The sequence below is a fragment of the Catenuloplanes atrovinosus genome, assembly GCF_031458235.1.
Taxonomy (GTDB): Bacteria; Actinomycetota; Actinomycetes; order Mycobacteriales; family Micromonosporaceae; genus Catenuloplanes; species Catenuloplanes atrovinosus.
Window position 1 is genome coordinate 7,693,976 of the sequence record NZ_JAVDYB010000001.1, and the last position, 115,343, is coordinate 7,809,318.

Genomic DNA, 115,343 nt, shown 5'->3' on the forward strand with positions numbered 1-115,343 from the left:
GCCCCGCCGGGTTCGGGAGTTGCTGGCCGCGGTCGATCAGGTGCGCGGTGCCGCACCGGTGCTGCTGCACTTCCACAACACGCGCGGCACCGGGCTGGCCAACATCCTGACCGCACTGGAGCTGGGCGTGACCGAGTTCGACGCCAGCGTGGGCGGGCTGGGTGGCTGCCCGTACGCGCCCGGCGCCTCCGGCAACGTGGCCACCGAGGAGGTGGTCCACATGCTGCACGACATGGGCATCGACACCGGCATCGACCTGGAGAGACTGCTCGAAGCCGCGGCCCTGGCCGAGAAGATGACCGGCCGGGAACTGCCGTCCGGCGTCCTGCGCGCGGGTCCACGGACCCGATTGACGGCGCAGTAATTCCGATTCGTCGCGTATCCCGCTCTTATCCGCTTCGTTACCTAATTCGGTGAGAGCGTTTCGTCCAATTTGCCTGGATGAAGCGCCCGCCGAACGACGTGCCGACGGACGAGGGGCGGACCAATGGCGGAACAACGGGCTGGGCGCGCGTCATGCGCGACTCTGCCCGCGACCGCCGTCCCGTCCTTCGGCGTGTTCGCGGTCCTGCGATCAACGAGCCAGATGGTGGCGGATCGCCGGGTACGCCGGCCAGGCCGCGCCGCTAGATGGCCGGGCCTGCGCACGCTCGTCCTCGGTGGCATCGCGGGAGCGGCCTGGCTGCTCTCCGCCGGTGCCGCCCACGCCGCAGAGCCTGAGACGCCTACCGACGCCGCCCACCGCGGTCCGAGCGTGCTCTCCCTCGTCAGCGACCCCGGCACCGGGGTGGTCGAGGAGCGCGCACCCTCGCTGGTCGGTGAGCTTCTGACGCCTGCGGCCGGGATCACCGCCGCGCTGCCGACGGGCCACCTCCTCGGCACCGGCGCTCCGGCCCGGACCGACACGGCGATGCCGGCGCGCCAGCCGGCGGAGTCCGACGCTCCGGCGCACCCGCTACGCACGCTCGTCACCGGTGACGGATCTGTCCTCGGTGCCGTGCGGGAGTTGGTCGCACCGCTCCGCCTCACCGGCGGACCGACCGGCTCCGCAGATTCCGCCGCCCGCGACGCGGTCGCATCACCGGCCGGCACCGCCGGCCGGGGCGGTCCGGACCCGACGCCCGGCGTGGCTCCGTCGCGTCCGCTCGGTGACCTCACCCGCCTGGTGGGTACGGCGGACACGCCGGCCGAGCCCGACGGTGTCGGGACCGACTCCGCCGCCGTGGTCGCGAACCCGGCGGAACCGACTCCGGTCACCCCGAACACGGGTGTCACCGCCGCGAGCACCGCACCCGCCCGGGTGCCGGCGGCGGCGGTCGTGACCGGTCCGCGGCTCGGCTCGGAGCCCGAGCGGGCCGCGCGCCCGGCGCTCGACGCCGAGTCACGTCCGCTCCGGGAGGCCCGTCCGGCCGTACCGGAGCCGCTTCCCGGCGCACCGCTGCCGATCGGGCCCGCCAAGGGCACCTCGGGCGGTACCTCGGGAGTCCCGACCGGCGGGTCGGGAGTGCACACCGACGGAGGTTCGTCCGCCGTCATCTCCGCCGCGGTCGCGGGCACGATGGGGGCCGTGTCCCGGCCCACCGCCCCGGCCGATGTCGTGGTGCCCCGGTGCGATGCCGAGGCCCCGACCGTATCTCCCGACTGATGGTTCCGCCGGCTATTCGACGCCGGTCGGCTCTCCCCACCATCACCAGGGGAAACAGCACAAAGGTCCAGGGCACCGTCGCGCCCGGCAATGGCGTTCGTTCGCCGCCGGATTACGGATTCGGCACCACAACCTAATAGCGACATTCCGCAAGAGACATTCTCTCTTTTTCAATTCCGAAAGGTTATTGCCTTCCCATGAAGACTTGGGTTCGCAAGACTCTGAGCGTCGGCGTGCTGACCGCGGGCGCACTGCTGCTCGCGCCGACCGCCGCGCAGGCGGCCGACATTCAGCAGGCCACCTCGTCCGACGGTGACACCGACGGCGTCCTCAACAACCTCCAGGTCGCCGCGCCGATCGACGTGCCGATCAACCTGTGCAGCGTCGCGGCCGGCGTGCTGGGCGACGGCTACGCCGCGTCCGAGTGCTCCAACCAGCTGGCCGAGCACTCGATCACCCAGGGCGCCACCGGCGAGACCAACGGCATCCTGAACAACGCGCAGGTCGCCGTGCCGGTCCAGGTCCCGGTCAACGTCATCGGGGTCGCCGCCGGCGTTCTCGGTGACGCGTCCGCCGAGGGCGTGGGCAAGAACGGCGGCAGCGCCGCGACCGAGTCCGCGCGTGCCGAGCACAAGGCGCAGGGCCAGGCCGCGGGCGGCGGCGACGTCGACGGCATCGGCAACAACATCCAGGCGTACGTGCCGGTCCACGTGCCGGTCAACGCCGGCGGCATTGCCATCGGCGACGCCAAGTCGGCCGCCAAGCTGAGCAACGGTGGCGGGGCCAACGGCCACGGCGCGGGCGAGGGTGCTGCGATCCAGCAGTCGGCCGGTGGCGAGACCAACGGCATCCTGAACAACGCGCAGGTCGCGGTGCCGGTCGACGTGCCGATCAACCTGTGCGGCGTGGCGGTCGGCCTGCTGGGCGACGGCGAGGCGGCCGCGGACTGCAAGAACAGCGGCGGCGGTGCCGGCGAGGGCGGGATCGTCCAGGGCACCGGCGGTGGCGAGACCGACGGCGTGCTGAACAACCTGCAGGTCGCGGTGCCGGTCAACGTGCCGATCAACATCTGCGGCATCGCGGCGGGCGTGCTGGGCGACGGCGAGGCCGCCGCGCAGTGCGGCAACGGTGACGACAACGGCACCGGCGTCTCCCCGGAGCAGCCGGACTCGCACTACCCGGGTGACGACGAGGAGCCCGCGGACGAGGAGCCGACCGACGAGGAGCCCGTCGACGAGGAGCCGGCCGACGAGGAGCCCGCGGACGAGGAGCCGACCGACGAAGCGCCGGTCGACGAGGAGCCCGCGGACGAGGAGCCGGCCGACGAGGAGCCCGTCGACGAGGAGCCGGTGGACGAGGAGCCGGTCGACGACGGCAGCGGCAACCCGTCCGGCGACTACGACGGCGTCAGCCCGGACGCGTACGGCGACGGCGCGGACGCGGCCGCCGGTCGTCACGCGCGCGAGTCGCTCGCGCTCCCGGGCCTGGACGGCCTGACCAAGGGCAACAACAGCGACGCCAACCTCGGTGGGCTGCCGCTGGCCAGCGTGATCTCCGGCCTGCTGGGCTGAAGCACGGCGTGACACCTCGGGGAAGCCTCCGCGCCCGCGCGCGGGGGCTTCCTCCTTTCCTATGGCGTGTGCCATCCCCGTGGGATACCCTAACGATCGTTAAGCGACGGTACGGGAGGGTCCGGTGGCGCTCGACGAGGCCGCTCTGGCGGAGATGCGCAAGCGAGTCGAGGCGGGCGGCGCCGAGAAGTACCATGCCGCGAACGCCGCTAAGGGCAAGCTCTTCGCGCGCGAGCGGGTCGCGCACCTGGTCGACGACGGCTCGTTCACCGAGGACGGGCGCTACGCCAACGTGCTCGCGGACGGTCTGCCCGCGGACGGCGTGATCACCGGCACCGCCACCATCGCCGGCCGGCCGGTCTGCCTGATGGCGAACGACTCCACGGTCAAGGCCGGCTCCTGGGGTGCCCGCACGGTCGAGAAGATCATCCGGATCATCGAGCGGGCGTACGAGCGCGGCCAGCCCATGATCTATCTCGTCGACTCCGCCGGGGCCCGGATCACCGACCAGGTCGACCTCTTCCCCGGCCGTCGCGGCGCCGGGAAGATCTTCCACACCCAGGTCCGCGCGTCCGGCGCGATCCCGCAGGTCTGCGCGCTGTTCGGCCCGTCCGCCGCCGGTGGCGCCTACATCCCCGCGTTCTGCGACGTGGTCGCCATGGTCGAGGGCAACGCCAGCATGTACCTCGGCTCCGACCGGATGGTCCGCATGGTCACCGGCGAGCAGACCACGCTGGAGGAGATGGGCGGTGCCCGCGTGCACTGCGCGGAGTCCGGTGTGGGCCACTTCCTGTGCAAGTCCGAGGTCGAGGCGCTGGACGTGGTCCGCCGCTACCTGTCGTACCTGCCGGACAACTGGACCCGGCAGCCGCCCGCGGTCGCCGCGGAGAGCGCGCCCGCGGTCGACCTCGGCGGGCTGGTGCCGGTCAGCGAGCGGCAGGCGTTCGACATGCGCCGGTTCGTGAAGGGGCTGCTCGACCGCGACTCGTTCCTGGAGATCCAGGCGCTGTGGGCGCGCGAGCTGACCATCGGCTTCGGCCGGCTGAACGGCCGTACCGTGGGGGTGCTCGGCAACAACTCGATGTTCAAGGGCGGCGTGCTGTTCGTCGACTCCGCGGACAAGGCGGCGCGGTTCGTGCAGCTCTGCGACGCGTTCAACGTACCGCTGCTGTTCCTCGCGGACGTGCCCGGCTTCATGGTCGGCACCGCGGTGGAGAAGCAGGGCATCATCCGGCACGGCGCCAAGATGATCAGTGCGGTCTCCGAGGCCACGGTGCCGAAGATCTGCGTGGTGGTGCGCAAGGCGTACGGCGCCGGGCTCTACGCGATGGCCGGCCCCGGCTTCGACCCGGACGCCACCATCGCGCTGCCCACCGCCAAGATCGCGGTGATGGGCGCGGAGGCCGCGGTGAACGCGGTCTACGCCAACAAGATCGCCGCGATCGAGGACGAGGCGGAGCGGGACGCGTTCGTCGCCGCCCGCCGCGCGGAGTACGAGCGCGACATCGACATCGCGCGCCTCGCCGGCGAACTGGTGGTGGACTCGATCGTGCCCCCGGGCGAACTGCGCGCCGAACTGATCGCGCGGTACGCGGCCGCGGCGGGCAAGGACCGCTCGTTCTCCCGCCGCCGGCACGGTGTGACGCCCGTCTAGAGGGGAGACCCGGCATGCTCAGCGAGGAACACGAGGCCCTGCGCGCCAGCGTGCGTGACTTCGCCCGCGAGGTGGTCGCACCGGTCATCGGCGAGCACTACGAGAAGCACGCGTTCCCGTACGACATCGTCCGCCGGATGGGCGCGATGGGCCTGTTCGGCCTGCCGTTCCCGGAGGAGGCGGGCGGCATGGGCGGCGACTACCTGGCACTCTGCCTGGCGCTGGAGGAACTGGCCCGGGTCGACTCCAGCGTGGCGATCACGCTGGAGGCCGCGATCTCGCTCGGCGCCATGCCGATCTTCCGGTTCGGCACCGACGCGCAGCGCGCGCGATGGCTGCCGGACCTGGTCAGCGGCGACCGGCTGGCCGCGTTCGGGCTGACCGAGCCGGGTGCCGGATCGGACGCGGGCGGCACCACCACGCGCGCGGTGCTGGACGGCGACGAGTGGGTGATCAACGGCGCCAAGAGCTTCATCACCAACTCCGGCACGGACATCACGTCGCTGATCACGGTCACCGCGGTGACCGGGACGAACCCGGACGGGTCCAAGGAGATCTCGACGATCATCGTGCCCAGCGACACGCCCGGGCTGACCGTGCTGCCCGGGTACTCCAAGGTGGGCTGGTGCGCCTCGGACACGCACGAGCTGGCCTTCGAGGAGGTGCGCGTACCCGCGGAGAACCTGCTCGGCACGCGCGGCCGCGGCTTCGCGCAGTTCCTGCGCATCCTGGACGAGGGCCGGATCGCGATCGCCGCGCTGGCGACCGGCCTGGCCCAGGGCTGCGTCGACGAGTCGCTCGCCTACGCGCGCGAGCGGCACGCGTTCGGCCGGGCGATCGGCGACTTCCAGGCGATCCAGTTCAAGATCTCCGACATGGAGGTACGCGCGCACACCTCCCGCCTGGCCTACTACGACGCCGCCGCGCGGCTGCTGTCCGGTGCGGACTTCAAGCGCGCCGCCGCGATCGCGAAGCTGCACGCCAGCGAGTGCGCGGTGACCAACGCGAGGGAGGCCACGCAGATCCACGGTGGATACGGCTTCATGAACGAGACGCCGGTGGCCCGCTTCTGGCGCGACGCCAAGATCCTGGAGATCGGCGAGGGCACGTCCGAGATCCAGCGCATGATCATCGCCCGCGACCTCGGACTTTGATCATCGGTTTACTGTCGGTTATCGGCGACGAGGGGGTCGGCCCGCTGACGATCGTCTTCCCGCGTCAGATACCCACCCGTACTCTTCGCCCATGACCGTGGATCATGGCTCTGACCAGCGCGGCACAGCCTTCGCCGAACTGCTCCGGGCACGACGGGCCACCGCGGGCATGACCCAGGCCGATCTCGCCGCGGCGGCCGGCATCGGCATCCGTACGGTGCGTGACCTGGAGCGCGGTCACGCGTCCCGGCCGCAGCGCACCACGGTCGAGCTGATCGCCACCGCGCTCGCGCTCACCGGCCGGGAGCGCGCCGAGTTCCTCGCCGCCGCGCGCGGCCAGCGGCCGGTGCCGGAGCCGCCCGCGGCGCCGCGCAACGGGTTGCCGCCACCGATCGAGCTGATCGGCCGGGACACCGAGGCCGCCGAGGTCGCGGAGCTGCTCACCGCGGCCGGGCCGCCCGCCGTCGTGACGCTGGTCGGCCTGGCCGGCGTCGGCAAGACCAGCCTCGGCCTCGCGGTCGCGCAGCGCGTCGCGCCGGCCCACCCCGGCGGCACGGCCGGCATCGTGATCACCGAGTTGTCCAGCGGCAGCGACGTGCTGGCCCAGCTGGCGGCGGTGCTGGGCGTGGCCCGCGCGGCCGACCTGCGCGCCCGGCTGCGCGGCGACCGCACGTTCGTGATGGTCGACGGCATCGAGCGGGCGCCGGACGCGGTCGCGGAGGCGCTGCGCTGGCTGACCGAGTCGGCGCCGGACCTGCACGTGCTGGCCACCGGCCGGCACCCGATCGGGCTGCCCGGCGAGCACGTGTGGCCGGTCGGACCGCTGGAGACCCCGCCCGCGGACGCGCCGGCCCGGCCGGAGGAGATCGCGGCGTACCCGGCTGCCGCGCTCTTCCTGGCCCGGCTGCGCCAGGTGCGCCGCGAACCGATCATGGACGAGGAGGCGGTCGCGCTCGGCGCGCTGCTGCGCCGGCTCGGCGGGCTGCCGCTGGCGCTGGAGCTCGCGGCCGCCCGCGGCCGGCTGCTCGACATCGACGAGATCCTCCAGCGGTACGGCGATCGCGTGCTCGACCTGTCCGGCCGCCCCGGCATCCGTCCGTCCGTCGACGTCACGCTGCGCGACGCCGCCGCGGCCAGCTACCGGCTGCTGGAGCCGGAGGAGCGCGCCGGACTGCGCCGGCTCGCCTCGTTCCGCAACCGCTGGTCGGTGCGCCTGGCCGCCGCGATCCTCTCCGACGAGGACGCCGAACCGGTCGACCCGCTGCCGCTGCTGGACCGGCTGCTGGAGCTGGGCCTGCTGAGCGTGCGCGGGGCCGGCCCGTTCCGGTTCCGGCTGGTCGACGTGGTGCGCGACCTCGCGGAGGAGCGGGCGGTGGCGCGCGGCGAGGCGGCCGCGATCCGCTCCCGGCACGCGGCGGTGCTGGCGCGGCTGGCCGAGCGCACCGCGCCGCAACTGGCCGGGCACGACCTGCCCGCCGGCGTGGACCGGCTCGACCAGGTGGCCGGCGACCTGTGGGCCGCGCTGGCCCACAGCGCGAACGACGACCCGCACACCGCGCTGCGCATCGCGGCCGCGCTGCCCCGGTGGTGGCGGTTCCGCGGCCGGGACGTGGTGGGCCGGCACTGGCTGCGCCGCCTGCTGGCGGACCCGCGCACCGAGGACGCGGACCCGCGCATCCGCGCGTGGGCGCAGGTCGGGCTGGGGCAGCTCGCGTTGGAGCACGGCGCCGGCGCGGAGGAACTGCCGGCCGTGACCGGCGCGCTGACCGAGTTCCAGCGCCGCGCGGACGTGGCCGGCGAGCTGGCCGCCCGCCACCTGCTCTGCGCGCTGTGGATGACCAACGGGGGGTACGACGAGGCGCGCCGCCACGGCGAGGCCGCGCTCGCGCTCGCCACCCGCACCGGCCGCGCCCGGGACATGACCGTCGCGCAGAACAACCTGACCTGGCACGAGATCCGGGTCGGCGACCTGCGCGCGGCCCGGCGCCGGCTGGCCGCCGTGGACCGGCTGGCCGCGCAGCAGGGCGACGACCGGCTGCGCGCGCTGGCGATGGCGAACCTGGCCGAGGTGAACCGGCTCGGCGGCCGGTACGCGGAGGCGCAGTCGCTCGGCCGGCGCGCCGTCGAGGTGCTGGAACGGCAGGGTGATCCCGGCCACCGGCGGCGCCTGCTCGGCACGATCGGGATCGCCGCCGCGCAGGCGGGTGACGCGGACGTGGCCGGGCGGATTCTGACCGACCTGCGGGAGCTGGCGAGCGTGCCGGACGAGACGGAGGGGCGCCCGGCCGTGACCGAGGGACAGATCGCGATGATCGAGGCGTACCTGGCATTCGGCCGCGGCGAGCGGGAGTTGGCCGCGGAGTGGTTCACGGTGGCGGCCGACTCGCACGCGGGCGGGCACGACCTGCGCGACGTGGCCGAGGCGCTGGTGGGGCTGGCGGCGAGCACGGAGGACGCGCAGCAGCGCGCGTCGGTGCTGACCCGGCTGGCCGAGGTGTGCAAGCTCGGCGGCATCACGCTGCTGCCCGCCGAGCGGGAGCGCGCCGGCGCCGCCTGACGGTGGAGAACGAAACCGGCGCCGGTCGCGAGTGAGCGACCGGCGCCGGTGTGGCGCACACCCCCGTATGTGCGCGACGCGACGGAAACCCCGCAGAGGCCCCCCGACCTCCGTGCGTAAACACCCCCCGGTGTGCGTCCCCGTGCGCCGGAAATCTAGCCGATCACCCGAGCCCCTTTGTCCGTTTGGGCGGGATTGTCGGCACCGCTGGAGCGTTCTGCCGCCTGTTCTGCCGGTTACCGGCCGGGAGTGCGCCGAGATGACTACTCAGCGGAGTCGGCGGTGTCCGTAGTGCCCACCATCGCCCCGGGATTGGCGGCGTCCCGGATCACGCGCAGTGTGCTGAGCAGGTCGCCGAGTCGGTCGGCGTCGAGCAGGCCGGTGAAGAACTCGTCGATCAGCGCGAGGTGGCCGGGGAGCGTCTCGTCCAGCCGGGCCAGGCCGGCGTCGGTGATCACCGCGTAGGAACTGCGCCGGTCCGTGGGGCATGCGCTGCGGGTCAGCAGGCCGGATCGCTCCATCCGGTCGACCACGCGCGTGACGCCGCTGGTGGAGAGCGAGGTCTGCGACGCCAGATCGGTCATCCGCAGCTGGCGGCCGGGGGAGCGGGCGAGGCGCATGAGCACCTCGAACTCGACGGCGGAGACGTGGTGCTCGTCGAACTGGGCGGCGAACCGGTTGGTCAGACCCGAGTGGACCTCGGTGAACAAGCCGATCGCCGTGATGCGCGGGTCGTTGATCAGGTTCGTCACGTCTCAACTCTAGCAAAGCTTGACACGCGGAATACTGCTGAGCATATAGTTGCTTAGTCAGACGTCCTGACGGCAGACCTTGTTTCTGGGAGATCCTCCAATGACCGACCTGAACGTTCGTGACTACAACGGCGTCAGCATCCCGGCCGCCGGCGTGTACGACATCGACCCCGCCCACTCGCGGGTCGGCTTCGTCGCCAAGCACCTTGTGGTGAGCAAGGTCCGCGGCCAGTTCAAGACCGTCACCGGCGCGGTCACGATCGCCGAGGACCCGCTGGAGTCGTCCGTCACGGCCGACATCGAGGCCGCGAGCATCGACACCAACCAGCCGGACCGCGACGGTCACCTCAAGAGCGGCGACTTCCTGGACGTCGAGAAGTTCCCGCAGGTCACGTTCCGCAGCACCGGCCTCGCCGAGATCAGCGGCAACGAGTTCAAGCTGCACGGCGACCTGACGATCAAGGACGTCACCCGCCGGGTCGAGCTGGACGTCGAGTTCGAGGGCGTGAACAAGAGCCCGTGGGGCCAGGAGGTCATCGGCTTCACCGCGACGACCGAGATCGACCGCGAGGAGTACGGCATCACCTGGAACCAGAACCTGGAGACCGGCGGCGTGCTCGTCGGCAAGAAGGTCAAGATCGAGATCGAGGCCGAGGCCATCCGCCGCGCCTGATCCTTTGCCGCCCGACTCCGGGCGAGCGTCACGCAACCCCCGGCCGCCCGCACGGCCGGGGGTTCGCTGCGTCTGGGAATCCCATCGCTCCGGGAAGTGATCTATCCGGCACTAGAGGTGACGCGTTCCTTTGTGGCATGGTGGACAGAACGTCCCGGAATGCTTACGGGGCGTTGCGAATCTTTCTGTCTTGGCCGAGCTGCGTCGCTCCTCCACATAGATCCGTCACCGCCGTGCGCCGGGAGGACAGATGGGCAAGGACGTCACCTCAGCCGCCTTCACCAGGGAGGACCGGGCTCAGTACCGGCGGAAGGTGCGCCGGTGCCTCGACGTCTTCGCGCTGATGCTGGACGACTTCGCGTTCGACGCCGAACGCCCCACCACCGGGCTCGAGATCGAGCTGAACCTGATCGACGCCGAGGCCGAGCCCGCCATGCGCAACGCCGAAGTGCTCGCGACCATGGACGATCCGCTGTTCCAGGCCGAGCTGGCCCGGTTCAACCTGGAGCTCAACGCCTCGCCGCGGCTCATCGCCGGCTCCGGCTTCGCCGACTACGAGCACGCGCTGCGCACCAGTCTGGACCGCGCCGAGGACCGGGCCGGCAAGTCCGACTCCCGGATCATGATGATCGGCGTGCTCCCCACGCTCACCGAGCGGCACACGGTGGTCGGCAACATCTCCGCGAACCCGCGCTACCACCTGCTCAACGACCAGATCATGGCGGCCCGCGGCGAGTCGCTGGACCTGGACATCCGCGGCGCGGAGCGGGTCCGGTCGTACGTCGATTCGATCGCGGCCGAGGGCGCCTGCACCAGCGTGCAGTTCCACCTCCAGGTCGCGCCGGACACGTTCGCCGCGTACTGGAACGCGGCCCAGGCCGTCGCCGCCGCCCAGGTCGCGGTGGGTGCGAACTCGCCGTTCCTGTACGGCCGCCGGCTCTGGGCAGAGACCCGGATAGCGCTCTTCGAGCAGTCCACCGACACCCGCCCGGACGAACTGCGAGCCCAGGGGGTACGGCCGCGAGTGTGGTTCGGGGAGCGCTGGATCACCTCGATCTTCGACCTGTTCGAGGAGAACGTGCGGTACTTCCCGCCGCTGCTGCCGATCCTGGACGAGGAGGACCCGGTCCAGGTGCTGCACGACGGCGGCGTACCGAACCTGGGTGAGCTGCGGCTGCACAACGGCACCGTCTACCGGTGGAACCGCCCGGTCTACGACATCATGAACGGCCGGCCGCACCTGCGGGTGGAGAACCGTGTGCTGCCGGCCGGCCCGACCGTGGTCGACATCCTGGCCAACGCCGCGTTCTACTTCGGGCTGGTCCGCGCGCTGGCCGAGTCGGATCGGCCGGTCTGGTCACAGCTGACGTTCAGCGCGGCCGAGGAGAACTTCCACCGCGCGGCCCGGCACGGGCTGGACGCCTACATCAACTGGCCGTGCGAGGGCGAGACGCAGGCGGACAAGCTCATCCTGGGCACGCTGCTGCCGCTGGCCTACGACGGGCTGGACCGTTTCGGCGTCGACCCGGCCGAGCGCGACCGCCTGCTCGGGATCATCGAGGGCCGCTGCCGCACCGGGCAGACCGGCGCGGCGTGGCAGACCGCGCGGGTCGAGGACGCGGAACGACGGGGCCGCAGCCGCGAGCGGGCGCTGCACGAGATGGTGCTGGCCTACGCCGAGCTTCAGCGCACCAACGAGCCGGTCCACCTCTGGCGGCGCTGACCCGCCCCTACTTCTCCGGCGGCTTCGGCGGCGGGACCGGCTTGGGCTTGACCGAGGCGCGGGCCCGGCCGGTGGGCTTGGCCGGCTGGTCGGTGGCCTCCGGCTCGCCGGCCGCGGCCGGACGCTTCGGCCGTGCCGTCGGCGCGGCCTCCTCCTCGTCGGCCAGGCCGAGCTGGGGCCGCTCCGATTTCGGCTTCAGCCGCAGCTTCGGCGACTCGGACTGCGGGGCCTGCTGCTGCGGGACCGGGACCGGCGCGGGCGGCGCGGTGGGCTCCGGCGCCGCGGTGAGCGCCGGGCGCGCCGGTGGCAGCGGCTCGTCGTCGTCGGCGTGGGCCGGCAGCAGCGCGCGCTCGTAGGCGGGCCGCGGCGTGGCGGCCGCGATGATCACTGATCCGAGCAGGCCGGCGATCACCGCGTACGGCGCGATCAGGTACGCCGACACCTGCCACGACTCCAGGCCGGCCGGGCGCGGCGCGGCCAGGAAGTAGGCGGCCGCGACCAGGATCGGGCCGATCGCGCCGGAGACCGAGACGCCGACCTTCGAGTCGGTGCGGCGCCCGCCCCACCAGGCCGAGATCAGGCCCGCGACCAGCGCGGCGGACAGCGAGATCGCGGCACCCGGCCAGTACAGGCTGTGGATCCAGTAGCCCGGGCCGTCGTCCGTGATGCGCCAGACGCCGAGCTGCGCGCCGGTGAAGCCGCGCCCGGCCAGCGCGCCGTCGACGGTCGCCACGATCGCCAGCAGCCACAGCCAGGTCGTCGTGACCACCACGTTCGCCGCTATCGCGGTGGACGAGATCGCGGCGAACGACACGGCCAGCCCGACCAGCACGCCGATCACGGTGTAACCGGCCGCGATCATCTCCGGCGCGAACGTGTAGTCCTGCGCGGCCTCCCGGGCCGGCACCGCGACCAGCGCCACGGTCACGGCCGCGCCGAGCGCGGCGGCCAGGCACAGCGTCACCCGCCAGAGCACCAGCTCCAGCATGCCGCTGACCTTGCGCGCGGTGGGATCGGCGGCCAGCGCGCTCGGGCCGCTGCGCCGGTCCGCGTACACCGCGCCGGCTATCACGGACGTGGCAGCGATCCAGGTGGCCCATGTGAGGCTCGCCACCCAGACCGGCTCCGCGGAGCCGTCGGGCGACGGCACCCACGCGATGATGCCGAGCCCGTAGCCGAGCCCCAACTGTGCTGCGCCGGTGCCCGCAGCCACGCCGACCGCCGACGCGATCGATCCACCCCAGCCTCGTACGGCCATGCCGGGGAGAGTAACGGTCCGAGGCCACCGGAGCGAGGCGACGAACTGGGAGCGGGTCGTTACCGCACCGAGCCGAAACGGCCGATAGGTTAAGACGGACCGCCAAAACGATCTGGCGACTGTCGGGGAGAGGACAGCGATGGCTGACGGCAGGCGTCCCGGTGACGACCAGGGCCCGTCCGACGAGACGCGGCAGTGGCACGGCGACGACGCGCGCTACTGGGGTGGGGACGACCAGACCTCGTCCCAGCGCCCGCCGGCCGACCCATGGGCCGCCAACGAGGAGACCCGGCTGCAACGCCCGATGGGCGGTGACCAGACCGCGCCCTACCGCCCGGTCCAGGGCGGCCCGGGCGGCGGTGGCCCGGGTGGCGCCGGCGGTGGCGACCAGACCCGGCCGTACCGTCCGGTGCCCGGTGGTCCCGGCAACGACCAGACCGCGCCGTATCGGCCGGTGCCCGGCGGCGACCAGACCCGGCGGATGGACCCGGTCCAGGGTGGACCGGCCGGGCCGGGCGGCACCGGCGGGCCGGACCCGTGGACCGCGCGCGCGTCCGTGCGCCCGCCCGAGCCGGCCGGGTCGTACGCGCAGCCCGACCCCTTCTCGCGGACCGACCCCGGCTGGGGTGAGCCCGACGAGCCGAACCGCAAGTGGCTGATGCCGGTGATGTGGGGCGTGATCGCGCTGCTGCTGATCCTGCTGCTGAGCGTCGGCATCTACTTCGGCACGCGCGGCGGTGGCGGCGACCCCGAGCCCACCCGCACCCCGACCGCGGCCGCGACGCCGACCGCGGAGCGGACCAGCGCGGAGCCGTCCGAGGAGCCGACCAGCGAGGAGCCGGCGTCGCCGGAGACCACCGCGCCGAGCCCGACCCGGGCCGCCGAGGTGGAGGTGCCGCGGATGACCGGCTACACGCTGCAGGAGGCGCAGCAGGAGCTGGCCGGGCGGGACCTGCCGTTCGCGCTGGTCTACCAGACCACGGACGACTTCGACCCGGACACCGTGGTGGACACGGACCCGCCGGGCGGCGCGGTGGTGCCGAAGGGCACGAAGATCACCATCACCGTGGCGCGCGCGCCGGAGCCGACCGCGCCCGCGGCGCCCACCGGCGGGCCCACCACGGAGCCGGGCCCGAACGGCTGACCGGATCAGCGACTGCGGACCGCGACGGCCGAGGCGGACAGCCCCGGCCGTCGCGTCGCACCGGCCCTCGCCTCCGGTGAGGCGTTTATCTGTCGCAGGCCGTCCACCTGCACGAAGATCGAACGACGCTCCACGGCATCGCCGCCCGCGTTGAGCTCGTATCCGTCCAGCCAGACCCAGCCGTCGTAGGTGGGCCAGTCGTGAACCCGGATCACGCGGAAGTAGAGCGGGTCGGCGAACTGAACGCTCGCCGCACGGGTCACGCAGAGGATATCGCCGGACCGGGGCAACACATCGACTCCTTGCTACGCGGTTTTCGCTGCGTCGGGTCTTGTCCCGTGGCACGCGCGGAGCGTCCACGAATGGCGTTTCTCGATCACCTGTTTCGCTGGCTGCGAATTGTTACCCAACCGGCGTGAGGGTAGGCCGGTCCTCTGCGGCGCGGCGTATGCGGCCCGCCTCCTCGCCCGTCATGGGTGACTTCGTCCTACTTGAACGGACAAGTTGGGAACTTTGAGTGACCCTCGCCATACAGACAGATTGCATCACGAGCCTAGTCAATGCAAGTTGCACGCCAGCCTCCACTCGCAGGTAACGGGCCCGGTTGATGGGTCTTCGACATACCCGTCAGACTGAATGCCCTTCCGTCAGCGCGCGCGAATTCGATCTTTCTGGTCGGGTTGATCCGGCCGGTCCGTCCCACAGCCGGAGGTAGCGGTGACCCAGCGCCGAAGCCCCACGGTCCGGCGCCGCCGCCTCGGCGCCGAGCTGCGCAAACACCGCGAGGAAGCCGGGGTGACCATCGAGACGGTGGCCGACCGGCTGCACTGCTCGACCTCCAAGGTCTCACGCATCGAGACCGGGCACACCAGTGCGACGCCACGCGATGTGCGGGCCATGCTGGAGATCTACGGCATCGACGGTGACGAGTCCGCCGAGCTCGTGCAGATTTCCCGTGAGGCCCGGCAGAAGGGCTGGTGGCACCCGTACAGCACGGTCCTGACCGGCGCATACGTCGGTCTGGAGGCGGAGGCGAACTCGGTGCGCGCCTACGAGCAGCAGGTTGTTCCCGGTCTCCTCCAGACGGAGGAGTACGCACGGGCGATGATCCGCTCCGCCCGGCCGGACATATCCGCCGATGAGGTGGAGAGAAGAGTGCGTGTCCGAATCGAGCGTCAATCGTTGCTGATGCAGGACGACCCGATCGACCTGTGGATGGTGCTCGATGAGGCGGTAGTGAGCCGACCGGTCGGCGGCGATGCGGTCATGCGGGCCCAGATTCACCACCTGGTCGTGACCGCCGAGCTACCGAACGTAACGTTGCAGGTCCTGCCGTTCTCGGCGGGCGCACATGCCGGCATGGACGGAACGTTCACGATTCTCGACTTCCCCGAGCCCACCGACACGGACGTCGTCTACGCGGAGAACGCGACCGGCGGGCTGTTCCTGGAGAAGGCCGACGAATTGCGGAAGTACGTCTTCATCTTCGATCACATCCGCGCCGCGGCCCTCCGACCGGAGGAGTCCGTATCCCTCTTAGCGGACCTGGCGAAGGAGCCATTGTGGGAGTGGAGACAACGGGGTTTGACCTGAGCCGCGCGACGTGGCGCAAGAGTTCTCGCAGCGGCCCCAACTGTGACAACTGTGTGGAGATCGCTTTCGTCACGCCGGCGATCGCGATTCGTGACTCCAAGGACCCGGACGGGCCGGCGCTGATCCTCGCGCCGGGCGGCTGGTCCGCCTTCCTCGCCGGCACCAAGAACGGCGAGTTCGACCTCTAGGGCACGACCGTCCGGTGGGCCGTCCACTGTCGCCCGGCCCACCGGATGCCCGCAAAACAGACATTTCTGCCGTGGCCGGATCGCCAGGACCTTCGTTGCACTCATGAACCCGGTGTTGCGCCGGGCCGAGTTGAAGCGAGCAAGGCAGGCGAGAGCAGTGAGCATTGGCCCCGACAACCTCGGCAACGGGTCGGCGACGCAGGACCGGTTCGCCGGTCACCTGAACGGGTACCGCCCGATCCAGCGCGACCGGGTCCTCTCCGGCGAGGTCGGCCCCGACGTGGAGCTGAGCCCGCGCACCGGCGCGCTCGACGAGCCGCCGATCGACCACGGCCCGCGGCTGCCGTCGCTGGCGCTGGCCGGGCTGGAGGAGCCGGTCTTCCCGACCACCGGCTGGCCGGACACCACCGACCCGGGCCCGCTGGCCGACCACCCGCTGCTGCGCGGCCTGCTCCTGGAACTGCCGCCGAAGGGCTCGCTCCCCGAGCCCGGCTGGTTGGACCGCTGGTTCGAGGCCGCCCGCGCGATCCTGGAGCTGATCTACACCCAGGGCGCGCTCGACCGCCGTTAGAGTGTCGCCGGCATACGCCGGCGCACCGTTATCGCGCGCTCGGACAACCGGCTGTACCGCAGCGCGTGCCGGACCGCGAGCACCGGCACCGCCAGCGCCAGGCCGGCCACGATCACGCCGACCGTGGCGGTGTCGCCGACCAGCGGCCAGCCGGCCATCAGCACGACGGCCACCACCGTGGCCAGGCCGGTGACCTGCGACGGTACGGCGATCATCGGATGAGCAGCACCGGCCCGCAGCGCCGGCGGCAGCGGCACGCCCGGCGCCGAGGTGAACGCGCCGGCCGCCGCACGGATGCGCACCACCCGGCGCAGCGTGACACCGGCGACCACGGCCGGCACCAGCACCGCCAGGCGCGGATCGATCATGCCCGGCGTCGCCGCCGGGATCAGCAGCAGCGCGACCAGCCCGGCGAGGCCGCCGGCCGTCAGCGCGATCACCGCGCCGGCCCGCTGCCGCAGCGCGCGGGCGGACGATGCGTCGGGAAGACCATCGGCCACTACGCCGACGGCGAGCCAGACGGCGGCGAGCGCGATCGTGGCGCCGAGGGGTATGGCTGCGGTCATGCCGTCCAGCGTTACCCACCTCGCCGCCGGGCGAATCCGGGACGCACCCTGGTCCGGCACCCGTAGGGGACACGACACGGGCCATCCGGCCGGAAAAATCAGGCTATTTCGGAGCTGGTGGGTGCGGGCCGCGGCGCCATACCCTGCCGGGACAGGCTTCGCGCTTTCGGGCGCGACGTGGACCGGCCTGGGGAGGGTCGGCCGGGGTCCCGCGCACCTCGTGGTGATCGGGACCCCGTCTCTCCGGACGCAACTTGCAATTTTCTGGGAGTTGCAACCTGATGTCCGCCGGGAGCAGTCTTACTCACGTGGAGCAAAGAGCCGTGGTGAACCCCGGCGACGTGCTGGTGCTCGCCGAGCCGGACTACAAGTTCGGGGCGGGCGATCTCACGCTGCTGGTGGACGACGTGATGCACATCCAGCGCCTGCCCGACGGACTGTGGCTCTACGTCCGCGGCGTCCGGCTGGACAACTCCGGCCACGCCCGCGACCCACGCCAGGTGCTGGTCCGGATGACCGCCATCCCCGCCGCCATCCGTCACCCGACCGGGTGTCCCTAGTGGTGCTTCGCCCCATTTGCCGGCGAAGACCCTGAAATCTCTCTTCCCACTTCCGGCGTGGTCGCGGTCCGCATGCTCCCGCGGGCACCGGTCGTCGCTGGCGCTCCTCCCTTCCGGTCCCGTCGCCGGCCACGCTCCACACCACGCGCCTTCCGCACAGCCGGCCCGCCTGCCGCGCCCGGCGACCTCCGCCGCACTCCACGCGCCCAACCGCGATTCGGCCACACCGCCGCACTACACGCGCCCAACCGCGATTCGGCCACACCGCACACCGGCGCGTCTGCGATCGGTATCCGCTCCTTGCCGGCTGATCTCCCAACCGCAGCCAGCCGCGCGACTCGCTTCGGCGGTCTGATCGTCATATCCGCCGCGATTCGCGTCTCGGTGTGCGTTTCGGTGGACGCGCAGTCGCGCGCAGGCCGGCGTCGACCGCACGCCGAGCGCTTCTGCATGATCCGGCTCGATTCCGCAGGCGCCGCGTCTGCGGCCGTCCGGCACCTTCCGATCGGCTTTGCTCTGCTTACCCGGCCAAACCACACCGAAGGAGGCGGCCTTTGTGGGGGATTCGTCCAGGTAAGCAGAGCAAAGTGCCGCCGGAGACTACGTCGAGATGCTCCTAGATCCGCGCGGCATCACATAAGGCGAATTTTCGGCGTTCGGTCACGCCGTGCCACGCATCCCAGAGTGGGAACCACAGCCGCGAGCGGTGACCCGACGTTGCCGGTGGCAGGACACTGCGCGCCACGCGATCCGGTGAGCCGCGACCGCCGCGTGCGGCGTTCTGCGCGGAGACACGTCACGCGCGCCGGGTGACCCGCTTGGCCGGGACCCGGCAACGTGTCCGGCGGCGGAACGCCACGCGCGCCGGATGATGCGGCTGGCGGCTGTCGGCGTTCTGTGCGGAGGCACGTCACGCGCGCCGGGTGACCCGCTTGGCCGGGACCCGGCAACGTGTCCGGCGGCGGAACGCCACGCGCGCCGGATGACGCGGCCGGCGGCTGTCGCCGCGTGGGTTTTCTGGCCGCCCGCGTGACCGGCTCCGACGCCGCGTGCGGAGCGGAGCGCTAGCGGAGTCGGAGCACGTGGCGAGGTTTGCCCGCGGGAGCATGCGGGGCTGGACCCGCCGGGAGTGGGAATGTGAAGGATTTGAGGGGTTAGAGGGTTTTCATGTGGAAGCCGCCGTCTACGTCGATGACCTGGCCGGTGCTGTGCGGCAGCAGATCCGTGGCGATCGCGACGACGGCGCGGCCGACGTCGTCGGGGCGGCCCCAGCGGCGGATGGGCTGGATGCCCTTGTTGAAGATGAGGTCGTCGTATTTGGCGGTGACGGTTTCGGTCATGTCGGTGGCGATGATGCCGGGGCGGATCTCGTAGACGTTGATGCCGTGCTCGGCGAGGCGGGCGGCGAACAGCTGGGTGGTCATCGCCAGGCCGGCCTTGGAGACGCAGTAGTCGCCGCGGTTGACGCTCGCGGTGTAGGCGCTGTTGGACGAGATGATCACGATCTTCGGGCGGGTGCCGGCCTCGGGCTGGGCGATCATGCGGTTGGCGGTGGACTGGATCAGGAAGTACGGGCCCTTGAGGTTGATGCCGAGCACCCGGTCAAAGGATTCCTCGTCCGCATCGAGGATGTCGGCGCGCACCTTGGGCGCCACGCCGGCGTTGCTGACCAGCAGGTCCAGGCGGCCGAACGCGGCGTAGGACTCGTCGAGCAGCCGCGCGCGGTCGGCGGCGACGGAGACGTCGGCCTGGACGGTCAGCGCGCGGCGGCCGAGCGTTTCGACCTCGGCGGCGACCTGCTTGGCGGCGTCCACGTTGCCGGCGTAGTTGACGACCACGTCGTAGCCGGCGCCGGCCAGGGAGAGCACGATGCCGCGGCCGATGCCGCGTGAGCCGCCGGTGACCAGTGCGATCATCGCGTACCCCCGAAGAACGTGTAGTAGGGCTCGTCGCGGGCGATGCGTTGCAGGTAGAGGGCCAGCTCGCGGGCGTGGTAGTCGCCCCACATGCTGGACTCGCCGTTCGGCACGCGCTGCCCGGCGGGTACGTGGTCCCAGCCGTTCGGCCGGTGGTAGACCGAGTGCAGGATCAGGCCCTGGTGTGCGGGGTCGACCGACAGGTAGGGCTCGCCGAACAGCGTGTTCGCCACCGTGAGCCCGGCCTGCCAGTAGCGGCGGCCGTCGTCCTCGCGGCCCTTGCCGGTCAGGTAGCGGCCGAGCCGGAGCAGGCCCTGCGCGCCGATCGCAGCGGCGGAGGAGTCGACCGGCTCGTGCGCGTTGTACGGGTCGGCCGGCCGGCCCAGGTAGTCGCCGAGGTGGACCAGGCCGGGCGCGCCGGTGTCCCAGTACGGGATGCCGTCGACCGGCGTGTGCTCCAGGTAGAAGTCGCAGGTGGCGGTGGCCGCGTCGAGCATCATCTGGGTGATCTCCGCGCGCCCGCCGAACGCGTCCAGCTCGTCGTCGTCGGCCAGCTCCAGGAACTCCAGCTGCTCCGGGTAGCCGAGCATCGCCCAGGCCAGGCCGCGCGTCCAGGTGCTGAACGGGGAGTAGCCCTGCTGGGTGCTCGGGGCGCGGTAGTGGCCGTCGTTGGTGTTGAACAGCGACTCGTGGGCGGTGCGGCCGCGCACGTCGTAGAAGTCGCGGCCGGTGCCGTACCAGATGTTCCACCGGGCGGTGTTGCGCGCGTGCTCCACGATCCGGCCGAGCAGCGAGATCCGCTCGTCGTGCTCGCCCATCAGCGCGTGCCCGAGCAGGTGCGAGACGGCCAGCGCGCGACACGATCGGATGGTGTCCACGAACAGCGACTGCGGGCCGTTGAACGAGTAGATGTAGCCGGTGCCGTCCTGCGTGGTCTGCCAGCGGGCCGCCTGCACCGCGCCGGTGATCTTCAGGGCCAACTCGTGGAAGTTCCGGTCGCCGGCGTCGATCCGGCCCTCGTTCGCCAGCCGCCAGAGGTTGCCGTACGTGCTGACGTTGTTGAAGCCGTGGTCGTGCACGCCGATGTGGCTGACGTGGCCGGCCATCACGTTCACGGTGGCGTCCCGGCCGATGGTCAGGAACCGCTCGTCGCCGGTCGCGTCGAACTGCAGGATCGCGGAGCCGTACTGGAAGCCCTGGGTCCACTCGGTCCAGCCGCGCGCCGTGTACCGCCCGGCCACGGTGAAGACCGGCGAGGGGGAGCCGGGTGGGCAGGTCTGCTCGATCGACTCGATCTTCGCGGCGGAGGCCTCCCAGAGACGGCCGATCCGGGGTAGGAGGTCCGCCGGGCCGAGCCCGTCGTCGATCTTCATGGCGGCGCCCTTCGTCGTTGTCGGCGTGCCGCCACAGCATAGGAAAGCGCTTGCCTGAAGAAAACCCCTAGATGGAGAAGGTGGGCGGGCGTTCGTTGGCCGGCTCCGGGGGCCGCGCGTTCCACAGCCGCGTCTTCTGGGCGCCGAGCCGAGCGAGGTACGCCGGATTGAGCACGATGTAGCGCCGCCACAGCCGGCGTGGTTCCAGGCCGAGCCGCCAGACCCATTCGAGCCCGACGCGCTGCATCCAGGCGGGCGGGTTCCGCAGCAGGCCCGCGTGGTAGTCGAACGCGGCGCCGACGGCCAGCAGCGGCATGTCCAGCAGCGGCCGCATCGCGAACGCGAACACCTCCTGCCGCGGGCAGCCGAGCCCGACCAGGACCAGCCGCGCGCCGGACGCCGTGATCCGCGCGGCGATCTCCTCGTCTTCGCCGGCCTCGACCGGGCGGAACTTCGACGACTCCACGCCCGCGATCCGGATGCCGGGGAACATCCGGGACAGCGCGGGTACGAGCAGCGCGAGCGTCTCCTCGGTCGAGCCGTAGAGGTACACCGGCAGCTTCTCGGCCGTGCACCGGGCCAGCACGCGCAGCGTGAGCTCCGGGCCGTAGACGCGGTCCGCCAGCCCGGCCTGGTGCAGCAGGTTCAGCGCCCAGCGCACCGGCTGCCCGTCCGGCGTGACCAGGTCGAACCCGTTGAGTCGGGCGTTGTGCGCCGGGTCCAGCACGCCGGTCATCACGCCGTGCACGGCGAGCGCGGTCAGCGCGAACGGCCGCCGGTGGTGCGCGGCCTCGATGATCTGGTCGATCGCGGACTCGTAGTCGACCACGTCCACCATCACGCCGAGGACGTTGCGCTTGCCTCGCGCGATCACGACACGAACCCTGGAACCCACTTGTCCGCGTTGGCCTCGTGGATCTCCCGCAGGATCATCGGTACGTCGTAGACCTGCCGCCACTCCGGATAGTCCCGCTCGAACGCGGCGTTGGACCCGATCCACCAGCGGTGATCGCCGATCCGGTGCCGGGGCACGTACTCCGTGCGCATCGGCAGGCCGGTGATCTCCTCGGCCAGCGCGAACGCCTCCAGGTGCGAGCTGTTCGACCGCCGTCCGCCGCCCAGGTTGTAGACGGCCGCGCTCCGCGGGGCGCGGAAGAACGCCTCGAAGGCGGTCAGTACGTCGTGACTGTGAATAGAGTCACGAACCATCTTCCCCTTGTAGCCGAAGATCTTGTAGACGCGCTGCTCCATGTTGCACCGCATCAGGTAAGCCAGGTATCCGTGCAGCTCAGTGGCGGAATGCGCGGGACCGGTCAGGGTGCCGCCGCGGAACACGGCGGTGCGCATCCCGAAGTAGCGCCCGTACTCCTGCACCATCACGTCCGCCGCGACCTTCGACGCGCCGAACACCGAGTGCAGGACCTGATCTATGGACATCGACTCGGTGATGCCGCCGGCGTAGGGATGCTCCTCGGCCAGTTCGTACCGCGTCTCCAACTCCACGAACGGGAGACGATTGACCCCGTCGCCGTAGACCTTGTTCGTCGAGCAGTGAATGAATGCCGCCTCGTCGCAGTGCTCCCGCACATTCTGAAGAACATTCAGCGTCCCGACCGCATTTACATCGAAATCCGTGAACGGATCCCGGACCGCCCAGTCGTGCGAGGGCTGTGCCGCCGTATGAATGACCACCGCGACGTCCGCGCCGAACTTCTTGAACACCGCGGACAGCCCTTCGCGATCCCGGATATCCAGGTCGAAGTGCATATAGGCGGCACCCAGTTCCCGCTCCAGCCGCCGCACATTCCACGCCGTGGACGCTTCTCGCCCGAAGAACGCCGCCCGCATGTCGTTGTCGATTCCCACGACATCCAGCCCCAGCCCCGCGAAGTGCCGCACCGCCTCCGACCCGATGAGCCCTCCCGCCCCGGTCACCAGCGCCACACCCACCGTCCACCCCACGTTCACGACCGCCCAAGCCCTCACCGCTTCAACGACTCGCAAACCACAACGCAACCCCAAATTCCGGACCTAAACCCCCACCCCAACCCCCCACACCGAAGAAAAGAAAAGAAACCTCGCCAGCCCCCAACGAGCCAAACCGCGACAGCCCAACCCAAGAACCGGAACGGGCCAACAGCCCAACGCAGGAACCGGCACGCCCGACAGCCCAACGCAAGAACCCGGAACGGACCAACAGCCCAACGCAGGAACCGGCACGCCCGACAGCCCAACGCAGGAACCGGAACGGGCCAACAGCCCAACGCAGGAACCGGCACGCCCGACAGCCCAACGCAGGAACCGGAACGGGCCAACAGCCCAACGCAGGAACCGGCACGCCCGACAGCCCAACGCAAGAACCCGGAACGGGCCAACAGCCCAACGCAAGAAGCCGGAACGCGGGGCCCCCGGGGCTCGGCCCCGGGGCGGAATGACGAGAGGCCCCCGGTCCGCGCTTTCCGCGGACACAGGGGCCTCAGGACTCTCGTGGGGAAGGGGGGAGTTGAACCCCCACGCCCTTTCGGGCACACGGACCTGAACCGTGCGCGTCTGCCATTCCGCCACTTCCCCGTGGCTGAGAACTACCCTAAGGCATTGGCTCGGGGCCTCTGCATCGGGGGGTTCCCGGTCTCTCAAGATCAGCTACAGCATCGATAACAACTCTGCCGCTGCTGTTCTTGGGAGAAGCCCGGACAGACTACGCTGTCCAAGACTCGCATCACGAAACAGGTGCTGTGAGCAGCTTTCCGCCCGTGATGCCTCGGAAGAGTAGCACGGCACCCGTCAGTCCCTGTATGAAGACTGGCAACCAGCGGTCGTTTGCCACGCGAGCTGCGTGAGCGGCGGCCGGATACCATCATGTCCTCGGAACCCGAGGAGGAGCCGGTGAGCGTGCTGCAACGCTTCGAGAAGCGATTGGAAGGCCTGGTCGAAGGGGCCTTCGCCAAGGTCTTCAAGGGGGTCGTCCACCCCGTGGAGATCCTCAACGCCATGCAACGAGAGGCCGAGGCGCACAAGGCTATCCTGGCCGGCGGGCGCACTCTGGTCCCGAACCGGTACGTGATCGACCTCTCGCCGTACGACCACAGTCGGCTGGCGCCGTATGCGGCTGCGCTCGCGCAGGAGCTGGCGCAGTCCCAGGCCGAGTTCATCGGTGAGCAGGCCTGGACCGTCTACGGCGATGTCATCGTCGAGATCGAGCGCGGCGACGGCCTGGACACCGGCATGTTCCGGGTCACGGCCGAGGTCTACACCGGTGGCGAGGTCGCCCCGATGCAGGGCGGCTATGACCAGGGTGGCGGTTACGACCAGGGTGGCTACGGCCAGCAGGCTGGTTATGACCAGGGCGGTTATGACCAGGGTGGCTACCCGCCGCACGGTGGCGGTGCCCCGGGCGGGCGCAACATCCGCCTGGTCTCCGGCGATGGCCGCACCTATCCGCTGCAGATCGGTTCGACCGTCATCGGTCGTGGCGATCAGGCGAATCTGCGTCTGCCGGACGTCGGCATCTCGCGCCGGCACGCCCGGCTGGACTTCGACGGCAGCCAGGTGGTGCTGACCGATCTGGGATCGACCAACGGGACGATGGTCAACGGGCAGCGGGTCTCCGCCGTCGCGTTGAATCCCGGCGACATGATCCAGCTCGGGACGACCACGTTGACGTTCCGCGTGGACGGCTAGGCGCCTTGCCCGAGCTCGTCCTCACTGTCGCCCGGATAGGCCTGATCGTCCTTCTGTGGATCTTCGTATTCACGGTGGTCGGCGTGATCCGGCGAGACCTGTTCGCCGGCGCGCGGACCAGCCGTCTGGTGGCCGCGCCGCGGGGGGTTGGCGCGGCCCTCAACCAGGCGCGTCCCGCGGCGAAGGTCAAGCGTGGCCGCACGGCGCGGCAGATGGTGGTCACCGCCGGTCAGCTGGCCGGCACGCGCATCACCCTGGGTGAGGCGCCGATCACGATCGGTCGCGCCGAGGACTCCACGCTGGTGATCACGGACGATTACGCGTCCGCTCGGCACGCGCGACTGATGCCCCGTGACGGCCAATGGTTCCTCGAGGACATGGGCTCGACGAACGGGACATATCTAGATCGCGCTAAGGTCACTGGACCTACCCCCGTCCCCCTGGGCGTTCCGATCAAGATCGGGCGCACTTCTCTCGAGTTGCGGCCATGACTCTGACCCTGCGCTACGCGGCACGCAGTGACCGCGGTCTGATTCGAGACGGCAACCAGGATTCCGTCTATGCCGGGCCGCGGCTGCTCGCCGTGGCCGACGGCATGGGCGGCATGGCCGCCGGAGACGTCGCCAGCAACATCGTGATCGGCGCGATGGCCCCGCTGGACGAGGACGTTCCGGGCAGCGCCCTGGTCGACGCTCTCCGGAACGCCGTCGAATCGGCGAACCAGCAGCTTCGCGACACCGTCGACGCGAACCCGCAGATGGAGGGCATGGGCACCACGCTCACCGCCGCCCTCTTCTCGGGCAGCAAGTTCGGCATGGTGCACATCGGTGACTCGCGGGCGTACCTGTTGCGGGACGGTGAGTTCTCGCAGATCACGAAGGACGACACGTACGTCCAGATGCTCGTCGACGAGGGGCGGATCAGCCCCGAGGAGGCGAGCAGCCACCCCCAGCGTTCGCTGCTCACCCGCGCGCTGGACGGCCGGGACATCGACCCGGAGTACAGCGTTCGTCAGGTGCTCCCCGGCGACCGCTACCTGATCTGCTCGGACGGGCTCTCCGCCGTGGTCAGCGCGGACACCATCGCCGACACGCTCCGGGAGTACGTCGACCCGCAGCAGTGCGTCGAGCGGCTGGTGCAGCTCGCGCTGCGCGGCGGCGGCCCGGACAACATCACGGTCGTGGTCGCGGACGCCACCGACGGCGACATCCTGGAGCTCGCTCCGATGGTCGGCGGCGCGGCCGCCGGCGACCGGGGTCTGGGCGCCGTCACGGACACCTCCACGCCCGCGGCCCGCGCCTCCGCGCTGAACCCGCCGCGTTCCGCCTCGCCGGAGGGTGACGGCCAGCCGGACGAGCCCGCCGAGGAGACCGCGGACCGGCCGCGCCGCCACCCGGTGCGTACCGCCGTGCTCTCGGTCGTGTTGCTCGGGGTGCTGGCCGGCGGCGTCTGGGGCGGCTGGCAGTACACGCAGTCGCAGTACTACGTGGGTGCCACCGACGACGGCAAGCTCGCGGTCTTCCAGGGCGTGCCCGGGGAGATAGCCGGCTTCGCGCTGTCGAACGTGCGGGAGACCAGCAACGCCGCCACGCTCGACGACCTCACCGTGGTCGCGCAGGAGCGGGTCAAGCAGGGCATCATCGCCAACGACCGCACGGACGCGGAGCGGCGGCTCGACGAGCTGACCGCGGACACGCCGTCGAACCCGAACCTGAAGCCGGAGTGCCAGACCGCGCCTCCGGTGGCGGTCAGCCCGACGCCGACGTCGTCCCCCTCCACGGCACCGGCCTCACCCTCGGCCGGCCCGACCGGCAGCGCCTCCGCGCCCGCCGGATCGTCCATCAGCGCGACCGGCTCACCCACGCCGACCGCGCCGCCGACCCCGTCCGCCGCCGCGACGCCCGCGCCCGACGCGCCGCCGGTCGTCGATCCGGCGAGTTGCCGGCCGGCCGGCTGAGCCGGCACCACCGACCGCAGGGAAAGAACTGTGACAGCGCCAGCCGCACCGGCACCCACGCCCGCCTCCACGGGCGAGATGCCGCGACTCAAGTCCGCCGACAGCACCAGGCGTCGCAACAGCGAGCTGGCGCTGTTGGCGCTGGCGCTGCTCCTGGTGCTGGCGTACTACGCCACGGTCGAGGCGACCATGCTCGACACGATCACGCCGGACTTCTGGGTGCCGACCGCGGCGCTCGCCGGCGTGTTCCTGGCGATGCACGTGGTGATCCGGTTCCTCGCGCCGTTCGCGGACCCGGCGCTCATCCCGGCGGTCGCGCTGCTCAACGGGCTCGGCGTCGGCTTCCTCCGCCGCCTGGACCTGAGCAAGGTGGAGGCGGCCGACCAGGCCAACCTGTCCACCTTCTCCGGCGTCGGCGGCCGGCAGCTGGCCTGGACGCTGATCTCGGTGGTGCTGGCCGCCACGCTGCTCGCGCTGATCCGCGACCACCGGAACGTCTCGCGGTACTCGTACACGCTGGGCCTCAGCGGCATCGTGCTGGTCATGATCCCGGCGGTGCTGCCCGCGCAGTTCTCCGAGGTCAACGGCGCCAAACTGTGGATTCGGTTCGGCGGCTTCGCGATCCAGCCCGGCGAGTTCGCCAAGCTGGCGCTGGTCGTGTTCTTCGCGTTCTACCTGGTCCGCAAGCGCGAGGTGCTGTCGCTGGCCAGCAAGCGGTTCCTGGGCATCGACTTCCCCCGCGGCCGTGACCTCGGCCCGGTGCTCGTCGTCTGGATGATGTCGCTGCTGGTGCTGGTGTTCGTGAAGGACCTCGGCACCGCGTTGCTGTACTTCGGCCTGTTCGTGGTCACGCTGTACGTGGCGACCGAGCGGGTGAGCTGGCTGATCATCGGTCTGCTGCTGTTCTTCGGCGGCGTCTTCCTGGCGTACTTCCTGGGCAGCGCGATCGGCGGCCCGTTCGCGAACTTCTACGACCGCGCGCAGATCTGGCTGGACCCGTTCTCCGAGCCGGAGACCCGCGGCTACCAGTTGGTCCAATCGCTGCTGGGGCTCGGCACCGGCGGACTGTTCGGCTCCGGGCCGGGCGGCGGCGCGCCGCTCCAGATCCCGGAGGTCCAGAACGACTTCATCTTCGCCGGCATGGGCGAGGAGATCGGGCTCTTCGGCATCACCGCGCTGCTGATGCTCTACCTGCTGATCGTCGAGCGCGGGCTGCGGGCCGGCCTGGACGTGCGTGACTCGTTCGGCAAGCTGGTCGCTGGTGGCCTGGCGTTCACCATGGGTTTGCAGGTCTTCGTCATCATCGGTGGCATCAGCGGCCTCATCCCGCTGACCGGCCAGACGACACCGTTCCTCTCCTCTGGGGGCTCCTCCTTGATGGCCAACTGGCTGCTGGTCGCGATGTTGCTGCGGATCTCGGACGCCGCGCGGCGCCCGCTCGCCTCGGGCGGCGGTCTCGCGGCGGCGCCGGGCGGCAAGCCCGCGCCTCAGCAGCTGCACGGCGCCCCGACGGAGGTGATCCGCCCGTGAACGCGCCACTGCGCAAGGCCGGCATCGTCATCCTGGTGCTGTTCGGCATGCTCTTCGCGAACCTGAACTGGGTGCAGGCGGTCAAGGGCGAGGAGTACCGGACCAACGAGTACAACGCCTCCCGCACCCGGATCGCGGAGTACGGCAAGCAGCGCGGCAACGTGGAGGTCAACTCCGGCGGCACCAGCACGGAGGCGGTGGCGCTGAGCAAGCCCACCGACGACGCGCTGAGCTACCAGCGGGAGTACCCGTTCGGCGACCTGTACGCGCACGTCGTCGGCTACAAGCCGGTGACCATGGCCAGCACCTCCGTGGAGCGCTTCGAGAACGACTACCTCTCCGGGCAGAGCGACGAGCTGTTCACGGACCGGGTGCGCGCACTGTTCACCGGCGAGGAGGCGGCCGGCGGCAACGTGCTGCTGACCGTCTCCAAGGCGGCGCAGGAGGCGGCGTACAAGGGGCTGAAGGAGAACGAGCTCGGCGTCGACGTCGGCGCCGCGGTGGCGCTCGACCCGAGCACCGGCGCTATCCAGGCGATGGTCTCCATGCCGAGCTTCGACCCGACGCCGCTGGCCGGCCACAACTACGACGAGGCGGGCGCGGCGTACGCGAAGTACGAGGCGGAGAAGAACAACCCGCTGCTCAATCGCGCGGTGGCGGACGTCTGGCCGCCCGGCTCGGTCATGAAGATCATCGACTCGGCGGCGGCGCTGGAGAGCGGCCTGACGCCGGAGACGTCGATCCAGGCCGGTCCGTCGTACGTCGCGCCCGGCACCACGCACGAGATCACGAACGCGGGCCCGGGCGTCTGCCCGGAGCAGCAGATCACGATGATCCGGGCGCTGACCGTCTCCTGCAACACCAGCTTCGCCCGACTGGCGGTGGAGAAGCTCGGCGCCGACACGCTGAAGAAGAAGGCGCAGGCGTTCGGCTTCGAGGATAAGGCGCTGACCTGCGGCAACTTGCGGAGCAACACCGGCCTCACGGTCGCGGCCAGCACCACCGGCGAGATCGCAAACCCGGACGGCTCCGAGGACAAGGCGGCGCTCGCCCAGTCCGCGATCGGCCAGAAGGACGTGCGGATCACGCCGCTGCAGGGGGCGATGATCGCGGCCGCGGTGGCGAACGACGGCGTGCAGATGCGTCCGTACCTCGTGCAGCGCCTGCTCGGCCCGGACCGCACCTCCACGCACTACACCGCGAGCCCGCAGGAACTGCGCCGCTCGGTCTCCAGCGACGTCGCCCGCGACCTGCGGACCATGATGGAGAGCGTGGTCAACAACGGTACGGCCACGTCCGCGCAGGTCGAGGGCTACGAGGTCGGCGGCAAGACCGGCACCTCGCAGAACGGCATCACGGACAACCACGGCTGGTTCGTCGGGTACGCCATGAAGGACGGCAAGCCGGTCTCCGCGGTCGCGGTGTTCCTGGAGTCGGCCGGTGACGCCGGCTCGGCCGAGGCGACCCGGATCGCCGGTCAGATCCTGAAGGCCGTCACCTCGGAGCGGGGCGGAAACTGATGATCGCGCCCGGAGCCATGCTCGGCGGTCGGTACCGCCTGGAGGACCGCATCGCCAGCGGCGGCATGGGCGACGTCTGGAAGGGCACCGACGAGGTGCTCGGCCGGACCGTCGCGGTGAAGATCCTGCTCCCGGCGCTGCTGGACGAGCACGGATTCGCCGAGCGGTTCCGTGGCGAGGCGCGCACGATGGCGACGGTCAACCACCCGGGCGTGGTCGACATCTACGACTACGGCAGTGACTCCCAGGTCGCGTTCCTGGTGATGGAGTACGTGGAGGGCGACGCGCTCTCCCGCACGCTCGGCAAGGTCGGCCGGCTCACCCCGGCCCGTACCATGGCGCTGGTCGCCCAGGCCGCGGACGCGCTGCACGCGGCCCACCAGAAGGGCATCGTCCACCGCGACGTCAAGCCGGGAAACCTGCTGGTCAGGCCGAACGGCACGCTGGTGCTCACCGACTTCGGCATCGCCCGGTCGGACATGGTCGGCTCGCTGACCGTGGCCGGCTCCGTGCTGGGCACCGCGGCCTACATCTCGCCGGAGCAGGCCTCCGGCGAGACCGCCACGCCTGCCTCGGACGTGTACGCGCTCGGCGTGGTGGCGTACCAGTGCCTGTCCGGCCGCCGGCCGTTCGAGGGCGACAACCCGCTGGACATCGCGATGCGGCACGTCCGCGACACGCCGCGCCCACTCCCGGCGGACATTCCGCCGCAGGCGCGCGCGATCGTCGAGCGCGCGATGTCGAAGGCGCCGGCCGCCCGCTTCCCGAGCGCCGCCGCGATGGCGGTCGCCGCGCGTCAGGCCGCGACCGCGCTGGCCAACACGCCCCGCCCGGCCAACCGGCCGAGCTCCGGCGCGCCGGTCACCGGCCGCGTCTCCGCGCCGCCGGCCGTCGGCCCGGCGTCACCGACCTCCCCGGCCGCGGTCGCCGCGGTCGGACCCCCGCCGGTCGCGCACCCGCCGATCAGCGGTCAGCCCATGGTCGGCGGTCAGGCGCCGCCGATCCGCGGCGCGGCCACCGTGCCGCCCCCGATCGGGGCGCCGCAGCAGGTGCCGCACTACGCGCCGATGTACCCGCCGCCCGCCGGCGGGTCGACCAGCCGGCAGGTGCTGATCGTGCTCGCGATCGTGCTCGGCCTGCTGGTCCTGCTCTGCGCCGGGGTCATCGCCTGGCTGGCCGGCCGCAGCAACACCGTGGCCCTCGACACTCCACCGGGTGTGACGAGGGTCGTCACCGACGCCGGAACTGACATTGTCTCGGCTGCGTCGTACCGTCGGGATGAGCGAATTGACCCGGACCGGGCGATCGAGAATGATCGACCGGTCCCGCATGTGTTCAACGACCAGGCCGGCGGAGAGCCGGCGCCGGGGACGAACGAGCTCCCCATGACCGAAGGACGACAGACGAGATGACTGCGCAGGCCCGCCTGCTGGGTGGCAGGTATCAGGTCGGCGAGCTGCTCGGCTATGGCGGTATGGCCGAGGTGCACCACGGCCGCGACCTACGGCTCGGCCGTGACGTCGCGATCAAGATGCTCCGGACGGATCTCGCCCGTGACAACACCTTCCAGATGCGCTTCAGCAGGGAGGCGCAGAACGCCGCCGCCCTGAATCACCCGGCGATCGTCGCGGTCTATGACACCGGCGAGGAGATCGCCCCCACCGGCGAGAAGCTGCCGTTCATCGTCATGGAGTTCGTCAACGGGCGGACTCTGAAGGAGGTGCTCGCCGCGGAGGGCCGGCTCCAGCCGCGCCGCGCCTTCGAGATCATGGCGGACATCTGCGCCGCGCTGGAGTTCAGCCACCGGCACGGCATCATCCACCGGGACATCAAGCCCGGAAACGTGATGATGACCCAGACCGGCCAGGTCAAGGTGATGGACTTCGGCATCGCGCGCGCCCTGGCCAGCGGCGCCACCACGATGACGCAGACCAGCGCGGTCATCGGCACCGCTCAGTACCTCTCGCCGGAGCAGGCGCGCGGCGAGCCGGTGGACGCCCGGTCGGACGTCTACGCGGCCGGTTGCGTGCTCTTCGAGCTGGTCGTGGGCCACCCGCCGTTCGTCGGCGACAGCCCGGTCAGCGTCGCCTACCAGCACGTGCGGGAGGAGCCGCCGACTCCGAGCGACCTCAACCCCGAGGCCGGCCCGGACCTGGACGCGATCGCGCTCAAGGCGCTGTCGAAGAACCCGGCGAACCGTTACCAGAGCGCCGGCGAGATGCGCGCCGACCTGCTGCGCGCCGCCACCGGCCGCCCGGTGATGGCGACGCCGGTGATGCGCGAGGACGAGACGCAGTACCTCGGCGCGGCGACGCAGATGACCGGCGCCACCCGGGCGATCCCGCAGGGCGGTGGCCTGCCGCCGCGCCCGGCGAAGAAGGAGTCGTCCGCCTGGATCGTGGCCGGCCTGAGCGCGGTCGCGGTGCTGGTGGTGATCGGCCTGATCGCCTGGGTCGCGCTGAACGGCAACCAGACCGACGAGCCCACGAGCGTGCAGGTGGCCAACGTCGTCGGCATGTCACGCGACGACGCGGAGAGGAAACTCCGGGACGACGGCCTGGTGCCCGCGCTCAGCAAGCAGGCGCAGACGGACAACTGCACCGTCGGCCAGGTCGTGGACCAGGACCCGGAGGCGGACGCCTCGGTGGACAAGGGCGCCACGGTGACGCTGACCATGTGCGCGGAGAAGGACACCATCCAGGTTCCGAACCTCGTGGGCACCACCTGGGACGCGGCCGAGAAGGAGCTGACCGACGCGGGCCTCAAGCCGGAGCGCCGGGACGTTAACGGCACGGCCGAGGAGGGCCAGGTCGTCAAGGTCGACAAGGTGGGCGAGTCGGTCCCGAAGGGCACGACGATCGTCGTCGAGGTCTCCCGCGGCAACATGGCGGACGTGCCGAACGTGGTGAACCAGAGCGTGGCCGCCGCGACGGCGCTGCTGCAGAACGCCGGCTTCCAGGTGCAGCAGGTGCCGGGCCAGTCGGTCCCGGCCGACCAGCAGCCGAAGGTGACCGACCAGAGCCCGAACGCCAACAGTCAGGCGGAGACCGGCAGCACGGTCCAGATCACGGTCACCGTGCCGCAGGACCCGGAGCCGCAGACGCCCGAGCCGGACCCGGGCAACTCCGAGCCGCCGGGCGGCGGCAACCCGACGGCGACGCCGCCGACCGGGTCGCCCACCTCCGACCCGGAGTGACCCACCGACGATCAAGGGCCGTGACCGCGAAGGTCACGGCCCTCGGCCGTTCAGCAGGACGAACACCACCATCATCAGCGGGTACGCCGGGCGCGCCCGGCGAGTGGATCAGACGAACGCGCCGAGGCGCCGGGTCTCCGCCTCCGCGGCCAGCTCCGGCGCGCGCTCCAGGGCCGCCGGCAGGCCGCACGAGGCCAGCCAGTTCGCCAGCATGGTGTGGCCGCCCTCGGTCAGCACGGACTCCGGGTGGAACTGCACGCCCTCGACCGGCAGCGTCCGGTGGCGCATCGCCATCACCACGCCGGACTCGGTCCTGCCGGTCACCTCGATCTCGTCCGGCAGCGTCTCCGGCAGCACCGCCAGCGAGTGGTAGCGGGTGGCGGTGAACGGGTCCGGCAGGCCGGCCAGCACGCCCTCGCCCTTGTGTGAGACCAGCGACGTCTTGCCGTGCAGCAGCTCGGGCGCGTGCGTCACGGTGGCGCCGAACGCGGCACCGATCGCCTGGTGGCCGAGGCAGACGCCGAACAGCGGGATCTTCCCGGCGTACTCCCGGATCACGTCCATCATGATCCCGGCGCGCTCGGGCGTACCCGGCCCGGGGGAGAGCAGGACCCCGGCGGCGCCGGAGCGGCCGACGTCGGCCGTGCCGATCTCGTCGTTGCGCCGCACCTCGCACTCCGCGCCGAGCTGGCCCAGGTACTGCACGAGGTTGAAGACGAACGAGTCGTAGTTGTCGATCACCAGGATGCGCATCGTCAGCTCGCCGTCGGCTCGGGGTTGTTGGTCGTGATGTCGTAGGGCAGGTCGTGGCCGTCACCCGGGCCGGGCGTGGCCTCCCCGCTGGCGCCGCCGGCCGGCCCCTGCTGCGTCGACGTGCCGAAGTCGTCACCGACCTGCACGTCGTCGAACGGCAGGATCGGCTCGGCCCAGGGGAAGACCACGAACCAGAGCAGCGCCACCAGGACGCCGGTGATCAGCAGCGAGCCGGTGATCTTGCCCGGCGTGCCGAACGGCAGTTTGCTCCAGATCCACGCGTACATGCGGCTACTCCAGGACCGAGGGCTTCTCGCCGGCCACGCGCGGCTCCTGGCTGGACAACTCCGCGTGGATGATCAGGCGCTCGTAGTTGTCGAGCTTCGGGTTGCAGGTGGTCAGCGTGAGCATGCGCTTGGTCGGCTCCGCGCCCGGGTAGTTCGGCACCGGCGCGACCACCTCGACCTGGTTCGGCTTGACGATGTGCTCCTGGGTGACCTGGTAGATGTACCAGGTGTCCTTGGTCTCGACCACGATCGGATCGCCCTCGACCAGCTCGTCCAGCGCCCAGAACGTGGCCCGGTTGCGGTGCCCGGCCACGGAGAAGTTGCCGACCTCACCGGGCATCGCGGTGTTCGGGTAGTGGCCGGGCGCGTACCGGATGTCCTCGGGCGTGACGCCCTGGTTGACCACCCACCGCTTGTCGAGCTTGGGGATGTAGAGCCGGCCGACCGGGCCGTCCGGCGCGGCCTCGGCGGAGACGGTCGGCGTCGGGCCGACCGTGGGCGGGTTGTCCCAGGCCTGATTGAGCTGCTCGTCCAGGTCGCTCTGGTGCGCGTCGACGACCGCGCCGGAGCCCCAGACCTCGTACGCCGCGAAGAGCAGCACCACGAGACCGAACGTGATCATGAGTTCGCCGGCGCCGCGGACCACCGCCATGGTCCGGGTCAGCCAGGTCGGGCGGGTCAGCTCGGAGTAGACGCTCTTGTAGCCGTCCTCCACCCGCTCCGCGCGCAGCTGCACGACCTTGGCGCCGCGCGGGACCTTGGGCTTCTCCGCGGGCTCACCGCCCTCGGGGGCCTTCTCGCCCGCACCGCTGCTGCGCTCCGCCTCGGCCCGGCGCGTCCGGTCCGGGTCCGCGCTGAGTATCGCGCCCATCATCATCGTGGGGCCCGCTATCGGCGACGCGGGCGCCGCGGCCGGTGACGCCGGCGCGGCGGCGGTCGGGGTGGGCGCCGGCGGAAAGGGCGGGGCCGGCGTGGGGGAGGGCCGGTGCGGCCGCGGGGTGGCCGGTGCCGCGTGGCTCGGTGCCGCGTGGCTCGGTGCCGCGTGACTGGGTGCCGTGGGCGCGGAGGGCCAGGTCGTGGTGGCGTCCGGCGCGGCCTGCCGCGGGGACATCACGGGCGGGCGTGGACCGGCCGGGCGGGACGGCAGCGGCGCCGTGGTCTGCGTGTCGCCGGCCGTACCGTACGGCGTGGTCTGTGGGGTTTTGGGGTACGGCGAGGGGCGGGACGGCGGGTTCGGCGCGGTGCCACCGTACACGCGCGGGATTATCGCGGTGCCCTCCGCGTCCACGATCGGCGCCGCGGGCGGCTCCGGCGTCTCGGGCGGGCGCGACGGCGAGTAGGTGCTGGCGGCGTACGTGGCCGGCTGACCACGGCGCCCGGTCGGCGGCTTGTCGCTGTTCATCGCGGTCACTCCGGGACAGCCGCCGAGCGCAGTGCGGTGGATCCGTCATACGCCGGCACGGTGGTGTTCCCTTCCACGGTCTCTCGATAACCCAGCCCGTAATCGGCCACCGCCTGGCGGAAGGCCTGGACCCCGGACGACGCGGCGAGGGACTGCCGCATCGGCTCCGGATCGCCGATCGCGACGATCTCGAAGGGCGGGGAGTAGTTCCGCCCGTGGAGAAGCAGCGTGTTGCCGACACAGCGTACCGCGCTGGTCGAGATGACCCGAACTCCCATAATCGACATCGCCTCGGCCCCGCCGGCCCACAGCGCGTTGACCACGGCCTGTACGTCACCCTGGTGCACGACGAGATCATCGTTCGTGGCGCCGCCCGTGGTGTCGCTCCGCACCGCGTCGTCCAGCACCACCTTCACGCCCGGACCGCCCAGCTCGGTGAACCCGGCCTGCTGCTGATATCCGTTCGCCCGGTCGTTCTGCGCCCGCACCGAGCTGTCCGAGGAGCCCTGCGCGTCGGTCTGGGCCCGCACGTCGTCGCGCAGCGCTGCCGCCCGGTCCTCCGCGGCCGCCACCCGGTCACGCTGGTCCTCGATCAGCTGGGCCAGCTGCGGCCGCCGATCCTCCCGCAGCGAGGTGCCGGCCGCGGTGGTGGCGCTGGTGGTGAACAGCAGGCCCGCGGCCAGCGCGATCACCGGGGTGCCGATCGACCAGACGGTGGGCTTGCGGCCGCGCCGGCCGGGGCGCAGGGCCCCGGTCGCACGCCCCAGCACCTGCCGCCACGACCGGACGTCGTCGGTGTACTCCACGAGTGTTCCGTCCTCCCCGTGCCCGGGACCGCCGACCCGTCGCAGTTTCTTTGCGGCCCGTCGATGCTTTAGCGCGCCGCCTTGACTACGCTAACCAACGAACAGTATTTCGCCACGGACCACCGCCGCTGCTACCGGTCGCCTGGTCAACGGGCGACCCGGTTCGATGACGGCAACCACAGGAGAACGCAGTGCCTAAGTCCCAGGTCCGCAAGAAGAAGGTCTACACCCCGCCCGCCGACCTCGGCCCGGCGAAGACCGGTGCGGCGGCTGGCAAGCCCAGCCCGGTGTGGGTGCCGGCGCTCGCCTGCGTGCTGCTCGTCGCCGGCATCGCCTGGCTGGTCCTCTACTACCTGTCCAGCCAGCAGTACCCGGTGGGTTCCTGGGGGTACTGGAACCTCGCCGTCGGCTTCGGCTCCATGGTCGCCTCGCTGATTGTTTTCACCCGCTGGCGGTGACGTCCGCTTGGGTGGAGTCTGTCCGCGGAGAGCGCGGACCGGGGGCGCGGACGTCAGATGCTGACCCCGGGGGGCGACCCCCCGGACCCCCACGTTCCTGTGGTGCGGTCGGTGGTCAGCTCACGTTGACACCCTGCCTGGTGCGGTTGGTGGTCAGCTCACGTTGACACCCTGCCTGGTGCGGTTGGTGGTCAGCTCACGTTGACACCCCGCCTGGTGCGGTGCGCGGACAACGCACGTTGCCGCCCGGCCTGGTGCGGTGCGTGGACCACGCACGTTGACCCCCGGCCTGGTGTGGTGTGTGGTCGGCGTGCGTTGACGCCCGGCCTGGTGTGGTGTGGTGCGGTTGGCGTGGGTTAACGCTCTGCCTGGTGGGGTGTTGGGCACTTCGGGTGATCCCGATGGTGGTGGGGTTGGGGGGCTGCGAGATGCTTCACGTTACGGCGCGCCTGTAGTTACTGGTGGGTAATGGGCGCGTAGGCTGCGGGGAGAGTTGTCTCGCTGCGGCCGTTCGCAGCAGCAGCCCCGGGAGGCCTTCGCATGGGCAGCGTCCAGATCGTGACGTCGATCGTCGCCTTCGCCATCACGGCCGTCGCCGTCGTGCTGGCGGTGCGCGCGGTCCGGCGGATCGTCCAGGTGATCCGGCTCGGTCAGCCGGCACCGGACCGGTTCTCCGATCCGCTGTCCCGGACCGTGGTGATGCTGAAGGAGACCGCGGGCCACACCCGGATGCTCAAGTGGAGTCTGATCGGCGCCGCGCACTGGTTCGTGATGGTCGGCTTCCTGGTCCTCTTCCTGCTGGTGGTCGAGGCGTACTTCGAGGTCGTCACGCCGACCGGTGAGCTGCCGATCATCGGGCACTGGCTGGTCTTCGGCTTCGCGACCGAGTGGATCGGCATCCTCGGCATCGCCGGCATCGTCTACCTGATGGCCGTGCGCCTGGCGAACCGGCCGAACCGGCCCGGCTCCCGCTCCCGCTTCACCGGCTCCACGATGTGGCAGGGCTACTTCGTGGAGTGGGTCGTGCTGCTGGTCCTGATCTTCGGGTTCCTGATCCGCGGCTTCAAGGTGGCGACCGATCACTTCGCCTACCCGGTCTGGGCCGCGCCGCTCAGCCACGCGGTCGGCTCGGTGTTGCCGGCGTGGGAGTCCGGCGCCAGCGTCGCCGCCATGTTCAAGATCATGATTTCGATGACCTGGCTCATCGTGATCTCGCTGAACGTCACCATGGGCGTCGCCTGGCACCGGTTCCTGGCGTTCCCGAACATCTGGTTCAAGCGTGAGCCGGCGAAGCCGGCCGGGTCCGGTCTGGGCCCGCTCAAGCCGATGACGAGCGAGGGTAAGCCGCTCGACTTCGAGGAGGCCGACCCGGAGAAGGACCAGTTCGGCGTCAACCAGGTCGAGCAGTTCACCTGGAAGGGCCTGCTCGACTTCTCCACCTGCACCGAGTGCGGCCGCTGCCAGTCGCAGTGCCCGGCGTGGAACACCGGCAAGCCGCTCTCGCCCAAGCTGCTCGTCCTGAGCCTGCGCGACCACGCGTACGCGAAGGCGCCCTATCTGCTGGCCGGTGGCGGCAAGGACCTGATGGGCGAGGAGAAGGCCACCGAGGCCCAGCTCGCGCACATGGACGTGCTCGCGGTCGCGGAGGGCAACCGGCCGTTGATCGGCACCGAGGCCGAGCTGGGCGTGATCGACCCGGACGTGCTCTGGTCCTGCACCACCTGCGGCGCCTGCGTGGAGCAGTGCCCGGTCGACATCGAGCACGTGGACCACATCGTCGACATGCGCCGCTACCAGGTGCTGATCGAGTCGAACTTCCCGTCCGAGGCCGGCGTCATGCTGCGCAACCTGGAGAACAAGGGCAACCCCTGGGGCTCGCCGCAGAACACGCGTGAGGACTGGACCAAGGGCCTGGACTTCGAGATCAAGCGGGCCGGTGGCGACGAGGACTTCGAGTACCTGTTCTGGGTCGGCTGCGCCGGCGCGTTCGAGGACAAGGCGAAGAAGACCACGCGCGCGGTCGCCACGCTGCTGCACGAGGCCGGCGTCGACTTCGCGATCCTGGGCGAGGGGGAGACCTGCTCCGGTGACCCGGCCCGCCGGATCGGCAACGAGTTCATCTACCAGATGCTCGCCCAGCAGAACGTGGAGACGCTGAAGGAGGCGAACGTCAAGAAGATCGTCGCCACCTGCCCGCACTGCTTCAACACGCTCGGCAACGAGTACCGGGACCTCGGGCTGGAGGTCGAGGTGGTGCACCACACCGAGCTGCTCAGCCACCTGGTCGCCACCGGGAGGCTCACGCCGGTCAACCAGCTCGACGGCGGCGTCACCTACCACGACCCCTGCTACCTCGGCCGGCACAACCGGGTGTTCACGCCGCCGCGCGAGGTGCTCGGCGCCGCCGTGCAGGGCGGACTCACCGAGATGCCGCGCAACCAGGAGCGGTCCTTCTGCTGCGGCGCCGGCGGCGCGCGCATGTGGATGGAGGAGAAGATCGGCAAGCGCATCAACATCGAGCGCACCGAGGAGGCGCTGGCCACGAACGCGCAGACCATCGCGGTCGGCTGCCCGTTCTGCTACACGATGCTCGGCGACGGCGTGAACGCCAAGGGGCGGCACGAGGAGGTCGAGGTGGTCGACGTGGCGACGGTGCTGTTGCGGTCGATCAAGAGGGACGACGTACCGTCTGCGTAAGATTTCGAGCTTTTGATGCTTTACCGCGGCACCCGGGGCGGACAAGGATCTACCCCAGGTGCCGCACTCGTCTGCGGCGCCGCGGCAAGTCCGGCAGACTAAGGCCGAGGTGAATCGATCATCGACGGGCTCCTACTCAGCACGGTGTTGCCACTGGTCGTCTTCGCCCTGCTGACCGCCGGCAACGCGTTCTTCGTGGCCGCGGAGTTCGGCCTGGTCACGGTGGACCGCGTGGAGATCGAGCGCCGCGCCGGCACCGGCGACCGCGGCGCCCGGGGCGTGCGCGCCGCCCTCCACGAACTCTCCTTCCAGCTCTCCGGCGCGCAACTGGGCATCACCATCACGGCGCTGCTCACCGGCTACCTCGCCGAGCCCGCGCTGGCGACATTGATCGATCCGGCGCTGCGCCCGCTGCTCGGCCACCGGGTGGAGGCCGTCGCGCCGCTGCTCGCGCTGGTGGTGGCCACCCTGTTCTCGATGCTCTTCGGCGAGTTGGTGCCGAAGAACGCGGCGCTGGCCCGCCCGATGCGCGCCGCGCTGGTCACGGCCGGTCCGATGCGCGCGTTCACCGCGGTCTTCGGCTGGCTGATCCGCGCGCTCAACGACACCGCCAACCGAGTGGTACGCGGCTTCGGCGTCGAGCCGCAGGAGGAGCTGGCCAGCGCGCGCTCCCCGGACGAACTCGGCCTGCTGGCGACGATCTCCGCGAACGCGGGCGAGGTGTCCGCCGAGACCGCGGCGCTGCTGCGGCGCACGATCCGGTTCGCGGACAAGCGCGCGGCCGAGGCGATGACGCCGCGGGTGGACGTGGTGGCGCTGCGGGCCACGGACACGGTCGCGGAGCTGATCACGCTGGCCCGGGAGACCGGCCGTACCCGCTTCCCGGTCTACGAGCGGACGCTGGATCAGATCACCGGCGTGGCCGGCGTGCCGGACGCGCTCGGCGTGCCCCCGCACCGCCGCGCCAGCACCACGGTCGCCACCGTGGCACGCGAGCCGGTGCTGGTCCCGGAGAGCCTGGACCTGGACGGCGTGCTGGCCGCGCTGCGGGCCGGCAACGCGGACCTGGCCATCGTGGTCGACGAATACGGCGGCACGGACGGCGTGGTGACCGTGGAGGACCTGGTCGAGGAACTGGTCGGCGAGATCGCGGACGAGCACGACGTCGCCGAGCTGCACCCGGACGAGCTGACCGCGCCCGGCGACGAGCGGACCAGCCTGGTCGACGGCGTGCTGCGCGAGGACGAACTGCTGGAGCAGACCGGATTCCGATTACCGGACGGGCCGTACGAGACGCTCGGCGGCTTCCTGATGGCCCGGCTCGGCCACATCCCGGTGCCGGGCGAGACCGTCGAGGCGGACGGCTGGGAGTTCACCGTCGTCGAGGTGGAGCGGCACCGGGTCGAACAGGTCAGGATCGTGGCGCCCGATGCTTGAGATCGGTATCACCGTGCTGCTGCTGCTCGGCAACGCGTTCTTCGTGGGCGGCGAGTTCGCGCTGATCGCGTCCCGGGCCACCGTGCTGGAACCACTGGCCGAGACGTCCGCGCAGGCCCGGCTCGCGCTCGCCGCGATGAACCAGATCCCGCTGATGATCGCGGGTGCCCAGCTCGGCGTCACGATCTGCTCGCTCGGTCTGGGCGCGATCGCGGAGCCGGCCATCGCGCACTATCTGGAGGTGCCGTTCCACGCGCTGCACGTGCCGGAGCCGGCCGTGCACCCGATCGCGTTCACGCTCGCGCTCGGCCTGGTCGTCGGCCTGCACACGGTGCTCGGCGAGATGGTCCCGAAGAACATCACGCTGGCCGGCCCGGAACCGGCCGCGCTCTGGCTCGGGCCCGCCATGCTGGCGTTCTGCACCGCCACGAAACCGCTGCTACTCACCATGAAGTGGGCGTCCCGGCAGTTCCTGCGGCTGTGGGGGATCGAGACGTCGGACACCGCGAAGACCGTGTTCACCGCGGAGGAGCTGGCCGGACTCGCCAGCCAGGCGCAGGCGGAGGGGCTGCTCGGCGAGGAGGAGCACGCGCGGATCACCGGCGCGCTCGCGCTGAGCCGGCAGACCGCGGCGGACGCGCTGCGCGACTGGCTGAGCGTGGTGACGGTGTCGGAGGACGTGTCGCCGGCGTCGCTGGAGGTGCTCTCCACCCGGACCGGCCGGTCGCGGTTTCCGGTGGTGCAGCGCTCCACCCGGCGGGTGCTGGGATTCATCCACGTCAAGGACATCCTGGGGTACGAGGGACCGGCGCGCCGCCGTGCCGTCCCCGCGGAGGTCATCCGTCCGCTCGCGGTGGTGCCGCCGGACCGGACGCTCGCCGACCTCCTGCTCGGCATGCGGCGCGAGCGCCGGCACATGGTGCTGGTGAGTGACGGCCGCGCTCCACTCGGGATTCTGACGCTCGATGATGTCCTCACCGCGGTGGTTGGTGGCGATTTAACGTAACGATTAGTGGTGACCCGAATGCGGTACGAATTGGTATTCGCCATTGGGTTGATAACGGACGCGTAAACGTCCTAAGGTGAGTCTCCGTTACTCCGCCGGCACTTCCGATTCCGGTCCGGCAGACCTCTCACCCCCCACGGAGGCGAGCCACGGTGACGCCCAGGCTCTCGTTGCGTCCCCATCGTGTGTTGACGCGCGCTTTAATCTCGGCCGGCGCGGCTGTTCTCTTCAGCCTGACGCTGCTCTCCACCCCCGCTCATGCTGAGCCCACCCTCGCGGAGATCGAGGCTCAGATGGATGAGAAGTGGGCGGAGCTCGAGCCGACGATCGAGGAGTACAACAAGGTCCACAACGACCTGAAGGCGAACCAGAAGAAGCGGTCCGAGCTCGAAGCGAAGATGAAGCCGCTCAACGACCAGATGAAGGCCGCGGTCGACAAGGTCGGCGTGATGGCCAACCGGTCGTACCGTGCGGGTCCCGCGTCCGGGCTGAACTCGATCCTGCAGACCAGCTCACCCACCGCGCTGACGGACCAGCTGATCTACCTGGACCGGCTGGCCGAGGGCGAGCGGCAGGACATCGAGGCCGTCACCGCCGCCCGCAGCGAGATGGACAAGCAGAAGGCCGCGCTGGACAAGGTCGTCTCCGAGCAGGAGAAGCGGGACAAGGAGCTCGCGGACAAGAAAACGCAGGTCGAGAAGGAACTCGACGAGCTGGAGAAGCTGCAGGAGGAGGCGTACGGCTCGGTGGCCAACGTCCCGAGCAGCGGCAGCACCTCGCCCTCCGACGGCAACTGCTCGTCCTCCGGCGCCAGCGGCGTGGCCGCGACCGTCGTGGCGACCGCGTGTGCGCAGCTCGGCAAGCCGTACGTGTTCGGCGCGGCCGGCCCGGGCTCGTTCGACTGCTCCGGTCTGGTCGCGTTCTCCTACGCGGCGGCCGGCATCAGCCTGCCGCACAGCACCGTCTCGCAGTGGAACATGGGGACGTCGATACCCGCGGACCAGGCCCAGAAGGGCGACGTGGTGTTCTTCAACAGCAGCCTCAGCCACGACGGCATCTACCTCGGTAACGGCATGATGGTGCACGCGCCGCAGCCGGGCATGTCGGTCGAGGTGCTGCGCATCGACGTGATGCCGGTGGTCGGCTTCCGCCGGTACGGCTGACGCCGCGCCGTTTCGCAGTGGAGCCCTCGCCGGACGTACCGGCGAGGGCTCCTGCTTTTGCATGATTTTTGCGGCCGGCTGCGGTGGGTGGGCCGGGCGGCGGGACCGGCAATACCCACAATGGGGGAATGTCGGATTCACGCCGTATGCCAGTAATGCTGACCGGCCGGGTGGCTGCGGTCGCCGTGGGAGGTGCGGTGCTCGCACTGCTCACGGGCGCGGTGGTGGTGTCCGGCGGGTCGCCAGCGCCGTCGCCGTCCTCCACGGCGTCCGCGCCGCCGGCCTCCCCCTCACCCTCGCGCTCGGCCGCCGTGTTCTCGCCGGAGGCCTTCGTGGACGAGGAGACCACCTCGGCTCCGTCCGAGGTGGCGCGGGCCGCGGCCGGGCCGATCGCGGTCCGGTACACGTTCGACGGCGGTGCGGGCCGGCAGTTCCTGGACCTCACCGGCCGGTACGGCATGCGCGCGCGGACCGCGGTCGGCGGCGTGCTCGGCCTCGCCCGGCACGGTGCCGGCTGGGCCGCGGCCTTCCCGGCGCGCTGCACCGCGCTGCCGCAGAACTGCCCGCGCGCGATCCTGGAGGGCGGCCACCCCGCCGCGCTCAACCCCGGCACCCGGCGGTTCCAGTACGGCGCGTCCGTGCTGATGCGGCCCACCGACACCTCGGCCGGCGCGAACGTGCTGCAGAAGGGCTTCTCGGTCGGCGGCGGCACCCAGTACAAGCTGCAGGTGGACGGGATCGCCGGCCGGCCGAGCTGCGTGGTGGCCAGCCCGACCCGCATCTACCGGGTGATCGCGCCGGTGCGGGTGGCCGACGGGCGGTGGCACACGGTCGGATGCGTGCGGAACCGCGGCACGCTGTCGATCAGGGTCGACGGGGCGGCGCGCGGCACCGTCAAGCTCCCGGTCCGGCTGTCCATCGCGAATACCGAGCCGCTGCGAATCGGCGGGAAGAGTGTGACGGCCAACAACGATCAATATGCCGGCCAGATCGACGATGTATACGTGACGATCAATTAACGGACAGTTGCATAACGTACCGCGACGGCGTTTGTACGTACCGATTTTTGAGGTAGATCGGCTTGCGGCGTCCGTTTTGCCTCTCTAATCTTGGGGATCGCCAGGCTCGACGACGCGCGATCACCCCCGGTCGCCGCGAGCCTGACACCGCCGAATCATTCACTCGGATGAACCGGGGACCCAAGGCGCACTTGGGGTGAATCCGTCGGCCACCCACCGACGGTAGGGCGATGACCCTGTGGTGAGCGCTTCTGCACCGGCCTCACCCGCCCGAACCCGTCAGCTAACCCGGTAGGCGGTCAGGGACACGAGGGAGCAAGACTTCGGTGGCAGGCATTGCCGCACTCCGAAATCGGTCCGTCATAGTCGGTGCGATGTGCGCGCTGACCACCGCCCTGGTGGTCACGCTCGGCGGCACCGCCGCCCACGCGGAACCGACCGTGGCGGAGGTGGAGAAGCAGATCGACGAGGCGTGGACCGAGCTCGAGCCTACGATCGAGAAGCACAACTCCACCCGCCAGGAGCTGCAGAAGAAGAAAAAGCAGGCGGAGGTGCTGGGCACCAGGATTCAGCCGCTGCAGGCGGAGGTCGACCTGGTCATGGGCCGGGTCGGCGTGATCGCGGCGGAGGAGTACAAGACCGGCCCGGCGAGCACGCTCGGATCCATCCTGCTGACCGGCTCGCCCACCACGCTGACCAACCAGCTGGAGCTGCTCGACCACTTCGCCCGGACCCAGGGCCGCGACATCGCCGAGGTCGTCGAGCTGAAGGAGCAGCTGGAGGCGGAGAAGGCGCCGCTGGACGCGCTCATCGCCGACCTCACCACGCAGGAGGCGGAGCTCAGCCAGAAGACCAAGGAGATCAACGCCAAGGTCGACGAGCTGCAGAAGCTCCGGCTCCAGGTCTACGGCAACGGCGGCGGCGGCGAGCTGGCCCCGGCGCCCTGCCCGTACGAGTACCCCGGCGGCAAGCGCAGCGTCGTGATCAAGTTCGCGTGCGCGCAGATCGGCAAGCCGTACGTCTGGGGTGCGGCCGGCCCGGACGCCTTCGACTGCTCCGGCCTGATGCTCGCGGCGTACGCGCAGATCGGCATGTCCTTCCCGCACAACGCGGCCGCGCAGCGCGGGCTGATGAAGTCGGTCAGCCGCGACGAACTACAGGTGGCCGACTTCGTCTTCTACCGCGCCGACCTCAGTCACGTCGGCATGTACGCGGGCAACGGCTGGGTGGTGCACGCACCCAACCCGGCGGAACCGGTACGGATGATGAAGATGGACGCGATGCCGGTGCACAGCTTCGGCAGCCCGCTCTAACCCGTACGACGTGGAAGGCCGCCCTGCAGGGCGGCCTTTCTCATGCCGGCCTTTCTCATGCCGGCCTTTCTCATGCCGGCGACTCTCATGCCGGCGGCGCTCATGCCGTCGGCCAGGTGCGCCAGTTGCGCCAGGAGCGGCTCGGCGTGGGGCCGCGCTGGCCCTGGTAGCGGGAGCCGTAGACCTCCGAGCCGTACGGATGCTCGGCCGGCGACGACAGCCGGAAGATGCACAGCTGCCCGATCTTCATGCCCGGCCACAGCGTGATCGGCAGATTCGCCACGTTCGACAACTCCAGCGTGACGTGGCCGCTGAAGCCCGGGTCGATGAAGCCGGCCGTCGAGTGCGTCAGCAGACCCAGCCGGCCCAGGCTGCTCTTGCCCTCCAGCCGCCCGGCCAACTGGTCACCCAGCGAGATCACCTCCAGCGTGGAGGCCAGCACGAACTCCCCCGGGTGCAGCACGAACGGCTGACCCACCGGCACCTCGACCTCGGACGTGAGATCGTCCTGCTGCACGGACGGGTCGATATGCGTGTACAGGTGATTGTTGAAGACCCGGAACAGCCGGTCGAGCCGCACGTCGATGCTGGACGGCTGGACCAGCGCGGCCTCGAACGGATCGAGCGCCAGCGTGCCAGCCTTGATCTCGGCGACCAGATCCCGGTCGGAAAGCAGCATCCGGACACCTTAACCAAGCTGGCCGTTAGAACGCATGTTCGATAGGATTGCGGCATGGCTACCTGGACCGCTTTCGCCTCGTCACAGCCCGGTTTGGCCGCCGCCATCCGCTCCCTCATGCAGCAGTACGGTCCGGGCCTCGGCTACCTCGCCACCGTCCGCTCCGACGGCGGCCCCCGCGTCCACCCCGTCAGCCCCGTCATCACCGACGAGGGCCTCTTCTGCTTCATCGTCGACTCCCCCAAGCGCCGCGACCTCGACCGCGACGGCCGCTACGCGCTGCACAGCTTCCCGCCCGAGGACAGCGACGACGAGGCCTACCTCGCCGGCCACGCCCACGCCGTCACCGACCTCGCCCGCATCACCCGCCTCGCCGGCGACCTCCGCGCCGAACCCCACGTCGACTGGCGCCTCTACGAATTCACCATCGACGTCGCCATGCTCGCCCGCCACGGCCGCGGCGGCGCCACCCCCCTCGCCACCGACACCACCGCCCGCCCCGCCGTCCAGGTCTGGCGCGACCACGCCCCCTCCGTCGAAATCGTCATCGCCGCCTCCGGCGACTCACAGGCATAGGCGCTCGCGTACGGATCGGGCAACCAGGTAGAGTGGGTCCGCACCACGCGGGTGTAGTTCAATGGCAGAACATCAGCTTCCCAAGCTGACAGTGCGGGTTCGATTCCCGTCACCCGCTCGTCGTCGGAGCCCTGCTCGCGGAGTGCGCGAGCCGGGGCCTTCTCGCATTCTGCTCCGGGGCCGAGCCCCGGAAACCCCACGTCCCGGTGGTTGCGTTCATCGGTGACCTGGGGGCAGCGGTATCGACCGTCGCCGATGAGATCGGCACACGTTACCCGCTCGGCGGCGACGCGACTCTCGCGCTCCGCGCCGAAGAGCCGGCTGCGTGCCACCAACGTGCCATCAGACTGGTAGATCAGCGGGCGCGTGGGTAGCGCCCGCAGCCTCCATGTGGTGATAGACGACCTGGTCGAGCGATTGTTGAGCGTCTTCGGTCCAGGTTGTGCTGCTTCGTGGCGTTCTGCGCTGCCCTCGGCGGGTGGGTGAGAGGACTATCGTTGTGTGGGGTGGCTGGTGGGAGGGGGCGTTGCCATGAGCGCTGAGGGTGTGCGGGCGCCTGCTGGGTCTCGATATGGGGATCAGCGACCGTATGTGGTGGTGGCGGATTTGGCGGATCTGCACGGGCCGACGGATGGTGCGGCTCGACCGGCGGTTGAACTGGTCGGGTAAGGCGGTGTACGACCTGGATAACCCGCGTCGCCTGGCGAGCATGTACGAGACGGTCCTTCGGGAGGCCAGCAGCGCGGATCAGTTGGCGACATGGCTGGAGGGTGAGACTCTGGTTCGGCTCTGGCCTGACCTTGTGGTGCCTCCGCAGGTGCGACAGGCGTGGGAAGAGCGTTTTCCGCAGCTCGTGGCCCGCCGGCGCTCTGCGGCGTAGTGCGACACGACCAGGCTGTCCACCGCCGTCCTGCCGAGATCGGGCTGCGGGCGGGTGATGCTTACGGCTTCGTGCTTGCGGGCGGTCATGCCATAGCCGAGCACGGCATCTTGCAGCGGCCGAGTGAAGATGTCGACCTGTTCGCCGACTGGCAGCGGCGAGCTGATTTTCCGGCGGCGGTCGACGAGGTTGTCCGGGGTATATGGCTGCTGGGTATGCCGTGGAGATCGAGCATCGCACCGAGACGTTCGCTCGTCTGTATCTGACGGATTCGAGAGACCCGGGCGAGCAGTATCGGGTTGAGCTGGTGGCGAACTGGCGACTGCCGGTCCGGATGGAGATCGGCCCGGTGCTGCATCCGGACGATGTCATGGCCGGAAAGATGGATGCCCTGTACAACAGGGCCGCTGCGCGAGACTTCCTCGATATTGACGCGGCGATCGCCGGCGGGCACTACACCCTTGAGCGGCTGTGCCAACTCGCAGAGGCCGTCGACGCAGGGTTCGACCGTGCCATGTTCGCTGGGATGCTGGGCTACGTCGAACGCTTCGATTCAGCGGATTTCGCCGAGTACGGCGTCGGCGCGCGCGAAGCGACGGCGTTGCTCGGCCGTGTGGCCGCCTTGCGCGGGAACTTGAGGACGGCGATTCCGGGCCAGTAGCGGGCCATTAGGTCAGGCGCATGGAGGTCGCTGCCCCTTCGGGTTCGCGTGCCCGTTCGGGCTTCCGTGTTGAGCCCGCTAAGAGCGTCGGCGATCTTTCGATTGCGGCCCGCGGTCTTGTGCATGTAGGTCGGTGCGGCGCGCGTGGTGGAGTGGCCTATCCGGTCCATGAGGTCCCGCGGCGTCGCGCCGGACTCGGCTGCCGAGGTGTTCCCGGTGTGCCGGAGGTCGTGGAGGCAGACCATCGGCTCGCCCGCTCTCGGCGGGGCGGCGGGGCGGCGGGGCGGCGGAGAGAACGACCTTGACCAGGGCGAGGAACGTCGCCGAGGGGTACGGCCGGGGCGATCCAGCCCCAGACTGAGCGCTCCGCCTCCGTGAGCTGAGCGGCGAGGGGCAGTAGCGCGAATCCGACCAGCAGCAGCGCGACGAAGCCGGATTTCCGGCGCGCTTTAGATGCCGCCGATTCGTCGGGCAATTTATCGCGCTAAGGATGACGTCTTATCGCTAGAATGTTACGTTGAATTGGATTCCAGTTAGAACAGAACCGCCCGGAACTCGGACGCAAGATCGTCCACAAGGATCGACGGGTTTGAGGCATGTTATAGACACGCCTCAAACCTATCGAGACGAGTGACGCGGTGCGGGATATCTAGTTCCTACTAGTGCGGGTTTCCTAGCCATATTCTAATAGAGATCAGTCCGTTGGCCACTTATGGTGGATGAGTGCCGTCACGTGTTCTTCAGGCCGTCATCCCACCGGACCGCTCTCGTCTTCAGCCTGACAGGATCCGACGGGGACCCTGGGAGCACAAACCGCAACATAGCTAGGCAGGAATTCCACCAACTCCTTACCGTCCAAAACGTAGGTTAGTTCCGCCCCGCGCCGCGTAAAACGGCCTGGAGAATTCAATGTAAAGCCGAAGAGGACCTCCAGTGACTCCCCTTGTGGGCCGATGTCCTTTACCTCGAAGCCATCCAACGGCACCGAGCCTTGCATCTGGTCCGGCGTCGGAGGAAAGCCGTCCGAGAAGTTCAAGGGAACAAGGTCTGTCCGTGCCCCGCGAATGCGCACGCGAGAGCCTAAATATGTTGCTATTTCGCCGTCCCCAATGATTGGCCTCACCGAAACGAGCTTAACTGGCCCTTTTTTAATAAGGGCGATCGTTACTCCGTCCGTGAATGTGGTGCCGACGTCGTATGACGTCGTTGCTCCGTACGATCCACCCTCCCTGTCGAATGCTGAATCAGCTTCGCTGTTGCAGCCTGACGCGAGGACGGTAGCGAGCAGGGCTAGGATGGCGGTCGAAGTCCAACGCCATTGATGCGCCATCTAGACTTCACTGACCGAGTTTGTATCAACCGGCTGCCCGTCCTGGCCGCACAAGGTTGCGGACACGGCCGTGGATGTATTGGTGTAGACCTTCTTGTGTGTTTGCGTATTCTCCTGCTTACTATCCATCTCGAACAGGGCATACGTTACTGAATTGGTGAGGCTATACGTGGTGCTGCGCGAGACCCATAGTTCGCTGTTTGGTGCCAACGACTGGCGCCACGTGGGGTTGGGGCACTGATAGCCATCTTTGAAAACGACCCGGGTTCCACCCGTCCATTTATACTCCCAGAGCGCCTTCACGTTTGCGAAAACTCCCGGATTGAGCGGTGGAGGCGGGCCCGCAATATCTCGGCAGTAGAGATCCCACCATTGAAACGAAAAGTTGGCCTGCAACTCAAAGATGGAGTTCTTCCCTACGTTCAGGTTCGTTCCATTGGCGGAGTAAAAGTTGCCGTGCCATCCACCTTTCGCTCGCACTCCCGCATAGTCGAGGGAGAGTGCCTGAGTGGTCCAGGTTGCATTAGTATTGGTCCACTCAAACCTTGAGGTCGTGTTGTTCTTCGTGTGCAGCATCTGAAGGGGAACGTACATCTGGGGTTGCGCTGCGGGGTCGGGGTACGCTTGATACATCCAGAATAGGAAGGCGTCGCCAAATTGAGACGTGCAGGCCTCGATCTCTATAGGTCCTGAGGGTGCGAATCTTTTGGCGTCGTCCAGGTTGAATGCAACGGCAGGAAGAGTAAGGTCGGTCGCCGCAACGCGGGAATCCGATACGGGATTACCGGCCAGCTGAAGCGCTCCCCGTTTTTTGCGTCCTTCGGAGATGGCGCGTTCGGACTGGATTCGTGGATCTTCGACGGACGCCATCGCCAGAGTGCCCGGCGTGTCCGGCAACTTGACGGGCAGCGAATAGAACAGCTGGTATTTCCGGCTAAGGCTTGTGAAGTGCAGCCGAGCATTCCCGCGCTCGTCTAGATACCTGGATATTCCCTTCAATGCAGGCAACGACAGTACGAATTCGCCCTCCGCATTCGTCAGCGTCCTAGAAAGGGGGGTTACGCCGAGTTGCAGAAACGGAATATTGTCGCGCCAGCCGGCTACTTGCGGCTGTAGCTCCATCAGTCCAACCTGGATAGGGACGTTGGCCACGCTCTCCCCATTGTCGCCGACGATCTTCCCGGATACTTCGAACGATGTACTCTGTTTTGACGCGTCGGCATCTACGGTGGTGATGGCGGATGACATCTGCTGCACCGGCTTCGCATGCGCTGCTCGTGGGTCTCCTAGAGTCAGGGTGATTGCAGCCATCGTAACTGCTGCTAACGCGGAACGTCCTAGCCCACTTAGAACTTTCTGCACCTGCTTTCCTCCATTCTCAGCCGAGAGACATATACCATCCTCGATGGTACGCAGATCGCTGCGGTTGTCAATCAAAATGCTGCTAGCGACCTCATTATCGAAATAGGTCACCCAGCGCGACAAAAGAAAAATTTGAATCACCGGCAGCCGTTATGGGGCCGCGCCCTGGCAGCGGGTTGTTTCGGTTTCCGCTCAAATCTGCGGGCAGTCAGACGACTACCAACAGTGAGCATTCGTTGGATTTGCTAACACGATCTCTGTTTCGGCTATTTGATCGAGCGTCGCCAACAGGTCAGGGCCGACGAGGGGCTCGTGTAGGCGGACGTGGCGTTCCCGGTGGACGGCCAGGTGGCGGCGCTGGTGGAGTAGGGCGTACGACGTAGCGCAGCTGGCCGGGGTCTTTGATGCGCTTGCGGCCACGTTGCGGGATGGTCGGCTCGGTGCCGCGCCGGCGGAACTCGGTCCTGAATCCGTTGCTGTCGTGACCTTTGCCGGCCAGCAGGACCGGAAACCGGAATCGTGGCCAGGCCCAGCCGACCGGCGGTCGGCGGCACGGAGTCCAGCAGGGCCATGCTGATGTCCGGCACGTTCGCGCCGGTTGTCATCACCTTCTGCGACGTGCCCTCATCATTGGTGATCAGGTGGTGTTGCTACCGGGCCTGCCGCGGTTGACCGGTGACGCACCTGCGCCGGGACCCCGTTCTTCGCGTCGGGGTGCCGGCCTTCCATGACCGCCCGCGACCAGTCAATCCGGCCCGCCGCATTCAGTCGCAAGCAGGATTCGGCGCAGTTGGTCGGAGATGCCATCGTCGCGACCGCCGCCGACACGTCATCGCGCACTCGAACCCCAGTTCCCGGGCAGGTCCTCCCGGCCGATCGCGGTGCAGCGCACGAACGACCACCCTGCAGGCGGCGCCGGCGCGGACCGGGCGACCTCTCCGGGGTGTGCCGGTGGTGGCGTTTCGTTGGGTGCGGCCGGGTTGGTGGCTGTGGGCCGTCGCTCAGTGCGGGGCGGATGCCTTCGCCGTTGTTGCCTGCGAAATCGGGTCGTGTCCCCTGTGAGCCGCCGCGGGTGGCGGTGGCTCGCGGTCGCCGAAGATCCAGGTAGGTGGAGCCCGCGTGCAGTGGCCCTGCCTGCGCTGGTGGCGCGGGCAGGGGGATGACGGCGGGTGGGGGCTACGGGAGCTTGGTGAGGAGGGTGGACCAGGTGACCGCCGGGGAGAGACGGGAGGCGAGGCGGAACTGGGCGGTCTGGGCCTGGGTGCGGAGGTCGGGGTCGGCGAGCAGGGTGGGGATGGCCGTCGCCAGGTCGTCGGGGGCGGCTGCGACCAGGCCGGCGCCGAAGGTGGTGACGAGCGAGGCGACCAGGGGCTGGTTGGCGATTGCGGGGATGAAGAGGAGGGGGAGGCCGCGGGAGAGGGTGGCCAGGGTGGTGCCGGAGCCGCCGGCGGCCAGGACGGCGTGGGCGTGGTCGAGGAGTTGGGCGATGGGGGCGAAGGAGACGGCGCGTACCCGGGTGGGGTCCGTGATGCCGAGGTCGGCGGGGGTGGCGGTGAGGCCGGTGGTGACGAGGGCGTCGGCGCCGGCGTCGAGGACGGCGTGGACGGCGGTGCGGAGCAGGGGGAGGTCGTCGACGACGGTGCCGAGGGTGATCAGGACGACGGGGCGGTCGCCGGTGAAGGCGGGGATGTCGGCCTGCACGGGGGTGTTGTAGGCGGTGCTGGTGATGGGAAGTCCGGGGTCGGACGGCGGCGTCGTCTCCAGCCACTCGGGCCAGAGCTGGATCCGGGCGATTGGGCTGGGGAGGGGCAGGCCGCGCTGGGCGCCGGCCTTGGCGGCGCCGGCGGTGAGGATCGCGTCGATGTCAGTGGCGGGGCTGTGGTGGAAGACGGCCCACGGGATGCCGAGGCGCTGGGCGGCGAGCGGGCCGAGGTAGTCCCACTGCTCGCCGATGATGACGTCGGGGCGCTCCGTCTCGGCGATGCGGAGCAGCTCGTCGAAGGCGAGGTCGGCGTAGGTGGTGGTGAACAGCGCGACCGTGGAGTCGAGCATGCGGTCACTGTCGCTGCGGTAGCCGAGCACGTCCTCGCCGGAGCGGGTCTCGTTCTCGGCCAGCAGCGCGGGCAGGGCCGGGCCGAACGCGCGCGTGGTCAGGTGCGGTGCGGTGCCGTGCAGGGACTCGTGGGTGGCGATGACCACGGAGGCGCCGTCGGCGGCGGCCGCCTCGGCGAGGGGCAGCATCGGCAGCAGATGACCATAGGCGGGGAACGTCGTGAAGAGCGCTTTCATGATGGCGAGCGGCCTTTCTGGAGTGGCACATACTGAATAGAGTCGACTCTGACGAGAGCGTAGCAAGTACGATCCTCGACGTGCCGAACCCGACCGACGCGCCCAGCCGGAGAGCGGAGTACGCCCAGCGCACCAGGCAGGCGATCCTCGACGCGGCGCGCGAGCTGTATATCGAGAAGGGCTATTTCGGCACGAAGGTCGAGGACATCGCGCGGCGGGCGCGCGTCGCGCCGGCCACCGTGTACGCGGTCGGCGGCGGCAAGCACGGCCTGCTGCGCACGCTGATCGAGTCCGGGACGACGGCGGAGGAGATCGCCGCGGTGCTCACCCGGATCGAGGAGAGCACCGACCCGCTGGACCTGGTGCGCTTCATCGTGCGCGCGACCCGCGAGCGGTTCGAGGAGTGGAACGGCCTGATGCGCCAGGTCGTCGTGGCGGCGCCGCAGGAGCCGACGGTACGGGAGGTCCAGCGGATCGCCCACGCGAGCATGCGGAACGGGCTCGCGCTGACCGCGCGACGGCTGGCCCGGCTCGGCGCGCTCCGCGACGGCGTCGACGAGGCGCGCGCCACCGACCTGCTCTGGCTGCACCTGTGCAACGCCGCGTACTTCATCCGTACCGATGATCTCGGTTGGTCCCTCGACGAGTCCGAGGCCTGGCTCGTCGAGGTCCTGCCGCCCGCGCTGCTGAAGGCGCGATAGCGCGCCTCACTCCAGATGGATGTGGGCGTCCAGGTTCGCGCCGGTGATGATGCCGTCCGCGACGCGCGCGGCCACGCGGCGCGCCAGCAGCCGCCGCGGGTGGCGCAGGCCGGACGGGGAGAGCCGCGACCGCCGGCGGAGTTCGGCCGCGTTGCGGGCGATGGCCGGGCCGAACCGGCGGAAGTCGCCGTAGAGCGCCCGGTTCTCGGCCGCGCCGAGATAGGGGAACGGCGAGGAGCCCAGCATCGGTACGAACGGGGTGCCGATCCGCCGCAGATTCCGGTACGCCCGGTCGTCGATCATGGCGACCACGTGCACGATCCCGTCGCGGTGGAACGCGCGGTACAGCGTGCGGTAAAGCAGCGTGCTGACCAGGACCGAGCGCGCGCCGCGGTACTCCGGGAGCACGGCCAGCGTGGCGACGTCGACGGCCGGCCGCCCGTCGGTCATCCCGTGGTGCGCCCGGATGCTGTCGACCGTGCCGCCGATGTACGCGGGCGCGTCGTTGAGCGACTTCAGCCCGGCCGGGGACTCGTCGATCAGGCGGATCACGCCGGCGGCGCGGCGGCGGGCCTGGTCGAGCACGACGATGAAGCGGCTGGCCGGGTCGTACTCCCCGTACTCCGCCTTCATCGCGTCCGCGTCCAGGCCGAACGACGTCTCGAACACGGCGCGTTCCACGACACGGCCCGCCTCGGCCAGCGGATGGTCGGTGCCGACCAGGACCGCGGCGAAACGACCGGGGTACGGGACGGGCTCGCGGGACACACCGACATGATCGTCCACAGTGGGCCGTCACGTGGCGTCTTCCGCGGATGACCCCACGAACGGGATGAGCGACGCTACAGCTGTTCCGCCCGGATCAGGCTGCGCACCCGCAACTCGGCCGCGACCTCCGCCGAGCACTCGCCGACGATGGCCGCGGTGCCGATCGGGACGGCGCCGCACGCGGTCACGACCTCGCCGAGCGCACGCGACTGCGCACCCGTGGTGATCCAGTCGTCGACGATCAGCGCGCGGTCGCCGGGGCGGAGCTGGCGGGTGCGCACGCCGAGCGACAGCCGCCGACCCTTGTGGTCCGGAGCGGCCTGCGCCCAGGTCATCGGCTCGGCCACCGGAGAGTGACCGCCCTTGTACGCCTCGACGAAGCCGACCTCCAGCGCCATCGCGACCAGCGGGCCGACGATGAACCCGGTCACCTCCGGCGACACCACCACGGTGGGCGCCTCCTCGGGAAAGAGCGCGGCCAGCGCGGGGCCCAGCGCGCGCAGCACGGTGGGGGAGCGCCACCAGCCGGAGAGGTCACTGACCAGGTGCGGAAAGTCCTGGCCCGGATCGTTCCAGCGAAAGGCGCCGATCAGTTCGGTGGTAAGGTCCGACGACGACACCAGATCATCTTGCTCCCGCGCCGCAATGGGGCAACCCACCGGTCCGCCGAGAGCGTTGAGACACGAGGAGACCCCCACAAGGGCGACCCGATCGGGCGATGACCAGGAGACCCCTGCACCCCGCCGGAACGGCCAAATCGGCATCAGACTAGGGGGCAAGTCGGTGCAGTCCCGTCGGTCGATCAGGCATGCTGGTTCCGGACCAATGCACAGCATCCTCGCGGGCCGCCGCCCGATCAGCCCTGGATCCCGCGCCGGCATCGGCGCGGCCGTCGCGCTGCTCGCGCTCGTCTCCGTGATCGAGATGGCGGACGGGCATAAGGCGAGCTACGTCGGACTGGTCGCGGCCGCGCCGTTCCTGGCCGCGGTGTTCGCGTCGTGGCGGGTGGTACTGGCGGTCGGCGCGGTGGCCACGGTGGTCGGTGCCGCGTTCGTGGTCTCGGACCCGTCGTTCCCGGCTTCGGTCAATGTGGTCGGTGTGGGCCTGTCCACCGGCATCGCGGCCGCGGTCGCGACCATCCGGGAGCGGCAGGCGCGGCGGATCGACGAGCTGTTCAAGCTGGCCCAGGTCGCGCAGCAGGCGGTGCTGCGCCCGATCGGCCCACACGTCGGCACCCTCGCGGTGGCCGGCCGCTACATCTCCGCCACCGCGGCCGCGGACATCGGCGGCGACCTCTACGAGGCGCTGGACACGCCGTACGGGGTACGGATGATCATCGGTGACGTGCGCGGAAAAGGGCTGGACGCGGTCCGCCTCGCCAGCATCGTGCTCGGGTCGTACCGGCACGTCGCGTTCGAGCGCGGCGACCTGCGTACCGTGGTGGCGGATCTGGATCGCGCGGTGGCGCGCAGCGTCGGCGACGAGGACTTCGTGACCGCGGTGCTGGTCGAGGAGCGCGGCGGCACGCTGACCATCGTCAACTGTGGACATCCGTCGCCGCTGCTGCTCCGGCGCGGCAAGGTCATCCCGTTGGACCCGCCGGCACCCGTACCGCCGCTGGGGTTCCGGCCGGAGGCCCAGCCGCGCGTGGAGCGGCTGGAGCCCGGCGACCGGTTGCTGCTGTTCACCGACGGTCTCGGCGAGGCTCGCCGGGAGGGGGAGTTCTTCCCGACGGCCGACCGCGCCTGGCAGCTGGTCGGGCACGGCACGGTCGGTGACGGCCTGGCGTCGCTGGAGGCGGCGCTGCACGAGTGGGTGCACGGACGGTTGGACGATGACATCGCGCTGGTGCTGATGGAATACACCGGGCCCAAGACCGTCGCGAGCGCGGCCATGCCGAGCTGGGAGGTCGGCGCCGCCGGCGCATGACGCCGCGCCCTACGTCGCGGGCGCCGGGCGCGGTGCCGGCACCTGCAACGGCCCGGGGACGATCGGCGGCAGCAGGGTGGTCGGCGCCTCGTCCGCCTCCTCCGGCGCGCGGTGGCGCCCGATGTAGCCGTACTCGTAGCCCCGGTCCGGCTCCTGGCGTATCTGGCGCAGCGCGCCCCTGAGGTTGCTGAGCAGCATGGACGTCCTCCCCGAACGTTGGCTCGGCCCGCACGCCGAGCTGCGCTTCAACCGAGCCAACGAGATGGACTCGGCCCAGGTTGTGGCCCGTTCGGCGCGGCACCTTGACCCGGCGGGTGAACTCACTCCGCTAATCGCGCAAAAAGGGTGAATCGCTGCCGATGCTGTCGCGCGTGTGGTCGCGGTCACTTCACCGGCGGCCTTGTCCGTACTTACCCGTCGGTAATACTCTTCTATTACTGACCGGTAACGAGCGTGAAGCGGGGGCTGCCGCCCATGAGTCACTACAAGAGCAACCTGCGGGACCTCGAGTTCAACCTGTTCGAGGTGTTCGGAGCCGACCGCTCGTTCGGGGTCGCTCCGTACGCGGAGTTCGACGTCGACACCGTCCGTGACATCCTGTCGGAGATGCGGCGGCTGGCCGAGGAGGACCTCGGCGCCAGCTACACCGACGCCGACCGCAACCCGCCGGTGTTCGACCCGGCGACGCACACCGCGCCGCTGCCCGAGTCGTTCAAGAAGTCCTACCGGGCGTGGATGGCCGCCGAGTTCTGGCGGCTGGACCTGCCCGAGGCGCTCGGCGGCACCCCGGCGCCGCGCGCGGTCTGGTGGGCGATCGCCGAGATGGTGCTCGGGTCGAACGCCCCGCTCTGGATGTACTCGTCCGGTGCCTCCTTCGCGCACATCGCGCACGTCGAGGGCACCGAGGAGCAGAAGCGGTGGGCCGAGCTGTTCATCGAGAAGCAGTGGGGCTCGACCATGGTGCTGACCGAGCCGGACGCCGGCTCCGACGTCGGCGCCGGCCGTGCCCGGGCGATCCCGCAGCCGGACGGCTCGTGGCACATCGAGGGCGTCAAGCGCTTCATCACGTCCGGCGAGCACGACCTCAGCGACAACATCATCCACTACGTGCTGGCGCGGCCGGTCGGCGTGGAGGGCGTGGGCGGCCCGGGCACCAAGGGCCTGTCACTGTTCATCGTGCCGAAGTTCCACTTCGACCCGGAGACCGGTGAGCTGGGCGAGCGCAACGGCGTCTACGCCACGAACGTCGAGCACAAGATGGGCATCAAGGTCTCCAACACCTGCGAGCTCACCTTCGGCGAGCACGGCACGCCGGCGAAGGGCTGGCTGCTCGGCGACGTGCACCAGGGCATCCGGCAGATGTTCCTGATCATCGAGTACGCCCGGATGATGGTCGGCACGAAGGCGATCGCCACCCTCTCCAGCGGCTACCTGAACGCGCTGGAGTACGCGAAGGGCCGCGTCCAGGGCGCCGACCTGCTGCGCCAGGCGGACAAGACCGCGCCGCGCGTCGAGATCATCAAGCACCCGGACGTACGCCGCTCGCTGATGCTCCAGAAGGCGTACGCGGAGGGCCTGCGCGCGCTCGTCCTCTACACCGCGACCTGGCAGGACACGGTGGCGAAGGCGGAGGCGTCCGGCGACGTGGAGGCGGCCGCGATCGGCAAGAAGGTCAACGACCTGCTGCTCCCGCTGGTCAAGGGCGTCGGCTCGGAGCGCGCGTACGAGCTGCTCGGCGCGGAGTCGCTGCAGACGTTCGGCGGCTCCGGCTTCCTCCAGGACTACCCGCTGGAGCAGTACGTCCGCGACTCGAAGATCGACACGCTGTACGAGGGCACCACCGCGATCCAGAGTTTGGACCTGATCTTCCGCAAGATAGTCCGGGACAACGGGCAGGCGCTGATGCGCGTGGCCGGCGAGATCCAGGCGTTCATCGAGTCCGAGGGCGGCAACGGCCGGCTCAAGGAGGAGCGCGCGCAGCTCGGCAAGTCGCTCGGCGAGCTGCAGGCGATGCTCGGCGCGATCACCGGCTGGCTGGCCGCGGCCCAGGGCGGCAAGCCCGAGGAGCTGTACAAGGTCGGCCTGCACTCCCGGCGCGTGCTGCTCGCGCTCGGCGACGTGGTGGTCGGCTGGCTGCTCCAGCGGCAGGCCGAGGTCGCGCTCGGCGCACTGGCCGGCGAGGTTTCCGCCGCGGACAAGGCCTTCTACGAGGGCAAGGTCGCGGCCGCGCGGTTCTTCGCACACGAGGTGCTGCCCCGGGTCGGCGCGGACCGCCGCGTCGTGCAGGGCGCCACGCTCGACCTCATGCAGGTCGACGAGGACCAGTTCTAGGAACACCCCTCCGCCAGCGGCGACGGTACGTACCGTCGCCGCTCTTTTTTCTCCTAGCCGCCGCGGCGGCCCACGAGCCGATATAGCCTGAAATCTCCCGGCACGGGGGAGTGCACATGGGCATCGGCGGAGGAATCTTCCTCATCGCAATCGGCGCCATCCTGGCCTTCGCGGTCCACGCGGAGCCGGGTTGGCTGGACCTCACCGTGGTCGGCTGGGTCCTGATGCTGGCCGGCACGGCCGCGCTGGTGATCACGATCTGGTACTGGAACGACCGCCGCAACCGCGCGCTGGCCGTCGGGATGGACGTGGTCGAGGAGACCCGGCTGGCCCACCCGGCCGCACCGCTCGGCGCGGAATCCGAGATCGAGATCCGGCACCCACCGGCGCCGCCCGGCTGAGGACCGCGCTCAGCCGCTCAGCCGCGGGCGGTGTGCGAGTCGGCCAGCGGCGCGCCACCGGTGCCGAGCGACGCCCAGTCGCCGTCGAAGCGGTGCACGGCCAGGCCGCAGGTGCGCATGCCGTCCGAGTCGTCGGCGCTGTCCGGGTCGAGCATCGCGGACAGCAGCGAGATGTCCGGGTTGTGGCCGACCAGCAGCACCGTCGCGATCTCCGCCGGCACCGCCTTGGCCAGCGCGAGCAGCGCGGGGTGGCCCTCGGCGTAGAGACCCGGCTCGTACCGGACCGTGGGCGCGCTCGCGTCGGCGGCGGCCTCGGCCATCGCCACCGCCACGCCGTGCCAGGTCTGCCGGGTGCGCCGCGCGGGCGAGCAGATCACCAGCTCCGGTGCGTACCCGTGATGCGCGAGCCAGGCACCGGCGGCGGCCGCGTCCGCGTGCCCGCGCTCCGTCAGCGGGCGTTCGAGATCGCCGACGCCGTCCGGGCGGTCGGCCTTGGCGTGGCGGAGCAGGACGAGGGTTCGAGACGTCACGCGGTACAGCTTGCCTGATTGACACGAGCGACGGGTGGGTAAGCCACCACTCAAGCGTGGGTCGGCATCCAGGCCTCGGTCCACGACGCGGCAATGCGCCGGCCACCCCGGTCCGGCCGTCAGCCAAGGAGGGCGAGGAAAGTGGGATTCGGAGCAAGCATCTTCCTCATCGCGCTCGGAGCGATCTTCGCGTTCGCGATCGAGTTCGACCTGGGGTGGATCGACATCGCTGTGGTCGGCTGGGTTCTGATCCTCGCCGGCCTCGTGGGTCTGATCACGACCGTGTGGTTCTGGCAGAGCCGCCGTCGCCCGGTCGCGACCACCGCCGATGGTCACATCCCGGCGCCGCCGCACCCGGCGTCCGCACCGCCGCAGACGCACGTGGCCCCGCCCGTCGCCGCGCCGGTCGAGGACCGGGTCGTCGAGGAGCAGTACCGCGTCCGTCGTCAGCAGCCCATGTAACCGACGTTCACCGAAAGGGCCCGCGGCATTCCGCCGCGGGCCCTTCTCGTGCCGGGACTCAGGCGAACAGCGCGAAGTAGATCGCGATGTGGTGGCAGATCGCGGCGACCAGCGTGCAGGCGTGGAAGAACTCGTGGTGACCGAAGACGGTCGGCCACGGGTTCGGCTTGCGCAGCGCGTAGAAGACCGCGCCGATGCTGTACATCGCGCCGCCCACGACCAGCAGCACCAGCGCGGCGACGCCGCCGTTGTGCAGGATGTCCGGCAGGACCGCGACCGCGACCCAGCCGAGCGCGATGTAGAGCGGCGCGCCGACCCAGCGCGGCAGGTGCGGCCAGATCAGCTTGAGCGCCACGCCGAGTATCGCGCCGGCCCAGACGACGCCGAGCAGGATCTCGGACTTCGGCGAGGGCAGGAGCAGCAGGCAGAACGGGGTGTACGTACCGGCGATGAACACGAAGATCATCGAGTGGTCCATCCGGCGCATGATCTGGTAGCCACGCGGGCTCCAGACACGCCGATGGTAGAGCGCGCTGGTGCCGAACAGGCCGCACACGGTGAGGCTGTAGACGGCACAACTGAGCACCGGCGTCCAGCCCGGACGGGCCAGTGCGAGTGAGCAGAGGACGATGCCGCAGACCAACGCGACGAAGAACGCGTAGAAGTGCAACCAACCGCGCAGGCGGGGTTTGCCGAGGTCCAGCGGCTTGAGGCGAGCGGGGGCTTCGGTGGTCACGCCCCTAAGGTTACGGCACCGTAGGTTACCTCGAAGTAGTGAAGCGGCTCACGCGCTTGGAGTGTCGCGGCGGGGACGACTACCGTGCGAAGCCATGGATCTCAACGCTGACCTGGGTGAGGGCTTCGGCGTCTGGCAGCTCGGCGACGACGAGGCGCTGCTGGACCTGGTGACCTCCGCGAACGTCGCCTGCGGCTTCCACGGCGGCGACCCCTCGATCATGCGCTCGGTCTGCGCCGCCGCGGCCGACCGTGGCGTGACGATCGGTGCCCAGGTCGGCTACCGCGACCTGGCCGGCTTCGGCCGCCGCCGCATCGAGTACCGGCGCGAGGACCTGCGCGACGAGATCATCTACCAGATCGCCGCGCTCGACGGCTTCGCCCGCGTGGCCGGCGACCGCGTCCGGTACGTCAAGCCGCACGGCGCGCTCTACAACACCGCCGCCGTCGACGAGCTCCAGGCCACCGCCGTGGTCGACGCGATCACCGACTACGACGCCGGCCTCCCCGTGCTCTGCCAGCCCGGCTCCGTCCTCGCCCGCCTCGCCGCCGACGCCGGCCTGCGCGTGGTCGGCGAGGGCTTCGCCGACCGCGCCTACCTCCCCGACGGCCGTCTCGTCCCCCGCACCAACCCCGACGCCGTCATCCACAACTCCGCCGCCGTCGCCGACCGCGTCGTCCAGATGGCCGTCGACCACACCGTCACCGCGATCGACGGCACCACCGTCCCCTGCCCCGTCGACTCCATCTGCCTCCACGGCGACACCGCCGGCGCCGTCGACCTCGCCCGCCGCGTCCGCGCCTCCCTCCTCGACGCCGGCCTGACCCTCACGTCCTTCGCCTGACGCAAGGCTCGTTCTCTAGATCAAAACCTTTGCCTTGCCCGCTTCCGGCCCGGTTGCGGCCCGCGGGAGCATGTACCTGCTGCGCCCCTAAGCCGGAGTAAACGCCGAGCCCACGCCGGAAGCGGGGGATTTTGGACTTTAGGAGTCCATGCCGCGGAGGATCAGCGGAAGGCGGGAGGGGGCGCCGGGGGTGATGGTGATCGGGACGCCCCAGTCCTGGCGGGTGAGGTGGCAGGCGGCGTGTTCGGCGTCGATGTCGCAGGTGGCGGCCTGCGCCACGACCTGGAGGACGCCGCCGGGGACGTCGGGGTTGAGGCGCAGCGTGCGGGACAGTTCCGTGGTGGTGCCGGCGCCGTCGAGCAGCAGCTCGGGTGGGGAGGCGCTGACCACCAGGCGGGTGGAGGGGCCGAACGTCTCGTCGAGCTTCTGGCCGGGCGCGGGCGTGAAGATGATGTCCAGTGTGGCGTCGCCGGGGGCGAGCGGCGTCGCGGGACGTTCGGTGCGGTGGCGGGTGCCCTCGGCGGACACGCCGGCCGCCTCCAGCGCGCCGGGTGCGAGCCGGGTGAGCCGGTGCGCGGCGGACTCGACCACCAGGACCGCGCCGTCCGGGGTGAGGACCAGGTCGCTGGGCTCGGCGAGGCCGCGGTCGACCGTGGTGACCTCGTCGGTGTCCGGGGCGTAGCGGCGGACCGCGCCGTTGTAGGTGTCGGCGATCAGCACGGAGCCGTCGGGGAGCGCGCAGACGCCGAGCGGGTGCTGGAGCAGCGCCTGCGCGGCCGGGCCGTCCATGTGGCCGAAGTCGAAGAGGCCCTGGCCGACCGCGGTGTGCAGCTCGCCGCCGGCGATCCAGCGCAGCGCGGAGGTCTCGCTGTCGGCGATCCACAGGCGGGTGCCGTCGGCGGAGACGGAGAGGCCGGACGGCTGGGCCATCCACACGTCCGGGATCGGGCCGTCGCGCAGCGCCTCGACCGTGGTGCCGGCGTAGACCCCGGCGGTACGCGTGATCGGGTCGAACCACCACAGCTGGTGGATGCCGGCCATCGCGATGATCACCCGGTCCTCGAACCAGGCCACGTCCCACGGCGAGGAGAGGTCGACCGCGAGCGCGTCGTGGGCGTGGTCGTCCGGCGCGGACCGCCACTGACGTCCGCTGCCGGCGATCGTGGTGACCGTGCCGTCCGCGAGCCGTACGCCCCGGAGCAGGTGGTTGACCGTGTCGGCGACCACCACGTCGTAGCCGGCGACCTCCGCGGCGTGCGCCGGAAGCAGGCAGAGGCCCTGCGGCTCGGAGAACGACGGCGCCGCGTCGGACCGGCCGCGCGCGCCGGTGCCGATCCGGCGGACCACGTCGCCGTCCGGCGTGACCTCGGCGAGCGAGTGCCGGGCCGAGTCGGAGACCAGCAGGTTGCCGTTCGGCAGCGACACGGCCTTGCCCGGGAAGCGCAGCGGGGTCTCGGCCTCGGCGGGCGGCACGTATGGGCTGTCGCCGCGGCGCAGCGTGCCCTTCGCGTCGTGCGTGGCGATCAGCTCGTCGACCAGCCGGGCCAGGCCCTCCGCGTGGCCCTCGCCGGCCATCGACGCGACCAGGTAACCCTCCGGGTCGACGACCGCGAGCGTCGGCCAGGCCTTCGCCGCGTACTGCTGCCACATCAGCAGGTCCGGATCGTCGAGGACCGGATGCGGTACGCCGTAGCGCTCCACGGCTGCGGCCAGCGCGTCCGGGTCGCGCTCGTGCTCGAACTTGGGCGAGTGCACGCCGACGATGACCAGGACGTCGCCGTACTTCTCCTCCAGCGGCCGGAGTTCGTCCAGCACGTGCAGGCAGTTGATGCAGCAGAACGTCCAGAAGTCCAGGACGACGATCTTCCCGCGGAGCCGGGCCAGCGTCAGGTCGGTGCCGCCGGTGTTCAGCCAGCCTCGGCCCCGGAGCTCGGGTGCGCGGACCCGGCCCTGCGGTGTGTTGCTCATCGTTCCTCTTGTCGTGCGGTGGTTCAGCCGGTGGTGGTGGTCTGCCCCCCGGCGGGCGCGCCGCCGGCCGGGACGGCGGGCGACAGGCAGAGCACCTCGCCGGCGGTGTGGATCTCGATGAACGGCTGAGCCGGATCCGTGCACTGGTCCTTGGTCTGCGCCCGGGACACGACCGTGAACGCGCCCGGCTCCGAGCACCCGGCCGCGACGGGCTGGCTGCCGTTCTGCCGCACGCACTCGCCGACCGGCACGTCGAACGACGCCGCGGAGTCCTTGGACGACGACATCAGCCACACCAGCAGCAGCGGGACCACGACGAGCAGCGCGGCCACGACGACCACCGCGATGAGCACGCCGCCGTTACCGCCCTTCTTCGGCGGGGGCAGCGGGTCCTTCACCGGCTCCGGCTCCGCGGCCTTGAACTTGTCGAACGCGTCCTGGTCGGCGTCGTCGAAGCCGCGCGGCTGGTCGAACCCGCCCTGGCTGCCACCGAAGCCACCGGGGGCGCTGCCGAACACGGCCGTGTTGCTGCCGAACGACGGCGGACCGCCGGCACCCGGGCCGGACCCGAACGCCGAGTCGTCCTGCTGCGGCGGCATGCCGAACCCGTCGTGCTGCGACGGCGCGAAACCGTCGTGCTGCTGCGGCCCGCCGAAGCCCTCGTGCTGCTGGGGCGGCGGTCCGAAGCCCTCGTGCTGCTGCGGGGGCGTGCCGAAGGCCTCGTGCTGCTGGGGCGGCGGTCCGAAGCCCTCGTGCTGCTGCGGCGGCGCGCCGAAGCCGTCGTTGCGCGGGGGAGCGGCGGCGAAACCGGCGCTCGCGCCGGGCGCGCCCGGGTAGCCGTCGTCGTCGAAGCCGCGTCCGCCGCCCATCGAGCCGCGCGGGTCGACCGACCGGCCGTCGACGACCTGTCCCGGGTACGGCAGACCGCCGCCGACCGCGAAGTGCGGCGGCTGGGCCTCGGCCGGCGGCTCCTCCCGCTGCTGACCGTGCGCGAAGCCGTTGACCGGCCCGTGCTCCTGGTGCGGCTGAGCGAACGCGCCGGGGGCGCCGGGCGCGTTCGGCGCGTCGAATCCACCCCACGCGGGCGAGCCACCGGAAACCGGCGATCCGGAGATCGGGGAACCGGAGACCGGGGAACCGGAGATCGGCGTGCCACTGACCGGCGCGCGGGAGATGGGAGACGCCTCGTCCGGCTCCGGCGTGGCGGCCTTGCCGTACACCCGGGCCTGGCCCTTGCTCGCCGGGGGCGGCAGCGGCTGGTCCGGCGGCGGCGTGATCTTGCTGGCGGTCGGCACGGATGCGCTGCCCGCGACCGCGCGACCGGTGGCCGGCGCGTCGGCGGGCGGCTCCGTGGCGGGCGGCGGCGACGAGACCGGAGCGGAGGGCGGCGCGACCGACGCGCGCGCCACCCCGGCGGAGCCGCTGGCGGGCGGCCCGTACGGCGAGGCGGCCGGGAAGTCGGACGGCGTGCGCGGCTGCGGCACCTGCGCCGGGTCGTGCGACTGCTCCGCGGCGTACGACGGGCCGAAGTCGGGCTCGGACCCGAACCCGCCGGACTGCACCGCGAAGCGGCCGGACTCGCTCGCCGGGCCCTCCTCCGCCGCGGGGGTACCGTACGTGCCCGGCTGCGCCTGCCCGAAGCCACCGGACCCGGCGGACGGGACCTGCCCGAAGCCACCGGAGCCGCCGAAGCCACCCTGCTCGGCGGGCGCGGGCTGGGCCGGGGGCGTGCTCTCCCGGAAGCCACCTTCGGCCTCCCCGAACGAGCCGCGGCCGGCCGGCGCCGTGCCGAAGCCCTCGGCCGGGGCCTGCCCGAACCCGCTCGACGAGGACGGCGCCTGGCCGAAGGTGCCGGACGAGTTCGGGTTGTTGGCGCCGAAGCCGTTGAACGAGCCGCCGAACGAGGTCGGCATGGAGGTGCGCGAACTCTCCGGGTCGTCCGGCGGCGGGGTGGACGCGAAGCTCGCGCCCGGCACCCGGACCGGCGGATTCCACGGCTCGGGCTGCGGCTCCTCGGGCGCGGTGTCGACGCCCTGGTGACCGGCCGCGGCACCGCGCGTGAACGCGCCCGCGCCGAAGCCGGAGAAGCCGCCGGAGGCGTCCTCGGGCTGCTCGGCGGCCGGCGGCACCTGCGCGCGCCCGCCATCACCGGCGGCGCCACCGGCACCACCGGCGCCCCCGCGCCGGTTGGAGAGGTCGAACCCGCTGTACGTGCTCTCGGACGGCGGCTCGAACTGGCCCGGCGCACGCTGCGGCAGCCCGTGGCGGCCGGACGCATTCGGATCGGCCGGGAAGGAGCCGCTGCCGGAGACCGGCGCGTCCGAGGACGGCGTGGCGGGCGTGGCCGGGGCCCAGGCCTCCGGCGGCAGCCCGCTGCGCTCGTAGGCCGGCTGCTGCGCGGGCGCGTCGTAGTCGTAGGAGGGCTGCGCGGCGGCGGCGCCCCACGAAGGCTGGGCCGGCGCGGGCGGCTGGGCCGGGGCCGGCGGCTGCTCGGGTGTGGCGTCCCACGGCGAGGTGCCGGGCTGCTGCTGGCGGGCGGACTGGTCGGCGCCCGGGTAGGCGGAGCCCTTCCAGTGCTGGGTGGCCTCCGCGTACGACTCGCCCTCGTCGTTCCCCTCGGACCGGCTGTACGGGTTGTACGGCGCCGGCTCCGCGCCGAAGGTGGCGGGCGGGGGCGGCGGCACCGAGGCCGCGCCGGAGACGGTGGCCCGGCCGCCGAAGCCGGGAGTGGAGCCGCCGCCGAACGTGCGTGGCTGCTCGGCCGACGGGTCCGGCGCGGCCGGCGCCCATCGGGACTGCGCGGGCGCGGACGACTCGGCCGAGGGCCCCCAGTTCGGCGGGGACGGCGCCGCGGGCGGCTCCGGCGTCACGCTGGGTGACCATGAGGTCTGGCTCGGCCACTCGTTCGCACCGCTGTCGGGGGCGGCCTCCGGACGCGCGGCGGGTGCGGCCGGCCACCGGGGAACGCCGGCGGACGCGATGCCGCGCTGGGGCATGCCGGGCGCCTGCGCGGCACCGGCCGCGGGCTGCTGCGGCGGCACGTTGCCCCCGGAACGGTACGGGTTGAAGCTCTCGGCGCCCTCCGGCGGCGGTGTGCCACCGGTGCCCGGCGCCGCCTCGACCGGCTCGTCGCCGGCCTTGTGCAGGCCCTCGGACGTCATCTGCGCCTCCTCCATCGCGTGTCGGCCGGGTCCGCCTGGCCAGGGCCTCGGCTGTGCCGAGCAGCAGATCAGAGACCTTGTCGCCGGCAGCCGGTGGTCGCCCGCCGGGCCGCCCGGCCCGGTCGGCGACCACGTGGCCCGTGGTCTTACCGGTCGGGTCGCGCCCCCGGTCCCGGTGCCTCCCGCCGGTGGGTGCCGGAGGGGCGGACACGTGGGTGGCCGTGGTGTGGCGACCGAGCCCAACCGTACCGGGCGCCATAGCAGGTCGGAAATACGGACCCGGATACGCGACGGCCCGCCGGGGCGGTTCGCGCCGACATTTCAGGCGCGTTCACCCGGCGGGCCGAGGGGTTCCGTGTTACCCGGGCCGTGGGTACGGCCACGCGGGTCAACTCAGTGAGGTTGGTGGGTTACCCGTAGTGACGCTGAGCGATGGCGAGGATCTCCTCGCGCAGCGCTGGGGTGTTGGCGGAGCGCAGCGCGCGCTCGATCGCGCGGTTCCGACGGGCGGTCTCGCGCGCGGCCCGGATCCGGCTGATCATGCTCATGACTTTCATCACTCCTGGTGGTCCGACCGGTCGCATCCGATCTGGTAACCCCAGTGAAACATAAGATCGGCTTCTGATGCCAACGATTATGAGGTGATCGCAGCCACTTGCCTAAGGATCGTCGGGAAGAGATGAGATGGCCAGAAGAAAAACCGTGCCCCCACCGGATGGCCGGTGGGGGCACGGTCGATGAACGTCGCGCGGCGGAGATCAGCTCCAGGCCAGCAGCGCGGCCTCCGGGTCGGCGAGGAAGCGGCCGACGTCGGCCAGGAACCGCGAGCCGAGCTCGCCGTCGATGATCCGATGGTCGAACGAGAGGCTGAGCGTGGTGACCTGCCGCGGCTTGACCTTGCCCTTGTGCACCCAGGGCGTCTCGCGCACCGCGCCGAACGCCAGGATCGCGGACTCCCCGGGCGGCAGGATCGGCGTGCCCGCGTCCACGCCGAACACCCCGACGTTCGTGATCGTGAACGTGCCGCCGGACATGTCCGAGGGCGTGGTCTTGCCCGCGCGAGCGGTCCTGACCAGCTCGTTCAGCTCGTAGGCCAGCCGGCGCATCGGCAGCCGGCCCGCGTCCTTGATGTTCGGCACGAGCAGGCCGCGGTCGGTGGCGGCCGCGATGCCGAGGTTCACGTAGTCCTTCACCACGATCTCGTCGCCGGCCCACGTGGAGTTGACCATCGGGTGCCGGCCGATCGCCAGCAGCACCGCCTTCGCCACCAGCAGCAGCGGGGAGACGCGCACGTCCCGCCACTCACGCTGCTCGCGCAGCCGGTCCAGCGCGCGCATGCCGCGGGTCACGTCGACGGTCAGGAACTCCGTCACGTGCGGCGCGGTGAACGCGGACGCCACCATGTTGGCCGCGGTCAGCTTTCGGACACCCTTCACCGGAATCCGCTGTTCGCGTGATGCGTCAAATCGGACATCCGGCCGAGTGGGTGCCACGGCCGCCTCGAGCGCGCCCTGCACGTCCGCGCGGGTGATCGAGCCGAGCGGGCCGGTGCCGGTCAGTGCGCGCAGGTCCACGCCCAGATCGCGGGCGAGCTTGCGCACCGGCGGCTTGGCCAGCACCGGACCCGCGTGCACGACACCGTTCGCCGGAGCCGGAGCCGGAGCCGGAGCCGGAGCCGGAGCGGGCTCCGGCCGTACCGCCGCGGGAGTGGCCGTGGGCGCCGGGACGGTGGCCGGCGGCGGAGAGCGGCGGGGACGGCGGGTGGCCGCGGTGGTGCGCGGGCCATAACCCACCAGCACGGGGGTACGACCGGCGGCCGCACCCCGCTCGGCGGGCTGCTCCGCCGCGGCGGCCGGCTCCGGCAGGTCACCGGCGGCCGGGTCGGTGTCGATCGCGATGATCGCGGTGCCGACCTCGACGACCGCGCCCTCCTCGCAGAACAGCGCGGTGACCCGCCCCGCCCACTTCGCCGGGATCTCCACGGCCGCCTTCGCGGTCTCCACCTCGACGATCGGCTGATTCAGCTCGACGTCGTCACCGACCGCGACCAGCCACTTGAGGATCTCACCCTCGGTGAGCCCCTCGCCGAGGTCCGGCAGGTCGAACTGCTTGATCCGAGTCATCGGGCCCCTCACCAGCCGTAGGTGCGGTCGACGGCGTCGAGCACCCGGTCCAGGTCGGGCAGATACTCCTCCTCGACGCGGGCCGCTGGGTACGGGGTGTCGAAGCCCGTGACCCGCAGCACCGGCGACTCCAGCGAGTAGAAGCACTCCTCGGTGACCCGGGCCGCGACCTCCGCGCCGAGACCCACGTTGGACGGCGCCTCGTGCACCACCACGCACCGGCCGGTGCGGCGGACCGACTCGTAGACCGGGCCGAGGTCCAGCGGCGACAGGCTGCGCAGGTCGATCACCTCGAGCTGCCGCCCGTCCTCCGCGGCCGCGGTGGCGGCGTCGAGCGCGGTGCGGACCATCGGGCCGTACGCCACCACGGTCGCGTCCGTGCCGGGCCGGGCGACCCGGGCGGCGTGCAGCGGATAGGCCTCCGCCTCCGTGTCCACCTCGCCCTTCTCCCAGTAGCGGCGCTTCGGCTCCAGGAACACGATCGGGTCGTCGGACGCGATCGCCTGCTGGATCATCGTGTAGCCGTCGGACGGGTTGGAGCAGGTGACGACCTTGAGGCCGGGGGTGTGCGCGAAGTACGCCTCGGGCGACTCGGAGTGGTGCTCGACCGCGCCGATGCCGCCGCCGAACGGGATGCGGATCACGATCGGCAGCCGCACCATGCCGCGCGAGCGGTAGTGCATCTTCGCCACCTGGCTGACTATCTGGTCGTACGCCGGGTAGACGAAGCCGTCGAACTGGATCTCGCAAACCGGGCGGTAGCCGCGCAGCGCCAGGCCGATCGCGGTGCCGATGATCCCGGACTCGGCCAGCGGCGTGTCGATCACACGGTCCTCGCCGAAGTCCTTCTGCAGCCCGTCCGTGATCCGGAAGACGCCGCCGAGCTTGCCGACGTCCTCGCCCATGATGACGACCTTGGCATCCCGCTCCAGCGAGCGCCGGAGGCCGGCGTTCAGCGCCTTGCCGAGGGTCAGAACCTCTGCGGCCATCAGTGTGCGCTCCCCTCGAAGGACTTCCGGTACGCCTCGAACCGTTCACGCTCGTCGTCGAGGAGTGGTGAGCCATGAGGGTAGACGTTTTGGAAGATCGACTCGGGTGCGGGATCGGGCATCGTGAGCACCCGCTCACGGAGCCGTACCGCCTGGTCTTTCGCCTGCTCATCGACGTCGGCGAAGAAGCTCTCGTCCGCGATCCGCTGCTTGCCGAGGAACGCGGCCAGGCGTGCGATCGGGTCGCGGGCGCGCCACGCCTCCGCCTCCGCGGCCGGGCGGTACCGGCTCGGGTCGTCCGACGTGGTGTGCGCGCCCATCCGGTACGTGTACGCCTCGATCAGCGTGGGCCCCTGGCCGCCGCGCGCGTGGTCCAGAGCGTGCCGGGTGACCGCGTACGTGGCCAGCACGTCGTTGCCGTCGACGCGCACACCGGGGAAGCCGAAGCCGGCCGCGCGCCGGTAGAGCGGCACCCGGGTCTGCCGCTCGATCGGCTCGGAGATCGCGTACTGGTTGTTCTGGCAGAAGAAGACCACCGGGGCGGTGTAGACCGCGGACCAGATGAACGCCTCGTTCACGTCGCCCTGTGAGGTGGCGCCGTCGCCGAAGTAGGCGATCACCGCCTCGCCGTCGTCGCCGCCGACCTTGCCGTCCTTGGCGATGCCCATCGCGTATCCGGTCGCGTGCAGCGTCTGGGCACCGATGACGATCGTGTACATCCCGAAGCGGAACTCGTTCGGATCCCAGGCGCCCTGGTCGACGCCGCGGAACAGGCTGAGCGGCATGATCGGGTCGATCCCGCGGCAGTAGAGCACGCCGTGCTCGCGGTACGTCGGGAAGACCATGTCCTGCGGGCGCAGCGCGCGGCCGGACCCGACCTGCGCCGCCTCCTGCCCGAGCAGGCTCGCCCAGATGCCCAGCTCGCCCTGGCGTTGCAGCGCCGTCGCCTCCGCGTCCAGCCGCCGGACCGTCACCAGGTCGCGGTAGAGCCCGCGGTACTCCTCGTCCGTGAGCTCGACGGAGTACTCCACGCCGTCCGGCCCGACGGCCCGGTCGATGCGCTCGCCGTCGGGGGTCAGGAGCTGGACGAGTGCGTCTTCCCGTTCCATAACGCCTCCCTGTCGTCGGGGCGCGGCGGGGGTGACCCTGCGGCGCGCCGCTCGATCCACTCCCCGGCGGGCCGCCGCTGGAGCGGTTTCCCTGGTCACGCCTAGCCCGGGTGGGGCTTGCCGCGTGGTCCGAGGGGGCGCCGGTGAGGTGCTGGCCGGCTGGCTCCATCCTCGCAAGAAGGTGAGCTGGATTACAGATCTCCAGCACGGGCAAAATGTCGCCGGTGTTTCGGACGGCCATCCCGAACACGGATCTTTGGCACTAATCGTGCCCATCTGACGAACTCGGCGTTACTACTGCGGAACCGAGCGTGATGCAGGGAGTGACGGGATGCTGCCGGTGCCCTTACGGCCGACCCGGCCCGGACGCCACCGCGCGCCCGGCCTCACCGGCTCGCCACGGCGCTTCGCCGCCATCGTCGCGCTGCTGGTCACGCTCGCCTCCTTGCCGGTGCTGGCCGTCCTCAACGCGGGCGCGACCTCGCTCGCCCGCACCTCCGCCGTACCCCCGGGCCCGGCCGTGCCGTTCCTGCCGCCGCCGTCACCGGCGCCGGTGGTGCTCGGCCCGCCGGTGGTCGTCCTGGTGCCGTACCGGCTGCGCGACGGTGGCTAGCAGGGCTTTTTGATCTTCCCGCTTCCGGCGTGGTCGCGGTCCGCATGCTCCCGCGGGCACCGGTCGTCGCCGGCGCTCCTCCCTGCCGGTCCCGCGGTGGCCAACTCCCGAACCGGCGGCTCGCACGGGTGTCGGTGGCTTCGAGGGCGGATGGGGCTGCGGTCCGGTATCCCGCCGCACTCGCCTGAGTGGTCGATCAGGAACTTCGGGGCACGGCGGCGGAGTCCGCCCGGTCGGCGCAACACCGAGGCGCTCTCATCGTGAGATTCCGGGCACGGAGTGCCCGCGGGACCGGGCGGAAGCAGAGGACCGAGACCCGCATGCCGCAGGCTTCCCCCGGGGGTCTAGTCCTCGGCGGGGGGCTGGCGGCGGGCCTCCAGCCAGGCTTCCAGGGCGTCCGGGTCCTGAGGGTCGACGCCCTCCGCCAGCAGCTGAGCCACCGCGGCCGTCGCGGGACTGCGTTGTTCGCCGGTGGTGTAGAGGCGGACGAACTCCGGGATCAGGTCCTCCAGCTGGGCGATCGACGCGGAGACCGCGGGGTCCGGGAGGTCGCGGCGGCGGTGGGCGTAGGCCGCCCAGGCGCGCACCACGCGGGGCAGCATCGCGGCGTCGTCGACGTCGAGGACCGCGCGGCGGTGCACCCAGTCGAGCAGGAAGAAGCCGGCGACGGCGGGGCTCCAGCGCAGCGGGTCGGCGTCCGGCAGCGTGGCCGCGTGGTCCAGCACCAGGCCCACGCCGAAGTGCAGCGAGGAGCGCTCCGCCTCCGTCTCGACCAGGTCGAGCTGCTGCGACTCCGCCTCGGGGGAGCGCAGGAAGTCGGCGATCAGCGCGGAGCGGGCGCCGTCCGCCATCGGCGCGGGAATGGGCATCGCGACCGAGTCGCCGGGCAGCAGCGCCAGCCGGGCGCCGGCCAGCGCGCGGTCCGTGGCCAGCGACGACGCGGCCGGCAGGCTGGACAGCTCGTCCGTGATCGCCAGGTGCCGGACCACCTGCTCGCGCAGCCGCTCCGGCGCCTCGTCGCGGAACCAGGTCAGCTCGTCCGTGGCGCACAGCGCCCGGACCTGCGCGACGATCTTCTCCGCCGAGCCGCTGACGAAGACGTCCTTCGCGATGCCGATGTTGTGGTCGACCAGCGCGACCACCGCGTGCTCCGGCCCGCCCAGCGCCTCGTCGTCGTAGGCGAACGCCGCGATGTACGTGGTCTGGTCGCCGTAGACGTCCCCGTACGCCCAGGTGCCGGTGCACCGGACGCGGCCGAGCAGCGACGCCCAGGCGGGCGCGCCCGCGCCGGGCCGCACCGCGGACGCGCCGATCGCGTCCGGGACCAGCGCCGCGAAGACCTGGCGGATCACCGTGTCGGCCGGGGCCGTCCGGTCCGCGGTGGCGGCCAGGAAGTCGCCGGTGAACGCGCGCACCGCGTCCGCCCGGGCCTCCTCCGCCAGCTCGTAGAAGCTGCCCAGCAGCGCGGTGCCGAGCAGCTCGGCGTCGTAGGCGCAGTCGAGCTTGACGACGTCGCGGGCGGCCTCGAGCACGGCGTCGTGCGGCGTCCGGGGTGCGGGCATGGGTCCGAGCCTACGCGTGATCGGAGCGGGCGAGAGCCATGGCCTCGCGAGCCCGTGCGTACGACTGCAGGACCTCCCGCACCGGCGACACCACCTGCCGTCGCGCCACGGTGGTGACCTCGGCGCGGAGCCTCCGGTCGGCGCGGTTGCGGGCGCGCCGGGCCGCGATCGCGATCACCGGGCGGGCGAGCAGCGCCAGCAGTGCACCGGCCAGCAGCCCGCCGAGGAACAGCACGGTGGGCAGCGGCGTGACGCCGACGTCCGGGTAGTCGAGCGCGGGCAGGCCGAGCGCGCGGATCGCGTACCCGGTGATCAGCCAGCCCAGGCCGATGCCGGCGGCCAGCGTGACCAGCCACTGCGTGAAGGCGGTGAGCCGCCACCAGAACGGCGTGCGCATGCCGAGGTCGGTGCCGGCCACGGCGGTGTCCAGCGCGTCGGGCACGTCGTCCAGGCGGGAGCGGGCCGCGTCCACCACGCCCGGCCGCCACGGTTCCGGCAGCGCGGCGGCGGCCCGGTCCGCGACCTGCCGGACCGCGAGCTTGACCGCGGCGCGCTGCGCGGCGTCCGGGTCCGGCACCGAGGTGGCCGGCAGCGGCCGGGTGATCGCCGTGTCGTCCGGGCCGGGGTCGGTGAGCCCGTCCAGCAGCCCGTCGGACGGGCCGGCGGAGGGCAGGTCCAGGTGCAGACGGCGCAGCGGGTCCGGGCGCAGCCGGCGCAGGCCGCGCAGCAGCGGCCAGCCGGTCATCCCGATCGCGCGGTGCCGGTACGCCCGCTCGGTCGCCTCCACCACCGCGGGTACGCCGGCCATCACCGCGAACGCGTCGACCAGCGAGGCCACCGCGGCACGGTCCACCACGTCCTCCGCCACGGCCGGCCCGACGAGTTCGCCGAGCCGGTCCGCGGTAGCGTCCACGTCCGCGGAGAGCCGCAGCAGCGCGGCCTGGCGCTCCGCCACCGTGCGCTCCAGCAGCCCGCGCAGCGGCGTCAGCGCGGGCGCGTGCAGCGCGGACGTGGCCACCACCGGCACGTCCGGCAGTCCGTCCTCGACCAGCAACCGGCGCAGGTCGGTGACGACGGCGCCCTGCTCGTCCGCGGTCAGCCGGTCGGCCTGGTTGAGCACGACCACGGTCACGCCGGCGTGCGTGCGCAGCTTCCGCAGGTACGTCTCGTGCACGGTCCGGTCCGCGTACTTCTGTGGGTCGACCACCCAGACGATCAGGTCGACCAGCCCGAGCAGCCGGTCCACCTCGGTGGCGTGCGCGCGGCGTACCGAGTCGAAGTCCGGCAGGTCGAGCAGGACCAGGCCGCGCAGTGAGCTCTGGTCGTCGCCGTCCAGCGGGCTCTCCCGGACGAACCGGTGCCGCGGCAGCACGCCGACCCAGTCGAGCAGCGCGTTCGCCCCCTCCAGCGAGCCCCAGACGCAGGCGTGCGCGGCGCCGGTGGTCGGCCGGCGCATGCCCACCGGCGACAGCACGAAGCCGGCCAGCGCGTTGAACAGGCTGGACTTGCCGCTGCCGGTGCTGCCGGCCAGCGCCACCACGGTGTGCTCGCGGGACAGCGCCAGCCGCGCGTCCGCGCGCTCGACCACGGTGTGCGCGCCGGCCAGACGTTCCTGCGGGAGCAGGCCGTCGACCGCGCGCAAAAACCGGCGCAGCGACTCCACCCGGCGCAGCAGGCTGTCCGCGTCCAGCGTGCGGGACGGCGCCAGCGCGTCGCGCATCCGCGCGACCAGGCCGCCGCTCACGGCGTCACCAGCGCGGCGCGCGCCCGGGCGGACTCCACGTGCAGCGCCGCGTCGCGCAGCCGGGCGGCGGAGTCGGGGACCGCCTCCACCAGCGTGGTGAACCGCGCGGACTCCTCGGCCAGCAGCGCGGCGACGCGGTCCAGCAGGTCGGCGCGGGCCTTGGCGGCGAGAGTGCGGATCGCCTGGTCGCCGAAGATCGCCTCCAGCACCTTCTGGGCCGCGACCGTGGTGCCGCCCGCGACCGCGACCTCGGCGCCGGTGGGGATGAACGCGGTGGACGCGAAGACCACCACCATCACCAGCAGGCCGGTGGCGTTGACCGCGTACGCGGTGCCGCGCGCGAGCGCCCGCTTGTCGCCGGCCTCCGCGCGGACCATCTCCAGCACGTGCCGCTGCCAGTCGCGGATCAGCCGTTCCGCGCGGTCCGGCAGGTCGGGCCCGGCCCGGCCGAGTGGTGGGGAGAGCAGCGCGGCGCCGGCCGGATGTGCCTGCCAGCCGGTGTACGCGGACTCGGCGGCCTCGTCGGCCGCGCCCCGGATCAGCGTGACCAGGTTGCCCTCGATCGCCGACCGCAGCGCGTGCCCGGGCGCGGGCCGGCCGGTCAGCGTGGCGACCACCCGGTCCCGGAGCCGGCCGATCTGCGCCTCCAGCGTTCGCATCAGCTCTCCCGTACCGACGAACTCCTGCCAGCGGGCCAGCACCTCGCCCCGCAGCAGCCGGCCGTCCGCGACGCCGTGTGCGACCGCCCGGTTGGCGTTGCGGTACGCGTTGTCCACCCGCTCGGCCAGCGTCTCCGCGGCCGACACCTGCTCCTCGGCGGCCTCGGCCAGCGACGCGGTGGTGGGCGCGAGCGCGGCCAGCGCGCCGTCCAGCGTGCGGCGGACCACGTCGGCCCGGGTTTCCGCGTCCGCGGCCAGGTAGCCGATCCAGGCGCTGAGGTCGCCGAGCGCGGTCGGTGGCAGCAGCCCGTCCGCGGTCAGCCGGGTCTCCGGCACGATGAACAGCGGCGCGGCGCCCAGCCCGTTCTCCCGGAGCATCTCGGCGAGGTGGGCGGCGACCTCCTCGGCCGCCTCCGGTGGGACCCGGTCCAGCACCATCGCGATCACGGTGCCGCGCTGCCGGGCGGTGCGCAGCAGGCCCCAGGGGACCGCGTCCGCGTACCGCGCGGCGGTGGTGACGAAGACCCAGAGGTCCGCGGCCGCGAGCAGCTGTCCGGCGAGCGCGCGGTTCGCGTCCACCACGGAGTCGATGTCCGGTGCGTCCAGCAGCGCGAGCCCGGGGGCGAGCGTCGGCACGCCGACCAGTTGCAGGCTCTTCGGGTCGGTGCTCGGCTCGTCGGTGCGGGTGAGCCCGGGCAGCAGCTCGCCGCGGCGGAACCACTCGAGGTCGGCCGGGTTCGCGGCCAGCAGCGGCGCGCGGGTGGTGGGCCGGAGCACCCCGGCCGCGCTCACCTTCGCCGCGACCAGGCTGTTGACCAGCGTGGACTTGCCGGCGCCGGTGGAGCCGCCGACCACGGCCAGCAGCGGCGCGTCCAGCCGGGCGAGCCGGGGGATGAGGTAGTCGTCGAGTTGGGTGACGAGCGCCGTACCGGCCTGCCTGGCATCCGCCGCGGACGGCATGACCAGCGGGTACGACGTGCCGGCGACCACCGAGCGCAGGTGGTCGAGCGCCTCGGCCAGCGAGGCGGGGGTGAGCTCACCGCGAGTCTGCACAGTTCTCCCCGGAGACACGGTCACGCTCCCCGCGAGCGCCCGGCCAGAGTAATAAGGGTGCCCGATCGGTGGGTTCGGAGGTACCCCTCAGTTACGGCGGATAAACTTGCGCGTGACGCGCTCAACTCTGCACTTGACGGTTTTCCTGATCGTGGCAGTATTGAGTCCGGTCCACTCAACTTAGGCTGACGCGCTCGGGGCGGGCGCGGTGGGAAGAAGCCCGCGGTGCCGTCGGCGCCGTGGTTCGAGAAGTGAAGTGAGGATGCAACATGGCACGTGCGGTCGGCATCGACCTGGGCACGACGAACTCCTGCGTCAGCGTTCTCGAAGGCGGCGAGCCGACCGTGATCGCCAACGCGGAGGGGTCGCGCACCACTCCCTCGATCGTGGCCTTCGCCCGTAACGGCGAGGTGCTGGTCGGCGAGGTCGCCAAGCGGCAGGCCGTGACCAACCCGGACCGGACGATCCGTTCGGTCAAGCGCGAGATCGGTTCGACCTGGTCGATCGACATCGACGGGAAGAAGTACAGCCCGCAGGAGATCTCCGCGCGGGTGCTCATGAAGATCAAGCGGGACGCCGAGGCGTACCTCGGCGAGCAGGTCACGGACGCGGTGATCACCGTCCCGGCGTACTTCAACGACGCCCAGCGGACGGCCACCAAGGAGGCCGGCGAGATCGCGGGCTTCAACGTCCTGCGGATCGTGAACGAGCCGACCGCGGCCGCGCTCGCCTACGGCCTGGACAAGGGCACCAAGGAGCAGACCGTCCTGGTCTTCGACCTCGGTGGCGGCACGTTCGACGTCTCGCTGCTGGAGCTGGGCGAGGGCGTCATCGAGGTCAAGTCGACCTCCGGCGACAACCACCTGGGCGGCGACGACTGGGACCAGCGGATCATCGACCACCTGGTCAAGACGTTCCGCGGTGAGCACGGCATCGACCTCGGCCAGGACAAGATGGCCCTCCAGCGCCTCAAGGAGGCCGCGGAGAAGGCGAAGATCGAGCTGTCCGCCGCCACCACCACCAGCATCAACCTGCCGTACATCACGGCCGGCCCGTCGGGCCCGCTGCACATGGACATGACGCTCAGCCGCGCCGAGTTCCAGCGGATGACGCAGGACCTGCTGGACCGCTGCAAGGGCCCGTTCGAGCAGGCCATCAAGGACGCCGGCATCCGGATCTCCGACGTGGACCACGTCATCCTGGTCGGCGGCTCGACGCGTATGCCGGCCGTGACCGACCTGGTCAAGCAGCTCACCGGCAAGGACCCGAACAAGGGCGTCAACCCGGACGAGGTCGTGGCCGTCGGTGCCGCGCTCCAGGCCGGCGTGCTCAAGGGCGAGGTCAAGGACGTCCTGCTGCTCGACGTGACCCCGCTGTCGCTGGGCATCGAGACCAAGGGCGGCATCTTCACCAAGCTGATCGAGCGCAACACCACGATCCCGACCAAGCGCTCCGAGGTCTTCACCACGGCCGACGACAACCAGCCGTCCGTGCTGATCCAGGTCTTCCAGGGCGAGCGGGACATCGCGGCGTACAACAAGAAGCTCGGCACGTTCGAGCTGACCGGCCTGCCGCCGGCGCCGCGCAACGTGCCGCAGATCGAGGTCACCTTCGACATCGACGCGAACGGCATCGTCCACGTCAACGCGAAGGACCTGGGCACCGGCAAGGAGCAGTCGATGACGATCACCGGCGGCTCCGCGCTGCCGAAGGACGACATCGAGCGGATGATGCGCGAGGCGCAGGACCACGCGGACGAGGACAAGCGCCGCCGCGAGGACGCCGAGGCCCGCAACCTGGCCGAGCAGCTCCAGTGGCAGACCGAGAAGTTCCTGGCGGAGAGCGGCGACAAGCTGCCGGGCGAGTCCCGGGACCAGATCGGCGAGGCGCTGAGCGAGCTGCGTGGCGCGCTGGGCGGCACCGACATCGAGGCGATCAAGCGGGCGCACGAGAAGCTGGCGAACGTCTCGCAGCAGGCCGGCTCGCTGCTCTACCAGCAGCAGTCCGAGCAGGCCGGTGCGGAGGACGCGGCCGGCCCGGGCGCGGGTGCCGGTGCGGCCGGTGGCGCGCCGGGCGGTGCGCGCGACGCGTCGGACGACGTCGTGGACGCCGAGATCGTGGACGAGGACAACAAGAAGTGACCCGACGGAACGCCGTGGGACGCACGCGAGACGAGGTGAAGGCATGACCGACGAGCGGAAGCCGGCGGAGGACGCCGGATCCCCGGATCGCGAGCGTTCCGAGGAGGGCAAGGAGCGGGTCGTCATAAGGGACCGGCGGAAGATCGATCCTTCCGTCGCCAAGCCCGACGCGAAGAAGTCCGGCAAGCCCGAGGAGAGCGAGGTCGTGGAGCCCGACGAGGTGCTCGACCCGGAGCCGTCCACCACGGACGCGACGGACGCGGAGCACGCCGAGGACACCGCGGAGGCGCCGGCCGCCCAGGAGACGAAGACCGAGCGGAAACCCGAGCAGAAGGAGAAGGAGGAGAGGGTGGGTAAGCACGCCGCACCGACGCCTCCCCTCTCCGCCGAGCTGGAAGCGCTGCGCACCGAGGTGGAGGACCGCACCCGCGACCTCCAGCGCGTGACGGCGGAGTACGCGAACTACCGCAAGCGGGTCGAGCGCGACCGTGCCGCACAGAGCGAGCAGGCCACCGGTTCGGTGTTGTCCGCGCTGCTGCCGGTGCTGGACGATCTGGACCGGGCGCGCGAGCACGGCGACCTGGTCGGCCCGTTCGCCAGCGTCGCGGAGCAGCTCACGGCCGCACTCGGGAAGTTCGGGCTGACCGCGTTCGGCGAGAAGGGCGACGTGTTCGACCCCAACCGGCACGAGGCGGTGGCGCACCTCACCTCCGCCGATGTGACCGAGCCGACCTGCATCGACGTGATGCGGCGTGGCTACTCGCTCGGCAACCGGCTGCTGCGGCCCGCGCTCGTGGCGGTCGCGGACCCGGAGTGAGCTCGAGCCGGCGAGGTGACCCGCGATGGCGGGTCACCTCGCCGGGTTCTGGGCGACGACGAGCCCGCACGGAAGGTCGAGGCCGGCCACCGGTCGGCTTCAATGGTCGCAGGGCCAGTAAGGAGGTGGATTCGTGAGTTCCAAGGACTGGCTGGAAAAGGACTTCTACTCCGTTCTCGGCGTGCCGAAGTCCGCCTCCCAGGACGACGTCAAGAAGGCGTACCGCAAACTCGCCCGCGAGCTGCACCCGGACCACAACCCCGGGAACAGCGAGGCGGAGGAGCGCTTCAAGTCGGTCTCCGAGGCGTACGACGTCCTGTCGGACGAGCGCAAGCGCAAGGAGTACGACGAGATGCGCGCGCTCTTCGGCTCCGGCGCGTTCCGGCGCAACGCCCGCGCGGGCGGCGGACCGGGCGGTGGCGCGTTTCCGTTCGACGTCTCCGACCTGTTCGGCGGCGTGAACACCGGTGCTCCCGGCGCCGGTGACCGCCGATTCGGCGGCGCCGGCTTCTCCGACCTCTTCGGATCGATATTCTCCGGCGGGGCGGGCGGCCGGCAGGGCCCGGCCCGCGGCCGGGACGTCGAGACCGAGGTGACCATCGACTTCGGCGCCGCGGTGCGGGGCACCACGCTCCCGCTCACGCTGCGCGCGCCGGGCGTCTGTGACGTCTGCCACGGCAACGGCGCGAAGCCCGGCACCCAGCCGCGCACCTGCCCGACCTGCCGGGGCTCCGGCCTGGTGCAGCGCAACCAGGGCTCGTTCAGCTTCTCCGAGCCGTGCAAGGACTGCCAGGGCGTCGGCACCATCGTGGACGAGAAGTGCCCGGAGTGCCACGGCACCGGCGGCGTCACCAAGACCCGCACGCTGAACGTCCGGCTCCCCGCCGGCGTCGCGGACGGCCAGCGGATACGTCTGTCCGGCCGTGGTGAGCCCGGCGAGCGCGGCGGGCAGCCCGGCGACCTCTACGTGCTGGTCAAGGTGCGGCGGGACGAGCTGTTCGCGCGCAGCGGGGACAACCTGACGCTGACCGTGCCGATCACGTTCGCGGAGGCGGTGCTCGGCACCGACCTGCGCGTACCCACGATGGACGGCGCGGTGACGCTGCGGGTGCCGCCGGGCACGCCGAGCGGCCGGGTGCTGCGGGCCCGGGGCAAGGGCGTGCCGAAGCGGGACGGCGAGGTCGGTGACCTGCTGGTCACGCTGGAGGTGCAGGTGCCGAAGGAGGTCTCCGAGGAGGCCCGGGAGGCGCTGCGGACGTTCGCCGACCGCACGCCGGCCGCGTCCCGCGAGCATCTCGACGCACGGGTACGCAGGGCCGGCTGAACGACGAAGCGATGATGTAGGTGTCGGGGCAGGAGGTGGAGCCGTGGACGCGCGCATTCGCATCGCGATCGAGGGAGTCTCGGACGCCAAGGTCTTGATCATCTCGGTGGCGGCCCAGATGGCCGGCATGCACCCGCAGACGCTCCGGCAGTACGACCGGCTGGGTCTGGTGCAGGCCGGCCGGGCCGCCGGCGGTGGGCGGCGGTACAGCGCCCGCGACGTGGCGCTGCTCCGCGAGGTGCAGCGCCTCAGCCAGGAGGAGGGCGTCAACCTGGCGGGCATCAAGCGGATCATCGGGCTCGAGCAGGTCGCCGGTGACCTCCAGCAGGAGGTGCTGGAGCTGCGGGAGCAACTGGCCGCGGCGTACCGCCGGATCGCGGAGCTGGAGTCCATGTCGGCGTACCCGCGCCGTGATCTCGTGCCGACCAGCCAGACCTCGACCGCGCTGGTGGTCTGGCGCCCGCGAGAGAAGCCCAAGTCCTAGCAACAAAATACGAAATGTCGGATTCCTGCCCGGGCGGGGCGGCGAGCGGTTATGGTCACCGAGGGCGCGCGACGACGAGTCGCGAGGCCGGACGGCCTGTGACAGACGGCTCGCGGCGCCGGTCCGGGCGGGGATCCACGGGGGGTCCCCGCCCGGGCCCGCATATGCGTCAGCCGAGTCGGCGTGACTGCCGGACGAGGCCGCCCTCGCACCACTCGTGGTAGTCGAACAGCTCCGGCCGGGCCAGCAGCACCCGGGTGTTGTGCGCCCAGATCGCCATCAGCTCGTCACCCTCGCTCTCCGCCTGCTCCACCATCTTGCGCAGCCGCCGCTTCGGGTGCGCCCGGAACTTCGTCCGGATGCCGTCGGCCGCGTAGATGTAGAGGCAGTGCAGCGCGAACCGGCGGGCCGGGCAGGTCCGGTCCATGGCCAGCTCGAAGAGCGTGCCGACCAGCCGATCGCCGGACACGAGGAGATCCCAGTCCGCGGGCATCGACTCCAGCGGCACCGAGTCCGGCTGGTACGCCCAGGCGCGCAGCTCGGCGGCGCTGGGATCGACCGGATTCGCGAAACCCTGGAACATTGACTGTTGCACGCTCACCCTGCGACTCCAGTCCTGCTTACACCCCACTGCTCATTGCGGCGACACGGTAACGCGCCGCTACCGTTCATCGGAACCCGGTGGACGTGCCATTTCCGGGAATTGCGTTAAAGGTGGGGATCCGGGGTCTGTAGCGCGGCACGGGCCGCCACCGCGGCGGTCCGCCTGCGCAGCATCGCCTTGAACCACTCGGTGTCCGGCAGCCGGGCCAGCATCGGGCCGGTGACGACCGTGATCAGTACGTACGCGGTGGCCAGCGACGCCAGCTGCGGCTCCACCCCGGCCGCCACCGCCAGCCCGGCGATGACGATGGAGAACTCGCCGCGCGGCATCAGCGCCAGCCCCGCCCGGAACCGGCCGGGCAGCGCGATCCCGGCCCGCTTCGCGGCGAGATAGCCGGTCAGCACCTTCGTGCTCATGGTCAGCACGGCCAGCGCCAGCGCGGGCAGCAGCACGTGCGGGATCTCGCCCGGGTGCGTGGACAGCCCGAAGAACACGAAGAACACCGCGGCGAACAGGTCGCGCAGCGGCGTGAGCAGCTGCACCGCGTGGTGAGCGACCGGGCCGGAGAGCGCGATGCCGACCAGGAACGCACCGACCGCGGCCGAGACCTGGAGCCAGTCCGCGAGCCCGGAGACCAGCAGCGTCAGGCCGAGGACGCCGAGCAGCAGCGCCTCCGCGTCGTCCGCGGAGATGAACGCGGAGATCGCGTGACCGAACCGGATCGCCACCAGCAGCACCACCACCACGGTGGCGACCGCGATGACCAGCGAGCTCGCGCCGGCCGCCAGTGACACGCCGGCCAGCACCGCGGTCAGGAACGGCAGGTAGAGCGCCATCGCCAGGTCCTCGATCACCAGGACCGAGAGGACCACCGGCGTCTCGCGGTTACCGAGCCGGCCGAGGTCGTTGAGCACCTTGGCGATCACGCCGGACGAGGAGACCCAGGTGATGCCGGCGAGCACCAGCGCGGCCACCCAGTCCCAGCCCATCAACAGCGCGAACGCGGCGCCCGGCACCGCGTTGAGCACCGCGTCCAGCAGGCCGGCCGGCGCGGACGCACGCAGGTTGCCGACCAACTCGCCCGCGGAGTACTCCAGGCCGAGCATGACCAGCAGCAGGATGACGCCCATCTCGGCGCCGACCTCGATGAACTCCTCGCTGGCGGAGAGCGGCAGCAGCCCGCCGTGCCCGAAGGCGAGCCCGGCGATCAGGTAGAGCGGGATCGGTGACAGGCCGATCCGGCGCCCGAGCCGGCCGAGCAGGCCGAGGGCGAGGAGGACGGTGCCGAGTTCTATGAGGAGGATGGAGGTGTCGTGCATACGCGCCTCAGCCGTCCGGGTCCGACTCGGCCAGGATGGCCGCGACACCGTCGAGCCCTTCCCTGGTGCCGACGACGACCACGACGTCGCCGGTCTGGAAGGCGAACGAGGGCCCGGGGGAGGCGATCACCTCTCGGTTGCGGAGGACGGCGACGATCGACGCGCCGGTGCGGGTGCGAGCCCGGGTCTCCCCGAGCCGGCGGTGCGCCCAGGGGGAGCCGGCCGGGATGGAGATCTGCTCGGTGAGCAGCCCGGCCGCCTGCGAACGGAGGCCGGCGAGCTGACCCAGCATGAGCGAGGCGCCCAGCAGGTCGGCCAGTGCCTCGGCCTCGTCGTCGGTGAGTGGGAGCGACGCGATGCAGGCGTCCGGATCGTCCTGGTCGTAGAGGACCAGGTCGCGCCGTCCGCTGCGATGGGAGACCACGCCGATCCGGCGGCCGGACGCCGTGACGAGGTCATGGCGCACACCTATGCCGGGGAGAGCTGTCTGTTCGACCCTTACTCGCACGACTTACACGCTACCCAACCGTTTCCTGCTGTCCGTGGACCGATCACCTGCCCGGGAACCTCGGCGCCACCTCGGCACTCGTCCCCGTGACCGAGCGTTTCACGCCGATCACCGCGGGGAGGGTGAATCGTGTCCAAAAGTCGCCGGCTGTGCGCACTGCTGGTGGCCGCCGCGCTGGTGCTGTCCGCGGCCCTGACCGCCCGATCCGTGACGGACGACGAGCATCACCCGTCACGGGTACGCCGTGCGGCCGTCGGGGTCCCGCCCGGCGCCGTGCCGCGGTTGGCGTTCGTCAGTCAGGACGTCGGCTACGCGCTCTACGGCTGCGGCGGCGAGCAGTGCCCGGCCCCGCTGTTCGGCACCGTGGACGGCGGCGCGACCTGGCGACGGCTCGCGCACCCGGCCACCGGGCGGGTCTCGCTCTACGCCTCGCCGCGCGCGCTGGTGCTGTGGTGGTCCGCCCGCGATGTCTCGCTGATGTCGACGGATCGCGGCGTGACCTGGACCGAGGTCGAGCGCTCGCTGGCACCGTACCGAGGGATCAGGGGGTTCTTTCAGGCCGAGGACAGCGGCGGGCTGGTGTCGTGGCGGGACGGCCTGCCGGTACGGGTGCCGGAACGGCCGCCGCTGCCGTTCGTGAGCGCGGTCGCCACCGGCGCGGACGGCCGCGTCTGGGTGGCGTGCCTGCTGTCCGGCGGCGTGCGGGCGGCCGTCTCCGTGGACGGGGGCGAGACGTGGGCGGTCACGCCGGTGGTGCCGCAGGGCGGCTGGCCGGTGTCGCTGAGCCTGCGGGTCTCCGCGGACGGGCGGAACGTGTGGTTGCTCGGCCACCCGTCGGACCCGGCCGCGTTTCCGCTGCTGTGGACGATGGTGGCGGGCCGGTGGCTGCCGGTGGCGGCGGCCGGTCACCCGCACGTCTTCGACTCCGCGGTGCCGGTGGCCGGTGGGCTGGTGGTGAGCGGCGCGGCCGGGTCCGGGCTGATCGCGGGTGGCCGATACCTGCCGCTGCGCGGGTGGCCGCCGAGCGACTCCGGGCTGTACCTGCTGGAGGACGGCACGGTCTTCACCCAGGCGGGCGCCGTGGGCTGGCTGGGCGTCGGCTTCGGAGTGGACCGGCGGTGGACCCGGATCGAACTCCGTCCGGCGTGACGTGGGCAACCCAGAGTTGAGTGGAATAGACTCAACTCCGGTGGTGTCATAGAACGCGGGTACACCACGCTTGAAGGTAGCCATCATGGGGAGCCGATGAACGCCGAACGCCTTACCACCAAGAGCCGCGAAGTCATCACCGCCGCGGTGGCCGACGCCGGCCAGCGGGGCCATGCGACGGTCGAGTCCTGGCACCTGCTGCTGTCGCTGCTCGACACCGGCGGGTCCACCGCCACCGGGCTGCTGCGCGCCGTCGGCGCCAACCCCGCGGACGTGCGCCGCGCCGCCGCCCGCGCCCTGGAGAACCTGCCCTCCGCGCGCGGCTCCAGCGTCGCCGAGCCCAGCCTGGCCCGCGAGTTCGCCAACGCGGTCGGCGCCGCCGAGCAGATCGCCCGGCCGCTGGGCGACGAGTACACGTCCACCGAGCACCTGCTGGCCGGCCTGGCCCGGGTCGGTGGCGCCGTCTCCGAGCTGCTGCGCAAGTCCGGTGCGACGGAGGAGGCGCTGGTCGCGGCGTTCCCCGCGGTGCGCGGCGGTGACCGGCGGATCACCACCGCCGACCCGGAGCAGACCTACCAGGCGCTGGAGAAGTACGGCATCGACCTGACCCAGTCCGCGCGGGACGGCAAGATCGACCCGGTCATCGGCCGCGACTCGGAGATCCGCCGGGTGATTCAGGTGCTCTCCCGGCGTACCAAGAACAACCCGGTCCTGATCGGCGAGCCCGGCGTGGGCAAGACCGCGATCGTGGAGGGCCTGGCTCAGCGCATCGTCGCGGGCGACGTGCCGGAGTCGCTGCGCGACAAGAAGCTGGTCTCGCTCGACCTGGGCGCCATGGTCGCCGGTGCGCAGTACCGCGGTCAGTTCGAGGAGCGGCTCAAGTCCGTACTGGAGGAGATCAAGAACTCCAACGGCCAGGTGATCACGTTCCTGGACGAGCTGCACACCGTGGTCGGCGCCGGCAAGGGCGAGGGCTCGATGGACGCCGGCAACATGCTCAAGCCGATGCTGGCCCGCGGCGAGCTGCGCATGGTCGGCGCGACCACGCTGGACGAGTACCGCGAGCACATCGAGAAGGACCCGGCGCTGGAGCGGCGCTTCCAGCCCGTCGTCGTCGGCGAGCCGACCGTGGAGGACACGATCGGCATCCTGCGTGGGCTGAAGGGCCGCTACGAGGCCCACCACGGCGTGCAGATCACCGATGGCGCGCTGGTCGCGGCCGCGAGCCTCTCCGATCGGTACATCACCGACCGGTTCCTGCCGGACAAGGCGATCGACCTGATCGACGAGGCCGCCTCCCGGCTGCGTATGGAGATCGACTCACGCCCGGTCGCGATCGACCAGCTTCAGCGCACGGTCGACCGGATGAAGATGGACGAGCTGGCGCTGGCCAAGGAGACCGACCCGGCCTCCCGCGACCGGCTGGAGCGGCTGCGCCGCGACCTGGCGGACCGGCAGGAGGAGCTGACCGTGCTCACCACGCGCTGGGAGCGCGAGCGCGGCGGCCTCAACCGGGTCGGCGAGCTGAAGAAGAAGATCGACGAGATGCGCGTCGAGCTGGAGCGTGCCCAGCGGGAGACCGATTGGGAGCGCGCGTCCCGCCTGCAGTACGAGGAGATCCCCGCGCTGGAGCGGGAGATGGACGCGCTCGCCTCCGAGCCGCAGAACGACGAGCCGCCGATGGTCAAGGAGCAGGTCGGCGCGGACGAGATCGCCGAGGTGATCGCCGCGTGGACCGGCATCCCGTCCGGCCGCCTGATGGAGGGCGAGACCGCGAAGCTGCTGCGCATGGAGGAGTCGCTGCAGTCCCGCGTGGTGGGTCAGGCCGAGGCCGTGGCCGCGGTCGCCGACGCGGTGCGCCGCGCCCGCGCCGGCATCGCCGACCCGGACCGGCCGACCGGATCGTTCCTGTTCCTCGGCCCGACCGGCGTCGGCAAGACCGAGCTGGCGAAGGCGCTGGCCGGCTTCCTGTTCGACGACGACCGCGCGATGGTCCGCATCGACATGAGCGAGTACGGGGAGAAGCACTCCGTCGCCCGCCTGGTCGGCGCGCCGCCCGGGTACGTCGGCTACGAGGAGGGCGGGCAGCTGACCGAGGCGGTGCGCCGCCGGCCGTACTCGGTGATCCTGCTCGACGAGGTGGAGAAGGCCCACCCGGACGTCTTCGACGTGCTGCTCCAGGTGCTGGACGACGGCCGCCTCACCGACGGCCAGGGCCGTACCGTCGATTTCCGGAACGCGATCCTGATCCTCACGTCCAACCTGGGCTCCAGCATCATCGCGGACATCACGCTGCCCGAGGAGGCGCGTCGCGAGGCCGTGCTCTCCGTGGTGCGCGGGCACTTCAAGCCCGAGTTCCTCAACCGGCTGGACGACATCGTGGTGTTCCACGCGCTCACCGGCGTGGAGCTGGCCTCGATCGTCGACATCCAGCTCGACGCGCTGCGCCGCCGCCTGGCGGACCGCCGGCTCGGGCTGGAGGTCACGGACGCGGCGCGGAACTGGCTGGCCGAGCGCGGGTACGACCCGCTCTACGGCGCCCGGCCGCTGCGCCGGCTGGTCCAGTCCGCGATCGGCGACCGCCTGGCGAAGGCACTGCTCGCGGGCGAGGTGCTGGACGGCGACACGGTGAAGGTGGACCGCAGCCCGGCCGGTGACGGTTTGATCGTCGGCGTCGCATAACGGAAAGATCGGAAAACGATGTCTGAAGGGCCGGGATTTCCCCGGCCCTTCGCGTTGCAATCTCGACAAGGCGCTTCCGCCCAGGTCGCGGTGGGTGACACGGCTTGCTACCGTCGGCGGCCAGCGGCACGTGATCTGGCTGAGGGGGAAGCGCCGGCGTGAACGGTGGGAGTGCGTACTTCGTGGTCGGCGTCGGCTGCGTGCTCGTGGTCGTCGGCGTCGTGGTGCTCGCCATCGCGTGGAACAAGTCGCGGAGGCCGGCGCCCGCGCCCGCGCCGAAGGGCACCGACCCGTTCCACACCCGGGACGAGGACGCGCTGCGCGGCGACCCGCGCACACTCGCCCCCGGCGACATCGTGGAGATCCGCGGCACCAGTTGGGCCGTGCGCGGCAGCCTGCGGCTCACCGAGGGCTCCTGGAGCTGGACCGAGCACCTGATCGACGACGCGGCCGGCGGCCAGGCCTGGCTCTCCGTGGAGGAGGACCCGGACCTTGCGGTCGTGCTCTGGCGCGAGGTGCCGGCCGTGACCGTGACACCCGGCCCGGCCACCGTCGAGCTGGACGGGCGGCGCTACACCAGCGACGAGTCCGGCCTGGCGCGCTTCACCTCCACCGGCACCACCGGCCTGGACGCGACCGGCACGGTCAGATACCACGACTACGAGGCCAAGGACGGCGCGCTGCTGTCGTTCGAGTCCTACGGCGACTCCGGCACGTGGGAGGCCGCCCGCGGCGAGCAGCTGGTCCGTGCCGAGTTCCGGATCTACCCACAGGCGCGGTGAGATGCTCGTCGACCTGACCCTGCCGTACGCGGACACCACGGCGGCGGACCTCAGCTTCGCGCTCGGGCTGCCGGCCGCGCCCGCGCTGCACGTGCTCGACCTGCCCGAGCTCGGTCTGCAACTTCGCCTGCTCGGCGCCTCCCACCAGGTGATGATGGGAGACCTGAGCGAGACCGTGGCGTGCCTGCCGGGCCGCCGTCCCGACCTGCCCGGCGCGGTCGCGGACGAGCGGTACCGGTTCGCGGCCGAGGTGCGCCGGCTGTCGGCGGAGGAGATGACCGCCGAGGTGGGCCGGCTGCGCGCGGAGCTGTCCGGGCACCCGCACGGGCTGGTCGGCCAGTTCCCGGGCAGCCCGGACGCGATCACCGCGCTGCTGGCCTACCGGGACGGCGTTGCCGCGGTCGGCTGGCGCACCTGGCACGCCTATCCGCAGACCGGTGAGCTCGTCGAGACCACCACATCCGTACGACTGGGGGCGGTATGACCAAGCACCGCAGGTGGTTCATCCTGGGAATCGCGCTGGCGCTGGTCGGCGTGCTGGTGGCCGGCGCGGCGGCGGTCTACGGCAACTTCTCGGCGCGTGGATACGTCGCCGACAAGTTCCAGCGTTCGACCGGCGACGACATCGGCGACGAGGCGATGGCGTACACCTCGAACCGGGTGCCGACCGAGGTGGCGTCCCAGATCACCGGCGCCTGGGAGCCCGCGGACCAGGTGGTCGACGCGAGCGGCGTCTACCTGCGGTACGCGGACGACGCGATCGTCATCCTGCCCGCCGCGGTCGGCTCGCTGATCCTGGTGGAGAAGGTGGACTCGGCGTATCGCCGGCACCACAGCCACGTCGGCAACTACTGGGGCTGGGGCCGGGGCACCAGCCTGCGCGGCGGCGGACCCGGTTCGGGCAAATGACGGAAACGACTGGAAGGCGCTAGGCCGATGGATCTGCTTACCGACCTGCTGGTGACGCTCACGTACGGCGTCATCGGTGTGGCCCTGATGTCCGTCGGCTACCTGCTGGTGGACATCGCTACGCCGGGCAAGCTGCACGTGCTGATCTGGGAGAACCGGAACAGCAACGCCGCGGTCCTGCTCGCGTCGAACCTGCTCGGCGTCGGCATCATCGTGGTCTCCGCGATCGTCGCCAGCCACGACGACTTCGTGCAGGGCATCATCGGCACGCTGGCGTACGGCTTCGTCGGCCTGCTGCTGATGGCCGGCGCGTTCCTGCTGCTGGACGCGGTCACACCGGGCCGGCTCGGCGAGATCCTGGTCCACCCGGAGCCGCACCCGGCCGTCTGGGTGAGCGCCACGATCCACCTCGCCACCGGGGCGATCATCGCGGCGGCGATCAGCTGATGGCCGCCACGCCGAGAACGGTTGCCCGCCTCGCGGGCGCGCTCGCGGTGCTGGCCATAGGCCTGGCCGGGTGCTCGTCGTCGGACAACGGCACCACCGTGCCGGCGCCCACCACCGAGGAGACGACGGAGACGGCCCGGGTGCTCGCCACGGCCACCGGCGTCCAGGGCATGTGCTACGGCTGGAACCTGCAGGACTCGTCGTCGTACCAGGACCAGGCCGTGAGCCGTGGCTCCAGCCTGGGCCCGGCCGTGGCGGTCGACTCGGACCCGGCGAAGTGCCGCGAGTACGTCGAGGTCGTCGCGCGGATCACCTACACCTCGTCCAGCAGCGAGTCCGACGACTCCGCGTCGCTGAGCGTGGAGTCGAACAGCCCGCGCGTGGACAAGTGGCAGCTGACCCAGCGGCTGCGGGAGATGGGCTTCACGGACGACGCGTTCATCAACGACCCGGGCTTCGTCATCATGCACGCCGCGCTGGCGCTGCCACTGATCACCGCGGAGTCCGGCGCGGCCACGCCGGTGCCGGCCACGGCCCCGTCCGCCGCGACGAACGCGCCGTCCGCGGCGCTGCCGCCGGCCGGTAACGACTTCCTGCGGGACCGGTGGGGCTTCCTGGTCGCGGCCGGTGTGCTGCTGCTGGTCGGCGCGGGTGCGATCGCGCTCGGCGCGTGGGAACGCGGACGGGCGCCGAAGCCGACGCCGCCGGCCGCGAGCTGATGGAGTTCGCCGGACGACCGAGGATCGCCCGGGCCGCGGTGCTCGCGGCGGTCTTCGTCTGCGCGGCCTGCGGCCTGGTCTACGAACTGGCCCTGGTCGCGCTCGGCAGCTACCTGATCGGCGACACGGTCGGCCAGGCGTCGATCGTGCTCGGCGTGATGGTCTTCGCGATGGGCGTCGGCGCGCTCGCGGCCAAGCCGTTCCAGCACCGGGCCGCGTCCGCGTTCGCAGCGATCGAGCTGCTGCTGGCGCTGCTCGGCGGCCTGTCCGTGCTCGGGCTCTACGCCGCGTTCGCCTGGCTCGACCTCTACGCGCCCGCGCTGATCGGCACCGCGTTCGTGCTCGGCGTGCTGATCGGCGCGGAGATCCCGCTGCTCATGGTGCTGCTGCAACGCATCCGGGAGCAGGCGGCGGGCAGCGCGGTGGCGGACCTGTTCGCGGCCGACTACGTGGGCGCGCTGCTCGGCGGGCTGGCGTTCCCGTTCCTGCTGCTGCCGGTCTTCGGCCAGCTGCGCGGCGCGCTGGTGGTCGGCGCGGTCAACGCGGTGGCCGGCGTGCTGCTCGTCTTCACGGTCTTCCGCAAGGCGATGAGCCGGCGGGCCAGGATCGGGCTCGGCGCCGGCTCCGCGGTGGTCGCGCTCACCCTGGGGTACGCGTACGCGGTCGCGCACGACTTCGAGGTGACCGCGCGGCAGGAGCTCTACCGCGACCCGATCGTGCACGCGGAACGCAGCCGCTACCAGGAGATCGTGCTGACCGAGTCCGCGCCGATCGTCTCCGGCGGCGTCTCCGACATGCGCCTCTACCTCAACGGCGACCTCCAGTTCAGCTCGGTCGACGAGTACCGCTACCACGAGGCGCTGGTCCATCCGGTGCTGGCCGGCGTGCGCGGCGACGTGCTGGTGCTCGGCGGCGGTGACGGGCTGGCGCTGCGCGAGGTGCTGCGGTACCCGGCCGTCAGCTCCGCCACGCTGGTCGAACTGGACCCGGCCGTGGTGGACCTGGCGCGGACCCGGCCGGAGATCCGCGCGCTCAACGGCGACGCCTTCGAGGACCCGCGGGTACGGCTGGTCGAGGCGGACGCGTTCGCCTGGCTGCGCTCCGCCGCCACCCGGTACGACGCGGTGATCGTGGACATGCCCGACCCGGACGAGACCGCGACCGCGAAGCTCTACTCCGTCGAGTTCTACACGCTGGTCCGCAACGTGCTGGCCGAGGGCGCGCGGATGGTGGTGCAGGCCGGCTCGCCGTACTTCGCGCCGAAGTCGTACTGGTGCATCGAGGCCACGATCCGCGCGGCCGGGTTCGGCACCACGCCGTACCACGTGGACGTGCCGTCCTTCGGGGACTGGGGCTTCGTGCTGGCCGCGCCGGGCGGACCCGGCCCGTCCCTGCGCACCGAGCCGCCCGCCACGCCGCGCTTCCTCTCGCCGTCCGTGCTGGCCGCCGCCGCGGTCTTCCCGCCCGACCGCGGCCCGGTGGACGTGGAGATCTCCACGCTCCTCTCGCCGCACGTGCTGGAGTATGTACGCAGTGAATGGCGCAGTTACTAATCTGAACGTGTAGAGGGGAGCGTCGTGTCGAATCCCTACAGTCAAGGCGTCCAGCCGGTGCCACAGCGGCCGGGCGTCGTGACGGTGGCCGGATATCTGTTGTTCGCCACGGCCGCGCTGACCGTGGTCGGCGTCGTGGCGAACATCGCCTCCATCGGCCCGACCCGGGAGGTGTACGCGGACGCCTACGCCGGGACCCCGGCGGCCGGCACCGAGGCCGTCCTGGTCGGCGGCGTGGTGTTCGGCCTGGTTATCAACCTGCTGCTCGCCGTCGGCTTCGTGCTGCTGGCGGTCTTCAACAACCGGGGGAAGAACGCGTCGCGCGTGACGACCTGGGTCATCGGCGGCCTCAGCATCTGCTGCACCGGCTTCGGCCTGGCCGGCAGCGCGCTCAGCAGCGCGATGACCAGCCTGGCCGAGGTGCCGGACCAGCCGGGCATGCCCGACCCGCAGGAGATCACCGAGCGGCTGGAGAACGAGATCCCGGCCTGGGCCACCCCGGTCACGATCGTCTCCAGCGTGCTCACGCTGCTGTTCCTGCTGGTCGTCATCGTGCTGCTGGCGATGCCCCCGGCGAACGAGTTCTTCCGCAAGCCGGCCGTGGCCTGGCAGCCGCCGGGCGCCGGCTACCCGGGCTACCCCGGCTACCCGGCGGGCTCGGCGTACCCGCCGCCCAGCCAGGCTCCCTACCCCCCGCAGCCGGCCCAGCCGGGGACGTACCCGCCGGACTACCCGCCGGCCGGTTCCGCGCCGCCGGACTACCCGCCGGCCGGTCCCGCGCCGCAGAGCCCGCCGCCCCCGTCGCCGTACGACAACCCGGTGCCCCCGCCGCCGGCCGACCCGCCGTCGCCCCCGTCGCCGCCGTCGCCGCCGTCCTCGGGTAGCGATTCACCACCGCACTCCTGAGCGTTCGCCGAGAGCCCCGCCGTGCCACCCGCCCGGCGGGGCTCTCTTTTCGCCCCGTCGGCTAGAGCCCGTGTCGAAGTGGGATGCCGGGCCACGCCTCGCTCCGACCCCCAGTTCGATACAGGCTCTAGTAGGTTCATCGGGACGACGTCCATTTCGAGGGGAACGCGTGGTTGCTTCGGGACCGGCGGTGCCTGCACCCGCCACGGGTCCGCCGAGGGCGGTGGCGCTCGCCGCGGCGTTGATGATCGGGATGGGCGTCGCCGGGATACTGGCCGCCGCGCTGCACCTGCTGCTGACCGTGGACGGGCTGAGCGACTTCGCCGTCGACGCCCGGCGCCTCGGCGCCGACTCGGTGCTGGCCGACCGGGTCGAGGGCGGCATCCGCGGCTCCGCGATCGCGGGCGTGGTGCTCTCCGGGATCGCCGGCGTGCTGCTGGTGTCGCTGGCCGTGGGCGTGCGCAGCGGCGTTCCGGCGGCGCGCGTGGTCACCTGGGTGTTGTGCGCGCTCGGCCTGTGCGGCGGCGCGCTCAGCCTGGCCGTCGGGCTCCTGCAGCGTGACCTGGGCTCCAGCGACCGGCGGGTGGCCGCGGTGCTGGCCGCGTCCGCGGACGTCTACCCGGCCTGGTGGGTCGCGGCCGGAATCGGGCTTGCCGTAGCGCAAGTCGTTGGTTACTTTCTGGTAGCCGCGCTCCTGGCGGCCGGGGTGCGCACGAGGCCGGCCCCCGTCGCCCCGCCGGTCATGCCGTTTCCACCCCCGCCCGTGCCCATCGTGCCGCCCCACCCGGACCCGACGCGGTCACCGTGGGCGCCGCCACCCCCGTCGAGGTGACCGTGCCAGACCAGGCCCCGCGCCGCACCGCGCTGATCACCGGCGCGACCGCCGGTCTCGGTGCGGCCTTCGCGCGCCGGCTGGCCGCGGAGGGGTGGGACCTGGTGGTGGTCGCCCGCGACGCGGAGCGGCTGGCGACGAGCGCGGAGGAGCTGCGCGCGCGGCACGGCGTCGCCGTGAGCGTGATCCCGGCGGACCTGGCGACCGAGTCCGGCGTCGGCACGGTCGAGGAACGGCTGCGAAACGCCTCGGCACCGGTCGAACTCTTGGTGAACAACGCCGGAATCGGTCTGAACAAGGGATTCCTGAGGTCCACGCTCGATGACGAGTTGCGCATTCTGCGGCTGAACGTCGAGGCGGTCATGCGCCTGACTTTCGCGGTTTTGCCGCAAATGACGGAAAGACGTTCGGGTGATGTGATCAACGTCTCCTCGGTGTCCGGCTACGGCGTCACCGCACCGGGTTCTACGTACACCGCGACGAAGGCCTACGTCATCAATTTCAGCGAGTCCGTCGGCCAGTCGGTGCGCCGCCACGGCGTCCGCGTGCTCGCGCTCTGTCCGGGTTTCGTGCGCACGGAGTTCCACCAGCGGGCCGGCATCCCGACCGCGGGCTCGCCCGGCTGGATCTGGCTGGACGCCGACTCCGTGGTCGACGGGGCCTTGTCTGACCTGCGCAAAGGCCGCTACGTTAGCGTTCCGAGCATGCGCTACAAGATCGCCGCGACCGCGCTTCGGCACGCGCCGCACGCGCTCGTGCGCCGCTTCAGCGAGGCGGGGAACCGGGCGGTCGGGCGCGGCGCGCGGTGAGCCCGCGGCGTCCACCCGGACGGGTGGATCGACGGATCGCGCTCTATCAAATTTGCGCCTAGCGCGGTAGCGCCGACACGGTCTGTCCCGTTCGACGGTTGAAGCAAATATCTACCGTCATGGTTTCTTTCGGTGGCTGGTGGGTCACCCTCAGGCGACGATCGGCCTCGATGGGCTGGTCGGAGCGTTCACCTCAGACCTCTCCGTCACGTCATTCACTCCCCCATCCAACCGATTTTTGCGCGTCGAGCCGGGTCGACCGTTCGCTTCTCAGCATTGAGCAGTACCCTCAACGCCATGGGCGACCGTGACGACCTGCGTAAATTCATCACTGACTTAGCCGTGGTGCACGGCCGGGTCGTGCTGTCGTCTGGTCAGGAAGCGGATTGGTATGTCGACCTTCGTCGCGTAACACTGCACCACGCGGCGGCTCCCCTCGTTGGGCGGGTGATGCGAGACCTCACGGCGGACTGGGATTTCGACGTGGTGGGTGGCTTGACTCTCGGCGCCGATCCGGTGGCCGTGGCCATGCTGCATGCCGCGGCGGATTCGGATCGACCGCTGGATGCGTGCGTGGTGCGGAAGGCCGGTAAGGCTCACGGACTGCAACGGCGCATCGAGGGCCCGGACGTCGCCGGACGGCGCGTCCTGGCGGTCGAGGACACCTCCACGACCGGCGGCAGCGTGCTGCAGGCGGTCGAGGCGTTGCAGCAGGCCGGAGCCGAGGTAGTGGGTGTAGCGGTTATTGTTGATCGAGGTGCAGGCGATGCGGTGCGGGCCGCGGGACTGCCCTATCGAGCGGCCTATACATTGGCCGACCTCGGCCTAACGGCCTAAAAGTTTACCGATTCGGACCTGCTGATATGCAGGCGAATCGATGCTGTAGGTGGAAGGATGGATTTCGTGGGAACTGCGTTGGCCGAACTGACCATGCCTCAGATCTCGCCGCTCGCCGGCGAGCCGATTGAACGTGCCGACGCCGAGCGTCTGGCGGGTGTCCTCAAGGCGCTCGCCGACCCGGCCCGGCTGCGGCTTCTCAGCCTCATCCAGTCCGCCCCGGAGGGCGAGGCCTGCGTGTGCGACCTGACCGCGCCACTGGGCCTCTCGCAGCCGACGGTGAGTCACCACCTGCGCATCCTCACCGAGGCCGGCTTGCTGGAGCGGGAGAAGCGCGGTGTGTGGGCCTACTACCGGCTGGTGCCGTCGGCGATCGCCACGATCGCCGACCTGCTCACCCCGCCGCGGAAGCGGGCTACGAAGAAGACTCGCTGAGTCTGATGGTCTTACCGCCGGGTGCGGCGGGCCGGCTCACCGGCCCGCCGTGCCCGGCACCATGATCGTCGACGCTCGGGTGCGCGCCGTGGGGACGGCGCTCCGGGCACGGCGATCGGGAGAAGCACAATGGCGCGGCCCCGTCCGGGACCGCGCCATTCTCGTGTGTGCCGACCGGGAAACCGCCTACCGGCGCGGGCCCCCGTCGTACCCCTGGCCCTGCTGGGGGTCGTAGCCGCCACCGCCGTAGACCTGACCGGGCCGGTGCTGGTCCGACACGGCCGGGATCTGCTGCGTCGCCGCCTCGACCACGTGCTCGACGGCCTCGACGATGTTCGCCTCGGCCTCCACGATGCGCGCCTCGGCCTCGGCCGTGCGGGCGTGCGCCTCCGCCTCCTTGGCCTTGGCGCGGCGCTCGCGGAAGAACTCGAAGAAGACCGGCAGCACCGAGACCAGGACGATCAGCACGATCACCGGCAGCAGGTAGTGGTCGATGTCCTCCGGGTCGATCACCTTGATGATCTGCGCGGCCAGCAGGTAACCGGCGAGGATGATGCCGTCGGTCCAGATGATCGCGCCGACCACGTTCCACAGGAAGAACGTCTTGGCGGGCATGCCGAGCATGCCGGCGACCGGGTTCAGGAACGTGCGGACGATCGGGATGAAGCGGGCCAGCACCACGGCCTTGGCCGGGCCGTACTTGTTGAAGTAGAACTCCGCCTTGTCGACGTAGTCCTTCTTGAACAGGCGCGACTCGGGGCGCTCGAACATCCGCCGGCCGTACCTGGCACCCAGCCAGTGGCCCAGCTGGGCACCGACGATGGCGGCGATCGGCGCGCCGATCAGCAGGCCGGGCAGCGAGAGCGAGACGCCGGGACCGAAGATCTCCTCCGCCACCGTGGACGCTGCCACGCCCGCGAGGAAGAGCAGTGAGTCACCGGGGAAGAAGAAGCCGACCAGAAGTCCGGTTTCGGCGAAGAGAATGCCCCAGATGCCCAGCAGTCCGACGGTGGTGATCAGATCCTTCGGATCGAGAGGGTTGACCGCCAGATTGTCGACGATGAGGCGTGCGTTGTCGGCGTTGTCCACGGGGAGACAGGTTACCGCTTACCGGTATGCAGTCCAGACGCGAATCTGTTACGGAGCTGAGGGGGCACCGAGAATTCGCCGGAGAAGCGCGGCCGGGCATTTCCCGGCCGCGCCATTCTCACCGTTGTGTGTCTTTACCGTCACAGACGGGGGTCGACCGGCTCCGATTCGCACGCCAGAACCGCGAACACCAATTCATGGATGCGCCACAGCGGCGCGCCCTCGGCGAGCCGGTCCAGCGCCTCCAGGCCCAGGCCGTGCTCGCGCAGCGCCAGCCCTCGCTTGCGGCCCAGCGACCGGTTCCGCAGCCGGTCCAGCGTCCCCGGCTCGGTGTACTCCGGGCCGTAGATGATCCGCAGGTACTCCCGGCCCCGGCACTTGATGCCGGGCTGCTGCGGGCGTCCCTTCGCCGAACGCACCGCCAGGCCGTCGAACGGCTTCACCACCATGCCCTCGCCGCCCGCCTCGGTCAGCGCCAGCCACCAGTCCGTCGCCTCCGCGACCGCGGCCCGGTCGCCGAGATCCACGACCCGGCGCCGGGTCGGCGTGAACAGGTCCGGGGCGGCCGCGCAGAGCCGGTCCGCCAGCGCCAGGTGCCAGCCGTGATCCCGCGCGGCGAACGACACGCCGTCCGCCGCCAGCACCGCGAACGGCGCGAGCGTCACGCCGGTCAGCCCGTCGGTCGGCCGCACGTAGCGCCGGTAGGCGTCGCGGTAGCGGTCCACGTCGCCGGCCCGGCGGGTCATCCGGTCGCGCAGCGTGGTCACGTCCAGGCCACGCCCGGCGGCGTCCGCCAGCATCGACCGTACGGCCGGCAGCGCGGCGTTCGCGGCCGCGCCGACGCTCGCGTACTGCTCCCGGATCAGCGCGCCGGCCTTGGCGGACCAGGGCAGCAGCTCACAGTCGAGCAGCACCCAGCCGGTGGACAGCTCGTCCCACAGCCCGGCCGCCGCCGCGGCCGTACCGGCCCGGCGCAGCAGCTCGTCCGTGACCGCGGGGTCGTCGAAGAACGGCCGGCCGGTACGCGTCCACACCGCGCCCCGGGCCACACCGAACCGCTTGCCCGCCTCCGCGTCCCGGCACAGCAGCACCACCGCGCGGGAGCCCATGTGCTTCTCCTCGCACACCACCGTGGTCACGCCCGCGGACCGGTAGTCCTCGAACGCCTGCGCCGGGTGCTCCAGGAAGTCGCCGGACGGCGCGGTCGAGCAGGGCGCCATCGTCGGCGGCAGCCAGAGCAGCGCGCGCGGGTCGATCGCGAACCGGCTCATCACCTCCAGCGCGGCGGCCGAGTTCTCCGCGGCGACCGTCACCGTGCCGTACCGCGTCTCCAGGTGCCGGCGGCCGGTCACGTCGGACAGCTCCAGCGCGTCCGCCGGGCGCTGCGCGCCGGGCAGCGTGTGCAGCGGGCGGACCGGCGCGTAGTGCACCGCCTCCGCGGGCACGCTGACCAGCTCCTTCTCCGGGTAGCGGAGCGCGGTCAGCGAGCCGCCGAACACCGCGGCGGTGTCCAGGCAGATGGTGTTGTTGATCCACTCCGGGGTCAGCACCGGCGTGTGGCCGTAGACCACCATGGCCTTACCCCGGTAGTCCTGTGCCCACGGGTAGCGGACCGGCAGGCCGTACTCGTCGGACTCGCCGGTCGTCTCGCCGTACAGCGCGAACGAGCGGACCCGGCCGGACGCGCGCCCGTGGTACGCCTCCTTCAGCCCCGCGTGCGCGACCACCAGCCGGCCGCCGTCCAGCACGTAGTGGCTGATCAGCGACGCCAGGAAGGCGGGCAGGCGGTCGGTGAGCTCGCGCGGCGCGGCCTCGAGCTGCGCGACCGACTCGGCCAGGCCGTGCGTCAACCGCACGTCCCGGCCGCGCAGCTTGCGCAGCAGCTTCTCCTCGTGGTTGCCGGCCACGCACAGCGCGGTCCCGGCCTCGATCATGCCCATCACCAGACGCAGCACGCCGGGCGTGTCCGGTCCGCGGTCCACCAGGTCGCCGACGAACACGGCGGTACGCCCCCGCGGGTGTCTGGCGGACACCGCGTGCCCGGCCGCGTCCCGGTGCACGTCCCAGCCCAGCGTGGCGAGCAGCGTCTCCAGCTCGGCGCGGCAGCCGTGCACGTCGCCGACGATGTCGAACGGGCCGGTCAGCTCACGGCGGTCGTTGAACAGCTTCTGGTACGTGACGGTGGCGGCGTCGATCTCCTCCGGCCCGCGCAGCACGTGCACCTTCCGGAAGCCCTCGCGCTGCAGCCGGGGCAGCGACCGCCGCAGGTCACGGCGCATGCGCAGCAGCACCTCGCGGCCGAACACGCGGTCCGCCCGCGCCTCGGTGCGCTCCCACGCCAGCGACTCCGGCACGTCCAGCACGATCGCGACCGGCAGCACGTCGTGCGCCTTCGCGACCCGGACCAGCGCGGCGCGCGCGTGCTCCTGGAGGTTGGTGGCGTCGACCACGGTCAGCCGGCCGGCGGCCAGGCGCTTGCCGGCCACGTAGTGCAGCGCGTCGAACGCGTCCCCGGAGGCGGACTGGTCGTTCTCGTCGTCGGCGATCATGGCGCGGAACGCGTCCGAGGAGAGCACCTGGGTGGGCGCGAAGTGGCGGCGGGCGAAGGTCGACTTGCCCGACCCGGAGACGCCGACGAGCGCCACCAGGGAGAGCTCGGGAACGGTCAGCTCGGTCATGCGGACACCTCCCCGCCGGTGGCGGGCTCATCGCGGGTGAAGACGGCGAACTGGGTCGGGCTGCCGGTCTCCGGGTCGTCGTCGCCGATGCCGTACCGGCGCACCGCGTACCCGTAGAGTCCGGCGACCCGGTCGGACCACGCGGCGAACTCGTCGCGGGTCCACTCGAACCGGTGGTCGTGGTGCCGCATGCCGCCGTGCGCCAAGCCCTCGTATCGCACGTTGTACTCGGCGTTCGGCGTGGTCACCAGCACGGCGTGCGGCGCCGCGTGCCCGAAGACCGCGTCCTCGAGCGCGGCCAGCCGCGGCGGGTCGACGTGCTCGACGACCTCCATCAGCACGGCCGCGTCGAAGCCGCGCAGCCGGTCGTCGCGGTAGGTGAGGGCGGTCTGCCGCAGCTTGATCCGCTCGCGCTGGCGGTCCGGCAGCCGGTCCAGCCGCAGCCGCCGCTCCGCGATCTCCAGTGAGCGGGTGGACACGTCCGCGCCGACGATCTCGGTGAACCGGCGGTCCCGGACCAGGTCGGCCAGGAGCGCGCCCGGTCCGCAGCCGAGGTCCAGCACGCGGGCCGCGCCCAGCTCGCGCAGCGCGGCCAGCACCGCCTCCCGCCGGCGTACGGCCAGCGGCTGCGGCTTCTCCGCGTCCGGCGCCTCGATGGTGTCCGGGTCCAGCTCCTCCAGCTCCTCGTCCAGCTCGGCCAGCCGCCGCCGCTCCTCCGCGAGCCGGGCCAGCGCGGCACCGGCCAGCGCGCGCCGGTGCGCCAGGAACCGGCGGGTGATCAGCGCGCGCTCCGGATGGCCGGCCAGCCAGCCCTCACCGGCCCGGACCAGCTTGTCGATCTCGTCCGGTGCCACCCAGTAGTGCTTGGCGTCGTCGAGCACGGGGAGCAGCACGTACAGGTGGTTGAGCGCGTCGGCGAGCCGGAGCGTGCCGGTCAGCCGCAACTCCACGTACCGGCTGTCGCCCCAGCCGTCGTCCAGCGGGATCGGCGTCGCGGACGTGGTCCAGCCGAGCGGGTCGAACAGCCGCGGCGCCAGCTCCGCACCGCCGCGGCAGCGCAGCACCGGCACCGCCACCTCCAGCGGGATCGCGGTCGCGGCCAGCTCCGGCCGGTCCTTCGAGGCGCCGCGCAGCGCACTCCGGAACACCTTGCCGAGCGCGGACGCGAGCATGCTGGACGCGGCGTACGGCCGGTCGTTGACGTACTGCCCGAGCCCGGCCGAGTCCGGCGCCTTGGCCCCGCGCTTGCGCCCCGAGTGCAGCGCGTGCGGATCGATGTCCAGCACCAGCGCCGCCGTGCACCGCTGCGCCGTCGCCTCCGGGTACATCACGTACGCCTGCCCGGCCGGCATCTCGAGCGCATGCACCCGATCCGGATGCTTGACGAGCAGGAAGCCGAGATCGGTGGCGGGCACGTGGGTGGTCGAGACGGTCATCAGCACCCGCACATCGTCCCAGCAGACCCCACAAGATCCATTTCTTTTTTCCGGTACGTACGACAGCGCCCCGCCGGTCACGAGGACCGGCGGGGCGCCACGGATCTGACGGTGTTACGCGACGAACGTGGTCCGCCGACGACGGGCCAGCAGGAAGCCGGCGACGCCCGCGGCCAGCAGCACCGCACCGGCGGCCCCGATCAGCCCGGCCTTGGCGCCGGTGATCGGCAGGGTGCCGCCACCGCCACCCTGGCCGCCCTCGCCACCGGGAGGCGGCAGCGTGCCGTCGCCGTTGACCAGGATGTACGCGACGTCATTCTTGGCGTTGGTGTCGCCCGAGCGGCCGTCGAGCCACGCCTTCGGGTTCGCGGTGACCGAGCCGACCGCGTTGGTCTTCTTCTGGTCGATGCGGAACGTGAAGTCGAAGACCTCCTGCTCGCCCGGGAGCAGCTGGGTGTCGGTGTAGCAGTGGTAGACCGTGCCGCCGGGGGTGGGGCCCACCCAGCCGTCGGAGGCGTTCGTGTCGTTGTTGCAGGCCTCGTCCACCTCGGTGACCGTCGTTCCGGCCGGCACCTCGACCCGGATCGCGGTAGCGGAGAAACCGCCCATGCTGCCGTCGAGCAGGGCCGGGCCGTGGTTCTTCACGCCCACCTGGACGGTCGCGGACGTGCCGGCCTCGCCGTCGAACTCGACCCCGAGCGCCTCCAGATCGGCGGCGTTCGTGCCGGTGACCGCGATCTCGATCATGCCGCCGTTGTCGGCCGGATCGATGTCCACCTGCGCCCGGCGAGTGGCCGAGGACGCCTCGGTCAGCTCCAGCGGGGCACCCGTGCCCGGGGTGAACGTGACGCCGGCGAACTTCTGCCAGGCGGCCCGGTCGGCGAACGCGGCCGGTGTCATCCACTCGAAGAAGCCGTACTGCCTGCCCGGCGCGAACACCTGCCCGCTGAGCTGGAGGTCGAACTCGACCTGGTGCGTGCTGCCCGGCGCGAGCTCGTCGTCGAACTCGCAGTACGTCTGCCGGTAGCCGTTCTGCGTCATGTACTGGCAGTTGCCGTACTGGGCGAGGCCCATGCCCGGCGTGCCGCTGACCCAGAGCACGACGCCCTCGGCGGTCTTCTCGCCCACGTTCCGGACGCCGGACGCCGCCGCCACGGTGCTGTTCGGCGTCGCGGAACCGGTGATCTCCTGGGAGGTGGCCGCCAGGTTGACGCCCTCACCAATGGTGATCTTGCTCGTGGTGGTGTGCGAGGCACCGACCGCGGTGACCGTCGTGCTGAGCGAGCCGCTGGCGTCCACGGCCGCGCCGTCGACCGGGGTGATCACCACGTCGAGGACGCTGAGACCGCCCTCGTTGAACTCGACCGGCCATTCCTTGTTCCAGGTGCAGGTGATGATCGTGCCGGCGGTGGCGCAGGTGAAGTCGTCCCAGAACTCCTCCGCCTCCGGCGCGATCGTGGCCACGTTCGCCAGGCCGCTCGTGTCGAACACGATCGAGATGTCGGTCGTGGAGACCGGGTCGACGGAGTACACGTTGACGGACTGCACGATGCCGGGCGAGCCGGCCGCGATGGTCACGTCCTCGAAGAAAGAGGTCAGGCCGGACTCGGCGGCCTGGGCCGGTGTGCCGGAGACGGCGACCGCGGCTGCGGTGAACGCCACCCCGAGTCCGGCGAGCATGCGCCGAGAGTTGCGGATCATGTAGGCGGATTCCTCCGTGGGTGATGTCGTCTCCGGCCGGGACCGGGCGCGACAGGGCCCGGCTGAACGCCGTGGGCCCGAGGGGCACAGAATCGAGAGGAGTGAGTTGGTCCCGGCGGAGACGCATCGATGGCGTGGGCCGGCCTCGACGTTTCCTCCCCGTGGACGAAAGCGAGGGGATCTTATGATCGTCGAGATCCGCCGCGCGACCCCGGCTGGACGAATGCTGGGAGTTCTGTCCGAAAGGTTGAGCGGGCCTGTGGACAACCGGGTTGTGGATAAACCGGCGGCCCTGTGGATAACCCTGGGGATAAGCGCAAAAGCGCAGGTCAAGCCCGGTGGATAACTTTTTTGTGATTGTTCGCAATGATGTGGCGGCCGGGGAACGTCATCTCTGGGAGAGCACTCGGAGGTGCCCCTTGGACTATGCGGAGTTCGCCGACTCCCGGCTGCCCGCGCTGTCGCGGTACGCGGTCATGCTGACTCAGGATCCGCATTTGGCACAGGATCTGGTGCAGGAGACGATGGTCCGGGTCCAGCTGAACTGGCGCCGGGTCGCGCGTGCCGACTCGCCCGACCGGTACGTGCGCCGCATGCTCACCAACCAGTATCTGGACTGGCGGCGCGGGTCCTGGCTGCGGCGCGTGCTGCTGCGGGCCGAGCCGGACGAGGCGCTCGCCGTACCGGGGGATCATGCCGAGGCGACCGCGGACCGTGACCAGATCTGGGCCTGGCTGGCCCGGCTGCCGCGACGGCAGCGCGCGGCGCTGGTGCTGCGCTTCTACGAGGATCTGCCGGACGCGGAGATCGCCGAGATCCTCGGCTGCGCGGTCGGCACGGTCCGGGCGTCGATCTCGCGTGCCCTCGCCACGCTCCGGGCGCAGTTGGTGGAGGTCTAGGAGAAATGATCGAGAACGAGCTGCGGGAGACCTTCACCCGCCACGAGCACCTCGCGCCGGACACCGGGCCGCTCCGCCGGGCCATCGACGAGACGACCGGGCGCCGCCGTCGCCGTCGCCTGATCAGCCGGTCGCTGGGTGCGGCGCTCGCGGTGACGGCCGTGCTGGCGGTGCCGGCGTTCATCGACCGGGAGAGCGGTCGCGCCGCGCCGGTGGAGATCGCGGCCTCGGTGTCGCCGGCGCCGATCGTCGCCGCGGACCGCCCGCTGAACGTGCTGCTGATCGGCGCGGACGGGGACGGTGCGGACGCGCGCGCGGACACCGTGCTGATCGCGCACGTGCCGGCCGGCCGGGACACGGTCTACCTGGTGTCGCTGCCGCGGGACGGCGTGGTGCCGATCCCCGGTCGCGGCGAGGACCTGCTGAACAGGTCGTTCCCGCTCGGCGGGCCGGAGTTGACCGAGGCCACGGTGCACGAGTTGACCGGCATCGCGTTCGACGGCACGGTCACGGTCCGCTACTCCGCGGTCGAGGCGATCACGGACGCGGTCGGCGGCGTCGAGCTGTGCCTGGACCAGGAGGTGGTCTCCCGGCACACCGGGCACCGGTACGCCGCGGGCTGCTCCGAGTTGGACGGCGCGTCCGCGATCGACCTGCTGCGCCAGCGGTACGGCCTGGACCAGGGCGAGTACGACCGGGACCGCAACGGCCAGCGCTACCTGCGCGCGGTCGCGGCCAAGGCGGCCGGCGCGAGCCTGCTCGACCTGGTCCGCGCCGCGGGGGACGGGCTCAGCCTGGACCAGGGCGGACTCGACCTGGTCACCGCGGTCGCGGCGATGGACCTGGAGGGCAAGCCGGTCGTCGGCATCACCACGGCGCGGTCCGGCGGTGCGTCCGGCGCCGCCGACGACGAGGTGCCGGGCACCCTCTTCGGCGCGCTCCGCACCGGTGCGATGAGCGCCTGGGCGGACGCCCACCCGGACTACGTGACCCGGTGAGTCACCGGTAGTCGTCGTCGGGCAGGCCCACCTCGAACGCCTGCTCGGCGGCGTCCGCCTCGTTGACGTCCGGGCTGAGCGAGAACCGCTCGACGGGGTCGTCGTCGTACCGTGCCGGACGGGCCTGCTCGGCGGCGTCGGCCTCCGGCGTCTCACCATCGCGCAGCGCCAGGTCGTCGGGGTAGGTCATGATCGCCTCCTCACACTCCTTCACGGTACGACCCGAAAGCCTTCCCTGGATCGACCCGCGGAAACCCGTACCGGTAACTCCAGGGCGATGTTCTCGGCACCCGGCCCGTGCGGGATACTTCCGGCGAAGGACAACGCGGTCCCGCCGGGGGTTCCGGACCCAGCGCACTGATCAAGGAGTTGCTCCGATGCCAATCGCTTCCCCAGAGGTCTACGCCGAGATGCTCGACCGCGCCAAGTCCGGCGCGTTCGCGTACCCCGCGATCAACGTGACGTCCTCGCAGACCCTGAACGCGGCCCTCCAGGGCTTCGCGGAGGCGGGCAGCGACGGCATCATCCAGATCTCGACCGGCGGTGCCGAGTACGTCTCCGGCCCGACCGTGAAGAACATGATCACCGGTGCGGTCGCGCTGGCCGAGTTCGCCACCGAGGTCGCCAAGAACTACCCGATCAACATCGCGCTGCACACCGACCACTGCCCGAAGGACAAGCTGGACAAGTACGTCCGGCCGCTGCTCGCGATCTCCAAGGAGCGCGTCGCCAACGGCAAGGCCCCGCTGTTCCAGTCGCACATGTGGGACGGCTCGGCCGTGCCGGTCGACGAGAACCTGCAGATCGCCGAGGAGCTGCTGCGGGACGCGGCGGCCGCGCACATCATCCTCGAGATCGAGGTTGGCGTGGTCGGTGGCGAGGAGGACGGCGTCTCCGCCGCGATCGACGACAAGCTCTACTCCACCGTCGAGGACGGCCTGGCCACCGCCGCCGCGCTCGGCCTGGGCGAGAAGGGCCGCTACATGACGGCCCTGACCTTCGGCAACGTGCACGGCGTCTACAAGCCGGGCAACGTCAAGCTCCGTCCGGAGATCCTCAAGGAGATCCAGGAGGCCGTCGGCGCCAAGTACGGCAAGGAGAAGCCGTTCGACCTGGTCTTCCACGGTGGTTCCGGCTCGCTGCTCTCCGAGATCCACGGCGCGCTGGACTACGGCGTGGTCAAGATGAACATCGACACCGACACGCAGTACGCGTTCACCCGCCCGGTCGTCGACCACGTCATGAAGAACTACGACGGCGTGCTGAAGATCGACGGCGAGGTCGGCAACAAGAAGGCGTACGACCCGCGTGCCTGGGGCAAGCTGGCCGAGAACGGCCTGGCCAAGCGGGTTGTCGAGGCCTGCGAGCACCTCCGCTCGACCGGCACCACGCTGAGCAAGTAATCCCTTTAGTTCCGATTTCGACACGGCCGGTCCCGCGAGGGGGCCGGCCGTTCGTCGTGTGGTTACGATTTCCGACGACTCGGAACGGAGGTCGCGGGCATGCTCGGCATCGACGGGTACGAGCCGGAGTGGCAGTACAGCTCTCGTGCCCTCGCGGCCGCCCACCGCGCCCGGTTCACCCGCGTCCTGGACCGCCCGCTCGACGACGCCTGGCTGATGTGGGACCTGGACACCGACGTCTGGTTCTCCGGTGGCCCGGTCATCCTCGGCTTCGGCGACCTCAACGTCGAGATAACCCACCGCAAGTTCGACGAGTGCGCCATCACCTGGGGCCAGATCGACATGAGCGCGCCGCTGGACTGGCCCGGCCTGCGCCTCGACTGGCGCTCCGGCACGCTTCCCGAACTGGCCGCGCTCCGCGGCCGGACGCTGCGCCAGGTCAACGTGATCGAGCGGATCATGCCGTCGCAGTGGCGCCCGCGCGTGCTGCACGCCGTCGAGCTGGTCTTCGACGGCGCGCGCCTCGCGATCCACAACGCGCTCGACGAGAACGGCATCTCCACCGCCGACGAGGTCAACCTGCCGATCGGCTTCTGGCACCGCGTCCCGATCGTCTGACCGGCTCAGTCGCCGCCGCCACCCCCACCGCCGCCGTCTCCGCCGCCACCACCGTCCCCGCTGTCGCCGCCTCCGCCGTCGTAGCCGTGGCCGAAGTCGGAGCCGCCCCGCCGCCGCTTGCGCTTACCGCTCCTGCTGACGAGTAGCACGATGATCAGCAGCAGCACCGCACCGATCACGAAGATCTCCATGGACCCAGTGTTCGGTATGGACGCAACGTCCCGTGGTGCCCGGCGGTCAGGACAGGCTGGCGCGCTGGGTGCGGAGTTCGCGCTGGATGGTCTGGACCGACAGGTCGCGCGGGGGCTTGCCCTCGCGCGACGCCAGGGCCGCGGTGACGCCGGCGGCCTGGCCGGTGGCCATCGAGATGGGCATGACGCGGTAGGAGGAGTGCGCCACGTGGTCGCCGGAGATCGCGCGGCCGGCCACCAGCAGCCGGTCGGTGTCGCGGGGGAGCAGGCAGCGGAGCGGGATGTCGTACGAGGTGCCCTGCGGGAGGCGCTTCAGCACGGTGCCGCGGCCGGTCGGGTTGTGGATGTCGACCGGGTACGCACCGCGCGCGATCACGTCGTCGAACTTGCGTGCGGACAGCACGTCGTCGCCGGTCAGCGTGTACTCGCCCTGGATGCGCCGGGTCTCGCGGACACCCACCTGGACGCCGCTCTGGATCGCGTAGGACTGCTCGAAGCCGGGGACGCGACGCCGCAGGAACCGGACGATCTGCGCCATCTGCTCGTGCGCCACCAACTCGGCCCGGGTCAGGTCGAACACGCTGGTGCCCAGCACGCCGGTGACGCGGGTGGAGTTGACCGCGACCTCGTCGTCGTACGGCGTGGCGAAGAAGAGCAGGTCCTCCCGGGTGAGGTCGAGCTCGCCGGCCTCGGTGGCCTCGCGGATCAGGTCCCACAGGCCGTAGACGCCGCGCCACTGGTCGGGGTGCTCCCGTACGTACCCGTTGAAGCCCTGGTGGTCGAACCTGCCCATCCGGAACATGAGCGTCATCGGCTGGGTCAGCCCGTCCTCGGGACGGCCGATCTCGTAGGGGGCGCCGGCCGCGGCCGCGAGGTCGCCGTCGCCGGTGCAGTCGACGACCACGTCCGCGTCGATGACGATCGGCCCCGACTTGCCCTCGAAGACCACCCGGACGCCGTCCGGCAGGTCGATCACGTCGGACGCGAACGAGTGCAGCAGCAGGTGCACGCCGGCCTCGGCCAGCAGTTCGTACGCGGTGAGTTTGAACAGCTCCGGGTCGAACGGCACGGTGTAGCCGGTCTCCGGGCTCGGCTTGATCACGCCGCCCATCTGGTGCAGCCGGTCCAGCATGGTCCAGAGCACGCCGCCGACGACCGGCTCGCCCTCGCCGTGGTCGGTGGGGAGCAGCCGGGTGTCGTCGCCGCCGACCGCCTGCTTCATCTCGTTGTGGAAGCTGGTCAGCGGCATCACCAGCGCGGCGGTCGCGTTGCCGCCGAGGAAGCCGTACCGCTCGACCAGCGTCACCCGCACGCCGGTGGCCGCCGCGCCGAGCGCCGCGCCGATCCCGGACGGCCCGCCGCCGACGACCAGCACGTGGGTACGGCCGGCGCGACGGGCACGGCGGGCCGGGAGCTCGACGGTCTCCTCGGTGCGGGGCGGGGGCAGATAGGCGGTCGACACGTACGGCGACAACGTCATGCTGTATCCCCTACCCCGGCGGTGGTCTGCTACCCCTTTTCTACGCGGCGATCAGCGTCCGCGGGCGGATGTTGTCCAGGACCGCGGCCAGCCGCTCGCCGGTCTCCGCCGACCGGGATCGCAGCACGCCCATCCGCTCCCGCGTGACGGTGACCCGTTCGGGCCGTTCGTCCCAGAGCCGGTCGACCTGCGCGAGAAGCGGGCCGACCGACTCCCGCATGACGCCGCGAAGCGCGGGCGCACCCGCCTGCTGGGCGAAGTCGAAGACCTTCCCGGCGTACGGCAGCGGCAGGAACGGCACGCCGCTCAGCCCGCTGAAGATCAAGAAATGGAGTCGCATGCCGACCGCGAGGTCCAGGTGCCGCATCAGGCCGAGCACCTGGCGGGGCCGGTAATCGCCGTAGAGCACCCGGCAGTCCTGCACCGCGGTCATGTGCGACAGCACCGCGTGCGAATGCCGGATGTCGTCACGCTCCATCGGCACGAAGAGCAGCTGCGCGTCCAGCCGGTGCACCAGGAAGTCGCCCATCTGCGCCAGCAACTGGTGGTACGACTCCTCGTCCAGGTGCTCCGCGGCCTTGCCCGGCTCGCGCACGCTCATCCCGACCAGGCGCCGCCCGGCCGGCACGCCCTCGGCGCGGAGCAGCTCCGCGTCGAAGTCCTCCGGCTGGAGCAGCAGCGCGGGATCGGCGGTCACGGTGATGGTGCGGGTGACGCCGGCCTCCTCGAGGACCAGGCGGGACTCCTCGTCCCGGACCGTGACCTCGACCGCCTCGGAGAGCACCTCGCGCACGATCGCGCAGTCCGTCTCCTCGGTGAGCGGGCCGGCGCCCAGCGCGTACGTGAAGACGGGCACGCCGCGCTCCTGCGCCGCGCGCGCGACGCGGAGGTACCGGCGCGCCTCGGTGTTGTAGAGGATGCCGCCGCCGCCCAGGATCAGCAGGTCCAGCTCGCCGAGCGACGTCGCGGTCGCCTGGCGGCTGACCCCCTCCCAGCCGACGACCTCCACTCCCGGGTGCTGCGCCCGGGTGTGCTCCGGGTGACGGGAGAAGACCAGGATGCGGGCGTCCGGGCGCCGGTTGCGCAGATCGTCGAGCAGGCTGGTGAGAATGGCCTCGTCGCCGAGGTTGCGTCCGCCGTACGAGCCGAGCACGCCCACGGTGGGTCCGGTTCTGTCGAGCACCGCGCACCTCCCTACGTCGTGTGCGAGCCCGGCGGGCGCCGGGCTCGCACGGGTCCCTACCCTCAACCTCAGGGTGACACACCCGACGAATCGGACGGTTCGTTTGCGCAGGTCAGGCCGTTGTGCGCCCTTCCGCGGCGGCCAGCGCGATGTCCGTGCGGTGGTGCGAACCGGCCAGCTCGATGCCGCTCACCAGGTCGTACGCGGCCTCGCGGGCGGAGCTCAGGTCCGGGCCGGTAGCGGTCGCACAGACCACCCGGCCGCCGGACGAGACGAGCGCGCCGTCCTCGCGCCGCCGGGTACCCGCGTGCAGCACGCCGGGCCGTTCCGCGCCGGTCAGCACGCCGCCGGTCCGCGGCGCCTCCGGGTAGCCCTCGGACGCCACCACCACGGTCACCGCGGCGCCGTCCCGCCAGGTCAGCGGCGGGTGCGCGGCCAGCTCGCCGACCGCGGCGGCGCGCAGCAGCCCGGCCAGCGGCGTGGTCAGCATGGCCAGCACCACCTGCGTCTCCGGGTCGCCGAAGCGCGCGTTGAACTCGATCACCCGCGGGCCGGCCGCGGTGATCGCCAGGCCGACGTAGAGCAGGCCGGAGAACGGCGTGCCGCGCCCGCGCATCTCGGCCAGGGTCGGCTGCACCACCTCGGCCATGACCTGCTCGACCAGGTCGTCCGGCGCCCAGAGCAGCGGCGTGTAGGCGCCCATGCCGCCGGTGTTCGGCCCGGCGTCGCCGTCGCCGACGCGCTTGAAGTCCTGGGCCGGCATCAGCGGCAGTGCGGCCTCACCGTCGGTGACCACGAACAGCGAGACCTCGGGGCCGGCCAGGTACTCCTCGACGACCACGCGTCCGCACTCGGCCGCGTGGGCCAGCGCCCTCTCCCGGTCGTCGGTGACCACGACGCCCTTGCCGGCGGCCAGGCCGTCGTCCTTCACCACGTACGGCGTACCGAACTCGTCCAGCGCGGCCGCGACCTCCGCCGGCGTGGTGCAGGTGAACGAGCGCGCGGTCGGCACGCCGGCCGCGGCCATCACGTCCTTGGCGAACGTCTTCGAGCCCTCCAGCCGCGCGGCGGCGGCGGACGGGCCGAAGACCGCGACACCCTTGGCCCGGACCGCGTCCGCCACGCCCGCCACCAGCGGTGCCTCCGGGCCGATCACGACCAGGTCGGCACCGGTCTCGACGGCGAGCGCCGCGACCGCGGCCGGGTCGGTCGCGGTCACCTCGCGCAGCTCGGCGAGCTGCGCGATGCCGGGGTTGCCCGGCGCCGCGACCAGGTGCTCGACCGCGGGGTCGGCCGCGAGGCCGATGGCGAGGGCGTGTTCACGCCCTCCGGAACCGATGAGAAGTACGCGCACGCTGGGTGATGCTACCGACGTGGGCTGATCATCCTCAGATCAGCTCGTGCCGGACGACGTTCTCCTCGCGGCCGGGGCCGACGCCGACCACGCTGACGCGCGTGTTGCACAGCTCCTCGATCCGCGCGATGTAGCGGCGCGCGTTCTTCGGCAGCTCGGCCTCGGTGCGGGCCGCGGAGATGTCCTCCCACCAGCCGTCCAGCTCCTCGTAGACCGGCTTGGCGTGGTGGAAGTCGGTCTGCGTCATCGGCATGTCGTCGACGCGCTCGCCGTCGATCTCGTAGCCGACGCAGATCGGCACCTTCTCCAGTCCGGAGAGGACGTCCAGCTTCGTCACGACCAGGTCGGTGACGCCGTTCAGCCGGGAGGCGTACCGCGCGACCACCGCGTCGAACCAGCCGCAGCGGCGCTCCCGGCCGGTGGTCGTGCCGTACTCGTGGCCGATCTTGCGCAGGTGCTGGCCGAACTCGTCGAACAGCTCGGTCGGGAACGGGCCGGAACCGACGCGCGTGGTGTACGCCTTGCTCACCGCGATGACCTTGGTGATCGCGGTCGGCGGGATGCCCGCACCCACGCACGCGCCGCCGGCCGTCGGGTTCGACGAGGTCACGAACGGGTACGTGCCGTGGTCCATGTCCAGCATGGTCGCCTGGGCGCCCTCGAGCAGCACGTTCTCGCCGCGGTCCAGCGCGTCCCAGAGGATCGTCCGGGTCTCCGCGATGTACTGCTTCAGCCGCTCCGCGTAGCCGAGGTACTCCTCGACCACCGCCTCCACATCCATCGCCTTGCGGTTGTAGACCTTGAACAGGATCTGGTTCTTCTCGCGCAGCGCCAGCTCGAGCTTCTTGCGCAGGATGCCCGGGTCGAGCAGGTCCTGGACGCGGATGCCCATCCGCGCGACCTTGTCGCCGTAGGCCGGGCCGATGCCACGCCCGGTGGTGCCGATCCGCGACGAGCCGAGGTAGCGCTCCACCACCCGGTCCAGCGCGCGGTGATGCGGCATGATCAGGTGCGCGTCACCGGAGATCCGCAGCCGGGAGACGTCGACGCCGCGCTCGGTCAGGCCGTCGATCTCCTGGAGCAGGATCTTGGGGTCGACCACGACGCCGTTGCCGATCACGATGATCGCGTTCGGCGACAGCGCGCCGGACGGCATGAGGTGAAGGGCATACTTCTGGCCGTCGGGAGTGATCACGGTGTGCCCGGCGTTGTTGCCCCCGGAATACCTGACCACGTAGTCGACCCGCTCGCCCAGCAGGTCGGTAACCTTGCCCTTGCCCTCGTCGCCCCATTGCGCGCCGAGAAGCACTATCGCTGGCATCTGAGAACCCGCCTTCGAGGGCTCGGGTGCCACAGTGGCGACCACACGGCAAGCCCGAGGTGTCAGGCTAACAAGAAGTTACGGCCACGTTGGAGATGGCCGAAAAGATCACGGGAGGCCACCGGCCGTGTACGACGTGGTGCTGCTCAGCCTCGCTTCCGGCGCGCCCGCCGGCGCCGACGCCTGCGGGCTCGGCGGATCCTGCTGCGGCGGTGCCGAGCAGAAGGAGCAGGTCGATCGCTCCTGCGCCGAGCCGGGCACCCGCGTGCCGGTGCTCGCCTGCGGCGACGCGCTGACCGCGGCCGGCGCCCGGGTGGAGTACGTCACCGCCCGCTCGGACGCCGAGATCGACGAGGTGATCGCCCGGCTGGACGCGCCACCCCGCGAGGACGGCCTGACCTGGCCCGACTCGGAGAGCAAGACCCGGGTCGTGGTCGCGGCCGCCACCGACGCGCAGCTCCGCGCCGTGGTCCGGCGCCTGGTCCGCCGGTTCGCGCCGCCGCCCAGCAAGCGGCCGGCCGAGCTGCCCGACTCGCGTACCGTGCCGGACCTGCCCGCGCTCGGCGTGCTCCCGCTCGACCCGGCCCGGGCCGGCACCCCCGACGACCTGGCCGCCCGGCTCGGCCTGCCGCGCGACCCCGCCGCGGTCGCGGCCGCGGTGCTCGGCGACCGCGTCCGGCGCGTCGACCTGCTGCGCACCGATGCGGGATCCGTCACGCTGGACGGGACGCTACTCGGCGGTAAGAGTGAGGACGGCAAGCCCTTGCCGTGGCGAGGCAGAGTGCAGGTGGACGACACGGTGTTGAGTGACGGGGAAGAGGGCATCCTGGCGTGTGCGGTCGGCAACGCGGCCGGCTACGCGACCCTGGACGGTCTTCCGCTGCTCACCGGCGCCGACCCGGGCGACGGTGCGGTCGAGGTGGCCGTGGCGGTGCCCGTGGTGACCAAGGTCCGGTTCCGCCGTCCCCGGCTCCGGATCGAGGTGCGGCGGGCGCGGGGCCGCGCGGCTTCCGTGACGCCGCGGGACGGGGACGTGCAGTTCATCGACGACGGGGTGGCCGGCACGCTGAACCGCAAGCGGTCCTGGTGGACCGAGGCGGGCGCGTGGGCGGCGTACGTGAACTAGGGGAGGCAGTGCGCGGTGGTCAATAGTTTCCCGGCGGACTCGGACGACGACGAGCCGTTCTGGTCTCCGGACGACGAGGATCCCTCGCCGACGGATTCGCAGCAGAACAAGCTGGTGGCACCGCCACCGGCTCCACCGTCCACGCCTCGCGCCAGCGCGCCCGTGCCGCATGAGCAGACCCAAAATCAAGATCAGGATTCAGCGGTACGGTCGACGACCGACCCGGGGCCCTCTGCGCCGCAGCCGCCGATCCCACCGCTGCCCGGCCCACCGCCCCTGACGCCACCCGGGCCGGACGCGCGGGCACAGGGTCGCGTGTCCATACCGGGTCCGGTGCCGCCGGGTCCGGGTCCGGCGCCGGTTCAGCCGGGTCCGGTGCCGCCGGGTCCGGGTCCGGTGCCGCCGGGTCCGGGGCCGATTCCGCCGGGCCCGAACACCGCTTATCCGGGGCCAGGGCCGGTGCCGCCGGGACCGTCCTATCCGGGGCCGGTTCCGCCCGGCCCGGGTCCAGTGCGTCCGGGGCCCAATCCGGTGCCGCCGGGGCCGGGGCCGCAGTACCCGAACCAGCAGTACCCGGGGCCGCAGCATCAGCAGCCTTATCCAGGGCCGCAGTACCCGGGTCCGCAGCCGGGGCCGCAGTACCCCGGGCCGCCGCAACCGGGGCCTCAGTACCCCGGGCCGCCGCAGCCGGGGCCGCAGTATCCGGGGCCGCAACAGCCGGGTCCGCAGTATCCGGGGCCGCCGCAGCCGGGTCCGCAGCCGGGGCCGCAGTACCCGGGTCCGCAGCCCGGTCCGCATCAGTCCGGCCCGCAGCAGCAGTACCCGCTGCATCAGCCGCCGGTTCACCAGCAGGGACCGTTGCACCAGCAGGGGCCGCCGGTGCATCAGCCGCCGCCGATGATCCACCAGCAGCACCACCCGCAGTACCCGCCGGTGCACCAGCAGGGCGCTATCCCGCCCGTACCCCCTGGTCCTGGTCCTGTTCCTGGTCCGCACACGCTGCCGGTCCCGCCCGGGCCGCAGTACCCCGGCCCGATGCCGCCCGCTCCCGGCCCGACGCCGCCGTTGCCCGGCCCGAACCCGGGTCCCGGTCCGGTGCCGGGTCCCGTGCCGCCGGGTCCCGTGCCGCCCGGTCCCGGCCCGGTTCCGGAGTTCCCGGCGCCGGACTCGCCGGAGCCGGAGGTGACCAGCGCGCCGCCGGCCGACGGCGGTGAGGAGGGACAGCCGGAGACCGAGGGCGGCACGCCGCGCCCGGACTTCCCGCGTCCGCCCACACTGGACCGTCCGCCGTATCCGCCGCCGAGCCCGAACCCGAACCCGAACCAGGGCCAGGCCGTGGTGCCGCAGTGGCAGCAGCAGGTCGCCTACCACCAGCCGGAGACCGCGTACCCGTCGGTGCCGTTCCCGCCGCAGGAGGGTCAGCCGCCGGTGCCGGACACCGGCTGGGAGCCGGACCCGCACGAGCCGACGCCGACCGCGGACGACTTCGCGCGGCGCCGGACCATGAAGCCGGCCGACCCGGTCGCCACCATGGGCGTCCGCGCGGGGCTGCGGCACGCCACGTTCGGTCTGGTCTCGCTGGCTCCGGGACGCCGCGAGCAGGAGATCAAGAAGGACATCGACATGGTCCGCCGGAACTTCGGCGGCCTGCGCCAGGTCACGATCGTCAACCCGAAGGGCGGTGCCGGGAAGACCATCGCGGTGCTGCTGCTCGCCATGACGTTCGGGCAGCGCCGCGGCGGTTACGTGCTGGCCTGGGACAACAACGAGACGCAGGGCACCCTCGGCATGCGCGCGCAGCAGGACTTCCACGCGCGTACCGTCCGGGACATGCTCCGCGACCTGGTGAGCTTCCAGGGCGCGAGCGGCCGGGTCGGCGACCTGTCGCAGTACGTGCGCGCTCAGGGCGAGGGCATGTTCGACGTGCTCGCGTCCGACGAGTCCGCGACCGCGGGCGAGATCCTCACCGCGGAGGCGTTCGCCGAGATCCGCGACGTGGTCAGCCGGTTCTACAAGCTGATCTTCG

Annotated in this window: 100 protein-coding genes, 2 tRNA genes, 1 pseudogene and 1 riboswitch (2 of these 104 running past the window's edge); of the genes and pseudogenes, 60 read left to right on the plus strand and 43 right to left on the minus strand. The window is 71.4% G+C overall.

Annotated elements, in window-relative coordinates:
- The 6 genes from J2S41_RS34245 to J2S41_RS34270 all read left to right on the plus strand — a co-directional run.
- A protein-coding gene (locus tag J2S41_RS34245; protein ID WP_310374249.1) for a hydroxymethylglutaryl-CoA lyase crosses the window boundary here: on the plus strand, positions 1–364 show its 3' portion. It extends 533 nt beyond the left edge of the window; the window shows 364 of its 897 coding nt (coding positions 534–897); its start codon lies off the left edge, out of view; its stop codon occupies positions 362–364.
- 192 nt (positions 365–556) lie between these two features.
- Positions 557–1,645, plus strand: a complete 1,089-nt coding sequence (locus J2S41_RS34250) for a hypothetical protein (protein ID WP_310374251.1) — start codon at positions 557–559, stop codon at positions 1,643–1,645.
- Positions 1,646–1,842: 197 nt separating this feature from the next.
- A complete protein-coding gene (locus tag J2S41_RS34255; protein ID WP_310374253.1) occupies positions 1,843–3,216 on the plus strand; it encodes an ICP22 family protein in 1,374 nt (457 codons plus the stop codon).
- Positions 3,217–3,340: 124 nt separating this feature from the next.
- On the plus strand, positions 3,341–4,870 hold the full coding sequence (locus tag J2S41_RS34260; protein ID WP_310374255.1) for an acyl-CoA carboxylase subunit beta: 1,530 nt from the start codon (positions 3,341–3,343) through the stop codon (positions 4,868–4,870).
- Between the two features lie 14 nt (positions 4,871–4,884).
- Positions 4,885–6,024, plus strand: coding sequence for an acyl-CoA dehydrogenase family protein (locus J2S41_RS34265; RefSeq protein ID WP_310374256.1), 1,140 nt, complete (start codon positions 4,885–4,887; stop codon positions 6,022–6,024).
- A 91-nt stretch (positions 6,025–6,115) separates the two neighbouring features.
- Positions 6,116–8,581, plus strand: a complete 2,466-nt coding sequence (locus J2S41_RS34270; protein WP_310374258.1) for an ATP-binding protein — start codon at positions 6,116–6,118, stop codon at positions 8,579–8,581.
- Positions 8,582–8,844: 263 nt separating this feature from the next.
- Here the strand turns inward: J2S41_RS34270 and J2S41_RS34275 are convergent, their stop codons facing one another.
- Positions 8,845–9,333 carry a MarR family winged helix-turn-helix transcriptional regulator gene (locus tag J2S41_RS34275; RefSeq protein WP_310374260.1) on the minus strand — a complete coding sequence of 163 codons (489 nt, stop codon included), beginning with the start codon at positions 9,331–9,333 and terminating at the stop codon, positions 8,845–8,847.
- A 100-nt stretch (positions 9,334–9,433) separates the two neighbouring features.
- Between J2S41_RS34275 and J2S41_RS34280 the strand changes: the two genes are divergently transcribed.
- Positions 9,434–10,006 carry a YceI family protein gene (locus J2S41_RS34280; RefSeq protein ID WP_310374262.1) on the plus strand — a complete coding sequence of 191 codons (573 nt, stop codon included), beginning with the start codon at positions 9,434–9,436 and terminating at the stop codon, positions 10,004–10,006.
- 250 nt (positions 10,007–10,256) lie between these two features.
- Positions 10,257–11,729, plus strand: a complete 1,473-nt coding sequence (locus J2S41_RS34285; RefSeq protein ID WP_310374264.1) for a glutamate-cysteine ligase family protein — start codon at positions 10,257–10,259, stop codon at positions 11,727–11,729.
- Between the two features lie 7 nt (positions 11,730–11,736).
- Here J2S41_RS34285 and J2S41_RS34290 read toward each other — a convergent pair whose 3' ends face one another.
- Entirely contained in the window at positions 11,737–12,987 is a 1,251-nt protein-coding gene (locus J2S41_RS34290; RefSeq protein WP_310374266.1) for a hypothetical protein, read from the minus strand.
- A gap of 139 nt (positions 12,988–13,126) precedes the next feature.
- Here J2S41_RS34290 and J2S41_RS34295 point away from each other — a divergent pair, with 139 nt between their 5' ends.
- Positions 13,127–14,131 carry a PASTA domain-containing protein gene (locus tag J2S41_RS34295; protein WP_310374267.1) on the plus strand — a complete coding sequence of 335 codons (1,005 nt, stop codon included), beginning with the start codon at positions 13,127–13,129 and terminating at the stop codon, positions 14,129–14,131.
- A 5-nt stretch (positions 14,132–14,136) separates the two neighbouring features.
- On the opposite strand, the gene J2S41_RS34300 is transcribed toward J2S41_RS34295, so the two are convergent.
- Positions 14,137–14,424: a hypothetical protein gene (locus tag J2S41_RS34300; RefSeq protein ID WP_310374269.1), complete on the minus strand. Its 288-nt coding sequence runs from the start codon at positions 14,422–14,424 to the stop codon at positions 14,137–14,139.
- Positions 14,425–14,848: 424 nt separating this feature from the next.
- Here J2S41_RS34300 and J2S41_RS34305 point away from each other — a divergent pair, with 424 nt between their 5' ends.
- The 3 genes from J2S41_RS34305 to J2S41_RS34315 all read left to right on the plus strand — a co-directional run bounded on the left by J2S41_RS34305 (position 14,849) and on the right by J2S41_RS34315 (position 16,483).
- On the plus strand, positions 14,849–15,724 hold the full coding sequence (locus J2S41_RS34305) for a helix-turn-helix domain-containing protein (protein WP_310374271.1): 876 nt from the start codon (positions 14,849–14,851) through the stop codon (positions 15,722–15,724).
- Complete coding sequence (locus J2S41_RS34310; RefSeq protein ID WP_310374273.1) at positions 15,700–15,912, plus strand: DUF397 domain-containing protein; 213 nt, start codon at positions 15,700–15,702, stop codon at positions 15,910–15,912. The genes J2S41_RS34305 and J2S41_RS34310 overlap by 25 nt, the downstream gene beginning before the upstream one ends.
- A gap of 103 nt (positions 15,913–16,015) precedes the next feature.
- Positions 16,016–16,483: a hypothetical protein gene (locus J2S41_RS34315; protein ID WP_310374274.1), complete on the plus strand. Its 468-nt coding sequence runs from the start codon at positions 16,016–16,018 to the stop codon at positions 16,481–16,483.
- Here J2S41_RS34315 and J2S41_RS34320 read toward each other — a convergent pair.
- Positions 16,480–17,049, minus strand: coding sequence for a hypothetical protein (locus J2S41_RS34320; protein WP_310374276.1), 570 nt, complete (start codon positions 17,047–17,049; stop codon positions 16,480–16,482). The genes J2S41_RS34315 and J2S41_RS34320 overlap by 4 nt on opposite strands.
- Before the next feature lie 308 nt (positions 17,050–17,357).
- Here J2S41_RS34320 and J2S41_RS34325 point away from each other — a divergent pair, with 308 nt between their 5' ends.
- Entirely contained in the window at positions 17,358–17,609 is a 252-nt protein-coding gene (locus tag J2S41_RS34325) for a hypothetical protein (protein WP_310374278.1), read from the plus strand.
- Positions 17,610–18,763: 1,154 nt separating this feature from the next.
- On the opposite strand, the gene J2S41_RS34330 is transcribed toward J2S41_RS34325, so the two are convergent.
- The 5 genes from J2S41_RS34330 to J2S41_RS34350 all read right to left on the minus strand — a co-directional run bounded on the left by J2S41_RS34330 (position 18,764) and on the right by J2S41_RS34350 (position 23,469).
- The gene (locus tag J2S41_RS34330; RefSeq protein WP_310374279.1) at positions 18,764–19,525 is read right to left on the minus strand and encodes a 3-ketoacyl-ACP reductase; all 762 of its coding nucleotides are present in this window, start codon (positions 19,523–19,525) and stop codon (positions 18,764–18,766) included.
- Complete coding sequence (locus J2S41_RS34335; protein WP_310374281.1) at positions 19,522–20,898, minus strand: hypothetical protein; 1,377 nt, start codon at positions 20,896–20,898, stop codon at positions 19,522–19,524. Before J2S41_RS34335 ends, J2S41_RS34330 begins: the two co-directional genes overlap by 4 nt.
- Before the next feature lie 67 nt (positions 20,899–20,965).
- Complete coding sequence (locus J2S41_RS34340; RefSeq protein ID WP_310374283.1) at positions 20,966–21,772, minus strand: WecB/TagA/CpsF family glycosyltransferase; 807 nt, start codon at positions 21,770–21,772, stop codon at positions 20,966–20,968.
- On the minus strand, positions 21,769–22,848 hold the full coding sequence (locus J2S41_RS34345) for an NAD-dependent epimerase/dehydratase family protein (RefSeq protein WP_310376727.1): 1,080 nt from the start codon (positions 22,846–22,848) through the stop codon (positions 21,769–21,771). The genes J2S41_RS34340 and J2S41_RS34345 overlap by 4 nt, the downstream gene beginning before the upstream one ends.
- Before the next feature lie 538 nt (positions 22,849–23,386).
- A tRNA-Leu gene (locus J2S41_RS34350) sits at positions 23,387–23,469 on the minus strand.
- A 288-nt stretch (positions 23,470–23,757) separates the two neighbouring features.
- Here J2S41_RS34350 and J2S41_RS34355 point away from each other — a divergent pair.
- The 7 genes from J2S41_RS34355 to pknB all read left to right on the plus strand — a co-directional run bounded on the left by J2S41_RS34355 (position 23,758) and on the right by pknB (position 32,782).
- On the plus strand, positions 23,758–24,579 hold the full coding sequence (locus J2S41_RS34355; RefSeq protein ID WP_310374284.1) for an FHA domain-containing protein: 822 nt from the start codon (positions 23,758–23,760) through the stop codon (positions 24,577–24,579).
- Positions 24,580–24,584: 5 nt separating this feature from the next.
- The gene (locus tag J2S41_RS34360; protein WP_310374286.1) at positions 24,585–25,070 is read left to right on the plus strand and encodes an FHA domain-containing protein FhaB/FipA; all 486 of its coding nucleotides are present in this window, start codon (positions 24,585–24,587) and stop codon (positions 25,068–25,070) included.
- On the plus strand, positions 25,067–26,536 hold the full coding sequence (locus J2S41_RS34365) for a PP2C family protein-serine/threonine phosphatase (RefSeq protein ID WP_310374288.1): 1,470 nt from the start codon (positions 25,067–25,069) through the stop codon (positions 26,534–26,536). The genes J2S41_RS34360 and J2S41_RS34365 overlap by 4 nt, the downstream gene beginning before the upstream one ends.
- Before the next feature lie 78 nt (positions 26,537–26,614).
- The gene (locus tag J2S41_RS34370) at positions 26,615–28,066 is read left to right on the plus strand and encodes an FtsW/RodA/SpoVE family cell cycle protein (protein ID WP_310376728.1); all 1,452 of its coding nucleotides are present in this window, start codon (positions 26,615–26,617) and stop codon (positions 28,064–28,066) included.
- Positions 28,063–29,586: a peptidoglycan D,D-transpeptidase FtsI family protein gene (locus J2S41_RS34375; RefSeq protein ID WP_310374289.1), complete on the plus strand. Its 1,524-nt coding sequence runs from the start codon at positions 28,063–28,065 to the stop codon at positions 29,584–29,586. Before J2S41_RS34370 ends, J2S41_RS34375 begins: the two co-directional genes overlap by 4 nt.
- Positions 29,586–30,998, plus strand: coding sequence for a serine/threonine-protein kinase (locus J2S41_RS34380; RefSeq protein WP_374728204.1), 1,413 nt, complete (start codon positions 29,586–29,588; stop codon positions 30,996–30,998). The genes J2S41_RS34375 and J2S41_RS34380 overlap by 1 nt, the downstream gene beginning before the upstream one ends.
- A complete protein-coding gene (pknB, locus tag J2S41_RS34385) occupies positions 30,995–32,782 on the plus strand; it encodes a Stk1 family PASTA domain-containing Ser/Thr kinase (protein ID WP_310374292.1) in 1,788 nt (595 codons plus the stop codon). Before J2S41_RS34380 ends, pknB begins: the two co-directional genes overlap by 4 nt.
- Positions 32,783–32,890: 108 nt before the next feature.
- Here the strand turns inward: pknB and J2S41_RS34390 are convergent, their stop codons facing one another.
- From J2S41_RS34390 to J2S41_RS34405, 4 genes are read right to left on the minus strand one after another with little or no spacing between them, the layout of a single operon-like run.
- Positions 32,891–33,535 (minus strand): aminodeoxychorismate/anthranilate synthase component II, encoded by a 645-nt coding sequence (locus tag J2S41_RS34390; protein WP_310374294.1) that lies wholly within the window; start codon positions 33,533–33,535, stop codon positions 32,891–32,893.
- A 2-nt stretch (positions 33,536–33,537) separates the two neighbouring features.
- Positions 33,538–33,822 (minus strand): hypothetical protein, encoded by a 285-nt coding sequence (locus tag J2S41_RS34395; protein ID WP_310374295.1) that lies wholly within the window; start codon positions 33,820–33,822, stop codon positions 33,538–33,540.
- A 4-nt stretch (positions 33,823–33,826) separates the two neighbouring features.
- Positions 33,827–35,224 (minus strand): class E sortase, encoded by a 1,398-nt coding sequence (locus J2S41_RS34400; protein ID WP_310374297.1) that lies wholly within the window; start codon positions 35,222–35,224, stop codon positions 33,827–33,829.
- Between the two features lie 5 nt (positions 35,225–35,229).
- Positions 35,230–36,030, minus strand: a complete 801-nt coding sequence (locus J2S41_RS34405; protein ID WP_310374298.1) for a DUF881 domain-containing protein — start codon at positions 36,028–36,030, stop codon at positions 35,230–35,232.
- Between the two features lie 191 nt (positions 36,031–36,221).
- Between J2S41_RS34405 and J2S41_RS34410 the strand changes: the two genes are divergently transcribed.
- The 7 genes from J2S41_RS34410 to J2S41_RS34440 all read left to right on the plus strand — a co-directional run bounded on the left by J2S41_RS34410 (position 36,222) and on the right by J2S41_RS34440 (position 45,123).
- The gene (locus tag J2S41_RS34410) at positions 36,222–36,488 is read left to right on the plus strand and encodes a cell division protein CrgA (protein WP_310374300.1); all 267 of its coding nucleotides are present in this window, start codon (positions 36,222–36,224) and stop codon (positions 36,486–36,488) included.
- 540 nt (positions 36,489–37,028) lie between these two features.
- Entirely contained in the window at positions 37,029–39,185 is a 2,157-nt protein-coding gene (locus J2S41_RS34415) for a (Fe-S)-binding protein (RefSeq protein ID WP_310374302.1), read from the plus strand.
- A 147-nt stretch (positions 39,186–39,332) separates the two neighbouring features.
- On the plus strand, positions 39,333–40,622 hold the full coding sequence (locus J2S41_RS34420) for a hemolysin family protein (protein WP_310376729.1): 1,290 nt from the start codon (positions 39,333–39,335) through the stop codon (positions 40,620–40,622).
- Positions 40,615–41,628: a hemolysin family protein gene (locus J2S41_RS34425; protein WP_310374304.1), complete on the plus strand. Its 1,014-nt coding sequence runs from the start codon at positions 40,615–40,617 to the stop codon at positions 41,626–41,628. Before J2S41_RS34420 ends, J2S41_RS34425 begins: the two co-directional genes overlap by 8 nt.
- Before the next feature lie 293 nt (positions 41,629–41,921).
- Complete coding sequence (locus J2S41_RS34430) at positions 41,922–42,791, plus strand: C40 family peptidase (protein WP_310374306.1); 870 nt, start codon at positions 41,922–41,924, stop codon at positions 42,789–42,791.
- 197 nt (positions 42,792–42,988) lie between these two features.
- Positions 42,989–43,810 (plus strand): LamG domain-containing protein, encoded by an 822-nt coding sequence (locus J2S41_RS34435; RefSeq protein WP_310374308.1) that lies wholly within the window; start codon positions 42,989–42,991, stop codon positions 43,808–43,810.
- 138 nt (positions 43,811–43,948) lie between these two features.
- Positions 43,949–44,122, plus strand: a riboswitch (cyclic di-AMP (ydaO/yuaA leader).
- 62 nt (positions 44,123–44,184) lie between these two features.
- On the plus strand, positions 44,185–45,123 hold the full coding sequence (locus J2S41_RS34440) for a C40 family peptidase (RefSeq protein ID WP_310374310.1): 939 nt from the start codon (positions 44,185–44,187) through the stop codon (positions 45,121–45,123).
- Between the two features lie 100 nt (positions 45,124–45,223).
- Here the strand turns inward: J2S41_RS34440 and dcd are convergent, their stop codons facing one another.
- On the minus strand, positions 45,224–45,802 hold the full coding sequence (dcd, locus tag J2S41_RS34445) for a dCTP deaminase (RefSeq protein ID WP_310374311.1): 579 nt from the start codon (positions 45,800–45,802) through the stop codon (positions 45,224–45,226).
- Positions 45,803–45,856: 54 nt separating this feature from the next.
- Here dcd and J2S41_RS34450 point away from each other — a divergent pair, with 54 nt between their 5' ends.
- The 3 genes and pseudogenes from J2S41_RS34450 (at position 45,857) to J2S41_RS34465 (ending at position 47,919) form a co-directional block, all read left to right on the plus strand.
- Positions 45,857–46,378 carry a pyridoxamine 5'-phosphate oxidase family protein gene (locus tag J2S41_RS34450; RefSeq protein ID WP_310374313.1) on the plus strand — a complete coding sequence of 174 codons (522 nt, stop codon included), beginning with the start codon at positions 45,857–45,859 and terminating at the stop codon, positions 46,376–46,378.
- A 47-nt stretch (positions 46,379–46,425) separates the two neighbouring features.
- Positions 46,426–46,496 (plus strand) — tRNA-Gly (locus tag J2S41_RS34455).
- Positions 46,497–47,257: 761 nt separating this feature from the next.
- Positions 47,258–47,919, plus strand: a pseudogene (locus tag J2S41_RS34465) (nucleotidyl transferase AbiEii/AbiGii toxin family protein).
- A gap of 1,330 nt (positions 47,920–49,249) precedes the next feature.
- On the opposite strand, the gene J2S41_RS34470 reads toward J2S41_RS34465, so the two are convergent.
- Together J2S41_RS34470 and J2S41_RS34475 are read right to left on the minus strand one after the other, a co-directional pair.
- On the minus strand, positions 49,250–50,752 hold the full coding sequence (locus J2S41_RS34470; protein ID WP_310374317.1) for a hypothetical protein: 1,503 nt from the start codon (positions 50,750–50,752) through the stop codon (positions 49,250–49,252).
- A 1,035-nt stretch (positions 50,753–51,787) separates the two neighbouring features.
- Positions 51,788–52,900: a glycosyltransferase gene (locus tag J2S41_RS34475; protein WP_310374319.1), complete on the minus strand. Its 1,113-nt coding sequence runs from the start codon at positions 52,898–52,900 to the stop codon at positions 51,788–51,790.
- Positions 52,901–52,980: 80 nt separating this feature from the next.
- Here J2S41_RS34475 and J2S41_RS34480 point away from each other — a divergent pair, with 80 nt between their 5' ends.
- Entirely contained in the window at positions 52,981–53,601 is a 621-nt protein-coding gene (locus tag J2S41_RS34480) for a TetR/AcrR family transcriptional regulator (protein ID WP_310374321.1), read from the plus strand.
- 6 nt (positions 53,602–53,607) lie between these two features.
- Here J2S41_RS34480 and J2S41_RS34485 read toward each other — a convergent pair whose 3' ends face one another.
- Together J2S41_RS34485 and J2S41_RS34490 are read right to left on the minus strand one after the other, a co-directional pair.
- A complete protein-coding gene (locus J2S41_RS34485) occupies positions 53,608–54,369 on the minus strand; it encodes a hypothetical protein (RefSeq protein WP_310374323.1) in 762 nt (253 codons plus the stop codon).
- Positions 54,370–54,443: 74 nt separating this feature from the next.
- Complete coding sequence (locus tag J2S41_RS34490; RefSeq protein ID WP_310374325.1) at positions 54,444–54,989, minus strand: phosphoribosyltransferase; 546 nt, start codon at positions 54,987–54,989, stop codon at positions 54,444–54,446.
- Between the two features lie 205 nt (positions 54,990–55,194).
- On the opposite strand from J2S41_RS34490, the gene J2S41_RS34495 reads away from it, so the two are divergent.
- A complete protein-coding gene (locus J2S41_RS34495; protein ID WP_310374328.1) occupies positions 55,195–56,298 on the plus strand; it encodes a PP2C family protein-serine/threonine phosphatase in 1,104 nt (367 codons plus the stop codon).
- A 9-nt stretch (positions 56,299–56,307) separates the two neighbouring features.
- Here J2S41_RS34495 and J2S41_RS34500 read toward each other — a convergent pair whose 3' ends face one another.
- Positions 56,308–56,496: a hypothetical protein gene (locus J2S41_RS34500; protein WP_310374329.1), complete on the minus strand. Its 189-nt coding sequence runs from the start codon at positions 56,494–56,496 to the stop codon at positions 56,308–56,310.
- A gap of 276 nt (positions 56,497–56,772) precedes the next feature.
- Between J2S41_RS34500 and J2S41_RS34505 the strand changes: the two genes are divergently transcribed.
- Together J2S41_RS34505 and J2S41_RS34510 are read left to right on the plus strand one after the other, a co-directional pair.
- Positions 56,773–58,629: an acyl-CoA dehydrogenase gene (locus tag J2S41_RS34505; protein WP_310374330.1), complete on the plus strand. Its 1,857-nt coding sequence runs from the start codon at positions 56,773–56,775 to the stop codon at positions 58,627–58,629.
- Between the two features lie 116 nt (positions 58,630–58,745).
- The gene (locus J2S41_RS34510) at positions 58,746–59,030 is read left to right on the plus strand and encodes a DUF6458 family protein (RefSeq protein WP_310374333.1); all 285 of its coding nucleotides are present in this window, start codon (positions 58,746–58,748) and stop codon (positions 59,028–59,030) included.
- A gap of 17 nt (positions 59,031–59,047) precedes the next feature.
- On the opposite strand, the gene J2S41_RS34515 is transcribed toward J2S41_RS34510, so the two are convergent.
- Positions 59,048–59,560, minus strand: coding sequence for a SixA phosphatase family protein (locus J2S41_RS34515; protein WP_310374334.1), 513 nt, complete (start codon positions 59,558–59,560; stop codon positions 59,048–59,050).
- Positions 59,561–59,701: 141 nt separating this feature from the next.
- Between J2S41_RS34515 and J2S41_RS34520 the strand changes: the two genes are divergently transcribed.
- On the plus strand, positions 59,702–60,022 hold the full coding sequence (locus J2S41_RS34520) for a DUF6458 family protein (protein ID WP_310374336.1): 321 nt from the start codon (positions 59,702–59,704) through the stop codon (positions 60,020–60,022).
- A 58-nt stretch (positions 60,023–60,080) separates the two neighbouring features.
- On the opposite strand, the gene trhA is transcribed toward J2S41_RS34520, so the two are convergent.
- Positions 60,081–60,758 carry a PAQR family membrane homeostasis protein TrhA gene (gene trhA, locus J2S41_RS34525; protein ID WP_310374338.1) on the minus strand — a complete coding sequence of 226 codons (678 nt, stop codon included), beginning with the start codon at positions 60,756–60,758 and terminating at the stop codon, positions 60,081–60,083.
- A gap of 94 nt (positions 60,759–60,852) precedes the next feature.
- On the opposite strand from trhA, the gene J2S41_RS34530 reads away from it, so the two are divergent.
- On the plus strand, positions 60,853–61,602 hold the full coding sequence (locus tag J2S41_RS34530; protein WP_310374340.1) for a LamB/YcsF family protein: 750 nt from the start codon (positions 60,853–60,855) through the stop codon (positions 61,600–61,602).
- Positions 61,603–61,740: 138 nt separating this feature from the next.
- On the opposite strand, the gene J2S41_RS34535 is transcribed toward J2S41_RS34530, so the two are convergent.
- From J2S41_RS34535 to pdhA, 6 genes are all read right to left on the minus strand, one after another.
- A complete protein-coding gene (locus tag J2S41_RS34535) occupies positions 61,741–63,570 on the minus strand; it encodes an NHL domain-containing thioredoxin family protein (RefSeq protein ID WP_310374341.1) in 1,830 nt (609 codons plus the stop codon).
- Between the two features lie 23 nt (positions 63,571–63,593).
- A complete protein-coding gene (locus tag J2S41_RS34540) occupies positions 63,594–66,731 on the minus strand; it encodes a hypothetical protein (protein WP_310374342.1) in 3,138 nt (1,045 codons plus the stop codon).
- 410 nt (positions 66,732–67,141) lie between these two features.
- Positions 67,142–67,279, minus strand: coding sequence for a hypothetical protein (locus tag J2S41_RS34545; RefSeq protein WP_310374344.1), 138 nt, complete (start codon positions 67,277–67,279; stop codon positions 67,142–67,144).
- Between the two features lie 210 nt (positions 67,280–67,489).
- Positions 67,490–68,854, minus strand: a complete 1,365-nt coding sequence (locus tag J2S41_RS34550) for a dihydrolipoamide acetyltransferase family protein (protein WP_310374345.1) — start codon at positions 68,852–68,854, stop codon at positions 67,490–67,492.
- 8 nt (positions 68,855–68,862) lie between these two features.
- Positions 68,863–69,843, minus strand: coding sequence for an alpha-ketoacid dehydrogenase subunit beta (locus J2S41_RS34555; RefSeq protein WP_310374347.1), 981 nt, complete (start codon positions 69,841–69,843; stop codon positions 68,863–68,865).
- Positions 69,843–70,952: a pyruvate dehydrogenase (acetyl-transferring) E1 component subunit alpha gene (pdhA, locus tag J2S41_RS34560; protein WP_310374349.1), complete on the minus strand. Its 1,110-nt coding sequence runs from the start codon at positions 70,950–70,952 to the stop codon at positions 69,843–69,845. Before pdhA ends, J2S41_RS34555 begins: the two co-directional genes overlap by 1 nt.
- A gap of 331 nt (positions 70,953–71,283) precedes the next feature.
- Between pdhA and J2S41_RS34565 the strand changes: the two genes are divergently transcribed.
- Positions 71,284–71,565 (plus strand): hypothetical protein, encoded by a 282-nt coding sequence (locus J2S41_RS34565; protein WP_310374351.1) that lies wholly within the window; start codon positions 71,284–71,286, stop codon positions 71,563–71,565.
- A gap of 344 nt (positions 71,566–71,909) precedes the next feature.
- Here J2S41_RS34565 and J2S41_RS34570 read toward each other — a convergent pair whose 3' ends face one another.
- The 3 genes from J2S41_RS34570 to J2S41_RS34580 are packed head-to-tail and all read right to left on the minus strand — an operon-like array spanning position 71,910 to position 76,490.
- The gene (locus J2S41_RS34570; RefSeq protein ID WP_310374354.1) at positions 71,910–73,127 is read right to left on the minus strand and encodes a hypothetical protein; all 1,218 of its coding nucleotides are present in this window, start codon (positions 73,125–73,127) and stop codon (positions 71,910–71,912) included.
- A 10-nt stretch (positions 73,128–73,137) separates the two neighbouring features.
- Positions 73,138–74,847 carry a GTPase gene (locus J2S41_RS34575; RefSeq protein ID WP_310376732.1) on the minus strand — a complete coding sequence of 570 codons (1,710 nt, stop codon included), beginning with the start codon at positions 74,845–74,847 and terminating at the stop codon, positions 73,138–73,140.
- A gap of 20 nt (positions 74,848–74,867) precedes the next feature.
- Positions 74,868–76,490, minus strand: coding sequence for a GTPase family protein (locus tag J2S41_RS34580; RefSeq protein WP_374728299.1), 1,623 nt, complete (start codon positions 76,488–76,490; stop codon positions 74,868–74,870).
- A 362-nt stretch (positions 76,491–76,852) separates the two neighbouring features.
- Between J2S41_RS34580 and dnaK the strand changes: the two genes are divergently transcribed.
- From dnaK to J2S41_RS34600, 4 genes are all read left to right on the plus strand, one after another.
- Positions 76,853–78,724: a molecular chaperone DnaK gene (gene dnaK / locus J2S41_RS34585; protein WP_310374357.1), complete on the plus strand. Its 1,872-nt coding sequence runs from the start codon at positions 76,853–76,855 to the stop codon at positions 78,722–78,724.
- Positions 78,725–78,767: 43 nt separating this feature from the next.
- A complete protein-coding gene (gene grpE, locus J2S41_RS34590; RefSeq protein WP_310374359.1) occupies positions 78,768–79,541 on the plus strand; it encodes a nucleotide exchange factor GrpE in 774 nt (257 codons plus the stop codon).
- Between the two features lie 133 nt (positions 79,542–79,674).
- Entirely contained in the window at positions 79,675–80,865 is a 1,191-nt protein-coding gene (dnaJ, locus tag J2S41_RS34595; RefSeq protein WP_310374361.1) for a molecular chaperone DnaJ, read from the plus strand.
- A gap of 43 nt (positions 80,866–80,908) precedes the next feature.
- Positions 80,909–81,349 carry a heat shock protein transcriptional repressor HspR gene (locus tag J2S41_RS34600; RefSeq protein WP_310374363.1) on the plus strand — a complete coding sequence of 147 codons (441 nt, stop codon included), beginning with the start codon at positions 80,909–80,911 and terminating at the stop codon, positions 81,347–81,349.
- Between the two features lie 169 nt (positions 81,350–81,518).
- Here the strand turns inward: J2S41_RS34600 and J2S41_RS34605 are convergent, their stop codons facing one another.
- The 3 genes from J2S41_RS34605 to J2S41_RS34615 all read right to left on the minus strand — a co-directional run bounded on the left by J2S41_RS34605 (position 81,519) and on the right by J2S41_RS34615 (position 83,780).
- Complete coding sequence (locus J2S41_RS34605; protein WP_310374364.1) at positions 81,519–81,950, minus strand: hypothetical protein; 432 nt, start codon at positions 81,948–81,950, stop codon at positions 81,519–81,521.
- 107 nt (positions 81,951–82,057) lie between these two features.
- A complete protein-coding gene (locus J2S41_RS34610; protein ID WP_310374365.1) occupies positions 82,058–83,272 on the minus strand; it encodes a cation:proton antiporter in 1,215 nt (404 codons plus the stop codon).
- Between the two features lie 7 nt (positions 83,273–83,279).
- Positions 83,280–83,780, minus strand: a complete 501-nt coding sequence (locus J2S41_RS34615; RefSeq protein WP_310374367.1) for a cation:proton antiporter regulatory subunit — start codon at positions 83,778–83,780, stop codon at positions 83,280–83,282.
- Between the two features lie 129 nt (positions 83,781–83,909).
- Between J2S41_RS34615 and J2S41_RS34620 the strand changes: the two genes are divergently transcribed.
- The 13 genes from J2S41_RS34620 to J2S41_RS34680 all read left to right on the plus strand — a co-directional run bounded on the left by J2S41_RS34620 (position 83,910) and on the right by J2S41_RS34680 (position 95,840).
- Entirely contained in the window at positions 83,910–84,929 is a 1,020-nt protein-coding gene (locus J2S41_RS34620; RefSeq protein WP_310374370.1) for a beta propeller repeat protein, read from the plus strand.
- A 96-nt stretch (positions 84,930–85,025) separates the two neighbouring features.
- A complete protein-coding gene (clpB, locus tag J2S41_RS34625) occupies positions 85,026–87,611 on the plus strand; it encodes an ATP-dependent chaperone ClpB (protein WP_310374371.1) in 2,586 nt (861 codons plus the stop codon).
- A 158-nt stretch (positions 87,612–87,769) separates the two neighbouring features.
- The gene (locus tag J2S41_RS34630; RefSeq protein ID WP_310374372.1) at positions 87,770–88,393 is read left to right on the plus strand and encodes a DUF4178 domain-containing protein; all 624 of its coding nucleotides are present in this window, start codon (positions 87,770–87,772) and stop codon (positions 88,391–88,393) included.
- Between the two features lies 1 nt (position 88,394).
- A complete protein-coding gene (locus J2S41_RS34635) occupies positions 88,395–88,877 on the plus strand; it encodes a DUF2617 family protein (protein ID WP_310374373.1) in 483 nt (160 codons plus the stop codon).
- Positions 88,874–89,302, plus strand: a complete 429-nt coding sequence (locus J2S41_RS34640; protein ID WP_310374375.1) for a DUF4247 domain-containing protein — start codon at positions 88,874–88,876, stop codon at positions 89,300–89,302. Before J2S41_RS34635 ends, J2S41_RS34640 begins: the two co-directional genes overlap by 4 nt.
- Before the next feature lie 27 nt (positions 89,303–89,329).
- Positions 89,330–89,749, plus strand: coding sequence for a DUF350 domain-containing protein (locus J2S41_RS34645; protein ID WP_310374377.1), 420 nt, complete (start codon positions 89,330–89,332; stop codon positions 89,747–89,749).
- Entirely contained in the window at positions 89,749–90,468 is a 720-nt protein-coding gene (locus J2S41_RS34650; RefSeq protein WP_310374379.1) for a hypothetical protein, read from the plus strand. The genes J2S41_RS34645 and J2S41_RS34650 overlap by 1 nt, the downstream gene beginning before the upstream one ends.
- A complete protein-coding gene (locus tag J2S41_RS34655; RefSeq protein ID WP_310376735.1) occupies positions 90,468–92,021 on the plus strand; it encodes a polyamine aminopropyltransferase in 1,554 nt (517 codons plus the stop codon). The genes J2S41_RS34650 and J2S41_RS34655 overlap by 1 nt, the downstream gene beginning before the upstream one ends.
- Before the next feature lie 24 nt (positions 92,022–92,045).
- Positions 92,046–92,927 carry a hypothetical protein gene (locus J2S41_RS34660; RefSeq protein ID WP_310374380.1) on the plus strand — a complete coding sequence of 294 codons (882 nt, stop codon included), beginning with the start codon at positions 92,046–92,048 and terminating at the stop codon, positions 92,925–92,927.
- 190 nt (positions 92,928–93,117) lie between these two features.
- Positions 93,118–93,759, plus strand: coding sequence for a hypothetical protein (locus tag J2S41_RS34665; protein WP_310374382.1), 642 nt, complete (start codon positions 93,118–93,120; stop codon positions 93,757–93,759).
- The gene (locus J2S41_RS34670) at positions 93,756–94,568 is read left to right on the plus strand and encodes an SDR family NAD(P)-dependent oxidoreductase (RefSeq protein ID WP_374728300.1); all 813 of its coding nucleotides are present in this window, start codon (positions 93,756–93,758) and stop codon (positions 94,566–94,568) included. The genes J2S41_RS34665 and J2S41_RS34670 overlap by 4 nt, the downstream gene beginning before the upstream one ends.
- Before the next feature lie 297 nt (positions 94,569–94,865).
- Positions 94,866–95,405, plus strand: a complete 540-nt coding sequence (pyrE, locus tag J2S41_RS34675) for an orotate phosphoribosyltransferase (protein ID WP_310374384.1) — start codon at positions 94,866–94,868, stop codon at positions 95,403–95,405.
- Between the two features lie 57 nt (positions 95,406–95,462).
- Positions 95,463–95,840: an ArsR/SmtB family transcription factor gene (locus tag J2S41_RS34680; RefSeq protein ID WP_306836240.1), complete on the plus strand. Its 378-nt coding sequence runs from the start codon at positions 95,463–95,465 to the stop codon at positions 95,838–95,840.
- A 186-nt stretch (positions 95,841–96,026) separates the two neighbouring features.
- Here J2S41_RS34680 and J2S41_RS34685 read toward each other — a convergent pair whose 3' ends face one another.
- The 4 genes from J2S41_RS34685 to J2S41_RS34700 all read right to left on the minus strand — a co-directional run bounded on the left by J2S41_RS34685 (position 96,027) and on the right by J2S41_RS34700 (position 102,744).
- A complete protein-coding gene (locus tag J2S41_RS34685) occupies positions 96,027–96,929 on the minus strand; it encodes a DedA family protein (protein WP_310374388.1) in 903 nt (300 codons plus the stop codon).
- 140 nt (positions 96,930–97,069) lie between these two features.
- Positions 97,070–99,607, minus strand: coding sequence for a polynucleotide kinase-phosphatase (locus J2S41_RS34690; protein ID WP_310374389.1), 2,538 nt, complete (start codon positions 99,605–99,607; stop codon positions 97,070–97,072).
- The gene (locus tag J2S41_RS34695; RefSeq protein WP_310374390.1) at positions 99,604–101,049 is read right to left on the minus strand and encodes a 3' terminal RNA ribose 2'-O-methyltransferase Hen1; all 1,446 of its coding nucleotides are present in this window, start codon (positions 101,047–101,049) and stop codon (positions 99,604–99,606) included. Before J2S41_RS34695 ends, J2S41_RS34690 begins: the two co-directional genes overlap by 4 nt.
- Before the next feature lie 108 nt (positions 101,050–101,157).
- Positions 101,158–102,744 carry an LPXTG cell wall anchor domain-containing protein gene (locus tag J2S41_RS34700; RefSeq protein WP_310374392.1) on the minus strand — a complete coding sequence of 529 codons (1,587 nt, stop codon included), beginning with the start codon at positions 102,742–102,744 and terminating at the stop codon, positions 101,158–101,160.
- Positions 102,745–103,163: 419 nt separating this feature from the next.
- Between J2S41_RS34700 and J2S41_RS34705 the strand changes: the two genes are divergently transcribed.
- Positions 103,164–103,643: a SigE family RNA polymerase sigma factor gene (locus J2S41_RS34705; protein WP_310374394.1), complete on the plus strand. Its 480-nt coding sequence runs from the start codon at positions 103,164–103,166 to the stop codon at positions 103,641–103,643.
- A 5-nt stretch (positions 103,644–103,648) separates the two neighbouring features.
- Positions 103,649–104,641 carry an LCP family protein gene (locus J2S41_RS34710; RefSeq protein WP_310374395.1) on the plus strand — a complete coding sequence of 331 codons (993 nt, stop codon included), beginning with the start codon at positions 103,649–103,651 and terminating at the stop codon, positions 104,639–104,641.
- Between the two features lies 1 nt (position 104,642).
- Here J2S41_RS34710 and J2S41_RS34715 read toward each other — a convergent pair whose 3' ends face one another.
- Positions 104,643–104,831: an Rv3202a family protein gene (locus J2S41_RS34715; protein WP_310374397.1), complete on the minus strand. Its 189-nt coding sequence runs from the start codon at positions 104,829–104,831 to the stop codon at positions 104,643–104,645.
- A gap of 187 nt (positions 104,832–105,018) precedes the next feature.
- Between J2S41_RS34715 and fbaA the strand changes: the two genes are divergently transcribed.
- Both fbaA and J2S41_RS34725 read left to right on the plus strand, forming a co-directional pair.
- A complete protein-coding gene (fbaA, locus tag J2S41_RS34720) occupies positions 105,019–106,044 on the plus strand; it encodes a class II fructose-bisphosphate aldolase (protein WP_310374398.1) in 1,026 nt (341 codons plus the stop codon).
- A 99-nt stretch (positions 106,045–106,143) separates the two neighbouring features.
- Positions 106,144–106,662 carry a hypothetical protein gene (locus J2S41_RS34725; RefSeq protein ID WP_310374399.1) on the plus strand — a complete coding sequence of 173 codons (519 nt, stop codon included), beginning with the start codon at positions 106,144–106,146 and terminating at the stop codon, positions 106,660–106,662.
- A 5-nt stretch (positions 106,663–106,667) separates the two neighbouring features.
- Here the strand turns inward: J2S41_RS34725 and J2S41_RS34730 are convergent, their stop codons facing one another.
- The 5 genes from J2S41_RS34730 to J2S41_RS34750 all read right to left on the minus strand — a co-directional run bounded on the left by J2S41_RS34730 (position 106,668) and on the right by J2S41_RS34750 (position 112,191).
- The gene (locus J2S41_RS34730) at positions 106,668–106,853 is read right to left on the minus strand and encodes a hypothetical protein (protein ID WP_310374400.1); all 186 of its coding nucleotides are present in this window, start codon (positions 106,851–106,853) and stop codon (positions 106,668–106,670) included.
- 46 nt (positions 106,854–106,899) lie between these two features.
- Entirely contained in the window at positions 106,900–108,333 is a 1,434-nt protein-coding gene (locus tag J2S41_RS34735) for an FAD-dependent oxidoreductase (protein ID WP_310374402.1), read from the minus strand.
- Positions 108,334–108,373: 40 nt separating this feature from the next.
- Entirely contained in the window at positions 108,374–109,516 is a 1,143-nt protein-coding gene (locus J2S41_RS34740) for a polysaccharide pyruvyl transferase family protein (protein ID WP_310374403.1), read from the minus strand.
- 112 nt (positions 109,517–109,628) lie between these two features.
- Entirely contained in the window at positions 109,629–110,870 is a 1,242-nt protein-coding gene (gene purD, locus J2S41_RS34745; protein WP_310374405.1) for a phosphoribosylamine--glycine ligase, read from the minus strand.
- Between the two features lie 34 nt (positions 110,871–110,904).
- Positions 110,905–112,191, minus strand: a complete 1,287-nt coding sequence (locus J2S41_RS34750; RefSeq protein ID WP_310374407.1) for an adenylosuccinate synthase — start codon at positions 112,189–112,191, stop codon at positions 110,905–110,907.
- Between the two features lie 127 nt (positions 112,192–112,318).
- Between J2S41_RS34750 and J2S41_RS34755 the strand changes: the two genes are divergently transcribed.
- A complete protein-coding gene (locus J2S41_RS34755; RefSeq protein ID WP_310374409.1) occupies positions 112,319–113,317 on the plus strand; it encodes a diacylglycerol kinase family protein in 999 nt (332 codons plus the stop codon).
- 879 nt (positions 113,318–114,196) lie between these two features.
- Positions 114,197–115,343, plus strand: the 5' portion of a protein-coding gene (locus J2S41_RS34760) for a MinD/ParA family ATP-binding protein (protein WP_310374411.1). Its footprint extends 371 nt past the window's final position; 1,147 of the gene's 1,518 nt are visible here — the first part of the coding sequence; its start codon is at positions 114,197–114,199; its stop codon lies beyond the right edge, outside the window.

Excerpts from the sequence above, each read along its gene's own strand:
- J2S41_RS34725 (WP_310374399.1), top strand. The coding sequence starts at position 106,144 with ATGCTCGGCATCGACGGGTACGAGCCGGAGTGGCAGTACAGCTCTCGT.
- J2S41_RS34550 (WP_310374345.1), bottom strand. The coding sequence starts at position 68,854 with ATGACTCGGATCAAGCAGTTCGACCTGCCGGACCTCGGCGAGGGGCTC.
- J2S41_RS34285 (WP_310374264.1), top strand. The coding sequence starts at position 10,257 with ATGGGCAAGGACGTCACCTCAGCCGCCTTCACCAGGGAGGACCGGGCT.
- J2S41_RS34370 (WP_310376728.1), top strand. The coding sequence starts at position 26,615 with ATGCCGCGACTCAAGTCCGCCGACAGCACCAGGCGTCGCAACAGCGAG.
- J2S41_RS34355 (WP_310374284.1), top strand. The coding sequence starts at position 23,758 with ATGTCCTCGGAACCCGAGGAGGAGCCGGTGAGCGTGCTGCAACGCTTC.
- J2S41_RS34415 (WP_310374302.1), top strand. The coding sequence starts at position 37,029 with ATGGGCAGCGTCCAGATCGTGACGTCGATCGTCGCCTTCGCCATCACG.
- J2S41_RS34380 (WP_374728204.1), top strand. The coding sequence starts at position 29,586 with ATGATCGCGCCCGGAGCCATGCTCGGCGGTCGGTACCGCCTGGAGGAC.
- J2S41_RS34535 (WP_310374341.1), bottom strand. The coding sequence starts at position 63,570 with ATGAGCAACACACCGCAGGGCCGGGTCCGCGCACCCGAGCTCCGGGGC.
- J2S41_RS34545 (WP_310374344.1), bottom strand. The coding sequence starts at position 67,279 with ATGAGCATGATCAGCCGGATCCGGGCCGCGCGCGAGACCGCCCGTCGG.
- J2S41_RS34400 (WP_310374297.1), bottom strand. The coding sequence starts at position 35,224 with ATGAACAGCGACAAGCCGCCGACCGGGCGCCGTGGTCAGCCGGCCACG.
- J2S41_RS34555 (WP_310374347.1), bottom strand. The coding sequence starts at position 69,843 with ATGGCCGCAGAGGTTCTGACCCTCGGCAAGGCGCTGAACGCCGGCCTC.
- J2S41_RS34540 (WP_310374342.1), bottom strand. The coding sequence starts at position 66,731 with ATGACGTCCGAGGGCCTGCACAAGGCCGGCGACGAGCCGGTCGAGGCG.
- J2S41_RS34335 (WP_310374281.1), bottom strand. The coding sequence starts at position 20,898 with ATGAAGATCGACGACGGGCTCGGCCCGGCGGACCTCCTACCCCGGATC.
- J2S41_RS34655 (WP_310376735.1), top strand. The coding sequence starts at position 90,468 with ATGGAGTTCGCCGGACGACCGAGGATCGCCCGGGCCGCGGTGCTCGCG.
- grpE (WP_310374359.1), top strand. The coding sequence starts at position 78,768 with ATGACCGACGAGCGGAAGCCGGCGGAGGACGCCGGATCCCCGGATCGC.
- J2S41_RS34575 (WP_310376732.1), bottom strand. The coding sequence starts at position 74,847 with ATGCGCGACGCGCTGGCGCCGTCCCGCACGCTGGACGCGGACAGCCTG.
- J2S41_RS34715 (WP_310374397.1), bottom strand. The coding sequence starts at position 104,831 with ATGACCTACCCCGACGACCTGGCGCTGCGCGATGGTGAGACGCCGGAG.
- J2S41_RS34255 (WP_310374253.1), top strand. The coding sequence starts at position 1,843 with ATGAAGACTTGGGTTCGCAAGACTCTGAGCGTCGGCGTGCTGACCGCG.
- J2S41_RS34450 (WP_310374313.1), top strand. The coding sequence starts at position 45,857 with ATGGCTACCTGGACCGCTTTCGCCTCGTCACAGCCCGGTTTGGCCGCC.
- dcd (WP_310374311.1), bottom strand. The coding sequence starts at position 45,802 with ATGCTGCTTTCCGACCGGGATCTGGTCGCCGAGATCAAGGCTGGCACG.
- J2S41_RS34270 (WP_310374258.1), top strand. The coding sequence starts at position 6,116 with ATGACCGTGGATCATGGCTCTGACCAGCGCGGCACAGCCTTCGCCGAA.
- J2S41_RS34365 (WP_310374288.1), top strand. The coding sequence starts at position 25,067 with ATGACTCTGACCCTGCGCTACGCGGCACGCAGTGACCGCGGTCTGATT.
- pknB (WP_310374292.1), top strand. The coding sequence starts at position 30,995 with ATGACTGCGCAGGCCCGCCTGCTGGGTGGCAGGTATCAGGTCGGCGAG.
- J2S41_RS34750 (WP_310374407.1), bottom strand. The coding sequence starts at position 112,191 with ATGCCAGCGATAGTGCTTCTCGGCGCGCAATGGGGCGACGAGGGCAAG.
- J2S41_RS34290 (WP_310374266.1), bottom strand. The coding sequence starts at position 12,987 with ATGGCCGTACGAGGCTGGGGTGGATCGATCGCGTCGGCGGTCGGCGTG.
- J2S41_RS34280 (WP_310374262.1), top strand. The coding sequence starts at position 9,434 with ATGACCGACCTGAACGTTCGTGACTACAACGGCGTCAGCATCCCGGCC.
- J2S41_RS34295 (WP_310374267.1), top strand. The coding sequence starts at position 13,127 with ATGGCTGACGGCAGGCGTCCCGGTGACGACCAGGGCCCGTCCGACGAG.
- J2S41_RS34690 (WP_310374389.1), bottom strand. The coding sequence starts at position 99,607 with ATGACCGAGCTGACCGTTCCCGAGCTCTCCCTGGTGGCGCTCGTCGGC.
- J2S41_RS34640 (WP_310374375.1), top strand. The coding sequence starts at position 88,874 with ATGACCAAGCACCGCAGGTGGTTCATCCTGGGAATCGCGCTGGCGCTG.
- pyrE (WP_310374384.1), top strand. The coding sequence starts at position 94,866 with ATGGGCGACCGTGACGACCTGCGTAAATTCATCACTGACTTAGCCGTG.
- J2S41_RS34650 (WP_310374379.1), top strand. The coding sequence starts at position 89,749 with ATGGCCGCCACGCCGAGAACGGTTGCCCGCCTCGCGGGCGCGCTCGCG.
- J2S41_RS34315 (WP_310374274.1), top strand. The coding sequence starts at position 16,016 with ATGAACCCGGTGTTGCGCCGGGCCGAGTTGAAGCGAGCAAGGCAGGCG.
- J2S41_RS34430 (WP_310374306.1), top strand. The coding sequence starts at position 41,922 with ATGGATGAGAAGTGGGCGGAGCTCGAGCCGACGATCGAGGAGTACAAC.
- dnaK (WP_310374357.1), top strand. The coding sequence starts at position 76,853 with ATGGCACGTGCGGTCGGCATCGACCTGGGCACGACGAACTCCTGCGTC.
- J2S41_RS34570 (WP_310374354.1), bottom strand. The coding sequence starts at position 73,127 with ATGCCCGCACCCCGGACGCCGCACGACGCCGTGCTCGAGGCCGCCCGC.
- J2S41_RS34510 (WP_310374333.1), top strand. The coding sequence starts at position 58,746 with ATGGGCATCGGCGGAGGAATCTTCCTCATCGCAATCGGCGCCATCCTG.
- J2S41_RS34440 (WP_310374310.1), top strand. The coding sequence starts at position 44,185 with ATGTGCGCGCTGACCACCGCCCTGGTGGTCACGCTCGGCGGCACCGCC.
- clpB (WP_310374371.1), top strand. The coding sequence starts at position 85,026 with ATGAACGCCGAACGCCTTACCACCAAGAGCCGCGAAGTCATCACCGCC.
- J2S41_RS34700 (WP_310374392.1), bottom strand. The coding sequence starts at position 102,744 with ATGATCCGCAACTCTCGGCGCATGCTCGCCGGACTCGGGGTGGCGTTC.
- J2S41_RS34265 (WP_310374256.1), top strand. The coding sequence starts at position 4,885 with ATGCTCAGCGAGGAACACGAGGCCCTGCGCGCCAGCGTGCGTGACTTC.
- J2S41_RS34580 (WP_374728299.1), bottom strand. The coding sequence starts at position 76,490 with ATGCCGTCCGCGGCGGATGCCAGGCAGGCCGGTACGGCGCTCGTCACC.
- J2S41_RS34475 (WP_310374319.1), bottom strand. The coding sequence starts at position 52,900 with ATGAAAGCGCTCTTCACGACGTTCCCCGCCTATGGTCATCTGCTGCCG.
- J2S41_RS34320 (WP_310374276.1), bottom strand. The coding sequence starts at position 17,049 with ATGACCGCAGCCATACCCCTCGGCGCCACGATCGCGCTCGCCGCCGTC.
- J2S41_RS34680 (WP_306836240.1), top strand. The coding sequence starts at position 95,463 with ATGGATTTCGTGGGAACTGCGTTGGCCGAACTGACCATGCCTCAGATC.
- J2S41_RS34495 (WP_310374328.1), top strand. The coding sequence starts at position 55,195 with ATGCACAGCATCCTCGCGGGCCGCCGCCCGATCAGCCCTGGATCCCGC.
- J2S41_RS34565 (WP_310374351.1), top strand. The coding sequence starts at position 71,284 with ATGCTGCCGGTGCCCTTACGGCCGACCCGGCCCGGACGCCACCGCGCG.
- J2S41_RS34330 (WP_310374279.1), bottom strand. The coding sequence starts at position 19,525 with ATGATCGCACTGGTCACCGGCGGCTCACGCGGCATCGGCCGCGGCATC.
- J2S41_RS34390 (WP_310374294.1), bottom strand. The coding sequence starts at position 33,535 with ATGCGCATCCTGGTGATCGACAACTACGACTCGTTCGTCTTCAACCTC.
- J2S41_RS34730 (WP_310374400.1), bottom strand. The coding sequence starts at position 106,853 with ATGGAGATCTTCGTGATCGGTGCGGTGCTGCTGCTGATCATCGTGCTA.
- J2S41_RS34645 (WP_310374377.1), top strand. The coding sequence starts at position 89,330 with ATGGATCTGCTTACCGACCTGCTGGTGACGCTCACGTACGGCGTCATC.
- J2S41_RS34710 (WP_310374395.1), top strand. The coding sequence starts at position 103,649 with ATGATCGAGAACGAGCTGCGGGAGACCTTCACCCGCCACGAGCACCTC.
- J2S41_RS34610 (WP_310374365.1), bottom strand. The coding sequence starts at position 83,272 with ATGCACGACACCTCCATCCTCCTCATAGAACTCGGCACCGTCCTCCTC.
- J2S41_RS34500 (WP_310374329.1), bottom strand. The coding sequence starts at position 56,496 with ATGCTGCTCAGCAACCTCAGGGGCGCGCTGCGCCAGATACGCCAGGAG.
- pdhA (WP_310374349.1), bottom strand. The coding sequence starts at position 70,952 with ATGGAACGGGAAGACGCACTCGTCCAGCTCCTGACCCCCGACGGCGAG.
- J2S41_RS34530 (WP_310374340.1), top strand. The coding sequence starts at position 60,853 with ATGGATCTCAACGCTGACCTGGGTGAGGGCTTCGGCGTCTGGCAGCTC.
- J2S41_RS34735 (WP_310374402.1), bottom strand. The coding sequence starts at position 108,333 with ATGACGTTGTCGCCGTACGTGTCGACCGCCTATCTGCCCCCGCCCCGC.
- fbaA (WP_310374398.1), top strand. The coding sequence starts at position 105,019 with ATGCCAATCGCTTCCCCAGAGGTCTACGCCGAGATGCTCGACCGCGCC.
- J2S41_RS34395 (WP_310374295.1), bottom strand. The coding sequence starts at position 33,822 with ATGTACGCGTGGATCTGGAGCAAACTGCCGTTCGGCACGCCGGGCAAG.
- J2S41_RS34505 (WP_310374330.1), top strand. The coding sequence starts at position 56,773 with ATGAGTCACTACAAGAGCAACCTGCGGGACCTCGAGTTCAACCTGTTC.
- J2S41_RS34425 (WP_310374304.1), top strand. The coding sequence starts at position 40,615 with ATGCTTGAGATCGGTATCACCGTGCTGCTGCTGCTCGGCAACGCGTTC.
- J2S41_RS34635 (WP_310374373.1), top strand. The coding sequence starts at position 88,395 with ATGCTCGTCGACCTGACCCTGCCGTACGCGGACACCACGGCGGCGGAC.